This is a genomic window from Pseudomonas sp. AC169, from assembly GCF_979258515.1.
This window is the reverse complement of record NZ_OZ409866.1, coordinates 3,928,718-4,040,782: the sequence shown is the minus strand read 5'-3', so window position 1 is coordinate 4,040,782 and position 112,065 is coordinate 3,928,718. Positions and strand designations below refer to the sequence as shown.

Below are 112,065 nucleotides of genomic sequence, written 5' to 3'. Positions count from 1 at the left end.
TCCCAGATTTCGCAGAAGGCATTGCCGCCGGCGCCGCTGACGACGGAAGCGGAAGCATTTGTCGAGCAGGAGCCGCTGCCACCGGAGCCTCGCCCGCCGGAGATGCCATTTCCATTGACGCCTACACGTGTGCCACCACCGTCAAACGGGCTGGCCGCCCCGGCGCCGGAAACGACACCCCAATTGAAGTTGTACATCGCGAACTCACCAGGGGTGCCACGAGCGTTGGCAAGACCACCGCCCGTGACGATTTGTCCGCCAGCGCCGCCCATGACGAAACCTACCGTCGTTGCTGTCACCGGGAATGAAAGGATTTGCCCGCCTGCACCGCCAGCGGCGCTCATATAAGTACCGAAGGAAGCACCGCCCCCGGTCATCCCGGTCGTATTGACTGCAGCGCCGCCCGCCCCCAAAGACACAGGTACGCCAGCCAGCATTTGCGCGGTCACGTCGTAGAGACTCTCCGCATAGGCGCCCGAACCACCGCCACCACCAATACGGTGATTATTGGCGGGGACCGGTTCACAGCCACCACCGGAACCACCCGCGCCGACCAAGCGCACACGTATGCGTTTCGCTCTGGGATGGGGTTTGTAGAGCGTGATACCGACGGATTCGAACTGCCTGACTGCCAGCAAACGTCCCACCGCATCGGTGATGCCATAGCCGGCCAACGTGGTCGGGGTATTTTTCAGTTTGGTGAAGTCGACCAGTGCGCCGATGGCCGTCGCCAACTGATCGTTTTTTGCTTCATCCGGTGTCAATCCGGCAGCCTTGATCGTGTTGAGAATTTCTTGTGTGACGCTGTTGCCCCAATCGGCCGGAATCAACGATCCCGGTGTTCCGGCGAGCGGGTTTTCATCGACGAAGCCGCCGTTGACCAGCCCCACGCCGGGAATACTTTTTGGATAATCCATTGCACTGCTCCCTGTGCCGAAATCAGTTGGCTACGACTGTGCCGGGTGTGACCGGCCAGGTAATTTCATCGGGGAAACCAGCCTGCTTTTCGATACGATTCAGCTCGACGCTGTAGAGCTTCCACTCCATCAGCAGCAGCTGTTCGTCATGGCTGGCATCGCCAATGTCTTCGGCGTACTGAAGAGGCGCGATGCGCAGGACGGCGTCGCGCAGCAACGTGTCACGTTGAGCAATAACCTTGCTCGTAACGTCCGCCAGGCGCCGGGCATCGCTCAGCACCCAAGCGTTGTCCTGCCATACATGAAACTCACCCGGGCAAGGCAAAGTGGTGAGCTCTTCAGGCAGTGCTCCCAACGCGCTCCAGGTTTGCTGCGCGCCGTTATCCTTGTGGTACACCGTGCCACGTTGATCGATCAGTTCACGGGGAACACCATTGGCCATTGCCCAAGTGCGACCGTTCTCTGCCAACGGCAATTCGTACGCCAGTTGCACAGCATTGCCAGGCAGCTGAATCCCGATGCCGGGCGTTACGGAAAACTCCACCGGCCCCACCAAAGCGCCGGCGTCATCCATCAGATAATTGAACATGTTGAGCCTCAGATAACCTTGATGCGGCCGGGATAGGCAACGTTGCGGGGACGGGATGTGAACGTGTAGAGAAGCGTGTTGGCGGCATCCTGTTGATAGTTTGTTCCAGCAGGAAAAATCGGCCCGCCATTGACCGGTTTGACATAGGTTTGCCCTTCGTGGGTCTGGCCTCCAACTGCAGCGATACTGTCCGACCAGCGCGAGCCTACTGCTCCGCCGCCGCCTGCACCCAAGGCATAGGAGTGCACCGTACCGGCCTGATTGCTGCCCATGACTCGAGCAATGTCGGCATTGCGCCCTTCGTCCAGAATTCGCAGGAATTCGCCGCGCAACTCAGGTCCACGGAAGGTCAAGGCACCATCGCCAGGCGTCCAGTTGCCCTCATTGCCGGCCCGGGTGGCTTCGGTATTCAACATTCCCGAGCGTTGGGCGTGGTCCCACAACCAAGGCCACTCGGCCCGATTCATCAGCGCGCCATTGAGCTTGCCGTAACCTCCCGGACTGAGCAGCACAGTAGTCTCGAAAAATGGCCGACCCAGTGGGGTGTCGTCGAAGCGACCTATTGGCCACCAACTGCCCGCACCGTCACTGCGCAGATGCCACCAGTCTCCACCGCCCATCAATACAAAGAAGGGATAACCACTGGGCGAAAGATGCGTATGAAAGCGGACACGGTCAGTACCGGATGCCTGGATGACCATGCGATTACCGCTGTTATCCACTCGGCGAACAATCACATCACGGATACCGAGGGCTACATCGGCTGGCGGCAGCAACAGGGTCAAGGGACCAGGGCTACCGTCAATCAACACCAGCCCGAGTTCCGCTTCGGTCAGCGTTTTCGATGCCGCCAGCCGAGTGATTACCGAGCGCATCGGGCTGGTATTACTGACAATCGACTGAATCGCCTTGAATAGTTGGTTGGTATCCGCCTCTGACGCCACCAACCCACCCCCTGTAATCACACTCAGAATTTCCTGAGTCACACTGTTGCCCCACACCGCCGGAATCAACGATCCCGGCGTACCCGCCACCGGGTTTTCATCGACGAAGCGGCCATCGACCAGGCCGACGCTGGGGACGCCTTTTGGATAATCCATAGGTTGTTCGTTCCTTTGAAATGACAAATGACCGGCGTCGACACGGCGTTTTCTGCGTGCCTGCGTGGGTCTGATTTCTGAAAATAAAAAGCCCACATTGAAGTGGGCTTAGGTGACGCTGAACGGAGGCTTTTCGGCTTAGTTGGAAAGGCCGCTGGCCAATTCGTGAATGGCCACCAAAGCTTCGTCACCAGCGCTGCGCGCCAGATCCATGTTGCCCTTGGCAGCCTGCGCGCGAATTTGCGCTTTGGCCTTCAGGCGCAGCGTACGCAGCGTCAGCAGATGGTCGGTCAGTTGATCGGCCTTGCTCAGAATCTGCTCGGCGGCCTGTTTGGCGCTGCGCCCTTTGGCAACCCACGCTGCGACCGACAGTGGCACTTCCTTTTTCGGGTAACCGGCGTCCTGATAGGCCTGAGCGTCAGCGGCGGCCTGGGCGTACTCCATGGCTTTGAGCGGGTCGCCGGCCAGTTCGATACGAGCATTGTCAGCGGCGGCATCGACTGTGTTGCACAGGCGTTCGGCTTCCTGCTGTTCCAGCTCGGCGACTCTGGCGGGATTCAGCTGCCACTTTTCACCGTCCCAATCATGAGCAACAGAAGGTTGTGCCGGGCGCAAGCCGTCCTCGAACTGATGCAGTTCTTGAATGATGATCATCGGATCAACTCCCAGGAAAAACTGATATTGACCGCTGCGGTGAAATTGACAGCGATACCCGATGCATAGTCAGACAAACCGTGACTTTTGAGCCCCATGCTGAACAGCAGCTCATCGCTTGAGGCGTTGCTGGCGCCCCAAGTGTGTTCTGTCTGGTAGCTCTGCCAAAGCGAGCGCAATTCAGCATGGTCGAAGCTGGCAGTGAGGGACGAAACAGTCGTGTCGCTCACCACGTTGCTGGAGAAAATCAATACAGGTGCATTGGCGGTTGCCCAGCCGTCCCAATTACTGGATGTTCCAATCGTCGGGTTCAAAAAACAGTAATTGCCGCCGAGCCATCCTGCGGGTGCAAACCCGACTGCACTGATAGCCGTCGGATGCGGCGTCGGATTGCCCACCACCAGCCGCGCTGCCCGCGCATGTGGATCAAGTGGCAGGTAAACCACACCATTGCCGTTGACTGTCTGTGTCCACGTCAACCGGCTCCGGTTGTAGATCGACCTGACAATCGGTACCGACCCGGGTCCGGCTGTCACCACCCACGCCAGACAGAGATCCAGAGGTGTCGACTGGAAACCGCCTCCCGCCGCCCCATTGATCGTGCCCTTCAAGCCTTCCGGTGTAGCGTCGTAGATCGTGCCGCGCTGCGTATAGAAGGTCAGCACGCCAGCAACCACTTGTGCGCGCAAAAAGTAGCCGGAATTCGGCAACAAATCAGCACTGCTCCAGGCTTGGGTCGTAAAGGTACGCGGACGACCCAACTGACCTGCCAGCACTTCCTGGCCCAAGCTGACCAGCACACCGGGCAGAATGGATAGCCGCCCGCCACTGGTGGCAAAAGCTGTCGGCGTGATCGGCAATCGCCCGTCTGCCGTAGCCACGGTAGCGGTGGGCAAGGCGCCAATCGGCAACGCCGAATCCAGATTCCAGCCCTTGGCCGTCACCGACTGAATCGCCTGCAACAACTGATCGTATTTCTTCTCGTCCGGGGTCAGCCCCCCGGCATTGATCACGTTGAGAATTTCCTGCGTAACCCCGTTACCCCAATCCGCCGGAATCAACGACCCCGGCGTCCCGGTCATCGGGTTTTCATCAACAAACTTCCCATTCACCAAACCGGCGCTGGGCACACTGTTCGGATAATCCATGGCTCATTCCTCCCTAGTCATAATTGATGTGCACCTTGGTATGCGCCGGCGCACTGCGATGGATCAGGCACTCCAGCGCCGAACCCGGGTTGACGCCAAAACGCTCGCCCCAGTAGCTCGCGCCGAAACGCCGACCGAGCAGCAAGCGCCCGCCGGTGTTGAGCGTCCACATGAACTGCGCCTCCCACGTGCCCCAATGCGCCGAGCCGAAACGCGAGCGGCCCATGCGCGGGGCTTCAAGTTCGGTGATGGTCGCGTTGGGATAGCCCTGACTCTTGGCGATTTCGAGGTAGTAGCCGACAGCCTGGCTGCCGACCGCGAGCAAGCGCCGGCGTACGGCGAGGCGACGGTCGTCGAACAGCGGCGTGGCGCCGAGGCACGGATCGGGCAGGTTCATCACTCGCTCCCAGTCGGGCACCAGTTCACTGACGCCGGCCGGGTCCATCTCGTTGAGCAGGTCGGCGGCGCGGGCATCGAGGCGGGCCAGTTCGACGGCGACGCCTTGCAGCACTTCTTCCAGTTCCGGCACGCGTTCCGGGTCCCACGCCGGGCCACTGGGCAGCAAGGCGCGCAGTTGCGCCTGATATTGCGCGGCGGTTCTTATGCCCCCCATACGCAGCCTCCGAAAGTGAGCAGTTCGCTGTCATTGGCCGTGACGTTGGCCACGGGGGCGGTCAGCACATGGTCGGTTTCACCGGCGGCGCTGCTGATCGCTTCGCGAATATGGCTAATCAGCAAATCCTCGCCGAGGTCGGCCTCGCGGTTGTGCAGGTCGCGCAGTTGGGTTTCGACGGCTGCGCGTACAGCGCTGGTGTCGGGGGTCAACTTCAGGCGATAGGTCACCGGCACCTGGATCGGCGGGCGCACATGCACTTCAGCCGTTACCGGGCGCAACGGCTCGATGTAGGCCTGCACCTCGGCCAGTTGCTCATCGTTCGGCACCGGTTGCGGGTCATCGTCTCGCATGATGTACACGCCGACGGTGCCCGGCCCGAGCAAGCCGCCACGGCACCAGGCGCGGGTCACGCCCGGCACTTCCAATGCCCAGGTCTCGTAGTCACTGGCCGAGCCGCCATGGGGTATCACGCGGTAGGAACGAATCACCCGCGAGCGCAGCGATTCGAGGCTTTCCCGTGCGACACCACCACTGAGCCCCGGCGCCAGCACCACAAAACTGCTGCCGACCACACCGGCAATCGGCTGCACCGGGGTCAGCGTCAGCCCGGCGTCGGCATTGCCGAGACTGCCGGCATCCAGCGCGGCAATTGTGGTGGTGTTGCTGCCATTGGTCGTGGTGCGTGCGGCCGTCACTTTGTAAGTGCGACCGTCGTTGGTTTGCAGCAGCGTGTCGACGTCGAGGACAGCGCCGGCGGTCGCGGTAAAGCTGACGCTGCCAGTGGCCACCTGCGCAGGTTTGCGCGGTTGGTTCAAGCGCAGCGCGGCGATGCGTTCCAGGGTCGACTCATCGGCCTTGTCCGGCAGAATCTGCTCGGCAATCCAGTCGAGATAACCGTACAGACCGTAAGCCGCGCCACCGAGGGTACGGGCCAGCACTTGCGCATCGGACTGGCGCAGCGAATCGCCGGCCAGGTCGCTTTGGGTGCGCTTGATCAGCACCGGCAGCGAAGGGGTTTCAAACGGCATAGATCACCTGCCAACTGTTATCGGGGTTGATGTCCAGACGTTCGCCGTCAGCCAGGGTCAAGACCGTGCGCAGGTTCAGACGCTGGGCGTCGAGGCGTTCGCTGATGATGTCGATGGCGCTGCAATGGCCGTCGTCGATCAGCCATTGCAAGGCTTCGCGGGCATAGAACTCGGCGTCCATCTGCGTTTGGCGGGTCAGTTTCACCCGGCGCAACAGCCACAGCCGCGAGCCGATACGATCGTCGGCGACGGTGGGAAAGCTGTCGCCCCACCAGCCAAAACGCTCTTCGTCATCGAGGGCGTCGTCATCGGCGGCGCGGCGCCAGGTGAACAGGCTGATCAGCACGGCGCGGGTCAGCGCGGCGTGGAGGTTTTGGCTGATGAGCATCACTTGCCTCCTGCCGGCGCGCCGGTCTGACCGTTGCCGGCCTGCACGCCGACATGCACGTGGTTGATCTGGCTGATGCCGCCGGCCAGCTGATCGCCGGTGGACACGATCTTGCCGGTCTGATTGATCACTGGCGTATCGAAGTTCACCGCGCTGCTGGCGCGGATGTTCAGCGTGGCGGTTTCGATGTCGATGATTCGCCCACGCTTGAAGTGAATCTTGTCGCCTTCGTCGGTGTAGATCGCCACTTCGCCCGACGCCAGCGATTGCAGGCGGTAACGGCGATCGGCAATGACTAGGGCGATGGCGTGGGAACGGTCGCCGCCGATGAACGTGACGACACCTTCGGCACCGGCCAGCGGGTGGCTGGTGAAACCGTAAGGTTCGAAGTGCTCCATGTCGTCGTTCACTTCACCGGCGGTGAGGCGCATTTGCAGCGATTGCAGCTTGGATGCCGAATTGGCGAGCACGACAGTGCCGCGCGCCAGCAGGCGTGTCAGTAGGCTCATGAATTGTCCTCAAAAGGTAGGCATCACGCGATCCACTGTGGGAGCGAGCCTGCTCGCGAATGCGGTGGGTCAGGTGATTTGATGTTGAAGCTGCCAGCGCTTTCGCGAGCAGGCTCGCTCCCACAGGGTTCGGAGTCAGGCTCAGGTTTTTTTCGGGGGCGTTGGATCAGGATCGAAGGTATGCGGCGGCGCCACTTGCAGCGTGGTCACCGAGCCCTGTGCCGACAGCGAATAAGTGACCTTGGAGATCAGCATGTCGCCATCGAACCCAAGCACCGGATCCGTGACTTTGACCAGCGTGTTGTGCCGCCAAAGATCACCGTTGGCCTGGCGCCAGCCCTGCACCCGATACGTGGTGGTCTGCGCCCGCCCCATACGGGTGGCGCACTCCCACTGGGCGCGTTGCTGGGCCAGTTCGAACGTCAGCGCGGTGCCCTCGTTGATGATCGTGGTGCGTCGACGTTTGAAGCTCAGATCGGTCGCGCTGGATTCAACCTCGCTGACTGCCGCCCCGCTCTTCTTGTCCGAACCTTTTTGCTGACCGATCACCCGGTATTCGGAGAACACCTGGCTCTGATCCATCGGCGCGTTGGCCGACAGGATATTCTTGCCCAGCTCCAGCGCATCACTGGCCCGCCCACCGCTGCCAGGTTTGGCCAGCACCAGCCGGCCCTGCTCGTCATCGGTGGAAAACACCCGCAGCAACGAGAGCAAACGGTCGATCGACTGGAATACGGTTTCACCCGGCACGATCGTGTGCTTAGTCAGCCGCGCGGTCTCGGGAATTTCATTGACCACCATCAGCCCGTACTCCATCGCCAGCGCCTGAACAATGCTCAACAGCGGTTGCTCCTGCCACTGGTTCGGCTGGTTTCTGGCGGCGCAATCGACCAGATCCTGGGTCTTGGAACTGCCCTCGATGCTCAGGCTGATCTGCCGTCCGTCATAGCTGATCGGGGCCTTGAACACGTAGCCGGTGAGCACCAGGTCCTGGCCGATTTTCACTTCGCAGGGGTCACCCGGCTTGATCCGCTGGTCCACCGTCTGCCCCGGCCACTGCCAGGTGATGTCGAGTTTGAAGGTGCGGAACTGGCGCTCCAGATCGGCAGTGATTTCCACGCTTTTCCAGCCGCCGTATTCCATGTTGTTGACGGTCAATGTGACGCGGTTATCCATCTCGCTCATGGCTCACTCCCTGGACACTTTCACGTCGTTGGGTGAAAAGCCCGGATGGTTCATCGCGTTGCTCTGAGTCACTTGAGTCACCCGTGTCGCATCGGCAAATTGCTTGTAGGCCACAACCAGCGCCGGCAGGCTTTCCTGGAACGATTTGGTGACCTGTCGCACACCGGAAGACGCCACTGCCTTGAGATGCGCCAGCAGCGCTTCCTTCACATCGTTGATTGCCTGGTGGTGCTTGGGATCAGCCTTGTCCAGCATCGGATCAATGGCCACCCCGACCGCCTTCTGCAGCGCTTTCATTTCGTCGGTCACCGGTACTTCCTGACGGGTCACGGGTTGATCCGCCTGCTGCGCCACCGAAGGTGTCGACGACAGCTTCACGGCGGGGCTCGCCACTGGCATCGACGCCACCCATTGCGCCACTTTGACCAGCATCGTGTCCTGCACCAGATCGGCCATGGCCTGCGCCGCGGCGTTGGTGTCCTTGCCGGTGGTGATCTTCGGCGCATCCGCCTTGCGGATCGCTTCGAGTTGTTGGGAGACGTCGGCAATCACGCCACGGTAGCCCTCCTTCGCGAACGCCTTGAGTTCCTTGATATCGCCGAGCAAACCCTTGAATTCCGCTGCCACTTCCTTGGGCAACTCCTTCACTGCTTTCACCAGTTCGGTGATCTGCCGGTATTGCTCGATCAACGGTTTAAGCTGCTCTTTGATCACCTCATACACCCCGCTGATGCTGTTGCGCAGATTGGCGATGCCGATCCGCGCAGCCTTGATCAACGTCATCGCCTGTTCGAAGCGCGCCACTGCAGACCCCAGCAGCGTGTCAGCCTTGATCAACAAGACTTTCTGCGTGCTGACCGTAGCGGTCGGAAACGGCAGCGGCTGGTCGGGGTAAAACTTCAGGGTAAAGGTCACCAACCCGCCGTCCTGGCGGGTGTGGGTCATGTCGCATTCGCCGACCTTGACTTGCAGGCGTCCCAGCCAAGGGTGCACCAGCTCGCCACTGCCCTGCTCCAACGCCTTGAGCAGCTTGTCACGCTGCTCCAGGCAATCGGCGCCAATGATGAATGCGGTGACATCGTGAATCCTGGCCTGCTGGCCGAGGTCTTCGAAAAACGGCAGGTCGCGTTGCGGATACTCGTGCAACTGCCCCTTGCGACCGACCGGGGTTTTCGCCTGATCGATCCAGAAACCGACACCGCGAAAGGATGCCAGCAACAAACGGTCACGCCAGTTCATTGGAACCTCCCATCGACAGCGAGCGATAGCCAATGCGCGAAGACAGCGCCAGGCCTGGTTGATTGCTTTGCGGTTGATCGGTGCGCAGCCCGGCCGGCGCATTTTCGAAGCGCACGGTCAGGCCGCCTTCGAGTTGCGTGCGGTTGTTGGCGGCGCTTTGCTGGATCAGGGCGCCAGAGCTCTGTGGCAACGAACCACTTTGCAGTGCACCGTTGCCCGCTGCTTGCGGCGTTGCCCCGAAGAACGCTGGTGCCAGTTCGCCTTTGCCTTCGGCATTGGTCTGGCGTTGCGCTTCGGTGAACGTTTCAACCTTGCCGGTAACCTTGGCGATCAATCCGGCAAAGCCACCGTCGAACAGCTCCTTGATCGGCGCAATCACGGTTTGCAGCTTTTGCCACAACTCGCCGAACCACTCGGTGATCGGCCCCCAGTTCTTGATGATCTGTCCCAACGGTGTCCATTCGAACATGTTGTGCAAAAACTCGAGTACCGGCGCGGCCAACGCTTGCACCACGCCCCACAGCGCCGAAAACACCTCGCTGATCGGCTGCCAATACATCGCGATCTGCTCCAGCGGCGACCATTCGAACAGGCTCTGAAAGAAGCTTTTGATCTGCTGCGCCGAGGTTTGCAGCGCGGCCCAGATCGGTTCGAAGAAGGTCACGATGCTCCCCCAGTTGTTGACGATCATTCCCAGTGGGGAATAGTCGAACAACGTGCCGAAGAAATCCTTGATGGCTTGTGCCGCCGGTTGCAGCGCCGTCCAGATCGAGGCAAAGAAACCGGTGATCGCGCCCCAGTTGTTGATGATCATGCCCAACGGTGTCCAGTCGAACAGACCTTTGAGAAACGCCATCACCGGCACACTCAAGGCCTTGAGCAAGTCCCAGATCGCCGAAAACAGCCCGGTCAGCGGCGCCCAGTTTTCCAGGATCATGCCGGCCGGTGTCCACGAGAACAGTGATTTGAAAAAGTCGATCACCGGCGCAGTGACGGCTTTGACCTTGTCCCAGATCCCGGAGAAAAAACCCGCGACCGGTGACCACAGCGCCGCCAGTGCATCCAGAGGCCGCCAATCGAGGATCGAGCGCAATGTCGCCATCGCACTCGCACCGATGTTTTTCACGCCCTCCCACAGGCCTTTGAAGAACGCGCTGATCGGCGTCCAGTTGGCATAAATCAAACCGGCCGCCACCGCGATGCCCATGGCGATCAACATGATCGGATTGGTCTTGAGCACCATGCTCATGACGTCCATCACCTGGGTCATGCCGGTGACGGCGGTTTGCATGGCGGAGAAGGCAATCGCCCCGGCCGCCAGGCCTTCGACCAGTTTCGGATTGTCGGCGAGCAGGCTGCCGACTTGCGTCAGCATCGGTTCCAGCCCAACCACCAATGCCCCTACCGCCGGCACCAGCGCGGCGTCGACGGCCGCCGAAACCTTTTCCATCGACGCACTGAACACATTCATGTTCTGTGCGGCGACTTTCGGCGCGGCGGGCAAGTCGACGGTTTTTGCCGTGTCGCTGACTTCGGTCAATTTGCCCTGAAATGCTGCCGCCGATTTGATCCCATCCATGAACGGCGTGATCACGCTGCCGCCCTTGAACAGCCCGCTGATGTCCAGTTTGTCGAGGCCGACCTGCTCGAGATTTTTCTTGAAACTCCCGACCTTGGCCTGAAGGGCACCGAGTTTGGGCGACAGCTCATCGATGCCCGTGATCAGCACCGGAGTTTTTACTTTCGTTTCTTCGTCTGCCATCACTGCACCTGCTGCATCGCATTGATCCGTTGCGCGTGCTCCAGCGATTCGCGGAGCACATCCAGTGGCCTGGCCATCATCTGTTCGGGGTCAACCTTCCAGAACCAGGCCAGGTCATAGGCGACGGCAATCAGGTCGGTGATGGCGCCGACGCCGCACTCATGAAAAAACTCGCAACGGCCCAGCTCAGCGCATTGAGGTCAGCCAGATCCAACTGGTTGACCGACGACGGCGGAATGCCGGCGCACACGGCGATGTATTTGGCCGCCACGTCCATGTCGAGGCTGACTTCTTCGCTCTTGTCGATCTTGTACGGCAGCGCCTTGATCGCTCGCACTTCCTGCACCGTCGGACGGCGCAGGACGAGTTCGGTCAGGGGCTCGCCGTGAGCTTCGATCGCAACCTGAAGCTTCACGGCGCCGCTCATTGCCAGGTCCCCTTGATGCCTTCGAATTTCAGTTCGATGGTGGCGTCATCGCCTTTGGAGACCGGTTCTTCAACCAGATACGCACCGGCCAGCACGTAGACTTTGCCGTTGCTGAATTCGCAGGTGACGGTGATGTCGGTGCCTTCGATCAGCTTCTTCAGCGGGAAGTCGGCAGTGTGCAGCGCGGTCACTTTGAACGACGGCGCGATGTCGGTTTCCTTGTAGAAGCCGGGTACGACGGTTTCGCGTTTAACGGCCATCAGCGGGGCTTCGCAGCCGCCATTGATGGTCAGTTGTGCGCCGTCGACTTTGACGTAGCAGGTGCCTGCAATCAGTTGACCCATGGTGTTACTCCCTTGCATAAAAAAGCCCACGCGAGGTGGGCTGATAACTTGCCGTCAAACGCGCGGATCAAGCCGCGTCGTCGTACTGCAGACGGAATTGATTGAGCAGTGCGAACACGCGCAGACCATTGATGTAATCCGGCGGGAACAGCACGTTCACGCGGCTAGGATCCTGCACGTCGCGCTCGACGATCAGGTGCTCGGCGAACAGCTCGGCGTTCTCGACGTGGCCTTCCAGTTCGAGCTTGGCGTACTGCGCGATCAGCTCACCGCGAATGGTCGCCGGGGTGACGATTGGCTGGCCGGCGCCGAAACGGGTGCCGTCGGAGGCCAGTTTGTGGCGACCGTACTTGCTGGTGATCACGCTTTGCAGACGACGCACGATGAACGCCGACTGGTGCATGGTTTCGCTGTCCAGGTAGGAGTTGTCGGCCTGACCGTAAGCGTTCTTCTGGTAGGTGGTGATCGAGCGCTGAATGCGCACGTAGCCGCCTTCGTAGTACGCGGTGGCGATGCCGTAGTTGAGCAGCGACTGACGCTCGGTCAGGGTGAAACGCTCGCTGGCCGGTGCCGGATCAACGCCCGGCAGGCTGCCGCTTTGGGTCGGACGGCTGGCGTCGGCGGAGATGAACACGGCGGTGCGCGCAGCCAGTGCAGCGGCTTGTACCCAGAACGGTTGCGGAACGCCCGGCTCCAGCGCCTGAATGGTCATGTGCTGGTCGTTGCGTGCCTGGCCGGCGGCAACCAGAGTGCCGACAGTGCCACGTTTGGCGCTGTAGACGTGACCGAACAATTGCTTGGCCCACGACCAGCGACCGGTGCTGTCATCCATCACTGCTTGCCAGGTGTTGAGCGTCGACAGATCGGACCATGGCAGTGCGATGAATTCGAACGGCTCGTCACCCAGCGCGGCAATCGCCGCCACCTGATCCGGCACACCGGCGCCGCCGGTCATGGCGGTGATCGCGGTGGTCAGGCCGGCCGGGGTGTCTTCGCCGTTGCTCTTGCCCAGGCGATTGAATTGCAGGCTGATGTCGTTGCCGCTGTCGCCAGTCCATTTGGCGTTGAGGGTGACCACACCTTCGGCAGCCGCAGCGCTCACCGGCAGATCGGCCGTGGCGTTGATTTTCTGCGCCAGGGCGGTGGCCGCTTGTGCAGCAGTGGCACCGTTGACCACGGTGGCTTGCACACGCACGCCGCCGACATACAGATTGAGCACACCGGCCTGAGTGGCGGTGCCGGTCAGGGTCAGCACGCCTTTGGCGATGGCGCCTTCAGCGTTGTGCAGCGGCAGGCACCAGATCTCGCCGATCGGATCCGCCTTGCGGAAGGTCTCGTACATCGAGGCGAGCATCGAGCCTTGGCCGCCGATGCTTTTGGCCAGCGCCACACTGGAGACCAGAACCAGTTTGCCGACTTCGGTCGGGGCAATATTGTCGTTGACCTGAGCGACGATCAAACGACGCAGGGTCGAACTCGCGCTATTGGCGGCCGAGTTGTCCATTTCGGCATAGAACAGCGGTACACGAATGTCCGCAGGGATGTTGCTGAATCCGATCGCCATTATTTGGCTCCCTTTTGTTTGGCTGGTGCGGTTTTGAGGGTGATATCGCCGTCGGCCAGACGTCGGCGCCACCAGGCGCTGTCCAGCACTTCACGGCCTTCCAGCGGCAGTAGATCGCCGGCCTCCGGGTCAGGTACGACACGGCCGGCGGCCGGCAGTACGGTGATGCGATTGCTCATGGGGTTACCTCTGCAGAGAAAGTCATTTCCACGCGCCCATCGGGGCCCGGGCGTTTCAGGTTGGGGTCGGCAGGATCGATCGCATCGACCCGCACGGTGGCCCCGGTAAAGGACGACAAACCGTCCAGTTCACGTTCGTGCCAACTCTCCGCAGGCTGACTTGGCAGATTGCGGCCGAGCTGGAACTCGGCAAAAAAGCGCAGCCGGTAGAACGCGCGGCTGCTGTTGATCGAGACCAACTCGCCGCCGTCGTAAACGATGGCGCTGTAGTCTTTGTCGGGCTTGAACCCCACCACTGCGCGCCACAGTTCGGCGCGCAGGTCATGCAACAGATCCAGCGCTTTTGTAGCGTCGGTGGCGTCAAGCGCCAGGACGATTTCGAAGCGGTCGCGGATCGGTTGGGTGGTGAGGTTTTGGGTGGTGCTTTCACTCGCCAAGTCGGCCAGTGGCAGCACATGGGCCGAGGGTGTCGGCAGATCGGCATTGCCTTGCAGCAACGCCAGATCGACGCCCACCGAAATGTGATTGGCAAGGCCAGGGCATTGCCCACGCAGTTGCGTTAGGACCGGGGTGATCTTCATGGGGGTGTTCCAGAATGATGAGAATTGCGCAGGACCCAATGTGGGAGTTGTGTCGTCAGTCTTTGGCTTCGGCTTTGGGGTCGAGGCACGATGCATCGATCAGGCAGCGATAGCTGTTCTCGCGACTGCCACTGGCGGTGACCTTGTCGATCGACCAGCGCCCGCGCATGAAGTCCGGCCATGTCTCATCGAGCAGCACCAGGCCCTCGGCCGCCAACCGTGGATCACCGGGGCAGGTGATCTTCACCTTGTACTTCTGGCGCAGCATCTTGCGCACTTCGCCTTCGCCCACAGCGATGGCATCGGCTTCGTTAGGCTGCTTCTGGCGGATGGTCTTGAACGGCGCAAGTCCCGTTTCAACCCAATGCAAAACGCCTGTAACCGCATCGACAAAACAGGTCTTGCAGCCCTTGGCCTGTTCGCGGGCGGCCTCTTCCAGCGTGGCGCTGATGAAGGCCTGATCGCCGGGACGATTGTCGTGGGTGACCGACAACGTCACATCCTGCAGTTTCTGCCCCGAGATTGATTTGATCTGACCGGGCCGCGCCAGCACATACGCATCGCCATAAGGCTTGGCGACCAGGTTGTACTTCTTCGCCAACCGCGTCAGAAAGCCCATGTCGGTTTCATTGGACTGGTCAACGTGGGCGATCCGGATCATCGACACGTCCGCAGCGACACGGGATGAAAAGCCGTGTTGCGACACCAGTTTGCTAAACAGTTGACCGAGCGTCGTCGGCCCATGACTGGCAGTGCGGCGCTGCTTGAAGCCGGTTTCATCATCCTTGCTGAACGGCGCTGCAGTGGCCACCAGGGTCAGGCGAAACGGAAACAGTGTTGGTGTCAGGCGAGTGACTTTGAACTGGCCCTTATCGACCATCTCTTCCATTTCCAGGTAACCCACCCGCAGGCCGATTTTCCCGCCGAGGTTCGGCAGCCCTTCGAGGCCTTCCAGATCAATGGTCAGGGTCAGTTGATCCGACTCGATACCGGCGGCATCGATGTGTTCCCAACTGATCAGACGCTGGTTGAGCAGATCCGCGTTTGCGCCATAAATCTGCACGACCGGGGTAAAACCCAGTGCCATACAACCTCCTTAATCCCAGGCCGTAAGCGCTTTGATCGCGGCGGGTTTGCTGTCGAGTTCAGGCAGCACGATCCAGATGCCTGCAGGCAGGACCGGACCGTGCTCGGCCAGAGTCGGGTTGAGTTTCCACAGGGCTTCTTCAGCAGCATCGTCGCTGCGCCCGGTTTCGCGGTAGAGCAGCAAATTCACCGAATCACCGGCCACGCTTCGAACCTTACGCATTGTTGAACTCCGCCAATTCAATGACCCAATCGACCACCATCGCCGTACCGTCATCGATGATCTGGGTCTGGGTTTCCTGAACGTTGTTGATCCGCCACAGCCCCCAATTGCGACCGATGCCGTCAATCAGCGGCAGCGGGATTCGCAACGCCTGCAAGGCGCGCAATTCATCGAGCCGATCCATGGCCACGGCGTACATCGATTTGCCGGTGATAGTCAGGGTTTCCGACTTCTGGCCGGTCTGGCTGGATTTCGGTTTGCTGGTGAGGATCTGTATTTCGGACCAGCCGCCATCGGACTTGCGCAGCAACTGGTGGTACGCAAAGTTGCGCGACAGACCGAAGATGAAACTGCCCAGTGCCATTTGTTGTTTCATCAGGCGACTCCATCGGTCAGGGCTGCGTCACGGCGGGTGGCGAGGGGGTTGTTGGTCAACAGCGGCAGGAACTGGCCGTGGAATTGCCCACTCAGTTGCTGCCCGATGATTGTGCGAATCTGCTCGGCAGTGTCCGGCGCCGGGCAGGTGACCTGGATCAACGGTGAAAAGCTCACCTGCTGGTTTTGCGTCTGCGCGCTCGGCAGTTCTTTGGCGACCTCCGCCGGCGGAGCGAGTTTGTCGGAGGCCGGTGCCAGTTTTTCACCGAGCCACGAACCGCCCATGCTGCCCATCGTACTGCCGACGATGCCGCCCACCACGCCACCGATGGCCGTGCCGATGACGGGAATGAAACTGCCGATCATCGCGCCGGTAACCGCACCGGCATAACCACCGGCCAGACTGCCGCCGGCTGAACCCAGCGCACCGCCGACCAGTTTGTTATCGCCTTCCTGCAGGCCCTTGATCACGTCGGGAGCCGCAGTGGCCACAGTCAGCAGTGCATTGGTTTTGCTGAACCCCTTGGCCAAGGTTTTGGCGTCTGTCAAACGGCTGCGCAATGTCGGGCGTGGTTGCGCAGGTGTTCGTGGCGCGACAGATGAGCGCTTGACGGGGGCTTTGGGGTTGGCTGGCTTGCGGCGTTTTCCGGGCTTGCCAGACTTCCGGGATTTATCGGGTTTGACGGTATCGTCAGCGTCAGCAGACCGATCCAGAACATCGATTAGGGGACCGGCGCCTGCCGTCGTCAGCAATTTCGTCGCCGTACCACGAATGACCGATGCCGTGGCGGCTTTGATTTGCGCGCCCCGGGACAAGGCAATAACACCGCCCAGCATGAGCAGCGCCGCTGTCGCCCTGGGCTGCTCCTCGGCAAAGCGGGCCATGCCACTGGCGACAGCATCCAGAGAGACCACCACACCATCGAACGCATTGGTGAGTGCGCCGCCAGCGGCCGTAGACAACCGTGTGATACTGGCGTCCAGGGCATTGACGCGTCCTTGCGAGGTACCCCCCAATTGCTCAGCGTCTTTGGCAACTGACCCGGCGTAATCGAGCTTCGACGGGGCTTCGGAATTCGGCACAGTCAGCAGACTGAACGCCTTGGTCACGTCCTCAGGCTTTTTCAGCAACTTGAGAATGGCGTCGTTGCCACTGAAGAGGGTCTTGGTCAAAGCCTCCTTCTCTTCGGGCTTCTTGTCCTTGAGGGCTTCCATGACCTTGATGATGGTCGCCGACGCATCGGTCTTCATGCCAGTGGCGACTGCCTCCGGCCCCAGTCCATTGCCCAGCGAAGCCCAGGCAGTGCGCTGCTCATCCGTGGCCGTGTCGGCCTTGGCAAGCACCGTCATCAGACTGTTGAGCCCGGCTCCCGCTGCGGACTTGTCGACACCGCTGTTCAAAAACGCTGCGGCCAGTGCCGCGACCTGCTCCGGCGTGAGTCCGCCAGCGACGCCTTTTTCACCAACATTCTGTACGACCGAGCCGATGTCCGCCGATGTCGCGTCCAGCGTGCTGTGCCCCAGATAGTTGGTCGCATCGGCCAGGGTTTGGCTCTTGGCACGATCAAGGTTCATCGCGGATTGCCAGGCCAGCATCATCTCGCTGGCTGTTTTCACATCAACGCCGAACGCCGAAGCGTTGATCGCTGCGTCACGAGCGAAGTGGGTCAAGGCGGCAACTTTAAGCTCGGGTTGAAGGCCTTCACCCACCCCCGACTTGGCCGCAGCCAGTTGCACCTGCAGCAGATCGACGCCGGTGGCGCCACTGGGAGCAACCTGTTTCTCGCTGGCCATCCTCAGGGTTTCTTGTGAAAGCGCCTCAAGCTGATCTTTATCCAGTTTCAGAACTCTGTTGAGTTCTGACAAAGAGGTCTGCTGCGTCATCGCTGCTTGCATGGTTTTAGGGGGTGAGCGCTGCTCGACCTCCGCCTTGAGCTTTGACTTCGGCTCACTATTGGCAGCAGGGGCTGCTGCCACAACCTTGAATAGCGATCGCTGGCTGACCAACAGTTCGCGCAGCTTGATCTGCTCTTGGGTCAGCAAACGAATATCCACGCTTGCCATTACCAGTGTCAGGTTCAAATCCTGCAGCGGTTTGCCGAGGTTGTCGGGCAGTGTAAATCCGCCCGTTGTGTTGCCGCCCTCACCGGCGTACGTGAGCGCATATCTGTTCTCTGCCATGCCGCTCTACTCCTGTTTTACGCCAAGGCGAGTGATCGCTATGTCGTAGCGGCGTAACGCCTTTTCGGCGTCCCATTCGAGAATTTCCGCTTCACTTACCGGGTAAATGAGCGGGACGATATCGAGGATTACTTCGATGTCGCGTTCCGAAAGTAGGCCGCCGGCTGGTTTAAAAAATCGTCGATGCGCACCTGCAATTGCGTCCAGTCCGGGACGGTCATCAGGGCCAGATCGGGGATCATCAGGCCGGTGCAATGGGCGGTGATGAACTCGGCGCGTTCCTTGGCCGTTTTCAGTTTCTTCATCACTTTGGTGGCGCGCAGCGCCGGCATTTCCAGCGACAGCGAAGTCACGGTGCGGCCAGTTACGGCGAGCGGTTGCAGCAGCTGGACCTGATCGGGATCAGCGGATTTTTCCGCATCTTCGACCTGCTCCAGAAAGTACGACGCCGGGCGGGTCGACATTTCGTGCACGTACTGGGCGATGCTCACGTAGTCCGGGCGTTTGAGCTGGTCGAGCTCCTTGACCGACAGGCCGGTGGCAAGCAGCGCCAGTTCGAAGAACTGATCGTCTTCGTCATCGCCGGCGCGTTCCAGGGCTTCTTTTTGCGCGGCGTAGAACAACGGCTTGAGCTGGATCGTTTCGATCTGCGAACCGTCGTCGCCGGTAATTGGCGACAGCAGGTCATGCTGGGGTGGCATCCACGACATGAATGAATTCCTTGGTGATTCCTGAGGGGTGTTGCGCAAAGTGCCAGTCAACCCGGCCCAATGTGGGAGCGAGCCTGCTCGCGAAAGCGGTCTTACAGTCACATCGGTAGCGAATGTGATGGCCTCTTCGCGAGCAGGCTCGCTCCCACAGGTTTTGCGGTGTAACGGGTTACGGCATCAGCACCGCACGCCGGGCATCACCGAGGATGTCGACGCCGTTGAGCACGAACTTCTGGGTGCGCACGTCAATGTCGATCACCGGTACGCCGTTTTCCAGGCGGTTGTAGGTGCGGCAGGACAGCTCCAGATTGGTCTTGGGTTTTTCACCCATTTTCACGGCGGTTTCTTCGAGGGATTTCAGCTTGCCGCCGACGGTGTGGTAGGTGAACCAGGTGTTGCCGTCCTGATCCTGACCGGCTTCGCGCACGTTCAGCAGGATGTCGTCGCCCAGCTTCACACCCAGTGCGAGCATGACTTCGGCGCCGAGGCCTTGCAGGGTCAGCTTGGCGTTGAGCGCTTTGCCGCCCTTGGCCATTTCTTCGACGATAAAGCGTCCGCCACGCATCTCTTCCACATCGAATTCGATCTTCGGCGGGGTGAATTCTTCAACGGTCGCCGACAGCGGCAGGCCTTGCAGGGTGGCCGCGATGGCCTGTCTTACTCGGTTGGTAAACATTAGAGAACGTCCTCCAGGAACTGCTCGATGATTTCATCGCGGGCGTTGAGTTGATAAACCATGTGTTCGTTCGGCGCGTAGCGGCCGTAGTCGATGACCACGTACCAGGTGCCGTTCTTGTACTTCTCGACGCTGTTCAGTTCCGGGTGCAGATAGACGCTGCCGCCAGGAATGGTTTCATCGGCGACCAGGGTTTGCAGCCAGTCGTTGATGCGCTTGACCTCTTGATCCATGAAGGATTTGGTGAGGTTCTTGGCCATGGCTTTCTGGCCGGCCTTGACCAGCTTGCGGCTGATCGCATCTTCGAGGCCGACGTAGCTGATGAATTTGCCGGTGATCGAGCGGTTACCCAGCAGCGAGAAGCCGCCGAGCACGGTGCGGGCGTAGTAGCTGACACCGTAGCGGTTGAGCAGATCGCCTTCAGTGGAGGTGTCGAGGATGTTGTATTCAACGACCCGCGAAACGTCCTCGGCGTAGGTCACCTGGTTGCCCGGGCTCTCCCACTGCTTGACCTTGGCCAGCGCGGCAATCGCCAGGCTGGAAGGCGACAGGAAGACGTTTTTCTTCGCCGCTTTCGAATACACGGCGGGCATGTTGTGCACCACCAGGCAACGGTCAAAACCGAGATCGGCGCCGCCGAGTTCCTGGCTGTACAGCACTTGATCGGCGACCGAGGCGTCCTTGCCGTCCAGCACCACTCGGGCCTTGATGCGCTTGCCGAACGAAGCGAACTCGCCGGCCACCGCTTTGGTGCCGGTGAAGCCCGGCGCGCCGATGATGGTCAGGTCTTCCGGGACACTGCCCAGTGCAGCCAGACCGAGCTTGCGACCAGTCAGCGGATCAACGCCGCCGATCACGTTGTTGACGGTGTCGGCCGGGGTCGCGCCCGCTTCGACGATCACTACGTAAACCGGCACCTTGACCACTTTGAGGATCTGGTAGACGGCGTGATACAGCGTGCCCTCTTCCGAACCGGTCGGATCGAGCAGCGCGTGGGTGGTGAAACTGTTGATGCGGAACGGTGCGTTGCGCGGAATCAGCGGATCGGCTTTCGGCGCAGTGCCGACCAGACCGATGACGTTGTCACCCAGGCCACCCATGGCCTCGGGGGATTCGATGGCATTGACGGTAATGCCGTTGTGCTCGAAGTTCAGAACCTCAGCCATATTCAGTCAGCCTTCTTGGCAGCGGCCTTTTTGGCCTGGGTGGTAGGTGTTTTCAGTTCCAGTCGACCGGCGAAATGCAGGGCACTGGCCTCGACGTCGAGCAGATCAAGGTCTTGGCCGATGCTCGACCAGTGCCCACCGCCGGTGGGGAATGGGACGAGCACGGTGTAGGTTTGGCGGGTTGCCATTTTTCGTTTCTCCATAAACAGCCAAGCCCCTCTACGGGAGGGGCTTGGGGGGACAAGAAAACGCCCCGTCAGTGCGGGGCGTTTTTATTCAGGCAGGCTAGCGAGCCATTCCGGCGCTGCCGGGCGGTGTTCGCTCAAAGGCAACTCGCCACCGACCGGCCAGATGCGCAGCACGTGGCGGTAGGTCTGCAACTCGATGTATTGCGCCGGGGTCAGCTGGGTTGGCCAACGGTCCACCTCGTCACGGTGACGGTTGACCACGGGATCGGTGAGCGCGATCTGCTGTTTGCGCCAGTAGCGTTCAATGCTCTCAAGTTCCGCAGGTGTTGGTCCCGGCGGATCAACCAGCACCGGGTAGTTGTCATCATTCATGACGATAATCTTGCCGGTAGACCGCCCGTTCACTAACTCAAGCCAATACTCACGCGAGATTTCAACAGCATCGCCTGGAATTTCTGTATGAATGGCTGGATCGTAAAAACCGCCGGTGGAGGGTGCGTAAAACATAGGTTCTTCCTTGTGTGATAAGTAATGACTCTCAGACCACCCGCCTGGATGGCCAGATATGAAAACGCCCCACGGTGTGGGGCGTTTAATGTTGTGCCGGGAGCGCTGTCGCGGATGAAGAGTCGGGCCAGCCTTCCGTGAGCATGTCATCGGTGTAAGTGCCGGTTTCAACGGCCTCCAACAAAAATTTTTCCCGGTCAAAGCACGCCTGAACATGAGATCGGACAGCGGTTGCAACACCAAGAATTTGCGCGGACGTCAGCTCAATGAAACCGGCCACAGCCTTGTAACTGCACTTGTATTCGGGATCCAGAATCGCGGATATCGCCATCCCAGAGATCAACGATTGGCTGTCACGTGTTGTCTCGATGGTCAACCCATCAACGCTGACACCAGCGGCCTCACGCACAAAGCGTTCGGCGGCAATCGCGACGGCCCGTGTTTCAGGCGCAATCGTTATCGGTGGTTCGGGCAAAAACTGCCATTCACCGTTCTGCTGCGTCGCCGTCCAACCCTGCCGGGGAAGCGGATCGACGTCGTCGACACATACCCACACCAGTGTGGACGGATACATCGTCGAAACATCACCGTCAGTTTCGATCTGCTCGACAACCGTGTCGGCATAAATGCGTACATAGGTACTCATCAGGTCCACTCCTCGATAATCACGATGCCGTCCGCACCGTTGCCGCCTTTGAGATTCAGAGGGCAGGAGGGGCTAGCTAATGCACCACCACCGCCTGCGCCGGGGTTCGTGGCCGCTTGGCCGTCACGGGTGGTAGTACCCAAGGGATTAGCACCCGCCCCGAACAAGCTGGATCCGCCCTCTCCAGAAGTAACAAAGCTCAATGTCGGACCGGTCACGCCTCCGCCACCCTGGCCACTTGCATTGATCGTCGTACCACCTGTCGCAGGCTCCGAGTTTGGTGTGCGGCCAAGGAACAGCGGCGGCACGACATTGGCCGACCACCCACCGCCGAAACCACCTGGGGCGGCGACACCGGCAAAGGAGGTTGTTCCGCCATTGCCGCCAATGTAGGCGGCGGCACCTGTGCCCCCTTTACCAACAATCACCTGTTGCCCTTCAAAACCTTGAGTCAGCCAGCCTTCTGCGTAAGCACCGGCCCCACCACCGCAACCGGCTGACAGTTGAGTATTAGCTGTCGAAGCCGTGCCCCCTCCGGCACCGCCCCCTCCTTGCAGTCTGTATTTGATTTTTTTCGTGCCGGGACCCGGCTGATAGAGTTCGTTTGCCTTGTAAACACGTGTACGCAAATAGCGACCCGACGCGTTGCGAACTTCATCGGCGAGCGCGGCGATGTCGATGTTTCCCTGATTGATCGGTGCGTTCCAGGCTTTGATGCACCACATGACGGCGAGGTTGCGCGGACGGGTTTCAGAACCACCAGTATTGGTAGTCGACCAGTTCAGCGTTCCACCAGCCGCCAAAATAACGCCTGTCGAACCACCTGATGCAGTAATTGATGTGGGGGCGCTGATTTGGTGGGTATGGGATTTCAGCTCATCTGCCTGATAACTGCCGACTGCCCGCCCCACATCTACACCGCGCCCATGATCCCAACCGCGCAGGAATTCACCGCGCGACTCTGGCAAGCGGAAGTTGCCTGTGCCCTCGTTGCCTTTGTTGTAACTGGTACCGAGATATGCGGCCAGATCAGGATAAGTCGCAATACTCTGAACACTGCCATCCAGCTCCAGAAAACCCGGTGGAACGATACCTGTCGGGAAGGCCATTACCGCACCAACCGGCACAGCCGATCCGAGGCGAGAAACTTCCTTGACCAGTGCTGCTACGTCGATGTTTCCCTGATTGACCGGGGCGTTCCAGGCTTTGATGCACCACATGACGGTGATGTTGCGCGGACGAGCCTCATTACCACCGGAGGCTTTAGTTACAACGTCGTCGGTTCCGTTGTACTGCTGCAAATAATTTCGTCTGACGTCCCCCGCCATAAAAATATCAGCGATGACATCGTAGGTTGTCCCGTGAATGTGGGATTTGTTGTCGTCAGCCTGCCAACTGCCAAGACCACGTCCAGCATCCACACCACGCCCATGATCCCAACCGCGCAAAAACTCCCCGCGGGTTTCCGGCAAGCGGAAATTACCAACGCCCTCATTCCCCTTATTGAACTTGCCACCCAGATAGGCGCTTAGGTCTGGGTAAAGTGCGCTGCTCTGGACGCTGTTATCCAGCTCAAGAAAACCCGGCGGTGGTGCATCAACCGGAAACGCGACAATCGAACCCACCGGCAACGCTGAAGCCTTGGCAATCAGCGCTTCGACTTCAGCCTTGGTGTACGAATCCTTGATGCCAAATCCGGCCAGCGTCTCGGGATTCGCACCCGCCGTCGCCCGGCCATATTCATCCACCGTGAGACTTTTGTATGTCCCGGCAGAAATCCCGGTACGTCCGGCCAACATCTTGAACGTCAGCGCCGTGGTGCCGAGGGTGATCGGCGCATTGGTGGTCAGGTGCCACAACGAATCTCCGTTCGCCGTGCCCTCCTCCACCATGACCGTCAGGCCAGGCGTGACCTTGGCGTTGCTGTTGGCATCGGTCGCCCGTACCCAGTCGCCGTTGGCAACGATCCACAGGCCGTTGTCCTTGGCCAGCGTCTGATTCGGCAACAGCACACGGTCACCAGCGACCACAGCGACGCCGTCAATCTGCTGCGCGCCGTTCAACACGATATTGCCCGTTGCAGCGACGCGCACCGATTGCTTGCCATCCAGCTTGCCGAGTTCTTCGGCCAGATAACTCATGACCCAGGCACGCGTGGCTTTCACCACCGTGTCATCAATCAACAACGTCACCAGCGACGCATTACTGGTCTCGAAAATCGAACGAATGTAGAACTCTTTGCCCGAACCCGACGTCGCCAATACCGGTTTGAACGACTCCGGGTATTTGACGATGGCGTAGAGAATCCCGGTGTCAGTCCACAGCCCGGCCTCTCGTACATACCAACCACCAACATCCGGCGGAATGGTGACTTCGGCGAGCAGCCAGCTCGGATTCTTCTCGTCCTGGAACAGCGCATTCAGCGGCCCGCGCCAGACTTCGCGTTTCAGCGCAGTGGCGGTCGCGGCCGGGTTGTAAACCGCGCCGCCGCCGTCACCGACGGAAATCTGCGTCAACTTGATCGGCGTGCCCGCGGCCTTGCACGCCGTTTCGTAGGCAATCCCTGCGTTGGTGAGCAGGGTGTAATAGTCAGCCATTCAGGCCCCCTGAGGATAAATAGTGGATGTTTCGACGGTGTACATGCCGGCAGCCTTGAACGCCTCGCCAGAGGTTTCGAGCCCTTCGATGAACACCGGATAAACCGTGGTCAGCTCACCGCAGAACGTTGCGGCGCCGATGACGTGATTGCCGAACGCGCTGAGACCCACCGAGACCGTCAGCACATCGCGTTCGCTTTTGGCATCAGCCAGGCGTCGGTCGAGACGCGCATCGATTTCTTCGCTGTAGGGTTGCTCGCTGAAGGCCCGTACGGAAAAACTGTAAGGCGCGCCGGGCGGTGTCTGTTCGTACCAGGCGCGGATCTCGGGACGCAGTTGCAAACCCTTGGCGGCGTTTTCCAGTGCCTTGCGAGTGCCAGCCTGGCGCGCGGTGGGCCAGGCGAGCTCGACGGTCAGGCGTTTTTCCGCTTCCGGCGCGGCGGTGCTCCACTCGGCAACACCGCGATCCGCTGCCAGATACGGCAGGAATGCGACCGGTGTTTCGCTCGGGTTCATCAGTTCGGGAAACGGCGGCGCGATGCGATCAAGCAGCGCGCCGAAACCCAGATCCAGTCCACGTTCGAGTGCCGAACTGTTCGCAGGCAGCAGCGTCGGACGCTGAGTTTGCTCACTCATAGCGTCAGCACCTCGACTTCGACTGCGGTGCAGTAAGGCGCTTGAAACGCCGTCGTCACGATTGGCGCCAGCGGTTCAAGAATCTGCAGTTGCACGGCGCCGGCGCTGTGCAGCGTGTAGTCGATCCAGCTCGGATCGACCCGGCCTTCGAGGCGATGGCAGCTATCGGCGTAAGCCTGTAATTGTTGCTGTGCGGCGACTTTGGTCAGGCCCGAATCGGGACCGGAATTGATCTTCGCGACAACGCGAATCTTGTAGCGTTGAATATCGGCTGCCTTGACCGTGACAAGGTCGGTTTCAGGTCGTACATCCGGCCGTGCGAAATGCAGACGAACGCCTTCAAGCAATGCCTGGGAAGGCGTGCCATCGCCATCGCGGGACAGCACAGTGACCTGCACTTCGCCCGGCGCAGTGCGTCGACCATTGCCATCCTTGACCTGTGCGGCGAAGCCATCCGGGTTGAAGGTGTAAGTGACATTCACCACACCCGCCTCAGTGGATTCGACGTGCACAGTCGGACGCTCGCCAAGAGTGAAGACTTCGCGGCGATACTGCATCCGCGAGCCCGCCGCCGGAGCGTGTGGCGCCAGGTAATAACGCAACCGCGCATCGTCGTCGCTTTCATAAATCGCTGGCACTGGCGGGAATGCCGCCGGATCGCCCGGATCGAGCAACTGCCGCTCAAGGCCCATGTCCGCCAGCCGCGCATCGAGGTTGCTGCCGGTCGCCCACCACGCCAGCATCTGCTTGATGCGGGCGTTGTACTTGCGCTCGTGGGTTTGCAACCGGACACAGAAAGCCTCCAGCGCCAGGGTCAGCAGTTCACTTTCGTTTTCCAGACTGGTCTTGAGTTTCGCGGCACTTTCTGGCGAGCGCGCTCCGACGTATTCGATGACGAAAGCCTTGAACTCGGCGAGCAGATCTTCGAAGGCTTCAACGGTGATCAGCGCGGGTTCGGCCAATTGGTTCTGACCGGGGATCAACATGCTCATGTCACGACCTCGAAGGTTTGTTGACGGTTTTTCCAGGTGCCGGCGAAACGCAGGAGCAGACCGGCGCCCTGACGGCTGGCGACGATCACTTGCGGTTGAAAATCGCTGATGCCGTTCTGCGCGTTGTAGAACGCTTGCGCCGCGTGGCTCTGCGCCAGAAGCAGGACATCGTCGCCGAGGTTCTGTCCCAGCAGCGTGGGGATCAACGATCCGTACAAGGGCCGTTTTTGCCGGGTGCCCAGCGGCGTGGTCAGGGCCCGGGTCGCGCGCTGCACAAATTGCAGCCAGTCGTCGACCGTGGCCCCGCTGTCTCTATCGATTCCGATCATCGCAAGCTCTTGAATCAGGGGCTGATGACACGGCCCTGGTGATCGACCAATGGGCCGCTGAAGTGCACACCGGAGGCGTCAATGGTCAGGCCGACGGCGCCCAGTTGCAGGGAGATCAGCTGTGGTGTCATCGCCAGGCGTGCTGGGCCGATGTTCAGTTCGAGCGATTCGCGAGAACCGCTGAATGCTGCCGGGCCGTTCTGCCAGTGCAGGGTGTGTGAAGCATCGTCGTAACCGCTTTCGCTGCCGTCCTGATGCACTCGACGGGTCAGCGTCGGCACGGTCGAGGCTGGCGGAAAGCGGTCGCTGTTCAAGCCGAACAACGCCACACTCTGTGCACCGCTTTCGCCGCTCCCGTAGTTGAACAGCAGACATTGTTCGCCCACCGTCGGAATCCGCGATTCGCTTTGTGCACCTGCACTGGGGTTGAAGAACTTTATGGCCGGCGTGAGCAATCCGCCGTGGCTGACCTGGCAGGTATTGCTCGCCGCATCGACTGTCTGGCAAATGCCAATGCGGCAAAAGCTTTCGGCGCGGCGGTGCAGGTCGTCGATTTCCGCTTCCATCTCGGCCAGGCGTTCGATGATCGGGCCGAGCTGCATGCGCAGTAATGCGTCGAACATCGGTCAGGCCTCCAGCGCGGTGTATTGGTCGGGATCATCGATGTTGCTGACTTCCCAGGTACGAGCGAATTTCGGCGTACCCAGCGGATCGTCCAGCAAGGTCGGGCCTAGGTAGAGGGTCTGGTTGAACGTCAGGGTCCAGGCCTTGTATTGCAGGCCGAGCAATGACGGCAAGCCATCGATGTTGGTCGGCAGATCACACTGATCGCCGGGCAGGCCCCAGCGATTGTCGGTGATCAGGTTTTTCAGCACGGCGATCAGATCGCACGCGGCAAACGCGGTCGCTGAAAGCGCCGGGATGACTTGCAGCGACAGCGTCATGACATGAGCGATACGCCCATCAGCGGCGCGCAATCCCGAGGCATTTCGATCGAAGTCGATCAGCACCCAGGCCTGATCGCCTGGTGCCGTGAAATCGTCGTGCTTGCCGACGCTGATATTGAGCCCGGCGGTGTTGCGCAGCGTCGTCGCGATGGCGGTGAACAGTTGCGACGGCAGCTGAATCGGTGTGGGCATACATGAGCTCCTTTTCATTCGTCCACGCGCAGCCCTGCCGCCAACATGGCGGCACGGAGAAATACCAAGTTCAAGGTTGGTCGCGAGGCGGTACTTCGCAGACGCCGATGCGCTTGGCGGCCCAGCGTTCATACAGACCGATAGCCACGTCTGCTCCGGCCATTGCGGTCAGGCAACCGAAGGCGCCGGCGGCCCAGATCGACATGCCGGCGGCATACAGCAGCATGATCGCCGACACACCGCAGATCATGCAGGCGCCGGAGCGCAGGGCCAGACGGCGCAGCAGCGGCCAGCCGCGTGCGCCTTCCTTGTCGGCGCGCCACATTTCGCCAGACACTCCCCCCACTACGGCGAGGAGGATGACCAGCCAGATTGGCATATCGGCCAATGCTTGTTGCTCGGTTGTCATGTCACGCCTCCTGAGAGCGTTGATGAATGAAGGGATTGTGCGCAAGCGACACCGTAACGGTGTCGCCTTTTACACTGGGATAAAACGCCGCGGATCCACGGCGGTCGGCGTTACAGGCGCTCAACAATGACGTTGTCGATAAAGGCAAAGTTGGCATACGGATTCTGCTCGTTGAAAAACGCCAACGTCGTCTGTGGAGTGATTGCAGTGAATTCGTAAGTGATGGTGCTCCACTCAACCGCGACGCCTTTGGCAGACGGTGTGTTGAAGGTAGCGGTCTGGCCGGCCACTTTCACTTGAATGACACCATCACCGGAGCGGCTGGCGTAACGCGAGTTACCCGCGCTGAAGGTCAATCGGTACTTGGCGCCCACGGTGGTGGCAAAGTTCTGCTGAATCCCTCCCCCATTGCCGTAAACGTAGTTGGCCAGGTCAACGATCACCACGCCGTCTGCAGCCGCGGAACCACCGATCGAAGCCGGCATGTTGAAGTATTCGGCACCGGACAGAAACGTCGTCCAGCCGGTGATGAAATTGGCTTTCGCCGGGGTGTCCAGAATGCAGCTGCCACTGCAGCCGGGCTGTTCAAAGCTGCCGTTGACCAACAGGTTAGCGGCAACCGCGCTACCGCCATTACCCAGCAGTGCAGCGGCGACCAGAAACGGTGCTACGTATTTTTTCAAAGTGTTCATTTCTCTACCTATGAGTGGATTGATCAGGGTGTGCTGGCGATGCAGCACTCAAGTCGCTCACAGGCGATCGTTCGGGGCTCCCGGCCCTCACATGGTTCAATGTTCCACATCGGGAACATTTGATCTGGAACTCTGTGTACTCACCCATCCGGGCGAGCAGTCTTTTGCACTTTCCACATCTGCAATCTTTCAACATCTGCAATGCCTTTTTTGATGTCTGCCGGCAACTTCCGTTGTGGACGGGTCAAGCGATGAATCTGCAGACAGGTTCGATCTGCAATCTGGAGGGCAGGCATTCCAAAAAGCCCGGCGTTCGCACACCGGGCTTTTCAGTAATGCGCTCCTTCGCCTTCCTTCAAATCCTGTGTTCGAGAAGGAAGCTGACTTTTCGGCGCTACTGGCGCGGTACGAGTCCATTCAAATTGTTTTTCCGACCGCGGTCCCTGCCCGCCGGATAACTGCTTCTGGTGCTTTACGCTGCACACCCGGGTCAGTTGCCAACCCTCTGAACCGTTGAGGCCGGTTCATCGCTGCCTGTTCTTGTGGAACTAAAGAGCTTTCTTGCCAGCCGCTTTGTCGAGCGGCTTGGTGGCAAGAATATGCATGTATGCATATCCAGTCAATGCGCAAATGCATTTATTTATGCATTAGAAATGCGCAAACGCATGAAAGCCCCGCGGCGAAAGGGTTTGGCGGTTTCATCAAGGCGAAAAAAAACCCGCCAATGGGCGGGTTTATCTGAAGAGGGTCGGGTTAGCGGGCGTACATGCCCCACCAGAAGACGTGGCCGAGAATGACGATCTGCTCTTCCTGGATTTCCTGGAAGCTGTAGTCCTCGTCCGGGTGTTCATCGCGATTGAAGCTGCGCAGACGAATGCCGGTAGGCAAGCGATAAAGCTGCTTCACGCGTAACTGGCCATTGTGATTGATGGCGTACAGGTCGCCATCAATGATGTCGCCGATGCCGCACTTGCCCGCATTGACGCCGACGGTGGCGCCATCGCGCAATACCGGCAACATGCTGTTGCCGCGTACCGTCACGCATTTGGCCTGGTCGAACTGCACACCGTTATGGCGCAGGCTGCGCTTGCCGAAGCGCAGGCTAGAGCGCTCGCTCTCTTCGATGACGAATCTTCCTGATCCTGCTGCCAATTCAACCTCGCGAAGGAACGGCACCGATACTTCGTCATCATCGACAGGCGTATCGTCGTCCCACAGCATTATGTCCTTGAGTTCCGCGTGTACGTCATCACGCGCGGCTCCGGCAGACGGCGCAACATCCGCGCGCCCGCGCAGTTGATCGGTGCTCACGGCGAAGTACTCGGCGATCTTCGAAATGTGTTTATCCGAGGGATCGACGATCTTCCCGCTGAGAATCCGCGAGAGAGTGGATTGAGGCACGCCGGTGCGACGGTGGAGCTCCGTGGGGGAGATCCCGTGCTGATCGAGCAGTGCTCTTAAGACGGAGGCTACGTTGCGTTTTTGCATAACGCGCATAGTGCTTGAAGTTTTTCATGATGACAAATGCTGATTTGCATAAATCGTGCATAAATACAATTTCCGATGAAGAAAACCTTCACCCGGCCGCGATGCCTGCGTCCGACAGACCGCCCATGGTAACCTTGCGCCCATCGCGGAAAAGCCCGGCTGATGCCCCCGCTTTCGCCCTACATCTTTTAACGAGTTGCCTGACAATCCGATGAATAAAGCCGTCTCCGACCTGTCCTCCCACACTCCGATGATGCAGCAGTACTGGCGCCTGAAGAATCAGCACCCGGATCAGCTGATGTTCTACCGCATGGGCGACTTCTACGAGATCTTCTACGAAGACGCGAAGAAGGCGGCCAAGTTGCTGGACATCACGCTGACCGCGCGCGGGCAATCGGCGGGGCAGGCGATTCCGATGTGTGGGATTCCTTACCATGCGGCGGAAGGTTATCTGGCGAAGCTGGTCAAGCTTGGCGAGTCCGTGGTGATCTGCGAGCAGGTCGGCGACCCGGCTACCAGCAAAGGCCCGGTTGAGCGTCAGGTGGTGCGGATCCTCACGCCGGGGACGGTCAGTGATGAGGCGCTGCTCGACGAGCGCCGCGACAACTTGATCGCTGCGCTGCTGGGTGATGAGCGGCTGTTCGGTCTGGCCGTGCTGGACATCACCAGCGGCAGTTTCAGCGTGTCGGAAATCAAAGGCTGGGAAAATCTGCTGGCGGAACTGGAGCGGATCAACCCGGTGGAACTGCTGATCCCGGACGACTGGCCGAGGGATCTTCCGGCGGAAAAACGCCGTGGTGTCAGTCGTCGTGCGCCGTGGGATTTCGAGCGCGACTCGGCGCTGAAAAGTCTTTGCCAGCAGTTTTCCACTCAGGACCTCAAAGGCTTCGGCTGCGAGAACCTGACCCTGGCCATCGGCGCCGCCGGTTGCCTGTTGGCCTACGCCAAGGAAACCCAGCGCACCGCTCTGCCCCATTTGCGCAGCCTGCGCCACGAACGTCTGGATGACACCGTGGTGCTGGACGGTGCGAGCCGCCGCAACCTTGAACTCGACACCAACCTGGCCGGTGGTCGAGACAACACTCTGCAATCCGTGGTCGATCGCTGCCAGACCGCCATGGGCAGCCGCTTGCTGACCCGTTGGCTGAATCGTCCGCTGCGCGACCTGACTGTGTTGCTGGCGCGCCAGACCTCGATCACCTGCCTGCTCGATCGCTACCGCTTCGAAAAGCTGCAACCGCAACTCAAGGAAATCGGCGACATCGAGCGGATTCTCGCGCGAATCGGTCTGCGTAATGCGCGTCCTCGCGACCTCGCACGCCTGCGTGACGCCCTTGGCGCACTGCCAGAACTGCAAGTGGCAATGACCGACCTGGAAGCGCCACACCTGCAGAATCTGGCGACCATCACCAGCACCTACCCGGAACTGGCGGCACTGCTGGAAAAAGCCATCATCGACAACCCGCCGGCAGTTATCCGTGACGGCGGCGTGTTGAAAACCGGTTACGACAGCGAACTCGACGAACTGCAATCGCTGAGCGAGAACGCCGGCCAGTTCCTCATCGACCTGGAAGCCCGTGAGAAAGCCCGCACCGGTCTGAGCCATCTGAAAGTCGGCTACAACCGCATTCACGGCTACTTCATCGAGTTGCCGAGCAAGCAGGCCGAATCCGCCCCGGCGGACTACATTCGTCGGCAAACCCTCAAAGGCGCCGAGCGTTTCATCACGCCTGAGCTGAAGGAATTCGAAGACAAGGCCCTCTCTGCCAAGAGCCGTGCCCTCGCTCGGGAGAAAATGCTTTACGAAGCGTTGCTGGAAGACCTGATCAGCCAGTTGCCGCCGCTGCAGGACACCGCCGGCGCACTGGCCGAACTGGACGTGTTGAGCAACCTCGCCGAGCGTGCACTGAACCTTGACTTGAACTGCCCACGCTTCGTCAGCGAGCCGTGCATGCGCATCAACCAGGGTCGTCACCCGGTGGTCGAGCAAGTGCTGACCACGCCGTTCGTGGCCAACGACCTCAATCTGGATGACAACACGCGCATGCTGGTGATCACCGGCCCGAACATGGGCGGTAAATCCACCTACATGCGCCAAACCGCATTGATCGTGCTGCTGGCGCATATCGGCAGCTTCGTGCCGGCAGCCAGTTGTGAATTGTCGCTGGTCGACCGCATCTTTACGCGGATCGGCTCCAGTGATGACCTCGCCGGTGGCCGTTCGACCTTCATGGTCGAGATGAGCGAAACCGCGAACATCTTGCACAACGCCACCGAACGCAGTCTGGTGCTGATGGACGAAGTCGGTCGTGGCACCAGCACTTTCGACGGTCTGTCGCTGGCGTGGGCGGCGGCGGAGCGTCTGGCCCATCTGCGCGCTTATACGCTGTTCGCTACGCACTACTTCGAACTGACCGTGCTGCCGGAGGCCGAGCCATTGGTGGCCAACGTCCATCTCAACGCCACCGAGCACAACGAGCGCATCGTGTTCCTGCACCATGTTCTGCCGGGACCTGCCAGCCAGAGTTATGGCCTTGCAGTGGCGCAGTTGGCCGGCGTGCCAAGCGAAGTGATCGTGCGTGCCCGCGAGCACTTGAGCCGACTGGAAGAAACCGCTTTGCCACATGAAGCGCCGAAACCTGCGGCCAAGGGCAAACCAGCGACGCCGCAGCAAAGCGACATGTTCGCCAGCCTGCCGCACCCGGTGCTGGATGAGCTGGCTAAACTGGATCTGGATGACCTGACCCCGCGTCGTGCGCTCGAAATGCTCTATGCACTGAAGAACCGGATATAAGCACTGAAGAAGCGGATATAACGCAAACGGCTTCAAGCTGTTAGAATCTCGCGCGGTTTGGGATGCTGCTGGCTAATAGCCTGGCCAGCAGGTATCGCTCCCGAACCTGGCGACCCCAACCGTGAAGGGGCAACGCTGCCGCCGCCTGAGGAGAAAATTAGAAATGACCTTCGTCGTCACCGACAACTGCATCAAGTGCAAGTACACCGACTGCGTAGAAGTCTGTCCGGTGGACTGCTTTTACGAAGGCCCGAATTTCCTGGTGATTCACCCGGATGAGTGCATCGACTGCGCCCTGTGCGAACCGGAATGCCCGGCCGTCGCTATTTTCTCCGAGGACGAAGTTCCGGAAGAAATGCAGGAATTCATTCAACTCAACGTTGAGCTGGCTGAAATCTGGCCGAACATCACCGAGAAGAAAGAATCGCTCCCGGATGCCGAAGAGTGGGATGGCGTCAAAGGCAAGATCAAAGACCTCGAACGCTGATCTGTCTCGCGCTCGAGATAAAAGGCCCCTTGCGGGCCTTTTTGCTTTTCCGGGTTTTACTTTTTTGCGGGCAAAAAAAAGGGGCGGTATGACCCGCCCACATTTTTTCCCTATTCCCTGTATTCCTTTTCATCGTCCTGATGAATCGCGTCCTGCGATGTCCGTTCCCCTCTTCCTTGAAGGGCGTGTCTGTCCGTCGACACAACCCAGATACTAGAGAGTTCCCCGACAAGAGCAATTGGCGCAGTGGGCAAAAAATTGCTGTCATAAGCACTTCACATTAAAAAATAAATATATAAATCAACTAGTTAAATAACGATGCCGAAAGCGATCGACGTCTACCGTACTGTAAAAATAGTGAACACTTACGAAAGAGTAAGCCAAGGCTTACACCGCGAGACTACAAACGATGAAAATGCCAACCGTACGTCTGACAATGAAACAGGCTTGCGAGATGACCATTAAATCCGGGCCAACAAAAAACCCCGAACCAGTCGGGGCTTTTTGCGGGCGAGCGTTTGAAGCGCTTACTGGAACAGCGACTCGCTCGACAGGCCATTCTTCTCGAGGATTTCACGAAGGCGCTTGAGGCCTTCTACCTGGATCTGCCGCACCCGTTCCCGGGTCAGGCCGATCTCCAGGCCTACATCTTCCAGCGTGCTGCTCTCGTGACCACGCAGGCCGAAGCGGCGTACAACCACCTCGCGCTGCTTGTCGGTCAGCTCAGACAGCCATTGATCGATGCTCTGCGACAGGTCGTCATCCTGCAGCAGTTCACATGGATCGGTTGGACGATCATCGGTGAGGGTGTCCAGCAGGGTTTTATCCGAATCCGGACCCAGCGAGACGTCGACCGAAGAAACCCGTTCATTCAGGCCCAGCATGCGCTTGACCTCGCCCACCGGTTTTTCCAGCAGGTTGGCGATTTCTTCGGGTGAAGGTTCGTGGTCGAGCTTTTGCGTCAGCTCCCGTGCAGCCCGCAGGTACACGTTGAGCTCCTTGACCACATGGATCGGCAACCGGATGGTCCGGGTCTGATTCATGATCGCGCGCTCGATGGTCTGACGAATCCACCAGGTCGCGTAGGTCGAGAAGCGGAAGCCGCGCTCGGGATCGAACTTTTCCACCGCCCGGATCAGCCCGAGGTTGCCCTCTTCGATCAGATCCAGCAGCGACAGCCCCCGATTGACGTAACGCCGGGCGATTTTGACCACCAGCCGCAGGTTACTTTCAATCATGCGCTTGCGCCCGGCCGGATCGCCACTTTGCGACAGTCGCGCAAAATGAACTTCTTCCTCCGGGGAGAGCAATGGGGAAAAGCCGATTTCGTTGAGATACAACTGCGTGGCATCGAGTGCCCGCGTGTAGTCGATGTACTTATGTTGTTTAAGTGAAGCGGAGTGTTTGGATTTGGAACGAACGGAAGGTGGAGCAGCCCCTTCATCATTCGACATCGAAGATTCCGAATCGATGCCGGTCTCCATAAGGAGAACCTCATCGTCGATGTCAAACTCCGGCACTTCTTTACTGAGAGCCATTGTTATAGTCCTTTGGTGAGTTCGACCCCAAGCTCAAGCGACGCCTTTATCCTTGGCAGCGCTGGAGCCTGTCCCCTCTACGCGACGGAACAGGCTGGCTTACAAATCAACGTCTTGGCAGGAACTGCAACGGATCCACAGGTTTACCTTGGCGGCGAATCTCAAAATGCAGTTTCACCCGGTCTGTACCCGTTGACCCCATTTCGGCAATTGTCTGTCCGACCTTGACCTGCTGTCCCTCCCGAACCAACAGCCTGCGGTTATGTCCGTAGGCACTGACGTAGGTTTCGCTGTGTTTGATGATGACTAATTCGCCGTAGCCCCTTAAGCCACTCCCGGCGTATACCACCGTCCCATCAGACGCAGCTAAAACAGGCTGTCCCAAATCTCCGGCGATATCAATTCCTTTATTCAAACTACCGTTTGAAGAGAATTTTCCAATCAGAATGCCATTAGATGGCCATCCCCAGCCGGTCGGGGCCGGGCCTGCTGGAGGCAGTGGAGCAGGTGCTGGTTTGTTGGCGACGGACGGTACAGCCCCCGCAGAACCGGTAGTTGTGGTGGTTGTCGTGCCATTTGCCTGGCGCCTGATTACCGTGGTTTTACTCGACGAAGAAGGCGAAGAACTGCTGTTGCTCACCACCGCCGTCGGCGTTGAACCGGTACGGCCATCAAAGCGAATTGTCTGACCCGGATGGATCGTATACGGCGTAGGAATATTGTTCCGGGCAGCGAGGGCTTTGTAGTCCCAGCCGTAGCGAAACGCGATCGAAAACAGCGTATCGCCCGGACGGACTACATACTGGCCGGTCGTCACGGTAGGACGCTGGGCCACCGAACTGTTGCGATCGACCACCCGCACATTGCTCGATTTGGTGCTGGAGCAACCGACCAGCAAGGTGCTCAAGACAAGGCCAGTCACCAGGCGCTGAAAGCTCGTGTTACCCATACGCTGCGCAATGACTGTGAGACTCACCCGCCGCTCCCTTTGTGGTGGCTGAAAAATGTGAAATGCCGGATCTCGGCATGAGGTGTCGCCAGTATAACGGGCCGGATCGGCTTTACCTTTAATGAAGCGAAATCGCTTCGCGCACACGTTTGCAAGCTGACAATCTGCGCGTTTAAACCATCGCTGCCGAAGTAAGACCTGAGCGAACGAAAGGAATTCAGCGCCTGTAAACAAATGCTCAGGCCAGTGGCCCATTGAGCAAAGGCACGAAGCGAACGGCACCTAAAACATGTCGCGAGAAACCGTTTTCTTCTCGAACAATTAGCAGCAATTGCTGCACTTCGCCCGAGCCGACCGGAATCACCATGCGTCCGCCCGGAGCCAGTTGATCAAGCAAGGCTTGCGGGACATCCGTAGCCACGGCGGTGACGATAATGCCGTTATACGGCGCCAGCGCCGGCCAGCCTTCCCAGCCATCGCCCCAGCGAAACACCACGTTGCGCAGGTTCAGCTCGACCAGACGTTCCTTGGCGCGATCCTGCAACACCTTGATGCGCTCAACCGAGAACACCCGCTCGACCAGTTGTGACAACACGGCTGTCTGATAACCGGAACCGGTGCCGATCTCCAGCACTTTATCCAGTGGCCCGGCCTCCAGCAGCAGCTCGCTCATGCGCGCCACCATATAAGGCTGGGAAATAGTCTGGTTGTTGCCGATCGGCAGCGCCGTGTCTTCATAAGCGCGGTGTGCCAATGCTTCGTCAACGAACAGATGACGTGGCGTACGCCGGATCACTTCCAGCACCTTGGCGTTGGACACACCTTCTTCATACAGGCGCTGAATCAGGCGCTCGCGGGTACGCTGGGACGTCATGCCGATGCCGCTGCGCAGGCGGTCTTCGTGTTCGCGGGCCATCAGCGCAGTCCCTCCAGCCAGCCGTCGAGGCTTCTGAACGCATCGTTGAAGGTGCGATCAAGCTGCAACGGGGTGATGGAAACGTAACCCTGCATCACCGCATGAAAGTCGGTGCCCGGGCCGCCGTCTTCGGCGTCGCCAGCAGCGGCAATCCAGTAGCCGGCCTTGCCACGCGGATCGACCACTTTCATCGGTGCTGCCGCCCGAGCACGGTGGCCGAGGCGGGTCAACTGAATACCGCGAATATGGTCGATCGGCAAATTGGGAATGTTCACGTTGAGCACCGTGCGCGGCGGCAGATCCAGCCCGGCATGGGCTTCGACCAGTTTGCGCGCAAAGTAAGCCGCTGTCGGCAGATTATCCACCTGCCGTGAGACCAGCGAAAAAGCGAACGAAGGGCGCTCGAGGAAACGTCCCTCAAGGGCGGCCGCCACTGTCCCGGAATACAGCACGTCATCACCCAGATTGGCGCCGAGGTTGATCCCGGACACCACCATGTCTGCCTCACGCTCCAGCAGGCCGTTGAGGCCCAGGTGCACGCAGTCGGTCGGTGTGCCGTTGAGGCTGATAAAGCCGTTGGCCAGGTATTGCGGGTGCAGCGGACGGTCGAGCGTCAGCGAACTGCTGGCGCCGCTCTTGTCCTGCTCCGGGGCGATAACCACGCATTCGGTGTAATCCGCCAGCGCAGCATAAAGCGCGGCGAGACCGGGTGCGGTTACCCCATCGTCGTTAGAAATCAGAATACGCATGGGCTGTCCGTCTGCCCCACCGGCACCAGATCAACGAGTTCGCGCACCAATACGGTGGCGAAGCATCCGGCCGGGAGGACGAATTCCAGTTGCAGAATGTCAGGCTGGGGATAATGCCACGTCAACCCGCCAATGGGCAGTCGCAGGATACGACGTTCGTGGCTCATGCCAGCGTGAATCAACCAATCGCGCAACTCTGCTTCATCGGCGGCAATCCCCTGCTCCAGTTCATGGACAGCGCCTGCGGTCGGCGAGTCACCTTCGCCCCACTGCGGTCCGGTTGGATGCAGATCGAGAATCGCCAGGCGCGGATCGCTGCACTCGGCTTCACCGGCGGGAAAAAAACTGCGGCTGTCGGTGAAGGCGAGCAGATCGCCGACCTGGGCTTTTTGCCAGGTGCCATCGGCAACACGCGCCGCCAGCACTTTGTTGAACAGAAAGCTGCGCGCCGTCGACAGCAGACGCGAACGCACATTGCGCTGTTCCGGCAAGGCCTTGCGTGCCGCCCACGAACGGGCATCGACGACATTGCCGCCGTCATGGCCGAAACGCTGAGCGCCGAAATAATTGGGGATGCCTTGCTTGGCGATCAGTTGCAGACGCTGTTCAATCGCGTCTCTGTCGCCCGTGAACTGAGTCAGGCGCAAGGTAAAACCGTTGGCCGAATGCGCGCCACGTTGCAGCTTGCGCTTGTGGCGGGTGGTCTTGAGGATCTTCAGCGTGTCATTTTCCGCCGCTGACAGATCCGGATCGGCCTTGCCCGGCAATTGCACGCTGAACCACTGACGGGTCAACGCCTGACGATCCTTGAGGCCGGCATAGCTGACGGTGCGCAACGGCACACCAGCAGCCTTGGCGATACGCCGCGCGGCTTCTTCAGTGTTCAGACCACGCTTTTCCACCCAGATCCACAGGTGTTCACCGTCGCCGCTGAACGGAATGTCGAGGACTTCATCGACCTGAAAATCTTCAGCGATGGCTTTCAGTACCGCGCTGCCGAGAGGTTCCCCATAAGCACGCGGGCCGAGCAATTGCAGTTCATTCATGCGCGCAGCAACAAGGCAACGGAGTGCACGGCGATGCCTTCTTCGCGACCGACAAAGCCAAGCTTTTCGGTGGTGGTAGCTTTCACGTTCACTTGATCCAACTCAACTTGAAGATCCGCCGCGATCAGCGCGCGCATCGATTCGATATGCGGGGCCATTTTTGGTGCCTGGGCGACGATGGTGTTGTCGACGTTGCCGATTTTCCAACCTTTGGCGTGGATCAGCCCGACCACGTGACGCAGCAGCGCACGGCTGTCGGCGCCCTTGAATTGCGGGTCGGTGTCCGGGAAGTGTTTGCCGATATCACCCAGCGCCGCGGCGCCGAGCAAGGCATCGCTCAAGGCGTGCAGCAGGACGTCACCGTCGGAATGAGCGAGCAGCCCGAAGCTGTGTGCAATGCGCACGCCGCCCAGAGTAATGAAATCGCCTTCAGCGAAACGGTGCACATCATAGCCGTGGCCAATACGCATAAAAAAAACGCCCCGATTTTTGTCAGGGCGTGATTCTACCTGCATTAACCGCGTAGAGCGCGCGCGTGATGCTGCAAGTGGTCGTCTATGAAGCTTGAGATGAAGAAATAGCTGTGGTCGTAGCCCGGTTGCAGGCGCAGTTCCAGTGGGTGGCCCGCTTGTTTTGCCGCTTGTTGCAGGGCTTCCGGTTTGAGTTGGGTCGCGAGGAAGTCATCGCGATCACCCTGATCGACCAGCAGCGGCAGTTTTTCATCCGCCTCGGCAATCAATGCGCAGGCATCCCACTCCTTCCACTTCGAACGGTCTTCGCCCAGGAAACGGGAAAAGGCTTTTTGCCCCCATGGGCAATCCATCGGGTTGTTGATCGGCGAAAAAGCCGATACCGATTGGTAACGTCCCGGATTGCGCAACGCACAGACCAGCGCACCGTGACCGCCCATGGAGTGGCCACTGATGCTGCGTTTGTCGGACGCAGGGAAATGCGCTTCAACCAGTGAAGGCAATTCCTGCACGACATAGTCATGCATCCGATAGTGGCGCGACCAAGGCTCCTGCGTGGCATTCAGATAGAACCCGGCGCCGAGACCGAAATCCCAAGCGCCATCCGGATCGCCCGGTACATCCGGCCCGCGCGGGCTAGTGTCCGGCGCAACGATGATCAAGCCGAGTTCAGCGGCCATGCGCATCGCACCGGCCTTCTGCATGAAGTTTTCATCAGTGCAGGTCAGGCCGGACAGCCAATACAGCACAGGCAATTTACCGCCCTGCTCCGCCTGTGGTGGCAGGTACACGGCGAACACCATGTCGCAACCGAGTACGTCGGAGCGATGGCGATAACGCTTGTGCCAGCCACCAAAACTTTTCTGACAGGAGATGTTTTCCAGACTCATGGGGATTCTCCCAGCTGCAAGCGGCAAGCTTCGAGCGTCAAGAAAAGGCAAAAGCGCCTCTGCAGCTTGAAGCTTGTAACTTGGGGCTGCGTTTAGAAATGAATGACGGTACGGATGCTCTTGCCTTCGTGCATCAGGTCGAACGCCTTGTTGATGTCTTCCAGGCCCATGGTGTGGGTGATGAAAGTGTCCAGCGGGATCTCGCCGCTCTGCGCCATGTCGACGTAGCTTGGCAATTCGGTACGACCGCGCACGCCGCCGAATGCCGAACCGCGCCAGACGCGACCGGTGACCAACTGGAACGGACGGGTCGCGATTTCCTGGCCAGCACCGGCGACACCGATGATTACCGACTCGCCCCAACCTTTGTGGCAGCACTCAAGCGCGGCGCGCATCAGTTGCACGTTGCCGATGCATTCGAAGGAGAAGTCGACGCCGCCATCGGTCATGTCGACGATCACTTCCTGAATCGGACGATCGAAGTCTTTCGGGTTCACGCAGTCGGTGGCGCCGAGTTGCTTGGCGATCTCGAACTTGGCCGGGTTGATGTCGATGGCGATGATGCGCGCAGCCTTGGCTTTCACCGCGCCGATCACCGCAGACAGACCAATGCCGCCCAGACCGAAGATGGCCACGGTGTCACCCGGTTTGACCTTGGCGGTGTTAAGCACTGCACCGATGCCGGTGGTGACGCCACAGCCCAACAGGCAAACTTTTTCCAGTGGCGCGTCCTTGGAGATTTTGGCCACAGAGATTTCCGGCAACACGGTGTATTCCGAGAACGTCGACGTACCCATGTAGTGGAAAATCGTTTCGCCCTTGTAGGAAAAACGCGAAGTGCCGTCCGGCATCAAACCTTTGCCTTGGGTTGCGCGAATCGCCTGACACAGGTTGGTCTTGCCCGACTTGCAAAATTTGCACTGGCCACATTCCGGGGTGTACAGCGGAATGACGTGATCGCCCACGGCAACCGAGGTCACGCCCTCGCCGATCGCTTCTACGATCGCGCCGCCTTCGTGGCCGAGGATCGACGGGAAGATGCCTTCCGGGTCAGCACCGGACAGGGTGTAGGCATCGGTGTGGCAAACACCAGAAGCGACGACACGCAGGAGGACTTCACCGGCCTTGGGCATGGCGACATCGACTTCTACGATTTCCAGCGGCTTCTTGGCCTCGAAGGCTACGGCGGCGCGCGACTTGATCATGCTGACTCTCCAGTGGATCCATTGAAATAAAAAAGCAGACAAGGAGTGTAATACATGGCTTTACGATGAATAATCAGGACAAAAGCAAAACATTATTGCCATACAGGGATAATCCTGATGTCCGAAAATCGCTGGGAAGGCATCGACGAGTTCGTCGCCGTTGCCGAATGCAGCCAGTTCACCGCAGCGGCTGAACGCTTGGGGGTTTCTTCCTCCCACGTCAGTCGACAAATCGTACGGCTGGAAGAGCGATTGCAAACACGCCTGCTTTATCGCAGTACTCGCAGAGTGACACTGACCGAGGCCGGGCAGACCTTTCTGCAACATTGCCAACGCTTGCAGGACGGCCGCGAAGAAGCCTTGCGTGCGGTTGGCGACCTGACCAGCGAGCCGAAAGGCATGCTGCGCATGACCTGCGCAGTGGCTTACGGCGAGCGGTTTATCGTGCCGTTGGTAACGCGTTTCATGAGTCTTTATCCGCAACTGCGCATCGACATCGAATTGAGCAATCGCCAGCTCGATCTGGTGCATGAAGGGCTGGATCTGGCGATTCGTCTCGGTCGATTGCAGGATTCACGCTTGGTCGCCACGCGCTTGGCACCGCGTCGGATGTTTCTCTGTGCCTCACCGTCCTACGTTGAGCGGTACGGCCGCCCACACAGTCTGTCGGAATTGAGTCGGCACAATTGCCTGATCGGTAGTTCGGACATCTGGCAGCTTGAGCAAAACGGGCGGGAGTTTTCCCAGCGGGTGCAGGGGAACTGGCGCTGCAACAGTGGGCAAGCGGTGTTGGACGCGGCGCTTCAGGGGGTTGGGCTGTGCCAGTTGCCGGATTACTACGTGTTGGAGCATCTGCACAGTGGCGCGTTGATTTCGCTGTTGGAGGCGCATCAGCCGCCGAATACCGCGGTGTGGGCGCTGTATCCACAGCAACGGCACTTGTCGCCGAAGGTGCGCAAGTTGGTGGATTTTCTTAAGGAAGGGTTGGCTGAGCGGCCGGAATATAGAAGCTGAGTGATGGGTTGTTCGTGCGGCCGCCTTCGCGAGCAAGCTCGCTCCCACAGGGGATCGGCGGTGAATGCAAATTTGGGGTCAGGCGCAAGTCAAATGTGGGAGCGAGCTTGCTCGCGGAGGCGGCAGAATAGGCACCACAGCACTCAGCGGCGATTCGCCCAACGCTGCCGCAACCACTCCAGATCTTCTGGCCGGGTCACCTTGAGGTTATCCGCCCGCCCTTCAATCAGACGCGGCGCCAGCCCGGCCCATTCCATCGCCGAAGCCTCATCGGTGATCACCGCATCAGCGACCAAACTGTCCGCCAACGCCCGATGCAGCGCGCCAAGACGAAACATCTGCGGCGTGTACGCCTGCCAGATCACGCTGCGATCGACGGTTTCCACCACCCGACCGTGCTTGTCGACCCGCTTCAACGTGTCGCGCGCCGGCACCGCGAGCAAACCGCCCACCGGATCATCCGCCAGCTCATCAAGTAACTTGTCGAGATCTTCACGACTCAGATTCGGTCGCGCCGCATCATGCACCAGCACCCAATCCTCATCATCGGCACCCTGCGCATGCAAGTGCAGCAAGGCATTGAGCACCGAGCCAGAACGCTCGGCCCCGCCCTCAACTCGCTGAATTCGCGGATCGCTGGCGCAGGCCAGGTTCGGCCAATAAGGATCATCAACAGCAAGACTGACCACCAGCCCTTTGAGGCTCGGGTGATCAAGGAAACAGCCGAGGCTGTGTTCGAGAATTGTGCGCCCGCCCAGTTGCAGATATTGCTTGGGACGGTCCGCGGCCATTCGGGCACCGACGCCCGCGGCAGGAATCACGGCCCAGAAGGCCGGCAGGGAATTGATCATTGAGCCAACTGGTAAAGGGTTTCGCCGTCCTTGACCATGCCCAACTCGTGACGAGCCCGCTCTTCAACGGTCTCCATGCCCTTTTTCAATTCGCTGACTTCAGCGTCCATCACTCGGTTGCGCTCCAGCAAACCCTCGTTCTCGGCATGTTGATCAGCAATCTGCTGATTCAGCTCGGCGACCTGCGCCAGACTGCCATTGCCCACCCACAGGCGGTACTGCAGACCGGCCAGTAGCAAGAGCAAAACGAGAAACAACCAGTAAGGACTGCGCATCGAATATCAGGTATCCAGTGAAAAAAGACAGCCACGCCAAAACTTTGAAGCATCTGATAGCACGAAGCCTGGAAAGATCCAGGCTTGTGCTTTAAGGCATCAGATTAGTGGCAAATCCATCGCTGTCACGACTTTTTCGACACAATCCGGTGTCCTTCCATCGATTTGTACTTAGCCGCGGAACTCGCTGCGACCGTTGTACTTGGCCTTGCCGTTCAACTGCTCTTCGATACGCAGCAGTTGGTTGTACTTGGAAACGCGGTCGGAACGGCACAGCGAACCGGTCTTGATCTGGCCAGCCGAGGTGCCCACTGCCAGGTCGGCAATGGTCGAATCTTCGGTTTCGCCGGAACGGTGCGAAATCACTGCGGTGTAACCGGCAGCCTTGGCCATCTGGATGGCTTCCAGGGTTTCGGTCAGGGTGCCGATCTGGTTGAACTTGATCAGGATCGAGTTGGCGATGTTTTTATCGATGCCCTCTTTCAGGATCTTGGTGTTGGTGACGAACAGGTCGTCGCCCACCAGTTGAACCTTCTCGCCGATCTTGTCGGTGAGGATCTTCCAGCCAGCCCAGTCGGACTCGTCCAGACCGTCTTCGATCGAGATGATCGGGTAACGTTCGGTCAGACCTTTCAGGTAGTCGGCGAAACCTTCAGCGGTGAACACCTGGCCTTCGCCGGACAGGTTGTACTTGCCGTCTTCGTAGAATTCGCTGGCCGCGCAGTCCAGCGCCAGGGTCACGTCAGTGCCCAGCTTGTAACCGGCATTGGCCACAGCTTCCGAGATCACTTTCAGCGCGTCTTCGTTGGACGCCAGGTTCGGTGCGAAACCGCCTTCGTCGCCAACGGCAGTGCTCAGGCCACGGGCCTTCAACACGGCTTTCAAGTGATGGAAAATCTCGGTGCCCATGCGCAGACCTTCCGAGAACGACTTGGCGCCAACCGGCTGCACCATGAATTCCTGGATGTCGACGTTGTTATCGGCGTGCTCGCCACCGTTGATGATGTTCATCATCGGTACCGGCATCGAGTAAACACCCGGAGTGCCGTTGAGGTTGGCGATGTGTGCGTACAGCGGCAGGTCCTGATCCTGCGCAGCAGCCTTGGCCGCAGCCAGGGACACGGCGAGGATGGCGTTGGCGCCCAGGGTCGCTTTGTTTTCGGTACCGTCGAGCTTGATCATCGCGTGATCCAGCGCTTTCTGGTCGCTTGGGTCGGTGCCCAGCAGCAGATCGCGGATCGGACCGTTGATGTTGGCTACCGCTTTGAGCACGCCCTTGCCCAGGTAACGGCTCTTGTCGCCATCACGCAGCTCGAGCGCTTCACGCGAGCCAGTGGATGCACCGGACGGCGCGCAAGCGCTGCCGATGATGCCGTTGTCGAGAAGCACGTCCGCTTCCACGGTGGGATTGCCACGGGAGTCGAGAACTTCACGACCTTTGATGTCGACGATTTTTGCCATTGTTGTAAACACTCCAAAGTTGACGAAAACGACGCAGCTAGAGGAAATCTTTTTACCGTCGGCAAGGGGTGTGCAGCGGGCAGGCTTGCAGACGATAACGCTCATGCCCGAGGGCATGAGCGACAAATCGTGCGGTACTTTACCGGAGAATTGAGTGTTACGCGGTTTCTACCGTCGGAAAACTCTTCACCAGTTCGTCCAGAGCTTTGAGCTGGGCCAGAAATGGCTCCAGTTTGTCCAGACGCAAGGCGCAAGGGCCGTCGCATTTGGCATTGTCCGGATCCGGATGTGCTTCGAGGAACAGACCCGCCAGCGACTGGCTCATGCCCGCCTTGGCCAGATCCAGAACCTGTGCACGGCGACCGCCCGCGGAGTCGGCACGACCACCCGGCATTTGCAGCGCATGGGTCACGTCGAAGAATACCGGGTACTCGAACTGCTTCATGATGCCGAAGCCGAGCATGTCGACCACGAGGTTGTTGTAGCCGAAGCTCGAACCACGCTCGCAGAGGATCAATTGATCGTTACCCGCTTCCACGCACTTGTTCAGGATGTGTTTCATTTCCTGAGGCGCGAGGAACTGGGCTTTCTTGATATTGATGACTGCGTTGGTCTTGGCCATCGCGACGACCAGATCGGTCTGGCGCGACAGGAAGGCCGGCAGCTGAATGATGTCGCAGACCTCAGCGACGACCGCAGCCTGATCCGGCTCGTGGACGTCGGTGATGATCGGCACGCCAAAGGCTTGTTTGATGTCCTGGAAGATGCGCATGCCCTCTTCCAGGCCAGGACCACGATAGGAGGTCACAGAAGACCGGTTGGCCTTGTCGAAGCTGGCCTTGAACACGTAAGGGATACCGAGTTTTTCGGTGACCTTTACGTACTCTTCGCAAACCTGCATGGCCATGTCACGGCTTTCCAGCACGTTCATGCCGCCGAACAGCACCATGGGTTTGTCGTTGGCAATCTCGATGTCGCCGACGCGGATGATCTTCTGTGCCATCGGGGTTACGCCTTCTTCTGGTGTTGAGCCAACGCTGCTTTGACAAAACCGCTGAACAGCGGATGGCCATCACGTGGTGTCGAGGTGAACTCAGGGTGAAACTGGCAAGCGACGAACCATGGGTGATCGGCCGCTTCAACCACTTCAACCAGCGCCGCATCAGCGGAGCGACCGGAGATTTTCAGGCCGGCTTCGATCAGCTGTGGCAGCAGATTGTTGTTCACTTCATAACGGTGACGGTGACGCTCGACAATCACGTCCTTGCCGTAGCAGTCGTGCACCTTGGAACCGGCTTCCAGCAGGCAGTCCTGAGCGCCGAGGCGCATGGTGCCGCCCAGATCGGACGATTCGGTACGCACTTCAACGGCACCGGTAGCGTCTTCCCATTCGGTGATCAGACCGACAACCGGGTGGCCGCTGGCACGATCGAACTCGGTGGAGTTGGCGTCTTTCCAGCCCATCACATTACGGGCGAACTCGATGACCGCCACTTGCATACCGAGGCAGATACCCAGGTACGGAACCTTGTTTTCGCGAGCGTACTGAACGGCAGTGATCTTGCCTTCCACGCCGCGCAGACCGAAGCCGCCCGGTACGAGGATCGCGTCGACACCTTCGAGCAGCGCAGTGCCCTGGTTTTCGATGTCTTCGGAATCGATGTAACGCAGATTGACCTTGGTGCGGTTGCTGATGCCGGCGTGACTCATCGCTTCGATCAGCGACTTGTAGGCGTCCAGCAGCTCCATGTACTTGCCGACCATGGCGATGGTCACTTCGTGTTCCGGGTTCAGCTTGGCGTCAACCACCGCGTCCCACTCGGACAGATCGGCGCTGCCGCATTGCAGACCGAAACGCTCAACGACGAAATCGTCCAGACCCTGCGAGTGCAGGATGCCCGGGATCTTGTAGATGGTATCGGCGTCTTCCAGTGCGATCACCGCACGTTCTTCAACGTTGGTGAACTGGGCGATCTTGCGACGCGACGAGATGTCGATCGGGTGATCGGAACGGCACACCAGCACGTCTGGCTGCAGGCCGATCGAACGCAGCTCTTTTACCGAGTGCTGGGTTGGCTTGGTTTTGGTCTCGCCGGCGGTGGCGATGTACGGCACCAAAGTCAGGTGCATCAGCATCGCGCGCTTGGCGCCGACTTCGAAACGCAGCTGGCGGATGGCTTCGAGGAACGGTTGCGACTCGATGTCACCGACGGTGCCACCGATTTCGACCATGGCCACGTCAGCGTCACCGGCACCCTTGATGATGCGGCGCTTGATTTCGTCGGTGATGTGCGGGATCACCTGAATGGTTGCACCCAGGTAGTCACCACGGCGCTCTTTGCGCAGCACGTGCTCGTAGACACGGCCGGTGGTGAAGTTGTTGTTCTGGGTCATGGTCGTGCGGATGAACCGCTCGTAGTGACCCAGGTCCAGGTCGGTCTCGGCGCCGTCGTGGGTGACGAACACTTCACCGTGCTGGAACGGACTCATGGTGCCCGGATCGACGTTGATGTACGGATCCAGCTTCAGCATGGTGACCTTAAGCCCCCGCGCCTCCAGGATAGCCGCCAATGAAGCCGAGGCAATGCCTTTCCCCAATGAAGAAACAACACCGCCCGTGACGAATATGTAGCGCGTCATGAAAAACCCTAGAAGTCTGCGTTAAAGCGGTACGAGCCGCCGGGGAAAGCGAAGGAAGGCCGAAGCCCCCGATCACCTGCATTAATCACAGTGCACCTTTCAAAAAAACCGCCGCGTTGGGACAGACCGGCAGATGAATCACCGGTACGTTGCTCGCTACACATTTTTTGGAATCGCCCAGCAAAGACTGCTTGGTAATCGGCAACTCCTGCAATTCAGGCGAATCCACAGAAGTTGTATCAAGAAGGGAGCGTAGTCTACCGGAATGCTCCTTTCAGCTCAAACCTTGATCTTCGTCTGTTGGCTGCCAATGCAATTTCCAGCCGTGCTGCAAATGGCCATCAAGTCCCGACAGGTTCGCCACCGCGAGCAATTCATCGCCGCGAAACAGCAGCGGCAATCTGCCACGGACGAAACCCGGCACCGCGCGTTCATTGAGCAGGCGTTTGAGATCACGGTGACCGCGATCGGCTACATGCATCACTTCGCCGCCCTGACGATAGGCTATGCGCAACGGCCCGCAAGGAGTCTGCCCGCTGAACATGACGCGTCCGTTATCGGCCAAGCGTAGCGCTGACGCCGGGCTCTGCCACTCGCAGCCGATCACTGGCGTACGCAGCCAGTCACCGCTGAGCCACCACAGACGACCGGCACTGCGGTGCAACTCGCCATCGGCCAGACGCCAGACCGGTGACGCATCAGGAGCGGCATCGCACAGATCCGTCCAACCCGACCAATGGTCGGTGTCAGGCAGGCGCGTCAGCGGTTCGAGCCAGTGACTGAGGGCGTTTCGCTGGCGGGGGGCAGACAACACCGCCAGCGGCGCCAACTCCAGCGACGGTAATCCCAGCCATTCGAAATCATGAGAGGTGGCGGCCTGCGCCAGATCGATCTGCGCCAACTCATCCAGCAACCCTTGGGCTTCACGCAGATGCGCGGCACTGCGAGCCATGCTTGTCTGCGCTTGCGGCCAGCGCTCGCTCAGCAACGGCATGACCTGATGCCGCAGGTAATTGCGCGAGAACTGCCGATCTTGATTCGACGGGTCTTCGATCCAGCTTAATTGATGAGCTTGCGCATACGCTTCGAGTTCGGCCCGGGAAACATCGAGCAATGGGCGAATCAGCGTTCCCTGCCCCACCGGACGCTGTCGCGGCATCGCGGATAATCCGCGCACACCGGCACCGCGCAGCAGCCGGAACAACAGCGTTTCCGCTTGATCATCGCGATGCTGACCTGTCAGCAGTAAGTCATCAGCTTGCGTCAACGAGCTGAACACGGCGTAGCGCGCATCCCGCGCTGCGCGCTCCAGACTTGCACCCGGTTGCACCTTCACACGTTCGATCAGCAACGGAACACCCAGCGCATCGCACACGGACTGGCAATGCTGTGGCCACGCGTCAGCCGCAACCTGGAGGCCGTGGTGAATATGAATAGCGCTGAGTGGAGGGAGGGATTCGGATTTTGCGAGATGGGCGAGCAGATGCAGCAGAACAGTGGAGTCGAGACCACCGGAGAAGGCGATACGCCAATGAGTGGCGTTGCGCCAAGGCTCAAGGTTGCGCAGAAGCCGGGAAGGCAAATCAATCATGGACTGGACCATATGTTTCTCTCTGCCCCAAACAAATGTGGGAGCGAGCCTGCTCGCGAAGACGGTTTAACATTCAACACATTTGTCGACTGTTATACCGCTTTCGCGAGCAGGCTCGCTCCCACATGGGTATTGCGTGCGACTTAGAGACCGTAGCTCATCAGTCGATCATAACGACGCTTCAACAGCGCTTCGTTATCGAACTTCTTCAGCATCGCCAGTTGCGAGCTCAGCTCTGCACGGATCGATGCAGCCGCAGCAGCCGGATCACGGTGTGCGCCGCCCAGAGGCTCGCCAATCACCTTGTCGACAATGCCCAGGCCTTTCAGACGCTCGGCGGTGATGCCCATCGCTTCAGCGGCATCCGGGGCCTTTTCTGCGGTTTTCCACAGAATCGAAGCGCAACCTTCCGGCGAGATCACCGCGTAGGTCGAGTATTGCAGCATGTTCAACTGATCGCAGACGCCAATGGCCAGTGCACCACCGGAACCGCCTTCACCAATTACGGTGGCGATGATCGGAGTTTTCAGACGCGACATCACACGCAGGTTCCAGGCGATCGCTTCGCTCTGGTTGCGCTCTTCAGCGTCGATGCCAGGGTAGGCACCCGGGGTGTCGATGAAGGTCAGAATCGGCATTTTGAAACGCTCGGCCATCTCCATCAGACGGCACGCCTTGCGGTAGCCTTCCGGACGCGGCATGCCGAAGTTGCGGCGAACTTTCTCGCGCACTTCGCGACCTTTCTGGTGACCGATGATCATCACCGGCTGGTCTTCCAGACGGGCGATGCCGCCAACGATTGCCGCGTCGTCAGAGAAGTGACGGTCGCCGTGCAGTTCGTCGAACTCGGTGAAGATGTGCTGGATGTAGTCCAGGGTATACGGGCGTTTCGGGTGACGCGCCAGGCGTGCGATCTGCCAGCTGGTCAGCTTGCCGAAGATGTCTTCGGTCAGCGTTTTGCTCTTGTCCTGCAGGCGGGAGATCTCATCGCCGATATTCAGCGAATTGTCATTACCGACCAAGCGCAACTCTTCGATCTTGGCTTGCAGGTCGGCGATCGGCTGTTCGAAATCTAGAAAATTCGGGTTCATAGGCGTCCGTCTTGGGTCGTGTCCCAAATGAGCTTGGGCCGGCCGGTTGTCTATTCGCGCCCTACCTTAAGGGAGAGGCGCGCTGAGGTCGAGATTAAAAATTCAGGTTGCGGGCAAGCGCAATGATGGCACCTGCCGGTCAACGGTATTGGAGGAAGACGTTGTCTCGCCCGAACTGGTCACGCAGAGCCTGAATCAAGGCATCCGCCGGATCAATTCGCCAAGTCTCGCCGAACTGCAGCAAGGTCTTCGCATCCGGGCTGGTGTACTCCATGGTGATCGGGCACGCGCCGCGATGACGCTTGAGCAAATCCCCCAACCAGCGTAGCTGATCGCCTTTCAGATCCTGGGTTTGCAGCTTCAGGCGCAGGCTCTCGGCCAGATTGGTGCGCGCATCTTCCATGCTCATCACGCGCTTGACCCGCAGGCGCAGGCCGCCGGAGAAGTCGTCGTTGCTGACTTCGCCTTCGACCACCACCATCGCGTCGGTCTGCAACAACGATTGCGCAGAATGGAACGCATCGGCAAACAGCGACGCCTCGATCCGCCCCGAGCGGTCGTCGAGGGTGATAAAGCCCATCTTGTCGCCCTTCTTGTTCTTCATCACGCGCAGGGCAATGATCATTCCGGCCACGGTCTGCGTGTCACGCGCCGGTTTCAGGTCGATGATGCGCTGACGAGCGAAGCGACGGATTTCGCCTTCGTATTCGTCGATCGGGTGACCGGTCAGATACAGGCCCAAGGTGTCTTTTTCACCCTTGAGACGTTCCTTGAGGGTCAGCTCCTTGGCCTTGCGATGGGACGCATAAACGTCGGCGTCCTCTTCGACAAACAGGCCGCCAAACAGGTCGGCGTGGCCAGAATCGTGGGTACGCGCGGTCTGTTCCGCGGCCTTGATCGCCTCTTCCATCGCCGCCAGCAATACCGAGCGGTTGCGGTCGATATTGGCCTGATAAGCCTTTTGTTCGTCGTGGAAGTACGGGCCCAGACGATCCAGTGCGCCGCTGCGGATCAGACCGTCCAGCGTACGCTTGTTGATGCGCTTGAGATCGACCCGCGCGCAGAAGTCGAACAGATCCTTGAACGGACCTTCCTGACGCGCCTCGGTGATCGCTTCCACCGGACCTTCACCAACGCCTTTGATCGCGCCGAGGCCGTAGACGATGCGGCCGTCGTCGTTCACCGTGAACTTGAACTCCGAAGTGTTCACGTCCGGCGCGTCGAGGCGCAGCTTCATCGTGCGCACTTCCTCGATCAAGGTCACGACCTTGTCGGTGTTGTGCATGTCCGCCGACAGTACCGCGGCCATGAACGGCGCTGGGTAGTGCGCTTTCAGCCACGCCGTCTGGTACGACACCAGGCCGTAGGCGGCGGAGTGGGATTTGTTGAAGCCGTAACCGGCGAATTTTTCTACCAGGTCAAAGATGTTACCGGCGAGGTCGGCGTCGATGTTGTTGGTCGCGCAACCTTCAATGAAACCGCCGCGCTGCTTGGCCATTTCCTCAGGCTTTTTCTTACCCATGGCACGACGGAGCATGTCCGCGCCGCCGAGGGTGTAACCCGCCATGACCTGAGCAATCTGCATCACCTGTTCCTGATACAGGATGATGCCGTATGTCGGCGCCAGAACCGGCTTCAAACCTTCGTACTGATAATCCGAGTGCGGGTACGCCAGTTCGGCGCGACCGTGCTTACGGTTGATGAAGTCGTCCACCATGCCGGACTGCAGCGGGCCCGGACGGAACAGGGCCACCAGTGCGATCAAGTCTTCCAGGCAGTCGGGCTTGAGCTTTTTGATCAGCTCTTTCATGCCGCGGGATTCAAGCTGGAACACTGCGGTGGTTTCAGCTTTTTGCAACAACGAGTACGTCGGTTTGTCGTCCAGCGGGATAAACGCGATATCCAGCGGCGGCTCGTTGACCTTGGCGCGGTCGCGGTTAATCGTTTTCAGCGCCCAGTCGATGATCGTCAGGGTACGCAGACCGAGGAAGTCGAACTTCACCAGACCCGCGGCCTCAACGTCGTCCTTGTCGAACTGGGTTACCAGGCCGTCACCGGCCTCGTCGCAATAGATCGGCGAGAAGTCCGTCAGTTTGGTCGGGGCGATTACCACACCACCGGCGTGTTTACCGACGTTACGAACGACGCCTTCGAGCTTGCGCGCCATCTCCCAGATTTCTGCCGCTTCTTCATCGACCTTGATGAAGTCACGCAGGATTTCTTCCTGCTCGTAGGCTTTTTCCAGGGTCATGCCGACTTCGAACGGAATCATCTTCGACAGACGATCCGCCAGACCGTAGGACTTGCCCTGCACCCGCGCCACGTCGCGCACCACCGCTTTTGCGGCCATCGAACCGAAGGTGATGATCTGACTTACCGCGTTGCGACCGTATTTTTCGGCCACGTAGTCGATCACCCGGTCACGACCGTCCATGCAGAAGTCAACGTCGAAGTCGGGCATCGAAACCCGTTCCGGGTTAAGGAAACGTTCGAACAGCAGGTCGTATTCCAGCGGGTCGAGGTCAGTGATCTTCTGTACATAAGCCACCAACGAACCGGCACCCGACCCCCGGCCAGGACCTACCGGTACGCCGTTGTTCTTGGCCCACTGGATAAAGTCCATAACGATCAGGAAGTAACCGGGGAAACCCATCTGGATGATGATATCCAGCTCGAAATTCAAGCGATCAACGTAGACCTGACGCTTAGCTTCGTAGTCTTCGGTGGTGTCCTTGGGCAGCAGCACCGACAGACGCTCTTCGAGACCGTCGAAGGACACTTTGCGGAAATATTCATCGATGGTCATGCCATCGGGGATCGGGAAGTTGGGCAAAAAGTGCGTGCCCAGCTTCACTTCGATGTTGCAGCGTTTGGCAATCTCGACGGTGTTTTCAATCGCGTCAGGAATATCGCTGAACAGCTCGATCATTTCCTCGGCGCTTTTCAGGTATTGCTGATCGCTGTAATTCTTCGAACGCCGCGGATCGTCGAGGGCGCGGCCCTCACCAATGCACACGCGGGTTTCGTGGGCGGCAAAGTCTTCCTGCTTGATGAAGCGCACATCGTTGGTCGCTACCAGCGGCGCGCCGAGCTTGTCGGCGAGGGCGACGGCGCCGTGCAGTTGTTCTTCATCGTTGGGGCGATTGGTGCGCTGGATTTCCAGATAGAAACGATCCGGGAACACCGTCATCCATTCGCGCGCCAGGGCTTCGGCTTCTGCCGGATTGCCGCCGATCATGGCCATGCCGATCTCGCCTTCTTTGGCGGCGGACAGCATGATCAGGCCTTCGTTGGCTTCGGCGACCCACTCGCGTTCGACAATGATCATGCCGTTGCGCTGGCCTTCGATGAAGCCGCGCGAAATCAACTCGGTGAGGTTGCGATAGCCCTTGGCGTTCATCACCAACAGGCTGAGTCGGCTCAGCGGTGCATCCGGGTCTTTGTTCGACAGCCACAGGTCGGCGCCGCAGATCGGCTTGATGCCGGCGCCCATGGTGTTTTTATAGAATTTGACCAGGGAACACATGTTGTTCTGGTCGGTGACCGCCACCGCCGGCATGTTCATGGCGGTCAGCGCCTTGACCAGCGGCTTGATCCGCACCAGCCCGTCGACCAGCGAGTATTCAGTGTGCAGGCGTAGATGAACGAATGAAGCCGGCATAGTGATCCTGTCCAGTTACATAGAGACAACAAGGCCCGGATTGTACCGGGCCTCGAACAAAACATCAGCCTTGCGACTAAACCTGCGTCAGGCCTTCCAGCGCTTCATAAGCCTGACGCACCGGGGCGAACGAGCGCCGGTGAATCGGCGTCGGGCCGAGACGCACCAACGCTTCCAGATGAACGGGCGTCGGGTAGCCTTTGTGGCCACCGATGCCGTAACCCGGGTAGATCAATTCGAATGCAGCCATTTCACGGTCGCGGCTGACCTTGGCCAGAATCGACGCGGCAGCGATCGCCGGCACCTTGCCGTCGCCCTGCACCACCGCTTCGGCGCGCATCGGCAATTGCGGGCAACGGTTGCCGTCGATCATCGCCAGTTTCGGCTGAATGTGCAGGCCGGCCACTGCGCGCTGCATGGCCAGCATGGTCGCGTGGAGAATGTTCAGCTCGTCGATTTCTTCGACTTCGGCGCGAGCGATGCACCAGCTCAGGGACTTCTCGATGATTTCGTCGTAGAGCTTTTCGCGCTTGGCTTCGGTGAGTTTCTTCGAATCGTTGAGACCGAGAATCGGCCGGTTCGGATCGAGGATCACAGCTGCCGTTACCACCGCACCGCACAAAGGGCCACGACCGACCTCATCGACACCGGCGACCAGTTCTTCGACTTCGGCGACCAGAGTGAAATCGAGGCCCATCTGCATACTTGTCTTGCTCATCGTGTCTGACCGATCAGGTTGAGGACGGCGTCCGCCGCCTGATTGGAGGCATCCAGCCGCAAAGTGCGGTGGATCTCGTCGAAGCCACGGGTCTGCTCTTCGCCGCCGTCGATCAGTGGCGACAGGGTCTGCGCCAATGCTTCGACCGTCGCATCATCCTGCAACAATTCCGGGACCAGCAGACGCTGGGCCAGGAGATTTGGCAAGGACACATACGGGCTCCTGACCATGCGCTTGAGAATCCAGAACGTCAGCGGTGCCAGGCGGTACGCCACCACCATCGGCCGCTTGTACAACAGCGCTTCCAATGTGGCTGTGCCGGAGGCGATCAACACCGCATTGCACGCGGCCAGGGCCAGATGCGATTTGCCATCGAGCAGGGTCACCGGCAGATCCCGGCCTGCGAGCAGCTCTTCAAGCTGCGCGCGGCGTTCGGCATTGGCGCACGGGATGACAAAGCGCAAACCCGGGCGCATCGCGCGCAGACGTTCGGCAGTATCAAGGAACAGCGCACCCAGTCGAGACACTTCGCCGCCCCGGCTGCCGGGCATCAGCGCCACCAGCGGGCCGTCGGGCAAGCCCAACTCGGCACGCGCCGCAGCACGATCGGCTTCCAGCGGAATGGTATCAGCCAGCGTGTGACCAACGAACCTCACCGGCACGCCTTTCTCTTCGTAGAATTTTGCTTCGAACGGCAGCAGCGTCAGCATCAGATCACAGCCTTCGCGGATCTTCAGCACGCGCTTCTGGCGCCACGCCCATACCGACGGGCTGACGTAATGGACGGTCTTGATCCCGGCCTGACGTAGCTTGAGTTCGATGTTGAGATTGAAGTCCGGAGCATCGATGCCGATGAACACGTCCGGCTTCTCGGCGATCAGCGTGGCGATCAGGTCTTTGCGGCGCTTGAGCAGCTCACGCAGACGCCCGAGGACTTCCACCAGCCCCATGACCGACAAGCGCTCCATGGGGAAGTAAGACGTCAGGCCTTCGGCCTGCATCAACGGACCACCGACGCCGATGAACTCGACCGCCGGATGCTGTGCCTTGAGCGCGCGCATGAGACCGGCGCCGAGAATGTCACCGGAAGCTTCACCCGCCACCAGCGCAATACGCAGATTGGCCATGATCAGCGAGTGATGCCGCGAGTCGACGACTGAATGGAGTCACGGAATATCGCAACTTCCGGGAACTGCGCAGCAGGTTCAACCAGCTCGGCCAACGCCTGTTCGACCGTGAGGCCCTGGCGATAGACAGTTTTGTAAGCGCGACGCAGGGTGTGGATCGCATCCTCGCTGAAACCGCGACGACGCATGCCTTCGAAGTTCATGCTGCGCGCTTCGGCAGGGTTGCCGAACACGGTGACGAACGCCGGAACGTCCTTGCCGATGGCGGTACCCATGCCGGAAAAGCTGTGGGCGCCGATATGGCAATACTGGTGAACCAGGGTGAAACCGGAGAGGATCGCCCAGTCATCCACATGCACGTGGCCAGCCAACGCGGTGTTGTTGACCAGAATGCAGTGGTTGCCGATGACGCTGTCATGGCCGATGTGCGCGTAGGCCATGATCAGGTTGTGATCGCCCAGCGTGGTTTCCGAACGGTCCTGCACGGTACCACGGTGAATCGTCACGCCTTCACGGATGACGTTATGGTCACCGATCACCAGACGGGTTTCTTCACCCTTGTATTTCAGATCGGGCGTGTCTTCGCCTACCGAGGAAAACTGGTAGATGCGATTGTGCTTGCCGATGCGGGTCGGACCTTTAAGGATCACATGCGGCCCAATCACGGTACCCTCGCCGATTTCCACACCTGCGCCGATGATCGACCACGGGCCGACCTCGACGCCATCAGCCAGAACGGCTGACGGATCGATGATTGCGCGAGGGTCAATCAAACTCATAGCTTGCGTTCCGCACAGATGATTTCAGCCGAGCAGACCGGCTTGCCATCGACCGAAGCCTGGCATTCGAACTTCCAGATCTGACGCTTGCAACTGATGAACTTGGCTTCAAGGATCAGTTGATCGCCCGGCAAAACAGGCTGGCGGAAGCGCAGCTTGTCGGAACCGACGAAGTAGTAAAGCGTGCCGTCGGCAGGCTTCACATCAAGCATTTTGAAACCGAGGATCCCGGCAGCCTGAGCCATCGCTTCGATGATCAGCACGCCCGGCATGATTGGATGCGCCGGGAAGTGACCATTGAAGAACGGTTCATTGATGCTGACATTCTTGTAGGCGCGAATGCGCTTGCCTTCAGTGTCCAGTTCCACCACCCGGTCCACCAGCAGGAACGGGTAACGGTGAGGCAGGTATTCGCGAATCTCGTTGATGTCCATCATTTCGGGGGGAAGCCTATGTAAAGATTGGGAGCGCGACTGACGCGCACTCCTCTAGCAAATCAAGGAGGCAGTCTAGAGGCTGTGCACACTTGATATGGAAATGGTATCAGCCATCTGATGAAGCATTGCCGTCAGGGGTCACTTCCCCTACGCGCTTTTCCAGCTGTTTCAAACGTCGCGCGATGTCATCGAGCTGACGGATGCGGGCCGCGCTTTTGCGCCATTCGGCCGCCGGTTGCATGGCTGTGCCGGAAGAATAGGCGCCCGGCTCGGTAATCGAGTGGGTCACCATGGTCATCCCGGTCAGGAAAACGTTGTCGCAAATATCAATGTGGCCGACCAGACCGACACCGCCTGCAAGCATGCAGTGCTTGCCGATTTTGGTGCTGCCGGAAATCCCGACACACGCGGCCATAGCGGTGTGATCACCGACCTGAACGTTGTGCGCGATCTGGATCTGGTTGTCGAGCTTCACGCCATTGCCGATCACCGTATCGGCCAGTGCACCACGGTCGATGGCAGTATTCACGCCAATCTCGACATCGTCGCCGATGGTCACGCCACCAATCTGGGCGATCTTCTGCCAGACACCCTTTTCGTTGGCGAAGCCGAAGCCTTCCCCACCGAGCACGGCACCGGACTGAATCACCACACGCTTGCCGATGCGCACGTCGTGATACAGCGTCACGCGCGGAGCAAGCCAGCCGCCTTCGCCGATTTCGCTGCGCGCGCCGATGAAGCAATGGGCGCCCAGTGTCACGTTTGCCGCGATCCGCGCACCGGCCTCGATCACCACGAACGGGCCGATGCTGGCGGTTGGATCAACAAAAGCGTCCGCAGCAATGACCGCTGAAGGATGGATACCCGCAGTGGCTTTTGGCTTGGGATCGAACAGGTGCGAGATGCGCGCGTAAGCCAGGTAAGGATCCGGCACCACCAATGCATTACCGGCATAACCTTCGGCGTCGGCCTCTTTGAGCAGCAATGCAGCTGCCTGCGAGCCCGCCAGGTATTTGCGATATTGAGGGTTTGCCAGAAAGCTCAAATGAGCTGGGCCAGCCTCTTGCAAAGTGGCTAGCCCAGTAATTTGCTTCTCAGGGTCGCCACTCAGGGTGGCGCCGAGGAACTCGGCCAACTGGCCGAGCTTGATAGTCACGGTCATGGGTTACTTCAGCTGATTCATGCGCTCGATAACCTGGCGCGTGATGTCGTACTGAGGTTTGACATCGATGACTGCGCCACGCTCGAACACCAGGTCAAAACCACCTTTCTTGATGACTTCTTCCACTGCGCTATCCAGTTTCGGCTTCAGTTGCTTGAGCATTTCGCGGTCGGCAACAGCTTTGGCTTCGTTCAGCTCTTTGGACTGGAACTGGAAGTCACGGGCCTTTTGCTTGAATTCCAGCTCCAGACGTTCACGCTCACCTTGCTGCATTTTGTCGCCACCGGCCATCAGACGATCCTGAATGCCCTTGGCACTGCTTTCCAGTGTTTTCAGCTTGGTCAGTTGTGGACCGAATTTTTTCTCGGCATCCACGGCGTATTTCTTGGCCGCGTCGGATTCCAGCAGGGCCATCTGATAATTCAGAACGGCAATTTTCATGTCGGCAAATGCCGGGCCTGCCACCATCAAGGAGGCCAGGAGAACCAATTGAGTCAACTTACGCACGATGCACTCCTACAAAATCCATTGTCGTTATCTTGGGTCAGACGCTTAGAACGTCTGGCCGAGGGAGAATTGGAACACTTGAGTTTCAGCCTCATCCGGCTTCTTGATTGGCATGGCCAACGCGAAGCTCAGAGGACCCAGTGCGGTGACCCAGGTCACACCCACACCCACGGAACTGGCCATGTTGCTCAGGCTGATGTCGTTGCACTTGGTGTTCGACGTCGAGCCGTTCGCATTGGTAGTGTCCTTGCACTGCGAGTCAAATACGTTACCCACATCCCAGAAAACAGAGGTGCGCAGGGAACGTTGATCTTTCACGAACGGCAGCGGGAACAGAACCTCGACACCACCCTGGATCAGGACGTTACCACCGAACGGCAGTGGATCCTGGTCCGGGTCAGCCAATGTGCCCGGGTTGGTGCCACGGCTCGGCGTACTGCGCGGGCCGAGAGTGCTGTCCTTGAAGCCACGAACCGAGTTGAAACCACCAGCATAGTAGTTTTCATAGAATGGCAAGCCATCGGTTCCACCGTATCCGTCGCCATAACCCAGCTCAGTGTGCAGACGCAGGGTGTAGTTCTCGCTGATCGGCTGGAACAGCTGACCGCGGTAATCGAGTTTGTAGAACGACAGGTCGCTGCCTGGCACTGTGGTTTCCAGGGTCAGACTCTGGGAACGACCACGGGTCGGCAGTACGCCTTTGTTCAGGGTCGATTCGGACCAGCCGGCCGAAGCCTTGAAGTTCAGGTACTTGTCGCCTTCCTTGTTAACGAAGTCGAAAATCTCGTCAACGGTGTAGGTACCGGTCTTGATCTCGTCCTGTTGAACCGACAGACCAAACGTCAGACGCGAAGTCTCGCTGATCGGGTAACCAACGTTCACGCCGGCACCCAGGCTGTCGACCGCATAGCTTGCTACGTCGACGTCGAGGTCTTTGTAGTCAGTGGTGCGATAGAACGCGTTGTAACCCAGGCTCACGCCATCGGCGGTCCAGTACGGGTCAACGTAGCCGAAGTTGTAACGGCTCTGGTATTCACTGCGGGTCAGGCCGACGCTGACGCGGTTACCGGTACCGAGGAAGTTGTTCTGGGTGATCGAACCACCGAGGATCAGACCGGCGCTCTGGGCGAAACCGACACTGGCGGTAATCGAACCGGAAGCCTGTTCTTCAACGGCGTAGTTCACGTCAACCTGGTCGTCGACACCTGGCACAGCAGGGGTCTCAACGTTGACCTCTTTAAAGAAGCCCAGACGCTCAAGACGAGTCTTGGATTGGTCGATCAGGTAGGTCGAAGCCCAGCCACCTTCCATCTGACGCATTTCACGACGCAGCACTTCGTCTTCGGACTTGGTGTTGCCACGGAAGTTGATGCGGTTGACGTAGGCACGCTTGCCCGGATCAACGGCAAACAGGATATCGACGGTATGGTCGTCATCGTGCGGCTGAGGCACGCCGTTGACGTTGGCGAAGGTGTAACCCTCGTTACCCAGACGACGGGTGATCAGCTCGGAGGTAGTGGTCATCAGCTTGCGCGAGAACACCTGGCCTTTCTGCACCAGCAACAGGGACTTGACCTGATCTTCAGGGACTTTCAGATCACCGCTGAGCTTGACGTCACGAACGGTGTACTTCTCGCCTTCGGTGACGTTGACAGTGATGTAGACATGCTTCTTGTCCGGGGTGATGGACACCTGGGTCGAAGCGATATCCATGTTGATATAGCCACGGTCCAGGTAGTAGGAACGCAGACGCTCCAGGTCACCGGACAGTTTTTCACGGGCGTACTTGTCATCGTTCTTGAAGAACGACAGCCAGTTGGTGGTTTTCAGTTCGAACAGGTCGGTCAGGTCTTCTTCGGGGAAAACCGTGTTGCCCACCACGTTGATGTGCTGAATCGCCGCAACGGTGCCTTCGTTGATCTTCACTTTCAGACCGACACGGTTGCGCGGCTGCGAAACCACTTCGGTATCGACGGTAGCCGAATAGCGGCCCTGTGCGACGTACTGACGTTGCAGTTCGTTACGCACGCCTTCGAGGGTGGCACGCTGGAAGATCTCGCCTTCGGCCAGACCGGATTGCTTGAGGCCCTTCATCAGGTCTTCAGTGGAAATCGCCTTGTTACCTTCGATTTCGATACTGGCGACGGATGGACGCTCGACAACCGTGATTACCAGAACGTTGCCTTCGCGACCCAGCTGGATATCTTGAAAGAAACCGGTTTTGAACAACGCACGAGTGGATTCCACCAGGCGACGATCATCCGCCTGCTCACCGACGTTCAACGGCAAGGCACCAAAGACGCTACCCGCGGAGACCCGCTGGAGGCCATTGACGCGAATATCAGAGATAGTGAAGGACTCGGCGTGAACTTCGGCGATCATCAATACGGTGAGAACCGCAGTTAGCAGCAGACGTTTCATGAAGTCCTTTCTTATTCCAACTGGCAATAAACAAACTGCCGCAAAATGCGGCAGATTCGCAATTCAGCGAAGCGTTACAGTCGACCCAGATCGTTGACCAGAGCAAGCAACATCACCCCGACCACCAAACTGATACCGATCTGTATCCCCCAACCTTGCACCCGATCCGACAAGGGACGACCACGCGCCCACTCGATCAGATAAAACAACAAATGCCCCCCATCCAGTACAGGAATGGGCAGCAAATTCAGAACGCCCAGGCTAATACTCAGATAAGCAAGGAAATTCAGGAAATCAGCGACGCCCGACTGGGCAGAAGCGCCCGCCACTTTAGCAATGGTTATCGGTCCACTCAAGTTTTTTACCGAGAGCTCGCCGAACAGCATTTTCTTCAGTGAATCGAGCGTCAGGATGCTCATGGTCCAAGTGCGACGGGCGCCCTCGCCAATTGCAGCCAACGGCCCGTAACTGACCTCGCGGATCATCTCCGGTGGCCAGTCGACAGCTTTAACGCCCGCGCCCAGATATCCGCTTGGCGATTTGCTTTCACCACGCGCCGCCAGGGTCACAGGGACGTCGATTTGAGCACTGTCGCGCTCGATGCGCAGCAGAATTTTGGTATCAGGACGCGTACGAACGGTATCAACGACTTGCTGCCAGTCATTCAGCGCCTGACCGTCGAGCGCCAACAGGCGATCACCAGTCTTCAGGCCGGCCGCCTGGGCCGGGCCTTTCGGATCAAGTTCAGCCAGTACCGGCGGCAGAGCCGGGCGCCAAGGACGAATACCCAGAGAGCGGATCGGGTCCGGCTCATCAGCGCCCTTGAGCCAGTTATCCAGCTTCAGCTCTCGCGGCGTATCCGCAGTCGAGCCTTGCTCTCGCACCAGCAACTGCAGAGAACCGCTTTCGCCCAGGCGCCGTACCAGTTGCAAATTGACGGCGGCCCAACCGGAAGTCGGCTCACCATCGATCGCGACGATTTCCTCACCTGCGTTCAAACCGGCACTGGCGGCGATACTACCGGACTCAACTGCACCAATGACCGGGCGAATCTGCTCGCTGCCGAGCATGGCCAGCACCCAGAAGAACACCAGCGCCAACAGAAAGTTGGCAATGGGGCCTGCGGCAACAATAGCGATACGCTGACGTACGGATTTGCGATTGAAAGACTGATCAAGCTGATCGACCGGCACTTCGCCTTCGCGCTCGTCAAGCATTTTGACGTAGCCGCCCAACGGTATCGCCGCGACCACAAATTCGGTGCCTTGCTTGTCATGCCAGCGCAGCAGCGGCATGCCGAAGCCTACGGAAAAACGTAGAACCTTGACGCCACAGCGACGCGCGACCCAGAAATGGCCGAATTCGTGAAAGGTGACCAGCACACCCAAGGCGATCAGGGTGCCGGCAATCATATAGAGCGCGCTCATCTACTTTCTCCGCAAACCTGTTCAGTGCCGCGTGTAGCCATTGTCTTGCAAATACTATCGATCGTGACGCTTCAACCACTGCCCGGCCAGCACTCGCGCCTTGGCATCCGCCGTAAACACGGCATCGAGATCCGCCAGCGCAACCACCGCCTCGAGATTCAAGACTTCCTCGATGATACTCGCGATTTCCAGATAACGGACCCGTCCGTCGAGAAACGCTGCCACCGCCACTTCGTTGGCCGCATTGAGCATCGCCGGTGCACTGTCGCCAGCCTCGGCAGCTTGCCGGGCCAGACGCAGACACGGGAAGCGCCCTTCATCCGGCGCCTCGAAGTCCAGACGCGCGACGGCGAACAGATCCAGCGGTGCGACGCCGGAATCAATGCGCTCCGGCCAGGCCAGGGCATTGGCGATCGGTGTACGCATGTCGGGATTGCCCAACTGCGCCAGCACTGAACCGTCGACATAATCGACCAGCGAGTGAATCACGCTCTGCGGATGGATCACCACCTCGACCTGCGAGGGCTTTGCATCAAACAACCAACAGGCCTCGATCAGTTCAAGACCTTTATTCATCATGCTGGCCGAATCGACCGAAATCTTGCGCCCCATGGACCAGTTCGGGTGCGCACACGCCTGATCAGGTGAAACATGCGCCAGTTCACTCATCGGCGTCTGTCGGAACGGGCCACCAGAGGCTGTCAGTAAAATCCGACGGACGCCGACCGAACCCAGTCCACGGGCGAAATCCTGTGGCATGCACTGGAAAATCGCGTTGTGTTCACTGTCGATCGGCAGCAACACCGAACCACTCTTGCGCACCGCTTGCATGAACAAAGCGCCGGACATCACCAGCGCCTCTTTATTGGCCAGGAGAATCTTTTTGCCGGCTTCGACGGCGGCCAGAGTCGGGCGCAAACCTGCCGCACCAACGATTGCCGCCATCACCGCATCGACTTCGGGAGCAGCAGCGACCTGACACAAGCCCTCCTCCCCCACCAGCACGCGGGTCGGCAAACCGGCAGCACGCAAATCATCCTGCAGGCCGCGCGCGGCAGCCGCTTCGGGCACCACAGCGAACTGCGGCACGTGGCGCACGCATAATGCGAAAAGCTCGCTCAGACGGGTGAAACCACTCAACGCGAAAACCTGATAACGCTCAGGATGACGGGCAATGACATCCAGTGTGCTCAGACCGATCGAACCTGTCGCACCCAGAACGGTAATCTGCTGAGGGCGACTCACGGTGCAGCCATCCACAACAGCACGGCAAACACCGGGATCGCCGCGGTCAGGCTGTCGATACGATCAAGCACACCACCATGACCAGGTAGCAGATTGCTGCTGTCCTTGATGCCAGACTGACGCTTGAACATGCTTTCGGTCAGGTCGCCGACAACCGAGATGAAGACGATCAGCGCAGCGCCGATCAAGCCTTTAAGCAACTCGGCGACAGTCCAGTCACGCACCAGACCGACAATCGCTGTGATCAGCAGGCTCAGCGCCAGACCGCCGTAGACGCCTTCCCAGCTTTTGCCCGGGCTGACTTGCGGGGCCAACTTGCGCTTGCCGAACTTGCGACCAGAGAAGTAGGCACCGATATCAGCGCCCCAGACCAGCACCATCACCGCCATGATCAGCCAGTTGCCCAGCGGGTACTGTTTGATCTGCACCAGACCTTGCCAGGCCGGCAGCAGAATCAACAGACCGATGACCAGTTTGGTTGCCGCACTGGACCAATGCACGCTGGAGCGCGGATAGGTCAGCACCAGCCAGGTCGCCGCCGCCCACCACAACACAGACGCACCCAGCACCCACGGGGCAAGCCCGGGCAGGATGTACATGATGAACAACATGAACGCGACCACGGCGGCAAAACCCACGCGGAACGCTTGCCCGGTGAAGCCAGCCAGACGTGCCCACTCCCACGCCCCCAAAGTCACGACCAGACCGATGAACAAGGCAAAACCGGAGCCTTCCAGCAGGAAAAACCCGCACAAAGCGATCGGCAGCAGGATCAGTGCAGTAATGATTCGTTGTTTAAGCATTAAACCCGGGCTCCAGCTTCGACCTGTTCGCTCGTTTTACCGAAGCGACGCTGGCGCGAAGCGAAATCGGCCAGCGCATTGCGCATGGCATCGTGTTTGAAGTCCGGCCAGAACAGGTCGGAGAAGTACAACTCGGCGTAAGCCAGTTGCCATAGCAGGAAGTTGCTGATGCGATGCTCGCCACCGGTACGAATGCACAAGTCCGGCAACGGCAGATCGCCGGTGGCCAGACAGGTTTGCAGCAGATCCGGCGTGATGTCTTCCGGACGCAAGTGCCCGGCCTGAACTTCACGCGCCAGACGCTGCGCAGCTTGCGCAATATCCCACTGACCGCCGTAATTGGCGGCGATCTGCAGGATGAAGCGGTTGGCACCGGCCGTCATCGCTTCGGCTTCACGCATTGCCGCCTGAAGCTCCGGATGAAAGCGCGAACGATCGCCAATGATGCGCAGGCTGATGTTGTTGTCATTGAGACGCTTGGCCTCACGACGCAATGCCTTGAAGAACAGATCCATCAAGGCACTGACTTCATCGGCCGGGCGCTGCCAGTTCTCACTGGAAAACGCGAACAGGGTGAGCACTTCGACCTTGGCCTCGGCACACACCTCGATTACGGCACGCACAGCATCCACGCCCGCTTTATGCCCGGCGACACCCGGCATAAAGCGTTTTTTCGCCCAGCGATTGTTGCCATCCATGATGATCGCGACATGGCGCGGCACCGCGGACGGCGCAGTCTGCTTGGTCTTGTCCATTTAAAGCTCGACCCTTATACGGCCATCAGGTCTTTTTCTTTCTCGTCCGTGGCCTTGGTGATCTGGGCCTCGGATTCTTTGGTCAGCTTATCGATATCAGCGATGGCACGACGCTCTTCGTCTTCGCTGATTTCCTTGTCCTTGACCAGTTTCTTGAGCTCGCCCAAGGCATCACGACGAATATTGCGCACGGCAACACGCGCGTCTTCAGCAGCGCTACGCGCCTGCTTGGTGAAGCCTTTACGCGTCTCCTCGGTGAGGGCCGGCATAGGGATCAACAGCAACTCACCCAGGTTGGTCGGGTTGAGATTCAGACCGGCGCTCTGGATTGCCTTGTCGACGGCAGCGAGCATGTTGCGCTCGAACGCCACGACCTGCAGGGTGCGCGAGTCTTTCACGGTGACGTTGGCAACGCCGCTCAGCGGGGTGTCAGTGCCGTAGTAAGGCACCATGACACTGCCGAGGATGCTCGGGTGAGCCTTGCCGGTACGAATCTGGCCGAACGCGTGGTTCAGAGACTCCAGGGATTTCTGCATACGCGCTTGGGCGTCTTTCTTGATTTCGTTGATCATTGTTGGCCTTCCTCGATCAAAGTCCCTTCAGCGCCGCCGTGCACAATGTTCAGCAGGGCACCGGGCTTGTTCATGTTGAATACGCGCAGCGGCATCTTGTGGTCGCGGCACAGGCAAATAGCTGTCAGATCCATTACACCCAGCTTGCGATCCAGTACTTCATCATAAGTCAGATGATCGAACTTCTCGGCATGCGGGTCTTTGAACGGGTCTGCGGTGTAAACGCCATCGACCTTGGTCGCTTTCAGCACGACGTCGGCATCGATTTCGATTGCACGCAGGCAGGCTGCCGAATCCGTGGTGAAGAACGGGTTGCCAGTACCGGCTGCGAAGATCACGACGTCTTTGGAGTTCAGGTGGCGCATGGCTTTGCGGCGATCATAGTGATCGGTCACGCCAACCATGGAAATGGCCGACATCACGATGGCCGAGATATTGGCACGTTCCAGCGCGTCGCGCATGGCCAGGGCGTTCATCACAGTGGCCAGCATGCCCATGTGGTCGCCTGTGACCCGATCCATGCCGGCTTTGCTCAAGGCTTCACCACGGAACAGGTTGCCACCACCGATCACCAGACCGACCTGTACGCCGATGCCGACCAGCTGGCCAACTTCGAGCGCCATCCGATCCAGCACTTTTGGATCGATCCCGAACTCTTCCGAGCCCATCAGGGCCTCGCCGCTAAGCTTGAGTAGAATGCGTTTATAGCGAGCCTGATAACCACTGCCCTGCTGAGCCATTGCGAATCTCTCCTGCGGCGTATTTAAAATTCTTTGCGAGCTGTTTACAGCTGGCGTTCACTCTAGCTTGGCGCTGCTTCAGCGCCATCGGAACATGGCTTTGTAAGTCAGTTCCAAGTGGAAACCAATTAAAAATTGGCAACCCCATCTGAAAAGAGGCTGCGCGCGTAAGCGGGCAGCCTCTTTCGGGCGACAGTTGAAAAACCGTCTTATTGCTTGGCGGCAGCCAGCTGGGCAGCAACTTCTTCAGCGAAGTTGTCGACCGGCTTCTCGATGCCTTCGCCTACCTTGAAGTAAGTGAAGGAAACGATTTCTGCGCCGGCTTTCTTGGCCAGCTCGCCAACCTTGACTTCAGGGTTCTTGACGAACGCCTGCTCAACCAGGCTTGCTTCTGCCAGGAACTTGCTGATACGGCCTTTGACCATGTTCTCAACAATGTTTTCTGGCTTGCCTTTGATCTTCTCTTCGTTCAGCTGCAGGAACACAGCTTTTTCACGCTCGATCGCTTCATCCGAAACTTGCGAAGGCAGCAGGAACTCAGGGTTGCTTGCAGCTACGTGCATCGCGATGTCTTTGGCCAGCTCGACGTCACCGCCTTTCAGGACAACAGCAACACCGATCTTGTTACCGTGCAGGTAGGTGCCGACAACGTCACCCTCTACGCGGACCAGACGACGGATGTTGACGTTTTCGCCAACTTTGGCAACCAGAGCTTCACGAGCCGATTCCTGAGCGGCGATCAGCGGAGCTGCGTCGGTCAGGTTCTCGTCGAAGGCTTTTTCTACGCTGGCAGCAACGAAGTTCTTGAAGTCGTCTTGCAGAGCCAGGAAGTCGGTCTGCGAGTTGACTTCCAGCAGCACGGCTACCTTGTCGTTCGATTTGATGGCGATTGCGCCTTCAGCGGCAACGTTGCCCGCTTTCTTGGCAGCCTTGATCGCGCCCGAAGCACGCATGTCATCAATGGCTTTTTCGATGTCGCCGTCAGCCTTTTCCAGGGCTTTCTTGCAGTCCATCATGCCTTCGCCGGTACGCTCGCGCAGTTCTTTAACCAACGCTGCAGTAATTGCTGCCATTTTCAAATTCCTCTTGGATAGGTTTTCAACCATTCCACCCGATCGAACGGGCGTTCAATTCGTCCCGAGTCCCACCTTGTAGCTGCTGCACGTTACAGGAGCTGTAGCTGCGCCGCCGACAAATGGTTTTCGAGGTGGCAAAAAGGGGGCCAAGCCCCCTTTTTGCTTACTGAGTCAACGCCAGGGCGTTAATTACTCAGCTGCAGCCTGAGTTTCTTCAGCTGCGAATTCTACAGTGCCGCCAGCAACATTGTTGCGACCACGGATCACTGCGTCAGCCATCGAACCCATGTACAGCTGGATAGCGCGGATTGCGTCATCGTTGCCTGGGATGATGTAGTCAACGCCTTCCGGGCTGCTGTTGGTGTCGACAACGCCGATTACCGGGATGCCCAGCTTGTTGGCTTCGGTGATCGCGATGCGCTCGTGGTCAACGTCGATCACGAACAGTGCGTCTGGCAGACCGCCCATGTCCTTGATGCCGCCCAGCGAACGATCCAGCTTCTCAAGGTCACGGGAGCGCATCAGCGCTTCTTTCTTGGTCAGCTTGGCGAAAGTACCGTCTTCGGCTTGAACTTCAAGGTCACGCAGACGCTTGATGGAAGCACGAATGGTTTTGAAGTTGGTCAGCATGCCGCCCAACCAGCGGTGATCGACGTACGGCGAACCGCAACGTGCTGCTTCTTCAGCAACGATCTTGCCAGCGGAACGCTTGGTGCCGACGAACAGAATCTTGTTTTTGCCCTGGGCCAGACGCTCTACGAAAGTCAGAGCTTCGTTGAACATTGGCAGGGTTTTTTCAAGGTTGATGATGTGAATCTTGTTACGCGCGCCGAAAATGTACTTACCCATTTTCGGATTCCAGTAACGGGTTTGGTGACCGAAGTGCACACCGGCCTTCAGCATATCGCGCATATTGACTTGGGACATGATAGTTCCTTAATAAGTCGGGTTTGGCCTCCACGTATCCCAATGACCAACCAGTGGCATAAAGCCAAAAGCACCCAGGTCATCGTGTCGACACGTGTGTGGATTTAAGCTTTTCGGGGTATCCCCGGAAAGCGGCGCATTTTATACCACAGGGTGCGCAGAAACGGAACCCGGAATCTGTATTCGCACCAAGGACATGGGCGCAGCCCCCTTGGAATCGGCCCCGAACGCACCATTGTATAGAGAGAAGCGATGCACACGGGCGCTGAATTGCGCCGTGCGTCTGTTAGAATCGCGTTTTTCAGGGTCGCCAATCGAACACCGGCCACCCTATCCGTACCAGCAAGCGCCGCCGAGCGCAGAGAGAGCCTGTATGACCGTCAACCTCAAAACTCCCGAGGACATCGCTGGCATGCGTGTCGCCGGCAAACTGGCCGCCGATGTGCTGGAAATGATTGCCGAACATGTCAAACCGGGCGTCACCACCGATGAGCTGAACCAGATCTGCCACGACTACATCGTCAACGTGCAGCAAGCCATCCCGGCCCCGCTCAACTACAAGGGCTACCCGAAGTCGATCTGCACCTCGATCAACCACGTGGTCTGCCATGGCATCCCGAATGACAAGCCGCTGAAAAACGGCGACACCCTCAATATCGACGTGACCGTGATCAAGGACGGCTACCACGGCGACACCAGCCGCATGTTCCACGTCGGCGAAGTGCCGGTCTGGGCCGAGCGCCTGTCGCAGATCACCCAGGAATGCATGTACAAGGCGATCGAGATCGTCAAACCCGGCTGCCGCCTCGGCGACATCGGCGAAGTGATCCAGAAGCACGCCGAAAAGAACGGTTTCTCGGTAGTTCGCGAGTTCTGCGGTCACGGCATCGGCAAGGTCTTCCACGAAGAGCCGCAGATCCTGCACTACGGCCGCGCTGGCACCGGCATGGAGCTGAAGGCCGGCATGACCTTCACCATCGAACCAATGATCAACCAGGGCAAGGCCGACACCAAAGTATTGGGCGACGGTTGGACCGCGATCACCAAGGACCGCAAGCTTTCGGCACAGTGGGAACACACGCTGCTGGTCACCGACACCGGTTACGAGATCTTCACCCTGCGCGCCGACGACACCATCCCGCGCATCTCGGCCTGATCCACACAACGCTCCCAGCCTTATAGAAGGAAAGCCAATCGATGCCGCAGGTGGATCCCGAACTCTTCGACCGCGGCCAGTTCCAGGCTGAACTGGCCCTGAAAGCGAGTCCTATCGCGGCGTTCAAGAAGGCGATCCGCCAGGCTCGCGAGGTTCTCGACACACGTTTTCGCCAAGGTCGCGACATCCGCCGCCTGATCGAAGACCGTGCCTGGTTCGTCGACAACATCCTGCAAAAAGCCTGGGAGCAGTTCAACTGGAGCGAAGACGCCGACATCGCGCTGGTCGCGGTCGGTGGCTACGGTCGCGGTGAGCTGCACCCGTACTCCGACATCGATCTGCTGATCCTGCTGGACAGCGCCGACCACGAAGTTTTCCGCGACTCCATCGAGCGTTTTCTCACATTGTTGTGGGACATCGGCCTCGAGGTCGGTCAGAGCGTGCGCTCGGTCGATGAATGCGCCGAAGAGGCGCGCGCCGACCTGACCGTGGTCACCAACCTGATGGAAAGCCGCACCATCTGCGGCCCCGAGCGTTTGCGTCAGCGCATGCTCGATGTCACCAGCACTGCACACATGTGGCCGGCCAAGGAGTTCTTCCTGGCCAAACGTGCCGAGCAAAAGGCCCGTCACCACAAGTACAACGACACTGAATACAACCTGGAACCCAACGTCAAAGGCTCGCCCGGCGGCCTGCGGGATATCCAGACGATTCTGTGGGTGGCCCGGCGTCAGTACGGCACCCTGAACCTGCGCGCCCTCGCCGGCGAAGGCTTCCTGGTCGAAAGCGAAAACGCCCTGCTCGCCTCCTCCCAGGAATTCCTCTGGAAAGTGCGCTATGCCCTGCACATGCTCGCCGGGCGCTCCGAAGACCGCTTGCTGTTCGATCATCAGCGCACCATCGCCGGGCTGCTCGGGTTTGAAGGTGACGACGCCAAACAGGCTGTCGAAAACTTCATGCAACAGTATTTCCGCGTGGTAATGAGCATCGCCCAGCTCAGCGACCTGATCATCCAGCACTTCGAGGAAGTCATCCTCGCCCCGGAAGACGAAGCGCCGCCGCAGCCGATCAACTCGCGCTTCCAGCTCCACGACGGCTATATCGAGGCACGCAACGACAACGTGTTCCGCCGCACACCGTTCGCCATGCTCGAGATCTTCGTGCTGATGGCGCAACAACCGGAAATCAAAGGGGTGCGCGCCGACACCATTCGCTTGCTGCGCGAACACCGTCACCTGATCGACGACAACTTCCGTAACGATATTCGCAACACCAGCCTGTTCATCGAACTGTTCAAGTGCAAGATCGGCATCCACCGCAACCTGCGCCGGATGAACCGCTACGGCATCCTTGGCCGTTATCTGCCGGAGTTCGGTTTCATCGTCGGGCAGATGCAGCACGACCTGTTCCACATCTATACGGTCGATGCGCACACGCTGAACCTGATCAAGCACCTGCGCAAATTGCAGTACACCCAAGTCTCGGAAAAATTTCCGCTGGCGGCCAAGCTGATGGCCAAACTGCCCAAGCCCGAACTGATCTACATGGCCGGTCTGTACCACGACATCGGCAAAGGTCGGCATGGCGATCACTCGGAAATCGGCGCGGTCGATGCCGAGGCGTTTTGCCAGCGCCACCAGTTGCCGCTGTGGGACAGCCGCCTGATTGTCTGGCTGGTGCAGAACCATCTGGTGATGTCGACCACCGCGCAGCGCAAGGACTTGTCCGATCCGCAGGTGATCCATGACTTTGCCCTGGCTGTCGGCGATGAAACCCGCCTCGACTATCTCTATGTGCTGACGGTTGCCGACATCAACGCGACCAACCCGACGCTGTGGAATTCGTGGCGCGCCAGCCTGTTGCGTCAGCTCTACACCGAGACCAAACGCGCCTTGCGCCGAGGCCTGGAAAACCCGGTGGATCGCGAAGAACAGATCCGTCAGACCCAAAGCGCCGCGCTGGATATTCTGGTGCGTGGTGGCACCGATCCGGATGATGTCGAGCAGTTGTGGGCGCAATTGGGCGATGACTATTTCCTGCGCCACACCGCTGGCGACGTGGCTTGGCACAGTGATGCGATCCTGCAGCAGCCGGTCGATGGCGGGCCGTTGGTGCTGATCAAGGAAACCACCCAGCGCGAATTCGAGGGCGGCACGCAGATCTTCATTTATGCACCGGACCAGCATGACTTCTTCGCCGTGACCGTGGCGGCAATGGATCAGCTCAACCTGAACATTCATGACGCTCGGGTTATCACCTCGAGCAGCCAGTTCACCCTCGACACCTACATCGTGCTCGACAACGAAGGCGAATCCATCGGCGACAACCCGGCGCGGGTCAAGCAGATCCGCGAAGGCCTGACCGAAGCCCTGCGCAATCCGGACGATTACCCGACGATCATCCAGCGCCGCGTGCCGCGCCAGCTCAAGCATTTCGCCTTCGCGCCGCAGGTCACCATCCACAACGACGCGCAGCGTCCGGTGACGGTGCTGGAATTGACCGCCCCTGATCGCCCAGGGCTGCTGGCGCGGATCGGCGGGATTTTCCTCGAATTCGACCTGTCGCTGCAGAACGCCAAGATTGCGACCTTGGGCGAGCGGGTGGAAGACGTGTTCTTCATCACCGACGCCCACAACCAGCCGCTGTCCGACCCGTTGCTGTGCAGCCGTTTGCAGGATGCGATCGTTGAGCAACTGAGCGTCAATCAGGAACCCGATATCAAATTGTCGCGCATCAGTATTTGATGGCGCCCCGGATTCAAATGGCTTTGCGAGAGACCCAGCCCCAATGAACAACGCTCTGAACCAGCTCCAGCCGTACCCGTTCGAAAAGCTCCGCGCCCTGCTCGGCACCGTGACCCCGAACCCGGACAAACGCCCGATCGCGCTGTCGATCGGCGAGCCAAAACACCGTTCGCCAAGCTTTGTCGCCGAAGCGCTGGCTAACAGCCTGGATCAGATGGCGGTGTATCCGACTACCCTCGGTATCCCGGCGCTGCGTGAAGCCATTGCCGGCTGGTGCGAGCGGCGTTTCGGTGTGCCGAGCGGCTGGATCGATCCGGCGCGCAATGTACTGCCGGTTAACGGCACCCGTGAAGCGCTGTTCGCTTTCACCCAGACCGTGGTCAACCGTGGCGACGACGCGCTGGTGGTCAGTCCGAACCCGTTCTACCAGATCTACGAAGGCGCGGCGTTCCTCGCCGGTGCCAAGCCGCATTACCTGCCATGCCTCGACGAGAACGGTTTCAACCCGGACTTCGATGCCGTTTCGCCAGACATCTGGAAACGCTGCCAGATCCTCTTCCTCTGCTCGCCGGGCAACCCGACGGGCGCGCTGATCCCGGTCGACACCCTGAAAAAGCTGATCGCTCTGGCCGACGAGTACGATTTCGTGATCGCCGCCGACGAGTGCTACAGCGAGTTGTACTTCGATGAGCAAACGCCACCGCCGGGCCTGCTCACAGCCTGTGTCGAACTGGGCCGCAAGGACTTCAAGCGTTGCGTGGTGTTCCATAGCCTGTCCAAGCGCTCCAACCTGCCAGGCCTGCGCTCCGGTTTCGTTGCCGGCGACGCCGACATCCTCAAAGGCTTCCTGCTGTATCGCACCTACCACGGCTGCGCGATGCCGGTACAAACGCAACTGGCCAGCGTTGCGGCGTGGAATGACGAAGTGCATGTGCGCGCCAACCGCGCGCTGTATCGAGAGAAATTCGATGCGGTGCTGGAGATCCTCAGCCCGGTGATGGACGTGCAGCGTCCGGATGGCAGCTTTTACCTGTGGCCGAACGTGCAAGGTGATGACGCCGCGTTCTGCCGCGATCTGTTTGAGCAGGAGCACGTGACGGTGGTGCCGGGCTCGTATCTGTCCCGTGATGTCGATGGCGTCAACCCGGGCGCAGGACGTGTGCGCATGGCGCTGGTTGCGCCGCTGGCCGAATGCGTCGAAGCCGCCGAGCGGATTCGCGCCTTTATCACCCGTCAGCAATAAGTCGTATTGGCCCGCGCCAGGCAATCTGGCGCGCGGTTTTATCACCGCGATACATATCAAAGCAATTACCGACTTCCTACCCGCCCTCTCCAAAGATAGTCTTCAGATGAACAGTTACTGAAACTATCAATCGCGGCCTATCGATTAAAAAACTTCCGGGCACCACCATAAGCACCTCGTCAATCAATATGGATATTGATCATGCACCATTACCCTTTCGTCAAAATGCGCAGTCGCAACTTCACCTCGGGAAAACGTCACAAGCGTTCAATCGTCTGTTCCAACCGGTTATGGGACAACGCCAGTACGGTAACTTTTTCGTTCATGGAGGATTTGTCCGATGAACTCGCCTACCGGGTCGAACGGATAATTCGCCAATGGGAACCCTTTGTCAGCCTGACATTTGCCCAGGTCGAACAAGGCCACGGGCAGATCCGTATCGCCCTGAGCGGCGAAGAGAACTGGTCGGCAATCGGCACCGAAGCGTTGGAACTCGATCAAGAAGAACCTACGCTGGTCATTCAGACTGAACCGCAAAACCCGCTATTTGAAGCCACGCTGCTGCATGAGTTCGGACATGCACTGGGGTTTCATCATGCCCATCTGCATCCCGATGCCAATATTCCTTGGGATATAGAAGCGGTGTACAAGTACTTCAGCGAAACTCATGGCTGGAACCATGAAGAAATTGAACTTAATTTATTCCGCCTCGCCGGTTGCGACATTACTTCCAGAGGAGAATACGACAGCCTTTCCATCATGCATTATCCGGCACAAAATTTTCTGACCCACGGCAACTTCGAGATTGCCTTCAACCTGAAACTCAGTGAACGGGACAAACGCTTGGCCAAGCAAAGTTATCCCGCCATTGATTATCGAGCTCAGGTTATTTGACCTGCCCCAAGTTGGCCTCACTCAAATCCAGATCGGCCAACACTTCTCGGAGAACGTCATCACCTATTTGATGCTGACGACTGAGACTATAGAGCTCCAGGCGCTGCGCCCGCAGCGCCTTCAAGCGCAGGCGACGCTCAAGCAGATCCATCTGGAACGCCAAGGCCTGCGCTTCGGCGGAATCGTTGAAAACATCCAGTTGATGGCGATACTCGGACATGATGCGCGCCTTCAGCTCTGCCGACAAAGCAGCCTGAGCAGCATCCTGCGGAGTGGTTTCCTCTGTCTCGAGCGCATGAATCGCCGCTTCCGCAGTTTTACGCCACGCATCGCGCACTTCCTGGCGCCGTTTGTCATCCGGACTTTTCTCGATGCCGCGCAACAGCAGAGGCAGCGCGATACACGCCGAAACCAGCGACAGCAGAATCACCCCAGCGGCGATGAAGATCAGCAGATCACGCTCGGGAAAAGCATCAGCCCCCATCAGCATTGGCACCGACATCACACCCGCCAGCGTCACTGCACCACGCACACCGCCGACGGTCAGCAACCAACAGGAGCGCGCGGTCGGTACTTGCGTCAGCTCGCCCTTGCCGCGCAAGCGTCGCAGCAGCACCGACAAACGCCAGATGCTCTGCACCCAGATAAACCGCAGCAACACCAGCGCGAGGAAAATCGCCACCACATCAAGGCAGCGATAGAACAACGTCGGCCACAGCGTCGGTTCATGGCTGACTACAGCTTTGATGATGTCCGGCAATTGCAGGCCAAGCAGGAGGAAAATCAAACCGTTGAAAGCGAACTCCAGCAGCGACCAGACGCTGCGATTGAGCAAGCGCGTGCTGGTCTGCCGCGGCAGCAGATCAAGCCAGCTCTGCATCATCCCCGCTGCCACGGCCGAGAATGCCCGAGACACCAAGACGCTCAGCCAACACGTAAGCGGCGAACGGCAGCAGTAACATGAACAAAACGTGCGTCGCGGGATCGTCCCAACCGCGAGCGATCATCCACGCCCGCAAACGCCCGACCAGCCAGCTCAATGCCACGCCGACCGCCAACCCACCAAGCGCCACCACGACGAAGGTGAGGCTGGCGCTGGTCAGCGAGAACACGCCCGTGATGGCGGCCACCAGGGCGAACTTGAAGGTCACCAGACCCGAGGCATCGTTCATCAGCGCTACTCACTATATGTGGACACAAATCCACATCTCGCCATGCACACAGATGGACAGACAGATCTTGCATGCATGCGACCGACAGGAAGCGCAGCCGACCCTCCCGCTACCAACACGAGGAGAAGGCAGGCAATAGAACAGGGTATGGGTGCGTCGCAGGAAGGGGTTAGGCGCAGGGCTGAGTCTCAGCTGACATCAAGCCTTGATGTCCACGACAAACTGGCCACTTTGAGCAGCACAGTAGTTGTCTTTCACGATGAAGCATTCAATGGTGTGGGTGCCGATGTACAAGGCTGTTTCATCCTTCCAGAGAGTGCCGAGCTCAGACGTCGACATCTCGAATCCACCTCGTAGACCTTTCTTCTTGGCAGCTTCCATGCCGGTATGCACGATCTGCCAATAGACCTTGAAAGTTGGCGAAACGTCGGTGGTTGCCATGAAGTTGAGTGAGCAACCTCTCCTAACGGGCACCCCACTGTAAACATGATCCGTTCGGAAATGGCTTCGGCTACCATCTATAAGATCGTTAACGCCTCAGCAATAGTCCTGCCCAGCCCTTAAAGGTTACGCCATCTAAAATATGCCTTTTAAGAAAGCCCGGATCGACTTCGGGCTTTGTAAAAAAGGCCAGGATAAACATTTCTTTTCAAAAGAGGCCTAAGCTTTAACCTTTCCAAAATAATAGCCAATTACAACCAGTCCGATACTATTCAACGTGTGCGGTATTGTGTTCCCAGAAACGGCCAAAATACACACAGTCACAATAACAATCAGCGCAATTACCGAAGGCAAGTTATCTTTAAGATTTTCAGCATTAAACCACTTCTCTGGAGAAGCCCATTTCAACAGCCCCACCACCACCAACAAAATCAAAATTGGCACAACAGAGGTTAAGATATCTACAGCTATTGGCTTCACATTTTGCCAAAACGTGGCCAACATCTCCTTAATATCTCCTGCGGCTGCCAAAGAATTGCTGGAACGGTCAAAAACAGACCAAATGTAAAAACCGATTAAAGTGAGCATCGAAAAAACCGGAACAAAAAGTATCCACCCAACAATCCCTACCAGCCGATGGAGTACAGAATATATTCCGTGATTCGATGCATTATCATTTGTCTCTGGCACGTGAATCTCCTTATAGACGCAGCTCATCTATGATACAAACTAAAAATTCAAACTATTCAAAACAATCACAATCAGCAGCGCCACATCCACCAGGCATGTAGCATTCAAAAGCTACCGGAGGATTACTACGATCACTTGCCTCATATGGCATATTCCGACCGCCATTCAATATGAGATCATTCCCCCAGGAGTGGATCACATCCATATCTCGATCAGAACAACGATAGCCAAGCATAGATCCCATATGCCTCTCACACAAAAACTCATTTATTTCTTCTTTGAGTTCATCTGGACTTACCTTAAACCATTCAGACGCGACGCCTGACCCTTCATGAGGGACGCGCTCATACTTAGTCTCAAGCATTGAAATGGCTAGCGCTTCGATTTCGTTTATCTGCTTGCTGCAAACACCTTCTTTAACCTTGAAGGCATAGTACGGTACGTAAGAGGGATTGTGGCTACTGCTAGCTCTAGTAGCTAACCTTCCAGTCGTTAGGCCGATCTTAGCTCTATCCGGGGATCTTGTGTCCATCCCGATATAAATCCATCCCGCGTCAGAGTTCTCTTGCCTGAGCCTCTCTTTTTCAACCCACGCCATTTTGTAATCATCGAATTCATCAGAGTCGAATTTTTCTTCCCATTTCCTATCTACGGCCATAACGCATCGCTCTTGTTGTTCACTGCATAGGCAGACAGTATGCCCCAAGAGGCGAAATGCCACCATCTACAGGGGCTCTTAGCTTCTATCCAAAGAGCGGATGCTCGAAGCATATGAGCAAGTCCAGGGAGCCAATACGTTACAGGGGTGCAATATCTACATCCCATGCCCAAGGTTCGCCTCGCTCATGTCGAGCTCACTCAGCACCTTGTTTACCACCTCATCGTCAACCAAGTCAGTTGCCTTTGACGGCTGGCTGGGAAAAGACTCTCGTCATTCCCACCAGAGAGTCAACCAGCAACTCAAGCATCTGGCGCCCTTGTACCACCGTATCGGACTGCTGATCGACGCCTACAAGATCAAACGCTTCGGAAAATCCTGAGGACGGCAAATGTGCGTCCGCTTGCCTAAGCTGATTGATTCCCACCAACACCTTGGTCAGCGCCCTCGCTTCCTCCAAGGTTGCTCCCCGCTTCATCAAGCCAGCTTCCAAATGTTTCATAGACCCGGACTTCGTTTTCCCAGATTGCGCGCCCATAGAGGTCAACGCATCTCCATCGAGAGATTCAACCGTAAGCCTGGCTAGATCTTTTGCGAGCTCAAGCACCCCAGTTTTCTCCAGGGCCCGGAACCGATGAACACGTTTAAAAATGTTATCCGTCGCATGATGTGGGGAGAAGAGCGGCTTTCCACTGATTTTCTCGAACGTGGCATTGACCTCGTCATATGCCGGACGCAGCCGCGCCTCAGGCGCTTTCGTTGCAGCAGGAAGAGCTTTAGCCTGCGATGCCAAGAGCTCCTCCGAAACTCCACCCTCGGGAACGACGTTTGCCCCCGCCCATACACGTTGCTGCCAAGGTGGAAGCTGGCCGATGTCCTTGGCATAAACATTGATAAAGCCTAGGGCATTCAGACCGAAATGGACGCTATCCCCGCTTGAGATCCCAATGGCGCCGGTGTCCCGGGTGTACCACCGCAGGCAAGAGCCCCGGTAGCTGCCTAAAAGAGCGGTGACGCTCGGGCGGAACCATAGCCAACCACCAGTGGATGCGAGCTCGTCCCCGCTGACACGATCGCCAGAGCCATTAATGGCGAAGTCCACCTTGGTCAGCGGCGTTTCGCCCTTTACCTTTTCGCTCACACGCCCGGGCTCAACAGCCTCAGTCATCCAAAGCGACCCACTCAGGGAATGGAGCTTTCTTCCCTCGTGTTGGATAGACCAAGATTTGGACACGACAGAATCATCGTCGGGTAGCCCAAGCCTTGGCACGTCATCGTCGGTGTCGACGTCTGTATGAGAGACATGGAAAACACCTGTCAATGAGCCGTAGGCCTTGCCGCCCTCATGGATCTCGTAATTGACGCCCTCCCAGGCAATTCCGTCCTTCTCTTCTTGCACGACGCTGGACGGCCAGCCGATATGGGACGCATCCGACACGGTCTGGGAGCGGCTTCGGTAACTACTCAGCAGCAGGTACGTGCCCCGAGCTCTCAGGTAATCACGTAGGTGCTCAGTGCGCGCTTCGAGGAATACAGGCTTACCCTGCTCGTCACGCTTAAGCCTCACGACCTCCATGAAACCCTCGACTGGCCGCAACCAAACGTCGCCTTCTCGCTGCAGGCCTAGCGAAATCACGAAATCCTGATGCAGGTGCCACTCATTCGGCACCGCACCATCGAAGCTCTGCTCAATAACCAGTCCAGTGCCTACCGCATCAGAGTGATGACTGGCCCAGTTACCCGCCCAATAGTAGGTTTTGACGAAGATGGGCTCCGCCGGAGACACTGGCTCGGGAGGAGCTGCAGGTTTGGCTGGGCGAGTGTTTAAGGACACGTTCAAGTCTGTGAATGGCAAACGGAAGCTAACGACCGAGTCAGTCTGCTGACTGAGAGTGGGACTCGGACTTGTTGACGCGTCGTGGGCATTCTCTTTCGGCCATACACGATGCGATTCTTCACCGCCGGCAAAGGTGTTACCACCAATGTCGCCCCAACCCAGTTTAGAAATTTCGTCGCGATGCTGAAGGTCGAACATGACCGAGCCTACGCCGAAATACTCTTCCAGATGGCCTTCATAGCCGTACTCCCCCTCTGACGTCAGAGTATGGTCAGCGCGCAGTGGGATCCACACCTTGTCAGAGATCGAAGCCTTCCGAATCTTGGTCATTTCAAACCAAGCCTGCGGTTTGCAGATAGCCGTTTTTGGAATCACCGACATCGCAGCTCCAACGTCCCCTTGTAAAACGATGACGGCCACCAGGTGGCTTGCATGGTCGGTCTCAGCCAGGTATTCACGCAGCGCTTCGCGCATCCCTGCGTGCGGGATCGTCTGGTCAATCGCTTCGGCAGGGAAAAACGTACCGGGGCTCTCGAAGCCGTTTTTTTCATAACGCCACAGGACAAAACTCGGGCCTTGCGCGACAACGGCGTCCGTGCGACTCAGATCGCTCCAGGCACCGCGCCAGTGCTCTGCAATCGCCTGGGCCTGGTCATCAGCGTCCTCAGGCGGTGCGTTTAAAACTGGCTCGCGGCCACTGGCGTCCGTGCCCTTCTCGGCGACCTCTAAATCTTGATCCTTGCCCATCAGCCCCTCGCGTCTGCTGCCTGCTAGTCAAAGAGCAATTTAACCACGAGCGGCGAGGCTTGTTCCAAAGACATTCTCGATTCAAATGGAATGGATCTACTAGATAAAGCAAGCAATCTTAGATTCTTGCTACAAGACGTATCGGCCACGCTCCCGAGACAAGAAATCCGCCGTGCGGCAGCGCTGTTTGGCCCTGGCTCAGACACCGGAAGGGGGACTGGACTACGGAGCGCTAGCACCCTCAATGACCCTCCACGCATATACGAGTTATACGCGGTAGCATGAAGGCAATCAGCGCGCGTTAATCCAAGGATGGAATTTTCACTGGCATACCCAGAATCGAATTTATCTCTTCTTGAAAATCAAATCCTAGCCAGTTCTGCACAGGATCACCGTATTGGTCATGCATCGCGCCGAAGAGCTCTAAGCGGCAACTTCTCGAACTCATGACTCCGAACTGCAATGTGCCGCCAACAGTATCGTGCTTTCTAGCCCGCATACGAGTTTCTAGCGCTAAACGAGGTTCTCTACCTTTCTCCTCAATTTTGGGGGTGTCCTGTAGGGACTTTATCTCTGCGCGGAGGTTATCTGCATCATCACCTATTACAGCGACCTCCCCCTTTAAAAGATCGATAGATTGAGCGACTTGAGAAAACTCCCCATTCCCATTGAACTCCGGGTGTATCCAGTAACACTCAAGTGGACGAGAGTTGAGCATATCGTCTGGGGCAATACCAAAAATGACAAACTCGCAGAATGGTGCTCTGCCCGCTGCATACCCAACGCTTGCGTCTTTAGTATAACGTTCAGATAGATGTCGTATAAGATCTGCAACAGCGCGAAGGTCTGGAGTCCTTATTTGTGTATTGTCTTTTGTCTGCGGATGCAAATTATCCAGCATCATTGACGCTGCGGAGTACGTCATGAGCGCGGGTGTTACCGCTCCAGCGTACACCATACCGACGTCGTAGCTAATCATAGGCCCAGCCGCAACAGTGTACTCAGTGACACCCCAGGCGCCCACTCTCAATCGCAATACTTTCATTGCCTGATCCGTGACCCTACTGATTGAGGTGTGATCGGAATTCTTCGATATAGCGGTCAGCAGCGAATCGGCTGCCGCCCAGACAGATAAAGAACCATGGTCATACCAGACAACAGCATTAGTCATCTACCTACTCCTTTCAAGAAACCCATGACTTTTTAAGCCTGGCAAAATATTTGAAATCGCATGAATCCTAAGGCTGTCCACTTAGGACTTCATATTTCGAGGCTGAGTGACCACACTACACCACCACATCAGTCTTTTAGCGGAAAGAAGCCATACCGGCCATTCCCTCTGCTCTTCGTAAAGTGCTCGTAGTTCAATTGAGGGATGAGGGCCGTATCAGGTTCCTTGTTCTCAAAAATAATAACTTGAGAGCCTTTGAAGTGATCTGCAACATCCTGATAGAACGCATATATCATGTCCTCCGCTACTTCTTTATCCTCTTCCCCAGGTTCCGGATCCCCTTCCTTGTACGTGGTCAGCGGCGAATCGAGCACCACAAAACCAGGGTGACGCCCGGAACGCTTCAGCAAATTCATCAGCCCTAGCGCGAACGCAGCTGAAGCGATGGCTCGATACCCCTTGCCGAAATTGCCCCTCGCGCTCCCGCCAATAGTGATGTCTCGTCTTGCGAAATCGAAAGATACCGGGCAGTAGTTCGGGAAGCTCCAGCGCTTCAGAATCGCTTCGATCTCTTCCACCAGCGGTTGGGCTGTTTCCTCAAAGCCTTCAGGCGTATATGCGTTTTGCTCTTCAAGCAGGAGAACTCCGAGTCGTTTCAGCTCGCCCGTCAGCCTAGCCTTATCAACCACACGCCGTTCTAGTGCCGACCGGTCATGCTTGAGGGAAGAGGCGAGTTCTCTAAGGTCACTCACTGCCTGTACCGAATCTTGAATCTCAGACGTGATCAGCTTCTCCAGTGCGGCGATGGATGTCTTGGTGGCCTCTGCGTTGGAGGCGTTACGTTCGATCGCTGCAGTCAGGGATCCTTGGGCTTCCGCGAGCTCGTGGATGTTCTTCGAAATTCGATCCAGCTCGAAGGAAACACCTTTTTTAATGTCATCAACGTCCGTTGTGCATGATTCGGAGTCAAAATGATTGCCGCAGGTTGGACATAGCACCGCGTCTGAACCTTCAAGCAAAACTGCCGCCTGCTCAATGCCCTGAAGACGCTGGCGGTCTGATTCGTATTTCTGACCAAGCATGTCAAATCGGCCAAGGAGTGCCTTGTCTTCTGCGAGCTTGCCTTCAACAATCTCCAGCTCAGAGAGCTGATTGGCTTTTTGGCTGAAGAGGTCTTCACTCGAATGGAACGCACCTTCCAGCTCAGTTTCAGCTACCTCCAATCGGAGCGCGACCTGGGCGGTAAACGAATTGAGCTTCTGGAGCTCTAGGGCCTCGGTGGCGTCAACATCTGGATAGAATTGCCTGATGATGTCCTCGACAGCAGCAACTCGATGGCGCAGTGCACCCTTTGACGCCAGCTCTTTCTTAGCCTGTTTGACCCCGGCGTCGTCTTTCCCGGTAAGCAACAGCTTAAGAATGGATTTTTCTTTGGTGGCCTCATCATTTTGGCCAGTGCCCAAAGGAGAGTAATCAGCCACGATTCGCGTCTCATCCATCAAAAAGACTTTTTCGAAATCGCGAAGGGAGAAGGAAGCGTTATTTAATGAAGTTGTACCCTTCAGCAACAGCTTCCCATTGAGCCCCAATCTATCCAAAATCTGGTTCGAAATAGAGTTCATTTTCGTAGGGTTATGTTTCACACCCAAAACTTGAACCTTGCCCTCCTCGTCGTGAAAAGTAGGCTTTGAACTTGCAAAAAGCTCCCTCTCTATCGTAAAGGAAGACTGGTCTTCATTTACAAATTTAACGTTGACCGTGGTATAGCCTTGGGATTCATCAATTGACTTTGGGGGAGTATTAGAACCCAGGGCAAATTTGATGCATTGAACAATGTAGGATTTACCCGTATTAGAGCCACCCTGAACAACATTAGCACCCTTCGTAAAATATACGGACGCGTCTCTACGCTCAGGGCCGCTCACAACCACACTTTCAATATACATCAGACCACCCTGTCAACTTTATATTTATATATAGTGCGACGCTGAGCTGCGAGGTAGTCAATATTCCCCTCAACCCACACAACATGCCGCTTGAAATCTGCGTGATACTCAGTGGTCAACTTGATGGCAAATGCCCTGCCCGCGTCGGTAATTAAATATCGAACGCCCTGCTCGTCGACCCGTGAAGTAATCAATCCCTTAGCGATAAACAGCCTGATCGCACCTGGGAATATTTCCCGTCTACGAACCAGCTCGGAAAGTCGGTTCAATAGGATAGGGTGCAGACTTGGCTCACCTTGAAAATCACTACTATAAATAGCCGCATAGTCAAGAAAGATCAGCTCATCCAGGTCAAGCTCCCGAGACAAACCTGCTAGCAACAGAACGATGCGTGCCCCAATCTCGACAGGGCTGTTGTACAAGTCCTTTGAATTCATCATCTATTTCTTGATCCATTTAAACTTCATGTCATTCACCAACTGGTGGCATAGCCCCTTTCGATCCGAGGTCTGCAAGAAATGACGAAGTGGATGGGCATCGTATGGAATCTTTACGCAGTGAGTGCTAACTTCAAGAAACCGTTGATACCCATCATCGAACTTTTTACGCACTACACTGTGAACACCTTCGTGGCACTCGCCTTTGAGGCTTTCATAGCACCCTGTAGGAAACGCATCACGCGAAAACATCTCCAGTGATTCCGCACTGAAGAAGTTGATCCTTGCTCGCTCAAGATCGTCTTTGTATTCACTGTCCATTACACTATCAAATGAATACTCTGCCCCATCGGCATCAGAGAACGCGTCCAAGAGTGCATCAATGTAGACTTTCTCATTATCACCAACAGCACCAAGCTCGGGATTACGAACCTGCGGTCGCTTTAGATGATAAACCCCAAATCGTGATGTGTGATAGGGTGTGAGTGCATGCTTCTCGATTAATTCCTGTGACGACATCTCATCAACGAAAGAAAAGTCGAGGGTATTTAGATAGTCTAACAGAGCTCCCTCAAGAGGGATGGATTCTGTCTTCGTGATCTTGTCCTTACAGACCTTATCCCAGCGCTTGATGATTTCAGCCTTTATGCGAGACTTCTTGCCCAGCATATCAATGCAATCGGAACTACAGCCTTTCGGCGACACGAATCGATACTCGTGCGGAAGGGTGTAGTCTTCTTTCCAAGTGTAATAGACCAGCTTACCCAGCTCTGCCACTACACTTGCAACGCTCAGCTTATCTTTGTAGTGTTTGCATTGGTAATTGTCCCATCCCCTAGAGTGCCGGGCGATGACATCGCGCCCCTTGTCACCCGCACCAGCACAGCGGGTGACTGAATCGTAGCCTTTACCTAGGTAGGAAACGAATTCCAGCGTAAAGACTTCCCAAGTATCCGCAGACATGATTTGAAGGCGATCCAGGGGATGAACTGGTTCACCTTTTTCTACGTCCAATGCCGTGAGTTCAAATTCAGGGGCTGGAGGTAGCACTATGGCATTTTCAACCAAAGACATTTGCTACACCTCGGCGACAAGGTTTATTGCTTACTAAAGTAAAATTAGAGCACATCATATTCCGAGGTCGCGCTCCACCTGAAGAGTCTGGATACGATCTGGCATCTCACCAATGATCTTATTTTGATTCTTCCGCAAAGCACCCGTGAGCTTCTTCAGGAACCGCTGATTTAACTCCATGTTCCCCATCAGTTCGGCAATGATGATGTCATGGTCAACGTCAGCGTCTTCTAGCCCCACCCTCAACGCCGCACGAGCTGCGCCAATGGGTTTATCCATCGCATACTCGATTAGATCAGCTGGGTGAAAAGCGTATTCCTGCTTCTGTTCTTGTTCCTGCTCACTCATACCTGAGTACCTTGGTTCTGAAATGTTGTTCGTATGGGGATTCGTCTGGAATTTTGGACTGCCGGGCAATCTTATTTTTAAGCGATTACTTGTCAAATCGCGGGCACGACGAAGCCTCCCAAATAACCGCTACGGGATGTGGTGGTCTTCTGTGTGCGTATCTGTGCCATAGCTGATCCATGCCGTGCTCCTCCCACCCTCCTCGCCTAATACGTAAGGGTTGTTGGGCATCCGGGTGCCCTGGGTAATGGCACAATACTATCGCCATTGCGCCGTGTGGGGGAACCCGGCGAGGCACATAGGGCTAATAGAGAGCCAGTGAACGGCTATGGCTGGACGGAGGGGTGTGGGGCTGCGAGCGTTTAGGGCATTGGTAACGGCGGCAGGAGGCTGTGCTGGTGGGGCATGAAAGCTCGTGAGGATGTGACCATTTCAATGAGAGTCTGAATCTAAAAGTATCTCCAACTATTCGCCGCGCTTGCTGAACCAACGCACTCACTCACTCACTCGTTGGTGACTAGTAGCTTTTTGGGGGGGCATAACACGCGTCTGCATCATCCCCGCCGCCACGGCCGAAAGAATGCCCGAGACACCAAGACGTTCCGCCAGCACATAAGCGGCGAACGGCAGCAGTAACATGAACACCACGTGGGTGGCCGGGTCATCCCAGCCGCGGGCGATCATCCACGCCCGCAAACGCCCGACCAGCCAGCTCAATGCCACGCCGACCGCCAACCCACCAAGCGCCACCACAACGAAGGTGAGGCTGGCGCTGGTCAGCGAGAACACGCCCGTGATGGCCGCCACCAGGGCGAACTTGAAGGTCACCAGACCGGAGGCATCGTTCATCAGCGCCTCGCCCTGCAAGATATGCATCAGCGGGGTCGGCAAACGGTTTTGCGAAATGGCCGACACCGCCACAGCGTCCGTCGGCGACAACACAGCCGCCAGGGCGAAGGCCACCGGCAACGGAATTGACGGCAATAACCAATGAATGAAGTAGCCAGCGCCGACCACGGTGAACAGCACCAGCCCGACCGCCAGTGTCAGGATCGGCCCGCGCAGGTGCCAGAACTCGCGCTTGGGCATGCGCCAGCCATCGGAAAACAATAAGGGTGGCAGGAACAGAAACAGGAACAACTCGGGATCGAGGGCCACGTGCAAACCCAGCGTCGGCCAGGCGAGCAAGGCGCCGGCGGCAATCTGGACCAGTGGCAGCGGCAGCGGAATGACCCGCCCGACCAGACGCGAGACGCTGACCAACATCAGCAGGATCAGGACGGTGTAAGCAGTTTGCATAAAGCGGAAATCTCAGACAATCGACAGCGTTGAACTGCCATATTAGCCGCTTAGGCTGTGTCTGACCGTTGCACCTATGTCGCACGCCCGCAACGCAGTCCCCTTGTGGGAGCGAGCCTGCTCGCGAATGCGGTGGATCATTCAACACTCAATTGACTGAAGCGGCCCCTTCGCGAGCAGGCGCGCTCCCACAGGTTTTGCAGCGTTACGACAACCGTGGCCGACGAAACCGTTTGGTCATGGCATAATCCGACACCATTTTTCTCCAGCACCTGTAAAGGGGGCAATTCCTTGACCGTTTCAAGTAAAACGTTGCACCTTTTCGGCATCAAAGCCTGCGACACCATGAAAAAGGCGCGCACCTGGCTTGATGAGCACGCTGTCAGCTACGACTTTCACGATTACAAAACCGCCGGCATCGACCGTGAGCACCTGACCCAATGGTGTGACGAACACGGCTGGCAAACGGTGTTGAACCGCGCAGGCACGACCTTTCGCAAACTCGACGACGAACGCAAAGCCGATCTCGACCAGTCGAAAGCCATCGAACTGATGCTCGCTCAACCCTCGATGATCAAGCGCCCGGTGCTCGATCTCGGTGACCGAACCCTGATTGGCTTCAAGCCAGATATCTACGCGGCCGCTCTGAAGTAAGCAGCCCGTCACTCTTTGTAGAGGTGTATTTACATGTCCAATTCCCTGTTCAGCATCGCCTTTGGTGTCGGCACTCAGAACCGTCAAGGCGCGTGGCTGGAAGTGTTCTACGCACAGCCACTGCTCAACCCTTCGGCCGAGCTGGTCGCTGCCGTTGCGCCGATCCTCGGTTACACCGAAGGCAACCAGGCCATCACCTTCACCACCGCCCAGGCCGCACAACTGGCTGAAGCTGTGAAAGGTATCGATGCCGTTCAAGGCAAGCTGCTGACCCGTCTGGCTGAAAGCCACAAGCCGCTGGTCGCCACCCTGCTGGCTGAAGATGCACAGCTGACCTCGACGCCTGAGGCGTATCTGAAACTGCACCTGCTGTCGCACCGTCTGGTCAAGCCGCACGGCGTGAGCCTGGCCGGGATCTTCCCGCTGCTGCCAAACGTCGCGTGGACCAGCCAGGGCGCTGTTGACCTGAGCGAACTGGCGGAAATGCAACTGGAAGCCCGTCTGCGTGGCGAGCTGCTGGAAGTGTTCTCGGTGGACAAGTTCCCGAAAATGACCGACTACGTGGTTCCGGCCGGCGTGCGTATCGCTGACGCCGCGCGTCTGCGTCTGGGCGCTTACGTCGGTGAAGGCACCACCGTGATGCACGAAGGTTTCATCAACTTCAACGCCGGCACCGAAGGCCCGGGCATGATCGAAGGCCGCGTTTCCGCTGGCGTATTCGTCGGTAAGGGTTCGGACCTGGGCGGCGGTTGCTCGACCATGGGCACCCTGTCGGGCGGCGGCAACATCGTGATCAAGGTTGGCGAAGGCTGCCTGATCGGCGCCAACGCCGGTATCGGTATTCCGTTGGGCGACCGCAACACTGTGGAGTCGGGCCTGTACGTGACCGCCGGCACCAAGGTGGCGCTGCTCGACGAAAACAACAATCTGGTCAAGGTTGTGAAAGCGCGTGAATTGGCCGGTCAGACTGACCTGCTGTTCCGTCGCAATTCGGAAACCGGCGCTGTGGAATGCAAAACCCACAAATCGGCGATCGAACTGAACGAAGCGCTGCACGCTCACAACTAAGCAGCACATTGATAACCTGTGGGAGCGAGCCTGCTCGCGAAGCTTTTAGCGTCTTCAAGGACGCCTTCGCGAGCAGGCTCACTCCCACAGGGTCAGGCGTATACCACATGATGATTCCCTCCCCCTGGCGTGCCGACTTCCCGGCCATCGCCGCTCTGCAACGGCAAGACCAGACCTATCTGGACAACGCCGCCACCACGCAAAAACCCCAAGCCCTGCTCGACGCACTGACGCATTACTACGCCAACGGCGCGGCCAATGTGCATCGAGCGCAACACCTGCCGGGCGCTCACGCGACGCAGGCGTTCGAGGACAGTCGGCTCAAGGTTGCCCAGTGGCTGAATGCCGGTGACAGCGGGCAGATCATCTTCACCCACGGCGCCACCAGTGCGCTGAATCTCCTGGCTTATGGCCTGGAACATCTATTTCAACCGGGCGATGAAATTGTCATCAGCGCCCTGGAGCATCACGCCAACCTGCTGCCATGGCAGCAACTGGCGCAACGTCGCAACCTGAAACTGGTGATCCTGCCGCTGGATGCCGACGGTTTGATCGACCTCGCGGCTGCTGTGCATTTGATCGGCCCGCGCACGCGGTTGCTGGCGGTGAGTCAATTGTCCAACGTGCTCGGCGCCTGGCAGCCATTGCCAGCGCTACTGGGCATGGCCAAGGCGCAGAACGCGCTGACTGTGGTCGATGGCGCCCAAGGCGTGGTCCACGGTCGGCATGACGTGCAGGCGCTGGGTTGCGACTTTTATGTATTTTCCAGCCACAAGCTCTATGGGCCTGATGGGCTCGGCGTGCTGTTCGGGCGCAATGCTGCGCTTGAGCAGTTGAAGCCTTGGCAGTTCGGCGGCGAAATGGTGCTGGAAGCCAACTATCACGATTCGCGCTTCCGCCCTGCTCCGCTGGGTTTCGAAGCGGGTACGCCGCCGATTGCCAGTGTCATCGGCCTTGGCGCGACACTTGATTATCTGGCCGGGCTCGATCAGGAAGCGGTGTCGGCCCACGAAGCGGCGCTACATGATTATTTGCTGCGTGGACTCGCGGCGCGTAATGGCATTCGTCTGCTCGGCAAGCCGCAACTGGCGCTGGCCAGTTTTGTCGTTGAAGGTGTGCATAACGCTGATTTGGCGCATTTGCTGACGGAGCAAGGCATCGCTGTGCGGGCCGGACATCACTGCGCGATGCCGTTGCTGAAAAGCTTCGAACTGGCCGGGGCGATTCGTGTGTCACTGGCGCTGTACAACGACTCGGAAGATCTGGAGCGTTTCTTTGAAGCGCTGGATCAGGCGCTGGAGTTGTTGCGATGAGCTTACCGGTCGAGGCCGCCGAGGCGCTGCAGACTTTTCAGGATGCAGCGGGCTGGGAACAGCGGGCGCGGTTGTTGATGCAGTTTGGTGATCGTTTGCCGCCGCTCAGCGATGCGGACAAGTGCGAGGCCAACCGGGTGCATGGCTGTGAGAGTCAGGTGTGGCTGGTTGGGGCATTGCGCGACGGTCACTGGCAATTCAGCGCGAGCAGCGATGCGCGGATGATTCGCGGGTTGGTGGCGTTGTTGCTGTTGCGGGTTAACGGCTTGTCGGCGGCTGAGTTGCAGCAGGTTGATTTGCCTGACTGGTTTAATCAGCTCGGCCTTTCGCGCCAGCTATCGCCCTCGCGCAGCAATGGCCTCAATGCCGTGCTCCAGCGGATGAATGAGTTGGCTCGCTGACTGATCGTTCCCACGCTCTGCGTGGGAATGCCTCAACGGACGCTCCGCGTTCGGCTCTGGATGGGACGCGGAGCGTCCCGGGCTGCATTACCACGCGGAGCGTGGGAACGATCAAAGCCCCAGCATCAAGCCTGAGGTTTGACTCGGTCTGACGGGCGCCGCACACCCGCGACAATCTTGTCCACAGCCTTGGTCGCCGCGACCATGCCGAACGTTGCCGTGACCATCATCACCGCGCCAAACCCGCCGGCGCAGTCCAGCTTCACGCCATCACCAACAAAACTCTTCTGCAAACAAATGCTGCCATCCGGTTTCGGATAGCGCAGTTGCTCCGTGGAAAACACGCACGGCACGCTGTAATGGCGGGTCACAGTACGTGAGAAGCCGTAATCACGACGCAACGTCGAGCGCACTTTCGAGGCCAACGGGTCGTTGAACGTGCGATTGAGATCGCACACCTGAATCAGCGTCGGATCAATCTGCCCGCCAGCACCGCCAGTGGTGATGATCTGGATCTTGCGCCGCTTGCACCAGGCGATCAGTGCAGCCTTGGCGTTGACCGCGTCGATGCAGTCGATCACGCAATCGATGTTCGGCGTGATGTATTCGGCCATGGTGTCGCGAGTGACGAAATCCGCCACGGCATGCACGGTGCAATCCGGGTTGATCCCGCGCAGGCGCTCGGCCATCACTTCGACCTTGGGCTTGCCAACGGTGCTGTCCAGTGCGTGCAACTGGCGGTTGGCGTTGCTGACGCAGACGTCGTCGAGGTCGAACAGCGAAATCTCGCCGACGCCACAGCGGGCCATGGCTTCCGCCGCCCAGGAACCGACGCCACCGACGCCGACGATCGCCACATGGGCCGCGCGCAGGCGCTCCAGGCCTTCAATGCCATACAAACGGGCGATGCCTGCAAACCGCGGATCTTCTGTACTCATGACCATTACCCCAAAAACCGGCGCGCATTATAGGGCTACGCAGCGACAAGTTCTAAGCCTGCAGCTACAAGTGTAAGAACTTAAGTCAAAGTCGGCTGCCCAATGTCGGGCATTTCCCTGTCTGATGTACGACTTGCGAACTGCCGGTGTAGGATGCGCGCCCCTCGGGCGTCTAGCCGACCGATCCTTCGTTCCACAGCCTTTGGAACCCGAAATAGCTATGTCATCGCGTAAATTTGGTCTCAACCTGGTGGTGGTTCTGGCAATCGCCGCCCTGTTCACTGGTTTCTGGGCGCTGATCAATCGCCCGGTTTCCGCGCCGAACTGGCCGGAGCAGATCTCCGGTTTCTCCTATTCGCCGTTCCAGCAGGGACAATACCCGCAGAAGGATCAATATCCGTCTGACGACGAAATGCGCCGCGATCTGGAGATCATGAGCAAGCTGACGGACAACATCCGCATCTACTCGGTCGACGGTTCGCTGCAAGACATCCCGAAACTGGCTGAAGAATTCGGCCTGCGCGTGACACTGGGGATCTGGATCAGCCCGGACCAGGAACGCAACGAACGGGAAATCCAGCGCGCGATCGAACTGGCCAATACCTCGCGCAGCGTGGTGCGCGTGGTGGTCGGTAACGAAGCGATCTTCCGTAAGGAAATCACCGCGCAAGAGCTGAGCGTGCTGCTTGATCGCGTGCGCGCGGCGGTGAAAGTGCCGGTGACCACCTCCGAGCAATGGCACGTTTGGGAAGAACACCCGGAGCTGGCCAAGCACGTTGATCTGATCGCCGCGCACGTTCTGCCGTACTGGGAATTCATCCCGGTCGACAAGGCTGGCCAGTTCGTGTTCGACCGCGCCCGCGACCTGAAAAAACTGTTCCCGAAGAAACCGCTGCTGCTCTCCGAGGTTGGCTGGCCGAGCAACGGTCGCATGCGCGGTGGCGCCGATGCGTCGCCGGCGGATCAAGCGATTTACCTGCGTACGCTGGTCAACAAGCTCAACCGCCAAGGCTTCAACTACTTCGTGATCGAAGCGTTTGACCAGCCGTGGAAGGCCAGCGACGAAGGTTCGGTCGGCGCTTACTGGGGCGTGTTCAACGCCGCGCGGCAGCAGAAATTCAACTTTGAAGGCCCGGTGGTCGCCATTCCGCAATGGCGCGTGCTGGCGATCGGTTCGGTGGTGCTGGCGCTGTTGTCGCTGACCCTGCTGATGATCGACGGCTCGGCCCTGCGTCAGCGTGGGCGGATCTTCCTGACCTTTATCGCGTTTCTTTGCGGTTCAGTGCTGGTGTGGATCGGTTACGACTACAGCCTGCAATACAGCACGTGGTTCAGCCTGACAGTCGGCTTCCTCTTGGCGCTCGGTGCGCTCGGGGTGTTTATCGTCTTGCTGACGGAGGCGCATGAGCTGGCCGAAGCGGTGTGGATTCACAAGCGTCGGCGCGAGTTCCTGCCGGTCGAGGGCGACTCCAGCTATCGCCCGAAAGTCTCAATCCACGTGCCTTGCTACAACGAGCCGCCGGAGATGGTCAAACAGACCCTCGACGCCCTCGCAGCGCTGGATTATCCGGACTACGAAGTCCTGATCATCGACAACAACACCAAGGACCCGGCGGTCTGGGAGCCGGTGCGCGACTACTGCGACACCCTCGGCCCACGCTTCAAGTTCTTCCACGTCTCGCCCCTGGCCGGTTTCAAGGGCGGCGCGCTGAATTATTTGATTCCGCACACCGCCAAGGACGCCGAAGTGATCGCCGTGATCGACTCCGATTACTGCGTGCACCCGAACTGGCTCAAGCACATGGTGCCGCACTTCGCCGACCCGAAAATCGCTGTGGTGCAGTCGCCGCAGGATTATCGCGACCAGAACGAAAGCACCTTCAAGAAGCTCTGCTACGCCGAATACAAAGGCTTCTTCCACATTGGCATGGTCACCCGTAACGACCGTGACGCGATTATCCAGCACGGCACCATGACCATGACCCGTCGCTCGGTACTGGAAGAGTTGGGTTGGGCCGACTGGTGCATCTGTGAAGACGCCGAACTCGGTCTGCGCGTGTTCGAAAAAGGCCTGTCGGCGGCGTATTACCACGACAGTTACGGCAAGGGTCTGATGCCGGATACGTTCATCGACTTCAAGAAGCAGCGTTTCCGTTGGGCCTATGGCGCTATCCAGATCATCAAGCGCCACACCCGCAGCCTGCTGCGCGGCAAGGACACCGAGCTGACACGTGGCCAGCGTTACCACTTCCTCGCGGGCTGGTTGCCGTGGGTCGCGGACGGCATGAACATCTTCTTCACCGTCGGCGCGCTGTTGTGGTCGGCGGCGATGATCATCGTGCCGCAGCGGGTCGATCCGCCGCTGCTGATCTTCGCGATCCCGCCATTGGCGCTGTTTGTGTTCAAGGTCGGCAAGATCATCTTCCTCTACCGCCGCGCCGTTGGCGTGAACCTGAAAGATGCCTTCTGCGCGGCACTGGCCGGACTGGCGTTGTCGCACACCATCGCCAAAGCGGTGCTGTACGGCTTCTTCACCAGCAGCATTCCGTTCTTCCGTACACCGAAAAACGCCGACAACCATGGCTTCTGGGTGGCGATTTCCGAGGCGCGGGAAGAGTTGTTCATCATGCTGCTGTTGTGGGGCGCGGCGCTGGGAATCTTCCTGGTCAACGGCATGCCGAGCAACGACATGCGCTTCTGGGTGGTGATGTTGCTGGTGCAGTCGCTGCCGTATCTGGCGGCGTTGATCATGGCGTTCCTGTCGTCACTGCCGAAACCGGCGGCTGCACCGGAACCGGCGCCGGTCGTCTAAATCCTCATCGATGCACTAAACGGCGGCCAATGGCCGCCGTTTTGCTTTAAGATAACCGCCATTTTGCGGGGCTCTTCCTAATCCCCGTGGGAGCGAGCCTGCTCGCGAAGGCTTTGTCACATTCACCGATTATGTTGACTGATACACCGCATTCGCGAGCAGGCTCGCTCCCACAGTTAGTCCGTGCCCACATTCATGATCTTCGGAGTTTTCCATGACGGCCCACGCCGACCTTTCGCCGACCCTCCAACTCGCCATCGACCTGATTCGCCGTCCGTCCGTGACGCCGGTCGACGCCGATTGCCAGAAGCAGATGATGCAGCGCCTGGGCGATGCCGGTTTCACTCTCGAGCCGATGCGCATCGAAGATGTGGATAACTTCTGGGCGATCCACGGCAACAACGACGGCCCGGTGCTGTGTTTCGCCGGTCACACCGACGTGGTGCCGACCGGCCCGGTCACCGCGTGGCAGATCGACCCGTTCAACGCGCTGATCGATGAGCACGGCATGCTCTGTGGCCGTGGCGCGGCGGACATGAAAGGCAGCCTGGCGTCGATGACCGTGGCCGCCGAGCGTTTCGTCGCCGATTATCCGAACCACAAGGGTAAAGTCGCGTTTCTGATCACCAGCGACGAAGAAGGCCCGGCGCACCACGGCACCAAAGCAGTGGTCGAGCGTTTGGCCGCGCGCAACGAGCGTCTGGACTGGTGCATCGTCGGCGAACCGTCGAGCACCACTCTGGTGGGCGACGTGGTGAAAAACGGCCGTCGTGGCTCGCTGGGCGCCAAGCTCACCGTCAAAGGCATCCAGGGTCACGTCGCCTATCCGCATCTGGCGAAGAATCCGATCCACCTCGCCGCGCCGGCGCTGGCCGAACTGGCCGCCGAGCATTGGGATCACGGTAACGACTTCTTCCCGCCGACCAGTTTCCAGATTTCCAACGTCAACTCCGGCACCGGCGCGACCAACGTGATTCCGGGTGATCTGGTGGCGGTGTTCAACTTCCGTTTCTCCACCGAATCGACCGTTGAGGGCCTGCAGAAACGCGTGGCCGACATTCTCGACAAGCACGATCTGGACTGGCACATCGACTGGGCGCTGTCCGGCCTGCCGTTCCTTACCGAACCGGGCGCGCTGCTCGACGCGGTGTCGGCGAGCATCAAGGACATCACCGGCCGCGAGACCAAAGCGTCGACCAGCGGCGGGACTTCCGATGGCCGTTTCATCGCGACCATGGGCACGCAAGTGGTTGAACTGGGCCCGGTCAACGCGACCATCCATCAGGTCAACGAGCGCGTGCTGGCCGCCGATCTTGATGTGCTGACCGAGATCTACTACCAGACCCTGATCAAGTTGCTCGCCTGATGCTCGCTTGCCCCATCTGCAATGAACCGCTGAATGCGGTGGATAACGGTGTGGTCTGCCCCGCCGGCCACCGCTTCGACCGTGCGCGGCAGGGTTACCTGAACCTGCTGCCGGTGCAGCACAAGAACAGCCGCGATCCTGGCGACAATCAGGCCATGGTCGAAGCGCGTCGTGACTTCTTGAACGCCGGCCATTACGCGCCGGTGGCCAAGCGTCTGGCCGAGCTGGCGGCGAGTTACGCGCCGGATCGCTGGGTCGACATCGGTTGTGGCGAGGGTTATTACACCGCACAAATCGCCGAGGCCTTGCCGAACGCCGATGGCTACGCGCTGGACATCTCTCGCGAGGCGGTCAAACGCGCCTGCAAACGCAATCCGGCGATTAGCTGGTTGATCGCCAGCATGGCCCGTGTGCCGTTGGCATCGGGCAGTTGCCAGTTTCTCGCCAGCGTTTTCAGCCCGCTGGATTGGGAAGAAGCCAAGCGATTGCTCAGCGTCGGCGGCGGTCTGATGAAAGTCGGCCCGACCAGCGGCCATCTGATGGAACTGCGCGAACGCCTGTACGACGAAGTGCGCGAGTACACCGACGACAAGCATCTGGCCCTGGTGCCGGAAGGCATGGCGCTGGCGCACAGTGAAACCCTGGAATTCAAACTGACCCTGGACAAGCCCGAGGATCGCGCCAACCTGTTGGCGATGACACCCCACGGCTGGCGCGCCAGTGCCGAGCGTCGTGCGGCGGTGATCGAACAGGCCGAGCCGTTCGTGACCACCGTGTCGATGCGCTACGATTATTTCGTTCTTCAATAACTTTTGGTCTCGGGCAAACGCCCGGGGCCGGCTAAATCCGCGAATGGATTTTTCAGAACCGCAGTGAGGACATCCATGCGCCAACCGGATATCGAGATTTACCTGAAAGACGCCGACGTCGACCACAAGGCCATTTCCGCCTGGCTCGGCGAAGCCCTTGGCCCGTGCAGCGACTGGGTACAGAAAGGCCAGACCTACAAGTGCAAGGCGGGCAACGTGCCGGTGACCTGGCTGCCGAAAGCCGTGGGCAAGTGGAACAGCCTGTACCTGGAAAGCGACCAGACGCCATGGGACGACGACATCGCCTGCGCCCGCGCTGCGTTCGCTGCGCTGAACGTCGAAGTGCGTTGCGCGCCGGGGACGTGGGTCGAGGAAGAAGGTGAAGAGACGGCAGATCGCTGGATGCGCATCAGCGAAGACGGTGAAGAAGAAATCACCTGGAAAACGGCTTAAAAGCAGCTGCAAGTTATGAGCTGCAAGCTGCAAGCCTCAAGCGAAACTGCTTATAGCTTGTGGCTTGCAGCTTGAAACTTGAAGCTGCTGTTACAAGCCTACAACATCCTCAGCCTGCAAACCCTTCTCGCCGGTGATCACCGCGTATTCAACCTGCTGGCCTTCAGTCAGCGACCGATGCCCTTCGCCGCGAATCGCGCGGTAGTGCACGAACACGTCCACCCCGTCTTCGCGCTGGATAAAGCCGTAGCCTTTGGCGTCGTTGAACCACTTCACGTTGCCGGTTTCACGTGTTGCCATCTGTTCATACTCCTTTTTTATTATTGGACAGGCTTTTCGCAGGAAAGCCTTTGCGGAACGTCAGCCTGCGTCCGACGTCCATAAAAGGGCCCCGGCGACAGACCGCCGAGTATATGACAGGCGCGAAAAGTCTCAACAGGAGATTACTTCGCCGCTTTTTTGCCGATTTTCGGTGAATACGGCAAACTGTCGCCCTCCCGAGCAACCGCTCGGTTTATCAACTCATGCAGAAGCCGTATGACCCGTTCCCCGTTCCGCCGTCTTGTGTTTGGCACCCTGCGCCGACTGTTGTACCTCTGGGTTCGCTCGGAGACGATCAACCAGTCGTCGTTCACCCTCAACCTCGACCGCAGTCGTCCGGTGTTCTACGTCCTGCAAAACCCTTCGCTGACCGATCTGGCCGTGGTCGACACCGAGTGCACCAAGGCCGGCCTGCCGCGCCCGGTGCTGCCAGTGTCGGTGGGTTCGCTGATCGAGCCGGCGGCGTTTTTCTACCTGACGCCGGATCCGGACTGGCTCGGTCGTCAGGACAAACGTGGCGCGCCGCCGACCCTGACGCGTCTGGTCAGCGCCCTCACCCAGAACGCCGCCGAAGACGCGCAGATCATTCCGGTCAGCGTGTTCTGGGGTCAGTCGCCGGACAGCGAAAACAGTCCGTGGAAATTGCTCTTCGCCGACAGTTGGGCCGTGACCGGGCGTCTGCGTCGGCTGCTGAGCATCATTGTGCTCGGGCGCAAAACCCGCGTGCAGTTCTCCGCACCGATTCACCTGCGCGAGCTGATCGAGCACAACAAGGGCCACGAACGCACCGTGCGCATGGCCCAGCGCATTCTGCGCGTGCACTTCCGCAACCTGAAAGCCGCGGTGATCGGCCCGGACATTTCCCACCGCCGAAACCTGGTCAAAGGCTTGCTCAACCAGCCACTGGTCAAGCAAGCGATCCTCGACGAAGCCGAGCGCGAAAACATCTCCGCGGAAAAAGCCAAGGCCCAGGCCCTGCGCTACGGCAACGAAATCGCCTCGGACTACACCTACACGGCGATCCGCTTCCTTGAAGTGGTGCTGAGCTGGTTCTGGAACAAGATCTACGACGGCATCAAGGTCAACCACATCGAAGGCGTGCAGAAAGTCGCTCAGGGTCACGAAGTGATTTACGTGCCGTGCCACCGCAGTCACATCGACTACCTGCTGCTCTCGTATTTACTGTTCCGCAACGGCCTGACCCCGCCGCACATCGCTGCCGGGATCAACCTGAACATGCCGGTGATCGGCAGCCTGCTGCGTCGCGGCGGCGCGTTCTTCATGCGTCGCACGTTCAAGGGCAATCCGCTGTACACCTCGGTGTTCAACGAATACCTGCACACCCTGTTCACCAAAGGTTTCCCGGTCGAGTACTTCGTCGAGGGTGGGCGCTCGCGCACCGGGCGCATGCTGCAACCGAAAACCGGGATGCTCGCGATCACCCTGCGCAGTTTCCTGCGTTCGTCGCGGATGCCGATCGTGTTTGTGCCGGTGTACATCGGTTACGAGCGCGTACTGGAGGGTCGTACCTACCTTGGCGAGCTGCGCGGGGCGAGCAAGAAGAAAGAGTCGATCTTCGACATCTTCAAAGTCATCGGCGCGCTCAAGCAACGTTTCGGTCAGGTCGCCGTCAACTTCGGTGAGCCGATCAAACTCGCGGAATTCCTCGACGCCGAGCAACCGGACTGGCGCCAGCAGGAACTGGGCCCGCAGTACAAACCGGCGTGGCTCAACGAAACCACCAACCGCCTCGGCGAGAAAGTCGCGCAGCATCTGAACGAAGCGGCGGCAATCAACCCGGTCAACCTGGTGGCGCTGGCGCTGCTGTCGACCACACGTCTGGCGCTGGATGATCGCGCCATGGCACGGGTGCTCGATCTGTACCTGGCGCTGCTGCGCAAGGTTCCGTACTCGCCGCACACAACGCTGCCGGAAGGCGATGGCCGTGCGCTGATCGAGCATGTGAAGGACATGGATCTGCTCGCCGAGCAGAACGACGCGCTGGGCAAGATTCTCTATCTGGACGAGCAAAACGCCGTCCTGATGACCTACTACCGCAACAACGTGCTGCACATCTTCGCCCTGCCTGCGCTGCTGGCGAGCTTCTTCCAGAGCGCCTCGCGCATGAGTCGCGAACAGATTCTGCGCTACACCCGCGCGCTGTATCCGTACTTGCAGTCGGAGCTGTTCATTCGCTGGTCGCTGGATGAACTCGACGGTGTGGTCGATCAATGGCTGGAGGCGTTCGTCGAGCAAGGCCTGCTGCGTTTCGAGAAAGACGTCTATCTGCGTCCGGCGCCAAGTTCGCGGCATTTCGTGCTGCTGACCTTGCTGTCGAAGAGCATCGCGCAGACTCTGCAGCGCTTCTACATGACCGTGTCCTTGCTGCTCAACAGCGGACAGAACAGCATCAGCGCCGAAGAACTGGAAGACCTGTGCACGGTCATGGCCCAGCGCCTGTCGATCCTGCATGGCCTCAACGCCCCGGAGTTCTTCGACAAGAGCCTGTTCCGTCACTTTATCCAGACGATGCTCGACCTCGACGTGCTGCGTCGCGACGAGGCCGGCAAACTCAGCTATCACGAACTGCTCGGCGAACTCGCCGAAGGTGCGGCCAAACGCGTGTTGCCGGCGGAGATTCGCTTGTCGATCCGCCAGGTCGCGTTGCATCGCAGTGAAGATGCTGCAGATCAGGTCGTCACACAGCCCGAGACCTGATGCAAACCCTGTGGGAGCGAGCCTGCTCGCGAAGACGGAGTGTCAGTCGACATCTCAGTGACTGAAATACCGTCTTCGCGAGCAGGCTTGCTCCCACATTGAAAGGAGAACTTCCGATGAAAAAACTCACCCTGCTCGCCGCCGCCACGCTGCTGAGCGCCTGCCAATCGACCACCCCTGCCGGCAAGGTCGGCCTCGACGGTGAAGTGTTCTATCTGCAGCGCATCGCCCTGCCACCGAGCGCCACCCTCAGCGTCAGCCTGCAAGACGTCTCGCTAGCCGATGCGCCTGCCGTCGTATTGGACGAGCAGAAAGGCCCGGTCAAAGGCCAGGTGCCGCTGCCCTTCCACTTGAGCTACGATCCGGCCCAAGTCAAACCCGGCCATCGCTACTCGGTCAGCGCGCGCATTGAAGTCAACGGCGAACTGATGTTCATCACCACCGAAAACCACGCCGTGCAACTCGACGGCAACGACCCGCAGCCGCTGAAAATCCGCGTCGACGCCGTTCGTTAATTTATTTTCTGCAACAAGGAAACCGCCATGTTCCGCCCTACCCTTCGCTTCGCCGGCCTGTGCGCGGGCCTGATGATCTCCGCCAGCGCCATGGCCCTGTCGCTCAGCGACCTGTCGCAAAAAGACGCCACCGGCGGCCTCAAGGATGCCCTGACCCAAGGCGCACAAATCGCCGTCAAGCAACTGGGTACACCCGGCGGTTTCAGCAACAACCCCGACGTGAAGATCGAGCTGCCGGGCAAACTCGGCAAAGCCGCGAGCAAAATGAAAGCCTTCGGCATGGGCGCCCAGGTCGAAGAACTGGAAACCGCCATGAACAAAGCGGCGGAAAGCGCCGTGACCCAGGCCCAGCCAATCCTCGTCGACGCGGTGAAGAAAATGAGCGTGGCAGACGCCAAAGGCATCCTCAGCGGCGGCAATGACTCGGCCACGCAATACCTCGACAAATCCAGCCGCGAACAGATCCGCGCCAAGTTCCTGCCGATCGTCAAACAGGCGACCGACAAGGTTGGCGTAGCGCAGAAGTACAACTCGTTCGCGGGCCAGGCTGCTGCGTTTGGCGTTGTCGATGCGAAGAGCGCCAACGTTGAAAACTACGTGACCGAGCAAGCGCTCAATGGCCTGTTCGAGATGATCGGCAAACAGGAAGAAACCATCCGTCAGAACCCGGCCGCTGCGGCGACCAGTCTGGCGAAGAAGGTGTTCGGCACGTTGTAATGTGCTGAACGAAAAAAAGCCCGCTGACCTTTACCGGTTCAGCGGGCTTTTTTGTGGGCGTCAGTTTTGCGGATCGACTTGATCGAGGACGCGATTCACTGACAGCTCAGCGAGGGAAATCATCTGCTGAATACCCAGAAGCTGACTACACGTCGGCCATTCAGGGTGAAAGCCAGTTCGATGGCCATGATGTTGGCGGAAGCCAGGGTTTCACAGGCGTGAGCGAGTAATGTTTCGGAATCGACTTCGGGAAGGACGGTAAAGATTGTGCTGGGATGGCTGACGGGTTTGGGGGGATTGGGTGTGGGTTTGAACATGGCGAAATCTCCTGAAGTAGTGGAGCCGCCACCGTTCGCTGCGAAACGAAAGTTAGGTGGCAGCTGTACGCAGGTTCGCAGACCGGGACTTCAGGCACCCGGCATACCCGAAGGTATCCCGCGCACAACCGCCATGACACAGGCATAAAAAAGCGCCCGCTTTCGGATGGTGGACGCTGTGCGTCTGAAGTTTAACCGGGCTGCGAAACCCGGTCGCTGATTTTTGCAGCGACAGACCTAGCCTAGAGATTGCGCTTCCGACGGACAACCTGAAAACCTTGTGGGAAGGTTCCGTATTTTCGCAACACGGTTAAACAATTTTGCCTGTCCGATCGTCATCGCCAGCAGGCTGGCTCCCACAGGTTGGAAGGAGTCCATGCAGAGAGAAATTGGACAGCTGGCGGGCCGTCATCGCGAGCAGGCTCACTCCTACAGAAGAGCAAGAGCAGATCGCTTCTGCTTTTCACCACTCAACAGGATGAGCGTTAGCTCGGCTGCGGCTTTTGATCTTGATCTGAAGGCCCGTCGGCAGGCTGAGTGGAGGGATTGATCCGGGGGTGGGAGCGCAGCGACCGTTCGACGAAGTCGAACACATCGAGAGAAGGTGCAGCGAAGCAAACCGTAGGCGATGCCCCCCCGGATCGATCCCGGAGCGAAGGAACCCCGAGCCCCAGCGAGCGGGCCGAACGTCAGGGCACAGACCTTTGGTTCCTTTGGGGCGTTTGCCAAAGGGACTCGCTGTAAAAGCGAAACCGCCAGCGGCAGCACCCACAAAAACGGATATTCACCCAACCCCCAAGAACATGGTCGGCCCGAAGGCCGCCACGTCACAAAACAATCAAGCGTCCCTACGCACCCGGAACCAAGCCGCATACAACGCCGGCAAAAACAACAACGTCAACGCCGTCGCCACAATCAACCCGCCCATGATCGCCACCGCCATCGGCCCAAAAAACACACTCCGCGACAACGGAATCATCGCCAAAACCGCCGCCAACGCCGTCAACACAATCGGCCGAAAGCGCCGCACCGTCGCCTCGATAATCGCCTGCCAAGGCTTAAGCCCCGAAGCAATATCCTGCTCGATCTGATCCACCAGAATCACCGAATTGCGCATGATCATCCCGGACAACGCAATCGTCCCCAGCATCGCCACAAACCCGAACGGCTGGCGGAACACCATCAAGAACAACGTCACCCCGATCAACCCCAGCGGCGCCGTCAGAAACACCATCGCCGTGCGCGAAAAACTGCGCAACTGCACCATCAACAACGTCAGCACCACGACGATGAACATCGGCACCCCGGCATTCACCGACTTCTGCCCACGCTCGGAATCCTCCACCGTGCCGCCGACATCCAGCAGATAACCATCGGGCAATTCGGCGCGAATCGAATCCAGCGTCGGCATGATCTGCTTCACCAGCGTCGCCGGCTGCTCCTTGCCATAAATATCGGCACGCACGGTCACGTTCGGCAGGCGATTGCGGTGCCAGATAATCCCCTCCTCAAAACCGTATTCCAGCGTGGCAATCTGCGACAACGCCACACTGCGACCGTTGTCCGTCGGCACCGCCAGGCTCGGCAACAACGACAACTCGGTACGCTCATGCACCGTGCCGCGCAGCAGGATCTCGATCAACTCATTGTCTTCGCGATACTGACTGACACTCGACCCGGTCAACGAACTCTGCAGAAATTTCGCCAGATTCGCCGTGCTCACACCCAGCGCCCGGGCACGATCCTGATCGATGTTCAGATAAACAACCTTGCTCGGCTCCTCCCAATCCAGATGCACATTGACCACATGCGGATTTTCGCGAACCTTGGCCGCCACTTTGCGCGCCAACGCACGCACTTCTTCGATGTGTTCACCAGTGACGCGGAACTGTACCGGATAGCCAACCGGCGGACCGTTCTCCAATCGCGTCACCCGCGAACGCATCATCGGGAATTGCTCGTTGAGCGTTTCGATCAGCCAGGTACGCAACGTCTCACGCTCTTCGATGGTTTTCGCCAATACCACAAACTGCGCGAAGCTCGCCGCCGGCAATTGCTGATCCAGCGGCAAATAGAAACGCGGCGAGCCGGTGCCGACGTAGGCCACGTAATTGTCGATGCCGGCGTGATCCTTGAGCAGCGCTTCAAGCCGTTTGACCTCGCCAGTGGTATTGGCCAGTGACGCGCCTTCAGCCAGTTTCAGATCAACCATCAACTCCAGTCGATTGGAGGCCGGGAAGAACTGCTGCGGGACGAAGCGGAACAACACCACCGAAGCGATAAACAACCCGACCGTCAGCACGATCACGGTCTTGCGATGCATCACGCACCACTCGACCAGACGCCGGACCCGCTGATAAAACGGCGTGCCGTAAGGATCCGGCTGACCATCGCCCGTGCCATGTTTGGCCGCATGAATTTTCGCCAGATCCGGCAGGAGTTTTTCCCCCAGATACGGCACGAACATCACCGCCGCCACCCACGAAGCGAGCAACGCAATCGTGACCACCTGAAAGATCGAACGGGTGTATTCGCCCGTGCCGGACTGCGCGGTGGCAATCGGCAAAAAACCTGCGGCGGTAATCAATGTCCCGGTGAGCATCGGGAACGCGGTGCTGGTCCAGGCGTAGCTCGCCGCGCGGATGCGATCGAAGCCCTGCTCCATTTTGATCGCCATCATTTCCACGGCGATGATCGCGTCGTCGACCAGCAAGCCCAGCGCCAATACCAACGCGCCAAGAGAGATCTTGTGCAGACCGATGCCGAGGTAATACATGCAGGCGAAGGTCATCGCCAGCACCAGAGGAATGGTCAGTGCCACGACCATGCCAGTGCGCACGCCAAGTGAGAAGAAGCTCACCAGCAACACGATCGCCAGCGCCTCGACCAGCACCTGAACGAACTCGCCGACCCCGGTTTTCACCGCCGCCGGTTGATCGGAAACCTTGCGTAATTGCATGCCGGCCGGAAGGTTTTTCTGGATGCGCGAGAAATCGCCCTCCAGCGCCTTGCCGAGCACCAGAATGTCGCCGCCATCCTTCATCGCCACCGCCAAACCAATCGCGTCTTCGCCCATGAAGCGCATGCGCGGTGCCGGTGGATCGTTGAAACCACGGCGCACATCGGCGACATCGGAGATGCGGAACGTGCGATCACCGACACGGATCGGGAAGTTCTTTATCTCCTCGACCGTCTGAAAATTCCCCGAGACCCGTAGCTGCAAACGCTCGCTGCCGGTTTCGAAGAAGCCGGCGGTCGACACCGCGTTCTGCTCTTGCAGCGCCTGTTGCACCGCCGCCAGCGGCAAGCCGAGGGTCGCCAGTTTGACGTTGGACAGCTCGACCCAGATTTTCTCGTCCTGCAAACCGAGCAAGTCGACCTTGCCGACATCCTTGACCCGTTGCAGCTGGATCTGGATGCGATCGGCGTAATCCTTGAGCACCGCATAATCGAAACCGTCACCGGTCAGCGCATAAATATTGCCGAACGTGGTGCCAAATTCATCGTTGAAAAACGGCCCTTGAATATCCGGCGGCAAGGTCTGGCGAATATCACCGACTTTCTTGCGCACCTGATACCAGAGATCAGGAATTTCCTTGGAGTGCATCGAGTCGCGGGCAATGAACGTGACCTGCGATTCGCCTGGGCGCGAGAACGACACAATGCGTTCGTACTCGCCGGTTTCCATCAGTTTCTTTTCGATGCGCTCGGTAACCTGGCGCGAGACTTCCTGCGCGGTCGCTCCCGGCCAGCGGGTTTGGATCACCATGGCTTTAAACGTGAACGGCGGGTCTTCACTCTGGCCGAGTTTGGTGTAGGACAAGGCACCAACGATGGCCAGCAAAAGCATCAGGAACAGTACGATCTGGCGATTACGCAGCGCCCATTCGGAAAGGTTGAAGCGCATTGGGGCTTACTCCTTGTCCGCCAGATTGACCACACGGTTGGAGCGATCCACCGGCCGCACCTGCTGCCCTTCGAGCAACACATGCACGCCGGCGGCGACCACCCAATCGCTGGCGTTCAGGCCTTCGAGCACCGGTACGGTTTTCTCGCCGAACGGACCGATGCGCACTGGGGTTTTCTTCAAGGTGTTATTGCCGTTGACGACCCACACGTATGTCGCGCCGTTTTCCGCGGTGAGTGCCGAGAGCGGCACTGACAGGGAAACGTTATCGGCCGATTGCACGAACACTCGGGCACTCTGGCCCAATTCGGCCGGGACTTTGCCGCTGGTGAACGAGATGCGCGCGGCAAAGGTGCGCGAGCGTGGATCGGCGGCGGGTGAGAGTTCGCGGATTTGCCCGGCGAAGCGCTGGTTCTGCTGCGTCCACAATTCAACAGTCACCGGCTGACCGACCCTGAAGCGCCCGAAGCTCTGCTCCGGCAGGCTGATCAGCACTTCGCGCTCGCCGTCGGTGGCAAGGGTAAACACCGTTTGCCCTGCGGCAACCACCTGGCCGACTTCCACCGAACGCTTGGCCACCACGCCATCCTGCGGCGCACGCAGCACCGCATAACTGGCCTGATTGGTCGAGACGTTGAATTCAGCTTTGATTTGTTTGAGGCGGGCTTCACCGGAGCGGTAAAGGTTTTCCGCATTGTCGTAAGCCGAGCGGCTGACCATCTGCCGATCCATCAGGGTCTTGTAGCGATCGCGCTCGGCGCGGACCAGATTGAGATTGGCTTCGGCGGCAGCAACCTGGGCGCGAGTGGCTTCCAGTTGCAGGCGCACGTCCTGCGGATCGAGTTCGGCGAGTGGTTGATCAGCCTTTACGCGCTGACCTTCATCGACCAGTCGTCGGCTGACTTTACCGCCAATACGGAACGCCAGATCGGGTTCGTAGCGGGCACGCACCTCACCCGGATAACTTTCCATCGCCTGCGCCGAAGGCTCTGGCTGCACCACCATGGCCGGTCGTACGGAGACTGGCGTCGCCTCTTCCTGACCACACGCTGACAAAAGGAACGCCAGACTCGCTGGCAACGCAAAGGACAACGCATGGCGGAACATGGTGACGGACCTTTCGCTAATGGTGCTTGGAATAATTATACTGGCGGGTATGTTATTAATAGCAAACTCACCAGTCCAGTATTAAAAGCGAAGAATGTCGAACAATCCTTCAGCTCCAAACGGCCCGGGCCGCCCCAAGGATCTGGCCAAGCGCCAGGCAATCCTCGACGCGGCGAAAATCCTCTTTCTGAGTCATGGCTATGCCAACACCAGCATGGACGCGGTTGCCAGCGAGGCCGGCGTGTCGAAGCTGACGGTCTACAGCCATTTCAACGACAAGGAGACGTTGTTCTCTGCTGCCGTGGTGGCCAAATGCGAGGAGCAATTGCCGCCGCTGTTCTTCGAACTGCCCGAAGGCATCGCCGTGGAAAATGTGTTGCTGAACATTGCGCGGGGCTTTCATCACCTGATCAACAGCGATGAATCGGTGAACCTGCACCGATTGATCATGGCGCTAGGGGTTCAGGATCCGAAACTGTCGCTGATCTTCTTCGAGGCAGGGCCGCAGCGCATGGTGCAGGGCATGGAGCGGTTGCTGACGCAGATCCATGACAGCGGCGTGCTGAGCATCGATCTGCCGCGCAATGCCGCCGAGCATTTCTTTTGCCTGATCAAGGGTGCGGGGAATTTTCGCTTGTTGTATGGCTGTGGCGAGCCGTTGAGCGAAGAGGCTGCGGAGAGCCATATTCAGGAAGTTGTGGCTTTGTTTATGCGCGCTTACAGGCCCTGACTTTTAAGGTGTCTGAGCGGACGCCTTCGCGAGCAAGCTCGCTCCCACATTGGAATGCATTTCAAATGTGGGAGCGAGCTTGCTCGCAAATGGGGGTGCCTCGGTCTTAAGCCTTGAGCGCTTTCTTCGGGTAGATGTCATACCGGCTCGATTTGCCATCCAGCGCATGGCTCGGCTTCGGCCCTTCAATGCATGGCGCCTTGCGCGGGCGCTTGACCACCACCCGGTGTGTAGCCAATGCCAACGCGGCTTCGAGCAACGCCGGCGCATCCGGATCATCGCCCACCAACGGCCGGAACAGGCGCATTTCCTTCTTCACCAGCGCGGTCTTCTCGCGATGGGGAAACATCGGGTCGAGGTAGATCACCTGAGGCGGCTCGCCTTCCCAGTTACGCATGACTTCGATGGAATTGCCCTTGAGCAACGTCATCCGCGCCACAATCGGTGCCACGTCGAAATCTTCCGCCGCCCGCGCCAGACCGTCCTCCAGCAGCGCACCAATCAATGGCTGACGCTCGATCAGGCTCATCTCGCAACCGAGGCTGGCCAGCACAAACGCATCCTTGCCCAGCCCCGCCGTGGCATCCAGCACTCGCGGGCGCACGCCCTGCGCGATACCAACTGCCTTGGCGATCATCTGCCCGCTGCCGCCGCCGTATAGCCGACGATGCGCCGCGCCGCCTTCAACGAAGTCGACCCGCACCGGCCCCGGTGCATCCGGGCCAAGTTGTTGCAGTTGCAAACCCTGCTCGCCGAGCTGCAAGGCAAACTCGCCGTCGGCCACTTCACGCGGCAGACCGAGACGCTCGGCCCATTGCTGCGCTGGCGCTTCAAACGTCGCGCCAAGGGCTTCAACATGGATGCGGCAGGCCGCAGGTTGCTCAATCATGGAAAACACGCTCAAAAATTCAAGGACCGGCAAAAACCGCCGATAACTCATTCAACGCGCATTTTGCCAGAGCTGAGCGTCAACCGAAAAAAATGTCAGGCATTCTTCCCACATCGATTGGCTACATCTCGCCCCATGGCGACTTTAGCCGTCACAACACTCAAGCACTGAGCGGCGTCAGTCATCTGTGGCAGGATTTCTTTGCCCAGGCGATGGCCGAACAGACGAGTGAAGTGGTGCCGGCCTGTGGCACGTTTCCACCGGTTGACCTGAACAGCCCGGAAGAGCCGACTATCGGCAGCGAGTTGCACGCGCACATCGTCAGCCAGCGCGAGTGCGATGTGGTCGAAACCGAAGTGCGTCCGCCGGAGCCATTGTTCCTGCCGATCGCCGAATTCGAACTGGACTTGCTGGACAAGCCATTCCCACCGTTCCCGCCTGAAGAACTCAAAGCACAGCAAGAGCAACAGGATTTCGACAGCAGCTGGGTGCGTCCGGTGGTGATCAACAATGGTCAGCCGACACCAGAACCTGGCCCGGCACCGCAGAAGAAGCCGCTGTACCTGCCGATTGCCGAGTTCGACCTCGACCTGATGCAGAAGCCTTTCCCGCCGTTCCCGCCGGAAGAAATCGTCGAGCAACAGAAAGCGCTGGACTTCGATAACGGCTGGGCGCGCCCGATCGTTCTGCAGAACCTGCGCCTCGCCGCTTAAACCTCAGCGACACACGCTCCAGCGCCCGACATCGACATGAAAGTGATTGCGATGGGCGGCGTTGTAATCCGGACTCAACACCACACTGAACGCCTCGCAGGCACCGTCGCGCACCTGACGGAGAAACTGCGCGTCCTGATTTGGCTTCGGCCAGTCCTTGAGCACGCTGATCGTGCGGCCGTCCGCCAGACGAAACCCGGCGATATCCAGCGCATCAGCACTGGCATGGCGACTGAGCGCGCCGCTTTCACGGTTATAGACATTGCGACAGGCGAAGCTGCCGAGGTGATCGAGGCGCACGACCTTCTGCCCGTAAACGGATTGCGCGGCGGGTTGCAGCGTGTGGTGTTCAAACATCGCGTAAGCCACCGCCAGCGGACAGCTGGCGAGGAAGCTGCTGCTCAGCGCCACCTCACCGCCCTGTACGCGCAAGGCGCCGATCAGCGGACACTTGGCGTCGGGGCTGTCGGATTGCCGGGTGACGCGCAGATCGGAACTGCTCAGGGCCAGGGTGCAGAGTTCAGGGTCACTGCGCAAACGCATCAGCTTGTAGCCGGTCAGCCAGTTGGGCGTGGCCTTCACGTCCAGCGGCGCCCACGGATTCCATTGCGGCGGCACGTCTAGCCAACCGCGCCAGACACTCACCGCAGCGCCGCCAATCATCAGCAGCACCAGCCAGAATATCCACCGCCCCATGCTCAGCCTTTGAAAAACTGATTGGCCTTGGCATACGGCATCGACTGCGAAGTAAAGCCGAAGGTGCCGGACTGCTGGATCTCCTCAGCGGCGCGGAAGAACTCGCCGAACGCTGCCAACGCCAGTGCCGAACCGGTACTGATGCGGCGCACGCCCATGTCTTGCAGTTCCTGCACGGTCAGTTTCAAGCCGCCGGACATCAGCACATTGACCGGTTTCGGCGCCACCGCGCGCACCACCGCCAGCACTTCTTCGGCGTTGCGCAAACCCGGCGCGTACAACACGTCGGCGCCGGCCTCGGCGAAGGCCTGCAAGCGGCGAATGGTGTCGTTGATGTCGGGATTGCCGTGCAGATAATTTTCCGCGCGCGCGGTGAACATGAAGGGAAACGGTAGGGTGCGCACCGCAGCGACGGCGGCTTCGACGCGTGCCACGGCGTGTTCGAAGCAATAGATCGGCGCGTCCGGGCGGCCCGTGGCGTCTTCGATCGAACCACCCACCGCGCCCGCCTCGGCTGCTCGAATCAGGCTTTTCGCGGCCTCGGCCGGATCATCGGCAAAGCCGTTTTCCAGATCCACTGCCACTGGCAAATCGGTCGCGGCAACAATCGCACGGACATTGGCCAACGTCTCATCAAGACTCAACGCGCCATCGGCCTTGCCCTGGGAAAACGCATAACCGGCGCTGGTCGTTGCCAGAGCCTGATAGCCGAGGCTGGCGAGCATCTTCGCCGAGCCGGCATCCCACGGATTGGGAATGACGAAAATCCCCGGACGTTCATGCAAGGTTTTGAAGGCGTGTGCTTTAAGGGCTTGGGCATCCATCGACAGGCTCCTGGGCAGGATAAAAATCCGCCTCAGAGCAGGCCAAGTTGCTCCGCAGCGGGTTCTCTGTATAGCTCAGGCAGCGCCGGCAGGCCAGGCAAACGTTGCATCAGTTGTGCGTGGAAACGTTGCGCCAGCTTTGCTGCGAGGAGGTTGTCGGCGGTGTGCAGGAAGATGTACGGCGTGCGGCCCTCTTCGATCCACTCGGCGATTTTTGCCACCCATGGCACCAGGAACGAATCGTTGGCTTCCAGTTCCGGGTGACCGATAAAGCGCACCTGCGGGAATTGCGTGAACGCCGCCGGACGCGTCGGCACTCGCGGTTTTTTCGATTGCGCGTGAATCACCGAGGACTCGGTCGACAGGCAACTGAACAGCGCACGCGGATCAAGGCAAATGCGCTCGACGCCACGGTCCAGCAGGAGGCGATTGAGCAGCCGTTCGCTCTCGCCCTTGGCGAAGAACTGTTCGTGGCGCACTTCCACCGCCAAGGGGCAATCCAGCGCATCGATGAACGCCGCCAGTTCTGGCAGCCGCTGCGGCGTGAAGCTTTTCGACAGTTGCAGCCACAGCGGCGAGACGCGCTCACCGAGGGGCTTGAGTAATTGCAGGAAAGTTTCTGCGGCGGTCAGCTGGTCGCGCAGGTCGCCGCTGTGGCTGATGTCGCCGGGGAATTTGGCGGTGAAGCGAAAGTGTTCGGGCATGACTTCGGCCCAACGCTGCACCGTGGCTGGCGACGGGCTGGCGTAGAAGGTCGTGTTGCCTTCAACGGCGTTGAACACTTGCGAATAGAGACCGAGGAAATCGGAGGTTTTGGCGTCTACCGGATACAGATACTCGCGCCAGGCGTTTTCGCTCCAGGACGGGCAGCCGAGGTAGTAAGGCAAATCCATCAGATGTACAGATCGAGGCCCAGCACGTCTGCATCCCAATCGACAAAACCGGCGGTGCTCAGGTAGCTGGCCAAGGCCATGGCTACGCTCTTTTTCATTGCACGGTGATAGATCATGTCTTGCTGACGGGCAGGCAGATTGCTCAGGCGTTGGGCCGAGGCTTTGGCAGCGCGGGCGGCCAGTTGCTCTTCAGTCGGGAATTCCAGCTCGCCGTCGATATCGTCGACGGATTCATCCAGCGTCACATTGCCTTTGCGAGGCTTGCGCTTGATGGGGTAGGACTGAGAGGAAAGGCCGTCTATACGCATAATTTCATGCTCGGTATCGATGATGGCAATTTAGCGGCACTTGACCGACTTAGCAAACCGCCGAGTGATAACTAGAACACATAAAGCGCAAAAGGTTTAAAGCGAGGGGTTAGAAACTGACGATTGGCCAACTTCTGGCAGCGCACTGTCCACTGTGGGAGCGAGCCTGCTCGCGAAGAGGCCAGCACCTTCAACATTGATATTGACTGGCCGGACGCCTTCGCGAGCAAGCTCGCTCCCACAGGGTTTGTGGTGAATCAGCGGGCCTTGGGGGTGGCGACTTTATCGCGCAGGTAAACCGGTTGTGCGTCGTCCGCCGGGATCGACTCGCCGCGTTCCCAGGCAAAACGCGCCAAGGTCAGCAGGTCTTCGGCGTGGGGCAGCATGCCGGCATCCGAACCAGTCAGACTGACGGCGATGCGCTCGCCATATCCCCAACCCGTGCCGGCACCGAACCAGTCGCCGCTAGCATCCGCCGGCAGCGCGGCGACTTCCGGCGGCAACACCGCTTCGGCACCGACCAGACGCATCTCGCCCGCCGTCGCGCGGTAGCAGCCCCAATACACTTCATCCATCCGCGCATCGATGGCCGCCGCGACCTGGTTGACGCCATGTTCACGCATCGCACGTTGCGCCAGCACCGCCAGGTTGGACACCGGCAGCACCGGGCGATCCAGCGCGAACGCCAGACCTTGAACGACACCGATAGCGATGCGCACGCCGGTGAATGCGCCCGGTCCGCGACCAAAGGCAATCGCATCGACCGCCTGCAATGTGGTGCCGGCGTCGGCCAGCAGTTGCTGGATCATCGGCAGCAGCTTCTGCGCGTGCAGGCGCGGGATCACCTCGTAATGGCTCGTGACCTTGCCGTCATGCAGCAAGGCAACGGAGCAAGCTTCAGTCGCGGTGTCCAGGGCCAGCAAGGTGCTCATCGATGTTTCCAAAACAGGGGTGGGAAAAGGTGCGTCAGTATAAACAACTACGGCCCGCAAGCGGGCCGTGGATGATGCTGCGGTTCAGACTTTTCAGCTCAGCGCTTCAAGCACCTTGGCGGTGATGGCTTCTACCGAGCCAACGCCAGGAATGTGGCTGTACTTCGGCTTGCCAGCGTTTTTGGCGGACAGGTTCTGGTAGAACTCCACCAG

The 112,065-nt window shown here is 58.7% G+C and carries 108 protein-coding genes and 3 pseudogenes (2 of these 111 only partly in view); 20 read left to right on the top strand and 91 right to left on the bottom strand.

The features are described from left to right. The 37 genes from ACZZ0G_RS18120 to ACZZ0G_RS17940 all read right to left on the bottom strand — a co-directional run. Positions 1-917 carry the 5' portion of a glycine-rich domain-containing protein gene (locus ACZZ0G_RS18120; RefSeq protein WP_463557028.1) on the bottom strand. It extends 10 nt beyond the left edge of the window, so only the first 917 of its 927 coding nucleotides appear in the window; it begins with the start codon at positions 915-917; its stop codon lies beyond the left edge, outside the window. Between the two features lie 22 nt (positions 918-939). After that, positions 940-1,506, bottom strand: a complete 567-nt coding sequence (locus ACZZ0G_RS18115) for a tail fiber assembly protein (protein WP_463557027.1) — start codon at positions 1,504-1,506, stop codon at positions 940-942. A gap of 8 nt (positions 1,507-1,514) precedes the next feature. Further along, positions 1,515-2,606, bottom strand: coding sequence for a phage tail protein (locus ACZZ0G_RS18110; protein WP_463557026.1), 1,092 nt, complete (start codon positions 2,604-2,606; stop codon positions 1,515-1,517). Positions 2,607-2,744: 138 nt separating this feature from the next. After that, the gene (locus tag ACZZ0G_RS18105) at positions 2,745-3,260 is read right to left on the bottom strand and encodes a phage tail protein (protein ID WP_463557025.1); all 516 of its coding nucleotides are present in this window, start codon (positions 3,258-3,260) and stop codon (positions 2,745-2,747) included. Continuing rightward, entirely contained in the window at positions 3,257-4,408 is a 1,152-nt protein-coding gene (locus tag ACZZ0G_RS18100) for a phage tail protein (protein WP_463557024.1), read from the bottom strand. Before ACZZ0G_RS18100 ends, ACZZ0G_RS18105 begins: the two co-directional genes overlap by 4 nt. 13 nt (positions 4,409-4,421) lie before the next feature. Next, complete coding sequence (locus ACZZ0G_RS18095) at positions 4,422-5,021, bottom strand: YmfQ family protein (RefSeq protein WP_016985041.1); 600 nt, start codon at positions 5,019-5,021, stop codon at positions 4,422-4,424. After that, complete coding sequence (locus ACZZ0G_RS18090) at positions 5,009-6,052, bottom strand: baseplate J/gp47 family protein (protein ID WP_463557023.1); 1,044 nt, start codon at positions 6,050-6,052, stop codon at positions 5,009-5,011. Before ACZZ0G_RS18090 ends, ACZZ0G_RS18095 begins: the two co-directional genes overlap by 13 nt. Then, on the bottom strand, positions 6,042-6,440 hold the full coding sequence (locus ACZZ0G_RS18085; RefSeq protein WP_003222234.1) for a phage GP46 family protein: 399 nt from the start codon (positions 6,438-6,440) through the stop codon (positions 6,042-6,044). Before ACZZ0G_RS18085 ends, ACZZ0G_RS18090 begins: the two co-directional genes overlap by 11 nt. Beyond that, complete coding sequence (locus ACZZ0G_RS18080; RefSeq protein ID WP_463557022.1) at positions 6,440-6,949, bottom strand: phage baseplate assembly protein V; 510 nt, start codon at positions 6,947-6,949, stop codon at positions 6,440-6,442. The genes ACZZ0G_RS18085 and ACZZ0G_RS18080 overlap by 1 nt, the downstream gene beginning before the upstream one ends. 141 nt (positions 6,950-7,090) lie before the next feature. Next, positions 7,091-8,134 carry a phage baseplate assembly protein gene (locus ACZZ0G_RS18075; protein ID WP_150706104.1) on the bottom strand — a complete coding sequence of 348 codons (1,044 nt, stop codon included), beginning with the start codon at positions 8,132-8,134 and terminating at the stop codon, positions 7,091-7,093. 3 nt (positions 8,135-8,137) lie between these two features. After that, the gene (locus tag ACZZ0G_RS18070) at positions 8,138-9,373 is read right to left on the bottom strand and encodes a DNA circularization protein (protein ID WP_463557021.1); all 1,236 of its coding nucleotides are present in this window, start codon (positions 9,371-9,373) and stop codon (positions 8,138-8,140) included. Continuing rightward, positions 9,360-11,135, bottom strand: a complete 1,776-nt coding sequence (locus ACZZ0G_RS18065; RefSeq protein ID WP_463557020.1) for a phage tail tape measure protein — start codon at positions 11,133-11,135, stop codon at positions 9,360-9,362. The genes ACZZ0G_RS18070 and ACZZ0G_RS18065 overlap by 14 nt, the downstream gene beginning before the upstream one ends. A gap of 130 nt (positions 11,136-11,265) precedes the next feature. After that, positions 11,266-11,562, bottom strand: a complete 297-nt coding sequence (locus tag ACZZ0G_RS18060; protein WP_007908778.1) for a phage tail assembly protein — start codon at positions 11,560-11,562, stop codon at positions 11,266-11,268. After that, complete coding sequence (locus ACZZ0G_RS18055) at positions 11,559-11,906, bottom strand: phage tail tube protein (RefSeq protein WP_007908779.1); 348 nt, start codon at positions 11,904-11,906, stop codon at positions 11,559-11,561. Before ACZZ0G_RS18055 ends, ACZZ0G_RS18060 begins: the two co-directional genes overlap by 4 nt. A gap of 67 nt (positions 11,907-11,973) precedes the next feature. Beyond that, the gene (locus ACZZ0G_RS18050; protein ID WP_160056277.1) at positions 11,974-13,470 is read right to left on the bottom strand and encodes a phage tail sheath subtilisin-like domain-containing protein; all 1,497 of its coding nucleotides are present in this window, start codon (positions 13,468-13,470) and stop codon (positions 11,974-11,976) included. Continuing rightward, positions 13,470-13,649 (bottom strand): DUF2635 domain-containing protein, encoded by a 180-nt coding sequence (locus ACZZ0G_RS18045; RefSeq protein ID WP_034154909.1) that lies wholly within the window; start codon positions 13,647-13,649, stop codon positions 13,470-13,472. Before ACZZ0G_RS18045 ends, ACZZ0G_RS18050 begins: the two co-directional genes overlap by 1 nt. Beyond that, a complete protein-coding gene (locus ACZZ0G_RS18040; protein ID WP_463557019.1) occupies positions 13,646-14,230 on the bottom strand; it encodes a phage tail terminator protein in 585 nt (194 codons plus the stop codon). Before ACZZ0G_RS18040 ends, ACZZ0G_RS18045 begins: the two co-directional genes overlap by 4 nt. 55 nt (positions 14,231-14,285) lie before the next feature. Continuing rightward, positions 14,286-15,317 (bottom strand): phage late control D family protein, encoded by a 1,032-nt coding sequence (locus ACZZ0G_RS18035; protein WP_463557018.1) that lies wholly within the window; start codon positions 15,315-15,317, stop codon positions 14,286-14,288. A 9-nt stretch (positions 15,318-15,326) separates the two neighbouring features. Continuing rightward, entirely contained in the window at positions 15,327-15,539 is a 213-nt protein-coding gene (locus tag ACZZ0G_RS18030) for a tail protein X (protein ID WP_077571347.1), read from the bottom strand. Beyond that, positions 15,532-15,915 carry a phage tail protein gene (locus tag ACZZ0G_RS18025; protein ID WP_460090018.1) on the bottom strand — a complete coding sequence of 128 codons (384 nt, stop codon included), beginning with the start codon at positions 15,913-15,915 and terminating at the stop codon, positions 15,532-15,534. Before ACZZ0G_RS18025 ends, ACZZ0G_RS18030 begins: the two co-directional genes overlap by 8 nt. Then, positions 15,915-18,095, bottom strand: coding sequence for a phage tail tape measure protein (locus tag ACZZ0G_RS18020; protein ID WP_463557017.1), 2,181 nt, complete (start codon positions 18,093-18,095; stop codon positions 15,915-15,917). Before ACZZ0G_RS18020 ends, ACZZ0G_RS18025 begins: the two co-directional genes overlap by 1 nt. A 128-nt stretch (positions 18,096-18,223) precedes the next feature. Then, positions 18,224-18,805 carry a phage tail assembly protein gene (locus ACZZ0G_RS18015; protein ID WP_463557016.1) on the bottom strand — a complete coding sequence of 194 codons (582 nt, stop codon included), beginning with the start codon at positions 18,803-18,805 and terminating at the stop codon, positions 18,224-18,226. A gap of 169 nt (positions 18,806-18,974) precedes the next feature. Then, positions 18,975-19,481 (bottom strand): phage major tail tube protein, encoded by a 507-nt coding sequence (locus ACZZ0G_RS18010; RefSeq protein WP_016985055.1) that lies wholly within the window; start codon positions 19,479-19,481, stop codon positions 18,975-18,977. Further along, the gene (locus tag ACZZ0G_RS18005) at positions 19,481-20,647 is read right to left on the bottom strand and encodes a phage tail sheath protein (protein WP_463557015.1); all 1,167 of its coding nucleotides are present in this window, start codon (positions 20,645-20,647) and stop codon (positions 19,481-19,483) included. The genes ACZZ0G_RS18010 and ACZZ0G_RS18005 overlap by 1 nt, the downstream gene beginning before the upstream one ends. A 2-nt stretch (positions 20,648-20,649) precedes the next feature. Next, entirely contained in the window at positions 20,650-20,835 is a 186-nt protein-coding gene (locus ACZZ0G_RS18000) for a hypothetical protein (protein ID WP_007908808.1), read from the bottom strand. 84 nt (positions 20,836-20,919) lie between these two features. Then, complete coding sequence (locus tag ACZZ0G_RS17995) at positions 20,920-21,342, bottom strand: phage tail protein (protein WP_463557014.1); 423 nt, start codon at positions 21,340-21,342, stop codon at positions 20,920-20,922. Positions 21,343-21,427: 85 nt separating this feature from the next. After that, on the bottom strand, positions 21,428-21,988 hold the full coding sequence (locus tag ACZZ0G_RS17990; RefSeq protein ID WP_463557013.1) for a DUF4376 domain-containing protein: 561 nt from the start codon (positions 21,986-21,988) through the stop codon (positions 21,428-21,430). Beyond that, positions 21,988-24,585 (bottom strand): phage tail-collar fiber domain-containing protein, encoded by a 2,598-nt coding sequence (locus tag ACZZ0G_RS17985; RefSeq protein ID WP_463557012.1) that lies wholly within the window; start codon positions 24,583-24,585, stop codon positions 21,988-21,990. Before ACZZ0G_RS17985 ends, ACZZ0G_RS17990 begins: the two co-directional genes overlap by 1 nt. Beyond that, complete coding sequence (locus tag ACZZ0G_RS17980) at positions 24,586-25,221, bottom strand: phage tail protein I (protein WP_463557011.1); 636 nt, start codon at positions 25,219-25,221, stop codon at positions 24,586-24,588. It abuts the gene before it with no gap. Then, positions 25,218-26,213: a baseplate J/gp47 family protein gene (locus ACZZ0G_RS17975; protein WP_463557010.1), complete on the bottom strand. Its 996-nt coding sequence runs from the start codon at positions 26,211-26,213 to the stop codon at positions 25,218-25,220. Before ACZZ0G_RS17975 ends, ACZZ0G_RS17980 begins: the two co-directional genes overlap by 4 nt. Next, positions 26,210-26,542 (bottom strand): phage baseplate protein, encoded by a 333-nt coding sequence (locus tag ACZZ0G_RS17970; protein ID WP_038357957.1) that lies wholly within the window; start codon positions 26,540-26,542, stop codon positions 26,210-26,212. Before ACZZ0G_RS17970 ends, ACZZ0G_RS17975 begins: the two co-directional genes overlap by 4 nt. A gap of 14 nt (positions 26,543-26,556) precedes the next feature. Next, positions 26,557-27,165, bottom strand: a complete 609-nt coding sequence (locus tag ACZZ0G_RS17965; protein ID WP_463557009.1) for a phage baseplate assembly protein V — start codon at positions 27,163-27,165, stop codon at positions 26,557-26,559. A 3-nt stretch (positions 27,166-27,168) separates the two neighbouring features. Beyond that, entirely contained in the window at positions 27,169-27,681 is a 513-nt protein-coding gene (locus tag ACZZ0G_RS17960; RefSeq protein ID WP_463557007.1) for a hypothetical protein, read from the bottom strand. Positions 27,682-27,751: 70 nt separating this feature from the next. After that, positions 27,752-28,090, bottom strand: coding sequence for a phage holin family protein (locus ACZZ0G_RS17955; RefSeq protein WP_064393158.1), 339 nt, complete (start codon positions 28,088-28,090; stop codon positions 27,752-27,754). A gap of 110 nt (positions 28,091-28,200) precedes the next feature. Beyond that, entirely contained in the window at positions 28,201-28,782 is a 582-nt protein-coding gene (locus ACZZ0G_RS17950) for a DUF642 domain-containing protein (RefSeq protein WP_463557006.1), read from the bottom strand. A gap of 4 nt (positions 28,783-28,786) precedes the next feature. Next, on the bottom strand, positions 28,787-28,978 hold the full coding sequence (locus tag ACZZ0G_RS17945) for a Com family DNA-binding transcriptional regulator (RefSeq protein ID WP_116254564.1): 192 nt from the start codon (positions 28,976-28,978) through the stop codon (positions 28,787-28,789). 557 nt (positions 28,979-29,535) lie between these two features. Beyond that, positions 29,536-30,270, bottom strand: coding sequence for an XRE family transcriptional regulator (locus tag ACZZ0G_RS17940; protein WP_007908821.1), 735 nt, complete (start codon positions 30,268-30,270; stop codon positions 29,536-29,538). 211 nt (positions 30,271-30,481) lie between these two features. Here ACZZ0G_RS17940 and mutS point away from each other — a divergent pair, with 211 nt between their 5' ends. Both mutS and fdxA read left to right on the top strand, forming a co-directional pair. Next, on the top strand, positions 30,482-33,064 hold the full coding sequence (gene mutS / locus ACZZ0G_RS17935) for a DNA mismatch repair protein MutS (RefSeq protein ID WP_463557005.1): 2,583 nt from the start codon (positions 30,482-30,484) through the stop codon (positions 33,062-33,064). Positions 33,065-33,227: 163 nt separating this feature from the next. Continuing rightward, entirely contained in the window at positions 33,228-33,551 is a 324-nt protein-coding gene (gene fdxA, locus ACZZ0G_RS17930; protein ID WP_007908827.1) for a ferredoxin FdxA, read from the top strand. Between the two features lie 527 nt (positions 33,552-34,078). On the opposite strand, the gene rpoS is transcribed toward fdxA, so the two are convergent. The 8 genes from rpoS to ACZZ0G_RS17890 all read right to left on the bottom strand — a co-directional run bounded on the left by rpoS (position 34,079) and on the right by ACZZ0G_RS17890 (position 41,314). After that, positions 34,079-35,089 carry an RNA polymerase sigma factor RpoS gene (gene rpoS / locus ACZZ0G_RS17925; RefSeq protein WP_038357938.1) on the bottom strand — a complete coding sequence of 337 codons (1,011 nt, stop codon included), beginning with the start codon at positions 35,087-35,089 and terminating at the stop codon, positions 34,079-34,081. A 106-nt stretch (positions 35,090-35,195) separates the two neighbouring features. Further along, on the bottom strand, positions 35,196-36,065 hold the full coding sequence (locus ACZZ0G_RS17920) for a peptidoglycan DD-metalloendopeptidase family protein (RefSeq protein ID WP_463557004.1): 870 nt from the start codon (positions 36,063-36,065) through the stop codon (positions 35,196-35,198). A 211-nt stretch (positions 36,066-36,276) separates the two neighbouring features. After that, the gene (locus tag ACZZ0G_RS17915) at positions 36,277-36,912 is read right to left on the bottom strand and encodes a protein-L-isoaspartate(D-aspartate) O-methyltransferase (RefSeq protein ID WP_171057346.1); all 636 of its coding nucleotides are present in this window, start codon (positions 36,910-36,912) and stop codon (positions 36,277-36,279) included. Positions 36,913-36,953: 41 nt separating this feature from the next. Beyond that, positions 36,954-37,703 carry a 5'/3'-nucleotidase SurE gene (surE, locus tag ACZZ0G_RS17910; protein WP_007908831.1) on the bottom strand — a complete coding sequence of 250 codons (750 nt, stop codon included), beginning with the start codon at positions 37,701-37,703 and terminating at the stop codon, positions 36,954-36,956. Beyond that, a complete protein-coding gene (gene truD, locus ACZZ0G_RS17905; RefSeq protein WP_463557003.1) occupies positions 37,691-38,749 on the bottom strand; it encodes a tRNA pseudouridine(13) synthase TruD in 1,059 nt (352 codons plus the stop codon). The genes surE and truD overlap by 13 nt, the downstream gene beginning before the upstream one ends. Further along, on the bottom strand, positions 38,746-39,219 hold the full coding sequence (gene ispF, locus ACZZ0G_RS17900; protein WP_463557002.1) for a 2-C-methyl-D-erythritol 2,4-cyclodiphosphate synthase: 474 nt from the start codon (positions 39,217-39,219) through the stop codon (positions 38,746-38,748). The genes truD and ispF overlap by 4 nt, the downstream gene beginning before the upstream one ends. Before the next feature lie 44 nt (positions 39,220-39,263). Then, a complete protein-coding gene (fghA, locus tag ACZZ0G_RS17895) occupies positions 39,264-40,115 on the bottom strand; it encodes an S-formylglutathione hydrolase (RefSeq protein WP_463558867.1) in 852 nt (283 codons plus the stop codon). 86 nt (positions 40,116-40,201) lie between these two features. Next, on the bottom strand, positions 40,202-41,314 hold the full coding sequence (locus ACZZ0G_RS17890; protein ID WP_007908835.1) for an S-(hydroxymethyl)glutathione dehydrogenase/class III alcohol dehydrogenase: 1,113 nt from the start codon (positions 41,312-41,314) through the stop codon (positions 40,202-40,204). 117 nt (positions 41,315-41,431) lie between these two features. Between ACZZ0G_RS17890 and ACZZ0G_RS17885 the strand changes: the two genes are divergently transcribed. Beyond that, positions 41,432-42,328, top strand: coding sequence for a LysR family transcriptional regulator (locus tag ACZZ0G_RS17885; protein WP_463557001.1), 897 nt, complete (start codon positions 41,432-41,434; stop codon positions 42,326-42,328). Positions 42,329-42,471: 143 nt separating this feature from the next. On the opposite strand, the gene ispD is transcribed toward ACZZ0G_RS17885, so the two are convergent. From ispD to rpsB, 23 genes are all read right to left on the bottom strand, one after another. Beyond that, positions 42,472-43,179, bottom strand: a complete 708-nt coding sequence (gene ispD / locus ACZZ0G_RS17880) for a 2-C-methyl-D-erythritol 4-phosphate cytidylyltransferase (RefSeq protein WP_463557000.1) — start codon at positions 43,177-43,179, stop codon at positions 42,472-42,474. Beyond that, positions 43,176-43,454: a cell division protein FtsB gene (ftsB, locus tag ACZZ0G_RS17875; protein WP_007908838.1), complete on the bottom strand. Its 279-nt coding sequence runs from the start codon at positions 43,452-43,454 to the stop codon at positions 43,176-43,178. The genes ispD and ftsB overlap by 4 nt, the downstream gene beginning before the upstream one ends. A 171-nt stretch (positions 43,455-43,625) precedes the next feature. Beyond that, positions 43,626-44,915: a phosphopyruvate hydratase gene (gene eno / locus ACZZ0G_RS17870; protein WP_007908839.1), complete on the bottom strand. Its 1,290-nt coding sequence runs from the start codon at positions 44,913-44,915 to the stop codon at positions 43,626-43,628. A 157-nt stretch (positions 44,916-45,072) separates the two neighbouring features. Continuing rightward, positions 45,073-45,918: a 3-deoxy-8-phosphooctulonate synthase gene (kdsA, locus tag ACZZ0G_RS17865; protein ID WP_016985082.1), complete on the bottom strand. Its 846-nt coding sequence runs from the start codon at positions 45,916-45,918 to the stop codon at positions 45,073-45,075. Positions 45,919-45,923: 5 nt separating this feature from the next. Then, on the bottom strand, positions 45,924-47,555 hold the full coding sequence (locus tag ACZZ0G_RS17860) for a CTP synthase (protein WP_093436570.1): 1,632 nt from the start codon (positions 47,553-47,555) through the stop codon (positions 45,924-45,926). A gap of 274 nt (positions 47,556-47,829) precedes the next feature. After that, complete coding sequence (gene tilS / locus ACZZ0G_RS17855) at positions 47,830-49,158, bottom strand: tRNA lysidine(34) synthetase TilS (RefSeq protein WP_463556999.1); 1,329 nt, start codon at positions 49,156-49,158, stop codon at positions 47,830-47,832. Positions 49,159-49,289: 131 nt separating this feature from the next. After that, positions 49,290-50,237 carry an acetyl-CoA carboxylase carboxyltransferase subunit alpha gene (locus ACZZ0G_RS17850; protein WP_158960639.1) on the bottom strand — a complete coding sequence of 316 codons (948 nt, stop codon included), beginning with the start codon at positions 50,235-50,237 and terminating at the stop codon, positions 49,290-49,292. 139 nt (positions 50,238-50,376) lie between these two features. Next, entirely contained in the window at positions 50,377-53,898 is a 3,522-nt protein-coding gene (gene dnaE / locus ACZZ0G_RS17845; RefSeq protein ID WP_463556998.1) for a DNA polymerase III subunit alpha, read from the bottom strand. 76 nt (positions 53,899-53,974) lie between these two features. Further along, positions 53,975-54,601 (bottom strand): ribonuclease HII, encoded by a 627-nt coding sequence (gene rnhB, locus ACZZ0G_RS17840; RefSeq protein WP_007908845.1) that lies wholly within the window; start codon positions 54,599-54,601, stop codon positions 53,975-53,977. Positions 54,602-54,612: 11 nt separating this feature from the next. Then, the gene (gene lpxB, locus ACZZ0G_RS17835) at positions 54,613-55,743 is read right to left on the bottom strand and encodes a lipid-A-disaccharide synthase (RefSeq protein ID WP_463556997.1); all 1,131 of its coding nucleotides are present in this window, start codon (positions 55,741-55,743) and stop codon (positions 54,613-54,615) included. Between the two features lie 2 nt (positions 55,744-55,745). Then, positions 55,746-56,522 (bottom strand): acyl-ACP--UDP-N-acetylglucosamine O-acyltransferase, encoded by a 777-nt coding sequence (gene lpxA, locus ACZZ0G_RS17830; protein ID WP_064393182.1) that lies wholly within the window; start codon positions 56,520-56,522, stop codon positions 55,746-55,748. Further along, positions 56,519-56,959: a 3-hydroxyacyl-ACP dehydratase FabZ gene (gene fabZ, locus ACZZ0G_RS17825; protein WP_003222142.1), complete on the bottom strand. Its 441-nt coding sequence runs from the start codon at positions 56,957-56,959 to the stop codon at positions 56,519-56,521. The genes lpxA and fabZ overlap by 4 nt, the downstream gene beginning before the upstream one ends. Before the next feature lie 106 nt (positions 56,960-57,065). Then, the gene (gene lpxD, locus ACZZ0G_RS17820; protein ID WP_463556996.1) at positions 57,066-58,121 is read right to left on the bottom strand and encodes a UDP-3-O-(3-hydroxymyristoyl)glucosamine N-acyltransferase; all 1,056 of its coding nucleotides are present in this window, start codon (positions 58,119-58,121) and stop codon (positions 57,066-57,068) included. A gap of 3 nt (positions 58,122-58,124) precedes the next feature. Then, on the bottom strand, positions 58,125-58,628 hold the full coding sequence (locus ACZZ0G_RS17815; RefSeq protein WP_007908849.1) for an OmpH/Skp family outer membrane protein: 504 nt from the start codon (positions 58,626-58,628) through the stop codon (positions 58,125-58,127). A 45-nt stretch (positions 58,629-58,673) separates the two neighbouring features. After that, positions 58,674-61,049 carry an outer membrane protein assembly factor BamA gene (gene bamA, locus ACZZ0G_RS17810; RefSeq protein ID WP_250603099.1) on the bottom strand — a complete coding sequence of 792 codons (2,376 nt, stop codon included), beginning with the start codon at positions 61,047-61,049 and terminating at the stop codon, positions 58,674-58,676. A gap of 74 nt (positions 61,050-61,123) precedes the next feature. Beyond that, a complete protein-coding gene (gene rseP / locus ACZZ0G_RS17805) occupies positions 61,124-62,476 on the bottom strand; it encodes a sigma E protease regulator RseP (RefSeq protein WP_463556995.1) in 1,353 nt (450 codons plus the stop codon). 54 nt (positions 62,477-62,530) lie between these two features. Further along, positions 62,531-63,721 (bottom strand): 1-deoxy-D-xylulose-5-phosphate reductoisomerase, encoded by a 1,191-nt coding sequence (gene ispC, locus ACZZ0G_RS17800; RefSeq protein WP_463556994.1) that lies wholly within the window; start codon positions 63,719-63,721, stop codon positions 62,531-62,533. Next, entirely contained in the window at positions 63,718-64,524 is an 807-nt protein-coding gene (locus ACZZ0G_RS17795) for a phosphatidate cytidylyltransferase (RefSeq protein ID WP_038357900.1), read from the bottom strand. The genes ispC and ACZZ0G_RS17795 overlap by 4 nt, the downstream gene beginning before the upstream one ends. Next, the gene (gene uppS / locus ACZZ0G_RS17790) at positions 64,524-65,279 is read right to left on the bottom strand and encodes a polyprenyl diphosphate synthase (RefSeq protein ID WP_007908854.1); all 756 of its coding nucleotides are present in this window, start codon (positions 65,277-65,279) and stop codon (positions 64,524-64,526) included. Before uppS ends, ACZZ0G_RS17795 begins: the two co-directional genes overlap by 1 nt. A 14-nt stretch (positions 65,280-65,293) precedes the next feature. Further along, a complete protein-coding gene (gene frr, locus ACZZ0G_RS17785; RefSeq protein WP_007954771.1) occupies positions 65,294-65,851 on the bottom strand; it encodes a ribosome recycling factor in 558 nt (185 codons plus the stop codon). Beyond that, entirely contained in the window at positions 65,848-66,591 is a 744-nt protein-coding gene (pyrH, locus tag ACZZ0G_RS17780) for a UMP kinase (RefSeq protein WP_003222124.1), read from the bottom strand. The genes frr and pyrH overlap by 4 nt, the downstream gene beginning before the upstream one ends. 209 nt (positions 66,592-66,800) lie before the next feature. Beyond that, positions 66,801-67,664: a translation elongation factor Ts gene (gene tsf / locus ACZZ0G_RS17775; RefSeq protein WP_122609647.1), complete on the bottom strand. Its 864-nt coding sequence runs from the start codon at positions 67,662-67,664 to the stop codon at positions 66,801-66,803. Between the two features lie 192 nt (positions 67,665-67,856). After that, positions 67,857-68,594 (bottom strand): 30S ribosomal protein S2, encoded by a 738-nt coding sequence (gene rpsB, locus ACZZ0G_RS17770; RefSeq protein WP_003222119.1) that lies wholly within the window; start codon positions 68,592-68,594, stop codon positions 67,857-67,859. Between the two features lie 373 nt (positions 68,595-68,967). Between rpsB and map the strand changes: the two genes are divergently transcribed. From map to ACZZ0G_RS17750, 4 genes are all read left to right on the top strand, one after another. Then, positions 68,968-69,750 carry a type I methionyl aminopeptidase gene (gene map / locus ACZZ0G_RS17765; protein ID WP_016985097.1) on the top strand — a complete coding sequence of 261 codons (783 nt, stop codon included), beginning with the start codon at positions 68,968-68,970 and terminating at the stop codon, positions 69,748-69,750. Positions 69,751-69,791: 41 nt separating this feature from the next. Continuing rightward, positions 69,792-72,494 carry a [protein-PII] uridylyltransferase gene (locus ACZZ0G_RS17760; RefSeq protein WP_463556993.1) on the top strand — a complete coding sequence of 901 codons (2,703 nt, stop codon included), beginning with the start codon at positions 69,792-69,794 and terminating at the stop codon, positions 72,492-72,494. Positions 72,495-72,537: 43 nt separating this feature from the next. Continuing rightward, positions 72,538-73,737: a succinyldiaminopimelate transaminase gene (gene dapC / locus ACZZ0G_RS17755; RefSeq protein WP_093436601.1), complete on the top strand. Its 1,200-nt coding sequence runs from the start codon at positions 72,538-72,540 to the stop codon at positions 73,735-73,737. 201 nt (positions 73,738-73,938) lie between these two features. Then, the gene (locus ACZZ0G_RS17750) at positions 73,939-74,631 is read left to right on the top strand and encodes a M12 family metallopeptidase (RefSeq protein ID WP_463556992.1); all 693 of its coding nucleotides are present in this window, start codon (positions 73,939-73,941) and stop codon (positions 74,629-74,631) included. Here the strand turns inward: ACZZ0G_RS17750 and ACZZ0G_RS17745 are convergent. The 11 genes and pseudogenes from ACZZ0G_RS17745 to ACZZ0G_RS17695 all read right to left on the bottom strand — a co-directional run. Beyond that, a pseudogene (locus tag ACZZ0G_RS17745) lies at positions 74,624-75,803 on the bottom strand (cation:proton antiporter domain-containing protein). The gene ACZZ0G_RS17750 and the pseudogene ACZZ0G_RS17745 overlap by 8 nt on opposite strands. Before the next feature lie 198 nt (positions 75,804-76,001). After that, entirely contained in the window at positions 76,002-76,325 is a 324-nt protein-coding gene (locus tag ACZZ0G_RS17740; protein WP_414916613.1) for a nucleotide-binding domain-containing protein, read from the bottom strand. 138 nt (positions 76,326-76,463) lie between these two features. Beyond that, on the bottom strand, positions 76,464-76,934 hold the full coding sequence (locus ACZZ0G_RS17735) for a hypothetical protein (protein WP_348751344.1): 471 nt from the start codon (positions 76,932-76,934) through the stop codon (positions 76,464-76,466). A gap of 52 nt (positions 76,935-76,986) precedes the next feature. Continuing rightward, positions 76,987-77,592 (bottom strand): GIY-YIG nuclease family protein, encoded by a 606-nt coding sequence (locus tag ACZZ0G_RS17730; RefSeq protein ID WP_463556991.1) that lies wholly within the window; start codon positions 77,590-77,592, stop codon positions 76,987-76,989. A 235-nt stretch (positions 77,593-77,827) separates the two neighbouring features. Beyond that, positions 77,828-80,176, bottom strand: coding sequence for a hypothetical protein (locus ACZZ0G_RS17725; protein ID WP_414916548.1), 2,349 nt, complete (start codon positions 80,174-80,176; stop codon positions 77,828-77,830). A 301-nt stretch (positions 80,177-80,477) separates the two neighbouring features. Continuing rightward, positions 80,478-81,347, bottom strand: coding sequence for a hypothetical protein (locus ACZZ0G_RS17720; RefSeq protein ID WP_463556990.1), 870 nt, complete (start codon positions 81,345-81,347; stop codon positions 80,478-80,480). Between the two features lie 128 nt (positions 81,348-81,475). Then, positions 81,476-83,293 (bottom strand): AAA family ATPase, encoded by a 1,818-nt coding sequence (locus tag ACZZ0G_RS17715; protein ID WP_463556989.1) that lies wholly within the window; start codon positions 83,291-83,293, stop codon positions 81,476-81,478. Next, positions 83,293-83,733, bottom strand: coding sequence for an ABC-three component system middle component 2 (locus ACZZ0G_RS17710; RefSeq protein WP_463556988.1), 441 nt, complete (start codon positions 83,731-83,733; stop codon positions 83,293-83,295). The genes ACZZ0G_RS17715 and ACZZ0G_RS17710 overlap by 1 nt, the downstream gene beginning before the upstream one ends. Then, positions 83,734-84,804, bottom strand: coding sequence for an ABC-three component system protein (locus ACZZ0G_RS17705; protein ID WP_463556987.1), 1,071 nt, complete (start codon positions 84,802-84,804; stop codon positions 83,734-83,736). Between the two features lie 54 nt (positions 84,805-84,858). Then, entirely contained in the window at positions 84,859-85,152 is a 294-nt protein-coding gene (locus ACZZ0G_RS17700) for a hypothetical protein (protein ID WP_414916553.1), read from the bottom strand. A gap of 519 nt (positions 85,153-85,671) precedes the next feature. Continuing rightward, a pseudogene (locus tag ACZZ0G_RS17695) lies at positions 85,672-86,451 on the bottom strand (cation:proton antiporter domain-containing protein); the annotation flags it as partial. Between the two features lie 291 nt (positions 86,452-86,742). On the opposite strand from ACZZ0G_RS17695, the gene ACZZ0G_RS17690 reads away from it, so the two are divergent. The 4 genes from ACZZ0G_RS17690 to ACZZ0G_RS17675 all read left to right on the top strand — a co-directional run bounded on the left by ACZZ0G_RS17690 (position 86,743) and on the right by ACZZ0G_RS17675 (position 89,887). Beyond that, complete coding sequence (locus ACZZ0G_RS17690; RefSeq protein ID WP_003222107.1) at positions 86,743-87,105, top strand: ArsC family reductase; 363 nt, start codon at positions 86,743-86,745, stop codon at positions 87,103-87,105. A gap of 33 nt (positions 87,106-87,138) precedes the next feature. After that, positions 87,139-88,173 (top strand): 2,3,4,5-tetrahydropyridine-2,6-dicarboxylate N-succinyltransferase, encoded by a 1,035-nt coding sequence (gene dapD, locus ACZZ0G_RS17685; RefSeq protein ID WP_077571310.1) that lies wholly within the window; start codon positions 87,139-87,141, stop codon positions 88,171-88,173. A 107-nt stretch (positions 88,174-88,280) separates the two neighbouring features. Further along, a complete protein-coding gene (locus ACZZ0G_RS17680) occupies positions 88,281-89,486 on the top strand; it encodes an aminotransferase class V-fold PLP-dependent enzyme (RefSeq protein ID WP_463556986.1) in 1,206 nt (401 codons plus the stop codon). Further along, positions 89,483-89,887, top strand: coding sequence for a SufE family protein (locus ACZZ0G_RS17675; RefSeq protein WP_463556985.1), 405 nt, complete (start codon positions 89,483-89,485; stop codon positions 89,885-89,887). The genes ACZZ0G_RS17680 and ACZZ0G_RS17675 overlap by 4 nt, the downstream gene beginning before the upstream one ends. 125 nt (positions 89,888-90,012) lie before the next feature. Here the strand turns inward: ACZZ0G_RS17675 and tcdA are convergent, their stop codons facing one another. Then, positions 90,013-90,831, bottom strand: a complete 819-nt coding sequence (gene tcdA, locus ACZZ0G_RS17670; RefSeq protein ID WP_071174533.1) for a tRNA cyclic N6-threonylcarbamoyladenosine(37) synthase TcdA — start codon at positions 90,829-90,831, stop codon at positions 90,013-90,015. 214 nt (positions 90,832-91,045) lie between these two features. Between tcdA and ACZZ0G_RS17665 the strand changes: the two genes are divergently transcribed. From ACZZ0G_RS17665 to ACZZ0G_RS17650, 4 genes are all read left to right on the top strand, one after another. After that, positions 91,046-93,637, top strand: coding sequence for a glycosyltransferase (locus ACZZ0G_RS17665; protein WP_463556984.1), 2,592 nt, complete (start codon positions 91,046-91,048; stop codon positions 93,635-93,637). A gap of 214 nt (positions 93,638-93,851) precedes the next feature. Then, positions 93,852-95,003, top strand: a complete 1,152-nt coding sequence (dapE, locus tag ACZZ0G_RS17660; protein WP_463556983.1) for a succinyl-diaminopimelate desuccinylase — start codon at positions 93,852-93,854, stop codon at positions 95,001-95,003. After that, complete coding sequence (locus tag ACZZ0G_RS17655) at positions 95,003-95,812, top strand: putative RNA methyltransferase (RefSeq protein ID WP_463556982.1); 810 nt, start codon at positions 95,003-95,005, stop codon at positions 95,810-95,812. Before dapE ends, ACZZ0G_RS17655 begins: the two co-directional genes overlap by 1 nt. Before the next feature lie 75 nt (positions 95,813-95,887). Then, entirely contained in the window at positions 95,888-96,265 is a 378-nt protein-coding gene (locus tag ACZZ0G_RS17650; protein ID WP_258709317.1) for a hypothetical protein, read from the top strand. A gap of 90 nt (positions 96,266-96,355) precedes the next feature. Here the strand turns inward: ACZZ0G_RS17650 and ACZZ0G_RS17645 are convergent, their stop codons facing one another. Next, the gene (locus ACZZ0G_RS17645) at positions 96,356-96,565 is read right to left on the bottom strand and encodes a cold-shock protein (protein WP_007908870.1); all 210 of its coding nucleotides are present in this window, start codon (positions 96,563-96,565) and stop codon (positions 96,356-96,358) included. A gap of 237 nt (positions 96,566-96,802) precedes the next feature. Here ACZZ0G_RS17645 and plsB point away from each other — a divergent pair, with 237 nt between their 5' ends. The 3 genes from plsB (at position 96,803) to ACZZ0G_RS17630 (ending at position 100,536) form a co-directional block, all read left to right on the top strand. Continuing rightward, entirely contained in the window at positions 96,803-99,304 is a 2,502-nt protein-coding gene (plsB, locus tag ACZZ0G_RS17640) for a glycerol-3-phosphate 1-O-acyltransferase PlsB (RefSeq protein ID WP_463556981.1), read from the top strand. A 116-nt stretch (positions 99,305-99,420) separates the two neighbouring features. Beyond that, a complete protein-coding gene (locus ACZZ0G_RS17635) occupies positions 99,421-99,819 on the top strand; it encodes a YbaY family lipoprotein (RefSeq protein ID WP_016985112.1) in 399 nt (132 codons plus the stop codon). A gap of 27 nt (positions 99,820-99,846) precedes the next feature. Beyond that, positions 99,847-100,536 (top strand): DUF4197 domain-containing protein, encoded by a 690-nt coding sequence (locus tag ACZZ0G_RS17630; protein ID WP_463556980.1) that lies wholly within the window; start codon positions 99,847-99,849, stop codon positions 100,534-100,536. A 60-nt stretch (positions 100,537-100,596) separates the two neighbouring features. Here the strand turns inward: ACZZ0G_RS17630 and ACZZ0G_RS17625 are convergent. The 3 genes and pseudogenes from ACZZ0G_RS17625 to ACZZ0G_RS17615 all read right to left on the bottom strand — a co-directional run. Next, positions 100,597-100,817 (bottom strand): annotated as a pseudogene (locus ACZZ0G_RS17625) (DUF6124 family protein); the annotation flags it as partial. Between the two features lie 874 nt (positions 100,818-101,691). After that, on the bottom strand, positions 101,692-104,760 hold the full coding sequence (locus ACZZ0G_RS17620; RefSeq protein WP_463556979.1) for an efflux RND transporter permease subunit: 3,069 nt from the start codon (positions 104,758-104,760) through the stop codon (positions 101,692-101,694). A gap of 6 nt (positions 104,761-104,766) precedes the next feature. Continuing rightward, complete coding sequence (locus ACZZ0G_RS17615; protein WP_463556978.1) at positions 104,767-105,867, bottom strand: efflux RND transporter periplasmic adaptor subunit; 1,101 nt, start codon at positions 105,865-105,867, stop codon at positions 104,767-104,769. Between the two features lie 94 nt (positions 105,868-105,961). Between ACZZ0G_RS17615 and ACZZ0G_RS17610 the strand changes: the two genes are divergently transcribed. Next, positions 105,962-106,597, top strand: a complete 636-nt coding sequence (locus tag ACZZ0G_RS17610; protein ID WP_463556977.1) for a TetR/AcrR family transcriptional regulator — start codon at positions 105,962-105,964, stop codon at positions 106,595-106,597. A gap of 106 nt (positions 106,598-106,703) precedes the next feature. On the opposite strand, the gene ACZZ0G_RS17605 is transcribed toward ACZZ0G_RS17610, so the two are convergent. Further along, the gene (locus tag ACZZ0G_RS17605; protein ID WP_463556976.1) at positions 106,704-107,486 is read right to left on the bottom strand and encodes a class I SAM-dependent methyltransferase; all 783 of its coding nucleotides are present in this window, start codon (positions 107,484-107,486) and stop codon (positions 106,704-106,706) included. 92 nt (positions 107,487-107,578) lie between these two features. Between ACZZ0G_RS17605 and ACZZ0G_RS17600 the strand changes: the two genes are divergently transcribed. After that, complete coding sequence (locus ACZZ0G_RS17600) at positions 107,579-108,199, top strand: energy transducer TonB (RefSeq protein WP_463556975.1); 621 nt, start codon at positions 107,579-107,581, stop codon at positions 108,197-108,199. Between the two features lie 3 nt (positions 108,200-108,202). Here the strand turns inward: ACZZ0G_RS17600 and ACZZ0G_RS17595 are convergent, their stop codons facing one another. From ACZZ0G_RS17595 to adk, 6 genes are all read right to left on the bottom strand, one after another. After that, complete coding sequence (locus ACZZ0G_RS17595) at positions 108,203-108,895, bottom strand: extensin-like domain-containing protein (RefSeq protein WP_463556974.1); 693 nt, start codon at positions 108,893-108,895, stop codon at positions 108,203-108,205. A 2-nt stretch (positions 108,896-108,897) separates the two neighbouring features. Continuing rightward, positions 108,898-109,719: an isocitrate lyase/PEP mutase family protein gene (locus ACZZ0G_RS17590; protein WP_463556973.1), complete on the bottom strand. Its 822-nt coding sequence runs from the start codon at positions 109,717-109,719 to the stop codon at positions 108,898-108,900. A gap of 32 nt (positions 109,720-109,751) precedes the next feature. Beyond that, entirely contained in the window at positions 109,752-110,612 is an 861-nt protein-coding gene (locus ACZZ0G_RS17585) for a DUF72 domain-containing protein (protein WP_463556972.1), read from the bottom strand. Beyond that, a complete protein-coding gene (locus ACZZ0G_RS17580; protein WP_463397526.1) occupies positions 110,612-110,920 on the bottom strand; it encodes a hypothetical protein in 309 nt (102 codons plus the stop codon). Before ACZZ0G_RS17580 ends, ACZZ0G_RS17585 begins: the two co-directional genes overlap by 1 nt. A gap of 257 nt (positions 110,921-111,177) precedes the next feature. Continuing rightward, positions 111,178-111,852 carry a tRNA (adenosine(37)-N6)-threonylcarbamoyltransferase complex dimerization subunit type 1 TsaB gene (tsaB, locus tag ACZZ0G_RS17575; protein WP_463556971.1) on the bottom strand — a complete coding sequence of 225 codons (675 nt, stop codon included), beginning with the start codon at positions 111,850-111,852 and terminating at the stop codon, positions 111,178-111,180. A 93-nt stretch (positions 111,853-111,945) separates the two neighbouring features. Further along, positions 111,946-112,065 carry the end of an adenylate kinase gene (adk, locus tag ACZZ0G_RS17570; protein ID WP_463556970.1) on the bottom strand. The gene runs 531 nt beyond the window's last position, so only the last 120 of its 651 coding nucleotides appear in the window; its start codon lies off the right edge, out of view; the stop codon is at positions 111,946-111,948.

What these genes read in the sequence shown, in the direction of transcription:
- ACZZ0G_RS17725 (WP_414916548.1), bottom strand. Translation starts at nt 80,176, where the DNA reads ATGGGCAAGGATCAAGATTTAGAGGTCGCCGAGAAGGGCACGGACGCC.
- ACZZ0G_RS18100 (WP_463557024.1), bottom strand. Translation starts at nt 4,408, where the DNA reads ATGGATTATCCGAACAGTGTGCCCAGCGCCGGTTTGGTGAATGGGAAG.
- ACZZ0G_RS18055 (WP_007908779.1), bottom strand. Translation starts at nt 11,906, where the DNA reads ATGGGTCAACTGATTGCAGGCACCTGCTACGTCAAAGTCGACGGCGCA.
- rnhB (WP_007908845.1), bottom strand. Translation starts at nt 54,601, where the DNA reads ATGCAGATGGGCCTCGATTTCACTCTGGTCGCCGAAGTCGAAGAACTG.
- dapE (WP_463556983.1), top strand. Translation starts at nt 93,852, where the DNA reads ATGACGGCCCACGCCGACCTTTCGCCGACCCTCCAACTCGCCATCGAC.
- tcdA (WP_071174533.1), bottom strand. Translation starts at nt 90,831, where the DNA reads ATGGTCATGAGTACAGAAGATCCGCGGTTTGCAGGCATCGCCCGTTTG.
- pyrH (WP_003222124.1), bottom strand. Translation starts at nt 66,591, where the DNA reads ATGGCTCAGCAGGGCAGTGGTTATCAGGCTCGCTATAAACGCATTCTA.
- ACZZ0G_RS18025 (WP_460090018.1), bottom strand. Translation starts at nt 15,915, where the DNA reads ATGAAACAACAAATGGCACTGGGCAGTTTCATCTTCGGTCTGTCGCGC.
- ACZZ0G_RS17610 (WP_463556977.1), top strand. Translation starts at nt 105,962, where the DNA reads ATGTCGAACAATCCTTCAGCTCCAAACGGCCCGGGCCGCCCCAAGGAT.
- ACZZ0G_RS17750 (WP_463556992.1), top strand. Translation starts at nt 73,939, where the DNA reads ATGCACCATTACCCTTTCGTCAAAATGCGCAGTCGCAACTTCACCTCG.
- ACZZ0G_RS18000 (WP_007908808.1), bottom strand. Translation starts at nt 20,835, where the DNA reads ATGGCAACCCGCCAAACCTACACCGTGCTCGTCCCATTCCCCACCGGC.
- lpxD (WP_463556996.1), bottom strand. Translation starts at nt 58,121, where the DNA reads ATGACCGTGACTATCAAGCTCGGCCAGTTGGCCGAGTTCCTCGGCGCC.
- ACZZ0G_RS17990 (WP_463557013.1), bottom strand. Translation starts at nt 21,988, where the DNA reads ATGAGTACCTATGTACGCATTTATGCCGACACGGTTGTCGAGCAGATC.
- ACZZ0G_RS18045 (WP_034154909.1), bottom strand. Translation starts at nt 13,649, where the DNA reads ATGAGCAATCGCATCACCGTACTGCCGGCCGCCGGCCGTGTCGTACCT.
- dapC (WP_093436601.1), top strand. Translation starts at nt 72,538, where the DNA reads ATGAACAACGCTCTGAACCAGCTCCAGCCGTACCCGTTCGAAAAGCTC.
- ACZZ0G_RS17580 (WP_463397526.1), bottom strand. Translation starts at nt 110,920, where the DNA reads ATGCGTATAGACGGCCTTTCCTCTCAGTCCTACCCCATCAAGCGCAAG.
- tilS (WP_463556999.1), bottom strand. Translation starts at nt 49,158, where the DNA reads ATGGTCCAGTCCATGATTGATTTGCCTTCCCGGCTTCTGCGCAACCTT.
- ACZZ0G_RS18080 (WP_463557022.1), bottom strand. Translation starts at nt 6,949, where the DNA reads ATGAGCCTACTGACACGCCTGCTGGCGCGCGGCACTGTCGTGCTCGCC.
- fabZ (WP_003222142.1), bottom strand. Translation starts at nt 56,959, where the DNA reads ATGATGGACATCAACGAGATTCGCGAATACCTGCCTCACCGTTACCCG.
- ACZZ0G_RS17705 (WP_463556987.1), bottom strand. Translation starts at nt 84,804, where the DNA reads ATGTCTTTGGTTGAAAATGCCATAGTGCTACCTCCAGCCCCTGAATTT.
- rpsB (WP_003222119.1), bottom strand. Translation starts at nt 68,594, where the DNA reads ATGTCCCAAGTCAATATGCGCGATATGCTGAAGGCCGGTGTGCACTTC.
- eno (WP_007908839.1), bottom strand. Translation starts at nt 44,915, where the DNA reads ATGGCAAAAATCGTCGACATCAAAGGTCGTGAAGTTCTCGACTCCCGT.
- ACZZ0G_RS17970 (WP_038357957.1), bottom strand. Translation starts at nt 26,542, where the DNA reads ATGATCGGAATCGATAGAGACAGCGGGGCCACGGTCGACGACTGGCTG.
- ACZZ0G_RS17995 (WP_463557014.1), bottom strand. Translation starts at nt 21,342, where the DNA reads ATGTTTTACGCACCCTCCACCGGCGGTTTTTACGATCCAGCCATTCAT.
- dapD (WP_077571310.1), top strand. Translation starts at nt 87,139, where the DNA reads ATGTCCAATTCCCTGTTCAGCATCGCCTTTGGTGTCGGCACTCAGAAC.
- ACZZ0G_RS18035 (WP_463557018.1), bottom strand. Translation starts at nt 15,317, where the DNA reads ATGGCACTGGGTTTTACCCCGGTCGTGCAGATTTATGGCGCAAACGCG.
- ACZZ0G_RS17860 (WP_093436570.1), bottom strand. Translation starts at nt 47,555, where the DNA reads ATGACGCGCTACATATTCGTCACGGGCGGTGTTGTTTCTTCATTGGGG.
- ACZZ0G_RS17710 (WP_463556988.1), bottom strand. Translation starts at nt 83,733, where the DNA reads ATGATGAATTCAAAGGACTTGTACAACAGCCCTGTCGAGATTGGGGCA.
- ACZZ0G_RS18090 (WP_463557023.1), bottom strand. Translation starts at nt 6,052, where the DNA reads ATGCCGTTTGAAACCCCTTCGCTGCCGGTGCTGATCAAGCGCACCCAA.
- ACZZ0G_RS17620 (WP_463556979.1), bottom strand. Translation starts at nt 104,760, where the DNA reads ATGCGCTTCAACCTTTCCGAATGGGCGCTGCGTAATCGCCAGATCGTA.
- ACZZ0G_RS17675 (WP_463556985.1), top strand. Translation starts at nt 89,483, where the DNA reads ATGAGCTTACCGGTCGAGGCCGCCGAGGCGCTGCAGACTTTTCAGGAT.
- ACZZ0G_RS17965 (WP_463557009.1), bottom strand. Translation starts at nt 27,165, where the DNA reads ATGTTCGACGCATTACTGCGCATGCAGCTCGGCCCGATCATCGAACGC.
- plsB (WP_463556981.1), top strand. Translation starts at nt 96,803, where the DNA reads ATGACCCGTTCCCCGTTCCGCCGTCTTGTGTTTGGCACCCTGCGCCGA.
- ACZZ0G_RS17600 (WP_463556975.1), top strand. Translation starts at nt 107,579, where the DNA reads ATGTCAGGCATTCTTCCCACATCGATTGGCTACATCTCGCCCCATGGC.
- rseP (WP_463556995.1), bottom strand. Translation starts at nt 62,476, where the DNA reads ATGAGCGCGCTCTATATGATTGCCGGCACCCTGATCGCCTTGGGTGTG.
- ACZZ0G_RS17985 (WP_463557012.1), bottom strand. Translation starts at nt 24,585, where the DNA reads ATGGCTGACTATTACACCCTGCTCACCAACGCAGGGATTGCCTACGAA.
- ACZZ0G_RS18115 (WP_463557027.1), bottom strand. Translation starts at nt 1,506, where the DNA reads ATGTTCAATTATCTGATGGATGACGCCGGCGCTTTGGTGGGGCCGGTG.
- ACZZ0G_RS17940 (WP_007908821.1), bottom strand. Translation starts at nt 30,270, where the DNA reads ATGCAAAAACGCAACGTAGCCTCCGTCTTAAGAGCACTGCTCGATCAG.
- dnaE (WP_463556998.1), bottom strand. Translation starts at nt 53,898, where the DNA reads ATGCCGGCTTCATTCGTTCATCTACGCCTGCACACTGAATACTCGCTG.
- tsf (WP_122609647.1), bottom strand. Translation starts at nt 67,664, where the DNA reads ATGGCAGCAATTACTGCAGCGTTGGTTAAAGAACTGCGCGAGCGTACC.
- ACZZ0G_RS17595 (WP_463556974.1), bottom strand. Translation starts at nt 108,895, where the DNA reads ATGGGGCGGTGGATATTCTGGCTGGTGCTGCTGATGATTGGCGGCGCT.
- kdsA (WP_016985082.1), bottom strand. Translation starts at nt 45,918, where the DNA reads ATGGCACAGAAGATCATCCGCGTCGGCGACATCGAGATTGCCAACGAC.
- ACZZ0G_RS17760 (WP_463556993.1), top strand. Translation starts at nt 69,792, where the DNA reads ATGCCGCAGGTGGATCCCGAACTCTTCGACCGCGGCCAGTTCCAGGCT.
- ACZZ0G_RS18105 (WP_463557025.1), bottom strand. Translation starts at nt 3,260, where the DNA reads ATGATCATCATTCAAGAACTGCATCAGTTCGAGGACGGCTTGCGCCCG.
- ACZZ0G_RS17955 (WP_064393158.1), bottom strand. Translation starts at nt 28,090, where the DNA reads ATGACAACCGAGCAACAAGCATTGGCCGATATGCCAATCTGGCTGGTC.
- surE (WP_007908831.1), bottom strand. Translation starts at nt 37,703, where the DNA reads ATGCGTATTCTGATTTCTAACGACGATGGGGTAACCGCACCCGGTCTC.
- tsaB (WP_463556971.1), bottom strand. Translation starts at nt 111,852, where the DNA reads ATGAGCACCTTGCTGGCCCTGGACACCGCGACTGAAGCTTGCTCCGTT.
- mutS (WP_463557005.1), top strand. Translation starts at nt 30,482, where the DNA reads ATGAATAAAGCCGTCTCCGACCTGTCCTCCCACACTCCGATGATGCAG.
- ACZZ0G_RS18110 (WP_463557026.1), bottom strand. Translation starts at nt 2,606, where the DNA reads ATGGATTATCCAAAAGGCGTCCCCAGCGTCGGCCTGGTCGATGGCCGC.
- ACZZ0G_RS18010 (WP_016985055.1), bottom strand. Translation starts at nt 19,481, where the DNA reads ATGTTTACCAACCGAGTAAGACAGGCCATCGCGGCCACCCTGCAAGGC.
- ACZZ0G_RS18040 (WP_463557019.1), bottom strand. Translation starts at nt 14,230, where the DNA reads ATGAAGATCACCCCGGTCCTAACGCAACTGCGTGGGCAATGCCCTGGC.
- ACZZ0G_RS18015 (WP_463557016.1), bottom strand. Translation starts at nt 18,805, where the DNA reads ATGTCGTGGATGCCACCCCAGCATGACCTGCTGTCGCCAATTACCGGC.
- ACZZ0G_RS17945 (WP_116254564.1), bottom strand. Translation starts at nt 28,978, where the DNA reads ATGTTGAAAGATTGCAGATGTGGAAAGTGCAAAAGACTGCTCGCCCGG.
- bamA (WP_250603099.1), bottom strand. Translation starts at nt 61,049, where the DNA reads ATGAAACGTCTGCTGCTAACTGCGGTTCTCACCGTATTGATGATCGCC.
- ACZZ0G_RS17885 (WP_463557001.1), top strand. Translation starts at nt 41,432, where the DNA reads ATGTCCGAAAATCGCTGGGAAGGCATCGACGAGTTCGTCGCCGTTGCC.
- ACZZ0G_RS18060 (WP_007908778.1), bottom strand. Translation starts at nt 11,562, where the DNA reads ATGAGCGGCGCCGTGAAGCTTCAGGTTGCGATCGAAGCTCACGGCGAG.
- ACZZ0G_RS18050 (WP_160056277.1), bottom strand. Translation starts at nt 13,470, where the DNA reads ATGGCGATCGGATTCAGCAACATCCCTGCGGACATTCGTGTACCGCTG.
- ACZZ0G_RS17850 (WP_158960639.1), bottom strand. Translation starts at nt 50,237, where the DNA reads ATGAACCCGAATTTTCTAGATTTCGAACAGCCGATCGCCGACCTGCAA.
- ACZZ0G_RS18095 (WP_016985041.1), bottom strand. Translation starts at nt 5,021, where the DNA reads ATGGGGGGCATAAGAACCGCCGCGCAATATCAGGCGCAACTGCGCGCC.
- lpxA (WP_064393182.1), bottom strand. Translation starts at nt 56,522, where the DNA reads ATGAGTTTGATTGACCCTCGCGCAATCATCGATCCGTCAGCCGTTCTG.
- ACZZ0G_RS17615 (WP_463556978.1), bottom strand. Translation starts at nt 105,867, where the DNA reads ATGTTCCGCCATGCGTTGTCCTTTGCGTTGCCAGCGAGTCTGGCGTTC.
- ACZZ0G_RS17950 (WP_463557006.1), bottom strand. Translation starts at nt 28,782, where the DNA reads ATGAACACTTTGAAAAAATACGTAGCACCGTTTCTGGTCGCCGCTGCA.
- ACZZ0G_RS17795 (WP_038357900.1), bottom strand. Translation starts at nt 64,524, where the DNA reads ATGCTTAAACAACGAATCATTACTGCACTGATCCTGCTGCCGATCGCT.
- ACZZ0G_RS17630 (WP_463556980.1), top strand. Translation starts at nt 99,847, where the DNA reads ATGTTCCGCCCTACCCTTCGCTTCGCCGGCCTGTGCGCGGGCCTGATG.
- ACZZ0G_RS18075 (WP_150706104.1), bottom strand. Translation starts at nt 8,134, where the DNA reads ATGAGCGAGATGGATAACCGCGTCACATTGACCGTCAACAACATGGAA.
- ACZZ0G_RS18085 (WP_003222234.1), bottom strand. Translation starts at nt 6,440, where the DNA reads ATGCTCATCAGCCAAAACCTCCACGCCGCGCTGACCCGCGCCGTGCTG.
- ftsB (WP_007908838.1), bottom strand. Translation starts at nt 43,454, where the DNA reads ATGCGCAGTCCTTACTGGTTGTTTCTCGTTTTGCTCTTGCTACTGGCC.
- fdxA (WP_007908827.1), top strand. Translation starts at nt 33,228, where the DNA reads ATGACCTTCGTCGTCACCGACAACTGCATCAAGTGCAAGTACACCGAC.
- ispF (WP_463557002.1), bottom strand. Translation starts at nt 39,219, where the DNA reads ATGCGTATTGGCCACGGCTATGATGTGCACCGTTTCGCTGAAGGCGAT.
- truD (WP_463557003.1), bottom strand. Translation starts at nt 38,749, where the DNA reads ATGAATGAACTGCAATTGCTCGGCCCGCGTGCTTATGGGGAACCTCTC.
- lpxB (WP_463556997.1), bottom strand. Translation starts at nt 55,743, where the DNA reads ATGGCCAATCTGCGTATTGCGCTGGTGGCGGGTGAAGCTTCCGGTGAC.
- ispD (WP_463557000.1), bottom strand. Translation starts at nt 43,179, where the DNA reads ATGATCAATTCCCTGCCGGCCTTCTGGGCCGTGATTCCTGCCGCGGGC.
- ACZZ0G_RS17715 (WP_463556989.1), bottom strand. Translation starts at nt 83,293, where the DNA reads ATGTATATTGAAAGTGTGGTTGTGAGCGGCCCTGAGCGTAGAGACGCG.
- ACZZ0G_RS17980 (WP_463557011.1), bottom strand. Translation starts at nt 25,221, where the DNA reads ATGAGTGAGCAAACTCAGCGTCCGACGCTGCTGCCTGCGAACAGTTCG.
- frr (WP_007954771.1), bottom strand. Translation starts at nt 65,851, where the DNA reads ATGATCAACGAAATCAAGAAAGACGCCCAAGCGCGTATGCAGAAATCC.
- ACZZ0G_RS17700 (WP_414916553.1), bottom strand. Translation starts at nt 85,152, where the DNA reads ATGAGTGAGCAGGAACAAGAACAGAAGCAGGAATACGCTTTTCACCCA.
- ACZZ0G_RS17590 (WP_463556973.1), bottom strand. Translation starts at nt 109,719, where the DNA reads ATGGATGCCCAAGCCCTTAAAGCACACGCCTTCAAAACCTTGCATGAA.
- ACZZ0G_RS17585 (WP_463556972.1), bottom strand. Translation starts at nt 110,612, where the DNA reads ATGGATTTGCCTTACTACCTCGGCTGCCCGTCCTGGAGCGAAAACGCC.
- ACZZ0G_RS17730 (WP_463556991.1), bottom strand. Translation starts at nt 77,592, where the DNA reads ATGGCCGTAGATAGGAAATGGGAAGAAAAATTCGACTCTGATGAATTC.
- ACZZ0G_RS17680 (WP_463556986.1), top strand. Translation starts at nt 88,281, where the DNA reads ATGATGATTCCCTCCCCCTGGCGTGCCGACTTCCCGGCCATCGCCGCT.
- ACZZ0G_RS17655 (WP_463556982.1), top strand. Translation starts at nt 95,003, where the DNA reads ATGCTCGCTTGCCCCATCTGCAATGAACCGCTGAATGCGGTGGATAAC.
- ACZZ0G_RS18065 (WP_463557020.1), bottom strand. Translation starts at nt 11,135, where the DNA reads ATGGCAGACGAAGAAACGAAAGTAAAAACTCCGGTGCTGATCACGGGC.
- ACZZ0G_RS17665 (WP_463556984.1), top strand. Translation starts at nt 91,046, where the DNA reads ATGTCATCGCGTAAATTTGGTCTCAACCTGGTGGTGGTTCTGGCAATC.
- ACZZ0G_RS17645 (WP_007908870.1), bottom strand. Translation starts at nt 96,565, where the DNA reads ATGGCAACACGTGAAACCGGCAACGTGAAGTGGTTCAACGACGCCAAA.
- ACZZ0G_RS17720 (WP_463556990.1), bottom strand. Translation starts at nt 81,347, where the DNA reads ATGACTAATGCTGTTGTCTGGTATGACCATGGTTCTTTATCTGTCTGG.
- ACZZ0G_RS17635 (WP_016985112.1), top strand. Translation starts at nt 99,421, where the DNA reads ATGAAAAAACTCACCCTGCTCGCCGCCGCCACGCTGCTGAGCGCCTGC.
- ACZZ0G_RS18030 (WP_077571347.1), bottom strand. Translation starts at nt 15,539, where the DNA reads ATGCGTAAGGTTCGAAGCGTGGCCGGTGATTCGGTGAATTTGCTGCTC.
- ACZZ0G_RS18005 (WP_463557015.1), bottom strand. Translation starts at nt 20,647, where the DNA reads ATGGCTGAGGTTCTGAACTTCGAGCACAACGGCATTACCGTCAATGCC.
- map (WP_016985097.1), top strand. Translation starts at nt 68,968, where the DNA reads ATGACCGTCAACCTCAAAACTCCCGAGGACATCGCTGGCATGCGTGTC.
- uppS (WP_007908854.1), bottom strand. Translation starts at nt 65,279, where the DNA reads ATGGACAAGACCAAGCAGACTGCGCCGTCCGCGGTGCCGCGCCATGTC.
- ACZZ0G_RS18020 (WP_463557017.1), bottom strand. Translation starts at nt 18,095, where the DNA reads ATGGCAGAGAACAGATATGCGCTCACGTACGCCGGTGAGGGCGGCAAC.
- ACZZ0G_RS17960 (WP_463557007.1), bottom strand. Translation starts at nt 27,681, where the DNA reads ATGCCCACACCGATTCAGCTGCCGTCGCAACTGTTCACCGCCATCGCG.
- ACZZ0G_RS17890 (WP_007908835.1), bottom strand. Translation starts at nt 41,314, where the DNA reads ATGATCAAGTCGCGCGCCGCCGTAGCCTTCGAGGCCAAGAAGCCGCTG.
- ACZZ0G_RS18070 (WP_463557021.1), bottom strand. Translation starts at nt 9,373, where the DNA reads ATGAACTGGCGTGACCGTTTGTTGCTGGCATCCTTTCGCGGTGTCGGT.
- ACZZ0G_RS17975 (WP_463557010.1), bottom strand. Translation starts at nt 26,213, where the DNA reads ATGAGCATGTTGATCCCCGGTCAGAACCAATTGGCCGAACCCGCGCTG.
- ACZZ0G_RS17915 (WP_171057346.1), bottom strand. Translation starts at nt 36,912, where the DNA reads ATGACGTCCCAGCGTACCCGCGAGCGCCTGATTCAGCGCCTGTATGAA.
- ACZZ0G_RS17605 (WP_463556976.1), bottom strand. Translation starts at nt 107,486, where the DNA reads ATGATTGAGCAACCTGCGGCCTGCCGCATCCATGTTGAAGCCCTTGGC.
- ACZZ0G_RS17650 (WP_258709317.1), top strand. Translation starts at nt 95,888, where the DNA reads ATGCGCCAACCGGATATCGAGATTTACCTGAAAGACGCCGACGTCGAC.
- rpoS (WP_038357938.1), bottom strand. Translation starts at nt 35,089, where the DNA reads ATGGCTCTCAGTAAAGAAGTGCCGGAGTTTGACATCGACGATGAGGTT.